97 protein-coding genes and 3 pseudogenes (2 of these 100 cut by a window edge) are annotated in these 114,741 nt (G+C 71.4%); 63 read left to right on the top strand and 37 right to left on the bottom strand.

From position 1 onward, the window contains the following. The 3 genes in view from rimO to ABH926_RS01285 are tightly spaced (each overlapping or abutting the next) and all read left to right on the top strand, a layout consistent with a single transcriptional unit that may run on beyond the window. Positions 1 to 971 carry the 3' portion of a 30S ribosomal protein S12 methylthiotransferase RimO gene (gene rimO, locus ABH926_RS01295; RefSeq protein WP_370363357.1) on the top strand. It extends 637 nt beyond the left edge of the window, so 971 of the gene's 1,608 nt are visible here — the last part of the coding sequence; its start codon lies beyond the left edge, outside the window; its stop codon occupies positions 969 to 971. Then, positions 968 to 1,576: a CDP-diacylglycerol--glycerol-3-phosphate 3-phosphatidyltransferase gene (gene pgsA, locus ABH926_RS01290; RefSeq protein WP_370363356.1), complete on the top strand. Its 609-nt coding sequence runs from the start codon at positions 968 to 970 to the stop codon at positions 1,574 to 1,576. Before rimO ends, pgsA begins: the two co-directional genes overlap by 4 nt. Then, positions 1,569 to 2,048: a CinA family protein gene (locus ABH926_RS01285; RefSeq protein ID WP_370363355.1), complete on the top strand. Its 480-nt coding sequence runs from the start codon at positions 1,569 to 1,571 to the stop codon at positions 2,046 to 2,048. Before pgsA ends, ABH926_RS01285 begins: the two co-directional genes overlap by 8 nt. Here the strand turns inward: ABH926_RS01285 and ABH926_RS01280 are convergent. Beyond that, positions 2,035 to 2,823 carry a phosphatase PAP2 family protein gene (locus ABH926_RS01280; protein WP_370363354.1) on the bottom strand — a complete coding sequence of 263 codons (789 nt, stop codon included), beginning with the start codon at positions 2,821 to 2,823 and terminating at the stop codon, positions 2,035 to 2,037. The genes ABH926_RS01285 and ABH926_RS01280 overlap by 14 nt on opposite strands. A gap of 42 nt (positions 2,824 to 2,865) precedes the next feature. On the opposite strand from ABH926_RS01280, the gene ABH926_RS01275 reads away from it, so the two are divergent. Next, complete coding sequence (locus tag ABH926_RS01275; protein ID WP_370363353.1) at positions 2,866 to 3,603, top strand: SDR family oxidoreductase; 738 nt, start codon at positions 2,866 to 2,868, stop codon at positions 3,601 to 3,603. 10 nt (positions 3,604 to 3,613) lie between these two features. Here ABH926_RS01275 and ABH926_RS01270 read toward each other — a convergent pair whose 3' ends face one another. Next, a complete protein-coding gene (locus ABH926_RS01270; RefSeq protein ID WP_370363352.1) occupies positions 3,614 to 4,282 on the bottom strand; it encodes a response regulator in 669 nt (222 codons plus the stop codon). Further along, positions 4,279 to 5,484 (bottom strand): sensor histidine kinase, encoded by a 1,206-nt coding sequence (locus ABH926_RS01265; protein WP_370363351.1) that lies wholly within the window; start codon positions 5,482 to 5,484, stop codon positions 4,279 to 4,281. The genes ABH926_RS01270 and ABH926_RS01265 overlap by 4 nt, the downstream gene beginning before the upstream one ends. A 128-nt stretch (positions 5,485 to 5,612) precedes the next feature. Here ABH926_RS01265 and ABH926_RS01260 point away from each other — a divergent pair, with 128 nt between their 5' ends. Together ABH926_RS01260 and ABH926_RS01255 are read left to right on the top strand one after the other, a co-directional pair. Next, positions 5,613 to 6,521, top strand: coding sequence for an ABC transporter ATP-binding protein (locus ABH926_RS01260; protein WP_370363350.1), 909 nt, complete (start codon positions 5,613 to 5,615; stop codon positions 6,519 to 6,521). Further along, a complete protein-coding gene (locus ABH926_RS01255) occupies positions 6,518 to 7,267 on the top strand; it encodes a hypothetical protein (RefSeq protein WP_370363349.1) in 750 nt (249 codons plus the stop codon). The genes ABH926_RS01260 and ABH926_RS01255 overlap by 4 nt, the downstream gene beginning before the upstream one ends. 17 nt (positions 7,268 to 7,284) lie before the next feature. Here ABH926_RS01255 and ABH926_RS01250 read toward each other — a convergent pair whose 3' ends face one another. The 4 genes from ABH926_RS01250 to gabT form a co-directional block, all read right to left on the bottom strand. Further along, complete coding sequence (locus ABH926_RS01250; protein ID WP_370363348.1) at positions 7,285 to 8,805, bottom strand: MFS transporter; 1,521 nt, start codon at positions 8,803 to 8,805, stop codon at positions 7,285 to 7,287. A gap of 109 nt (positions 8,806 to 8,914) precedes the next feature. Further along, a complete protein-coding gene (locus tag ABH926_RS01245; RefSeq protein ID WP_370363347.1) occupies positions 8,915 to 10,060 on the bottom strand; it encodes a class F sortase in 1,146 nt (381 codons plus the stop codon). Further along, positions 10,057 to 10,551 carry a hypothetical protein gene (locus ABH926_RS01240; RefSeq protein ID WP_370363346.1) on the bottom strand — a complete coding sequence of 165 codons (495 nt, stop codon included), beginning with the start codon at positions 10,549 to 10,551 and terminating at the stop codon, positions 10,057 to 10,059. The genes ABH926_RS01245 and ABH926_RS01240 overlap by 4 nt, the downstream gene beginning before the upstream one ends. 184 nt (positions 10,552 to 10,735) lie before the next feature. Further along, positions 10,736 to 12,067: a 4-aminobutyrate--2-oxoglutarate transaminase gene (gene gabT / locus ABH926_RS01235; RefSeq protein WP_370363345.1), complete on the bottom strand. Its 1,332-nt coding sequence runs from the start codon at positions 12,065 to 12,067 to the stop codon at positions 10,736 to 10,738. A 204-nt stretch (positions 12,068 to 12,271) separates the two neighbouring features. Here gabT and ABH926_RS01230 point away from each other — a divergent pair, with 204 nt between their 5' ends. Continuing rightward, positions 12,272 to 14,266: a DUF2510 domain-containing protein gene (locus tag ABH926_RS01230; RefSeq protein ID WP_370363344.1), complete on the top strand. Its 1,995-nt coding sequence runs from the start codon at positions 12,272 to 12,274 to the stop codon at positions 14,264 to 14,266. Between the two features lie 70 nt (positions 14,267 to 14,336). Here ABH926_RS01230 and ABH926_RS01225 read toward each other — a convergent pair whose 3' ends face one another. Together ABH926_RS01225 and ABH926_RS01220 are read right to left on the bottom strand one after the other, a co-directional pair. Beyond that, positions 14,337 to 15,077: a G1 family glutamic endopeptidase gene (locus ABH926_RS01225; RefSeq protein ID WP_370363343.1), complete on the bottom strand. Its 741-nt coding sequence runs from the start codon at positions 15,075 to 15,077 to the stop codon at positions 14,337 to 14,339. A gap of 136 nt (positions 15,078 to 15,213) precedes the next feature. Continuing rightward, positions 15,214 to 15,981 carry a TetR/AcrR family transcriptional regulator gene (locus tag ABH926_RS01220; protein WP_370363342.1) on the bottom strand — a complete coding sequence of 256 codons (768 nt, stop codon included), beginning with the start codon at positions 15,979 to 15,981 and terminating at the stop codon, positions 15,214 to 15,216. Between the two features lie 273 nt (positions 15,982 to 16,254). On the opposite strand from ABH926_RS01220, the gene ABH926_RS01215 reads away from it, so the two are divergent. Further along, positions 16,255 to 17,766: a DHA2 family efflux MFS transporter permease subunit gene (locus ABH926_RS01215; protein ID WP_370363341.1), complete on the top strand. Its 1,512-nt coding sequence runs from the start codon at positions 16,255 to 16,257 to the stop codon at positions 17,764 to 17,766. Positions 17,767 to 17,785: 19 nt separating this feature from the next. On the opposite strand, the gene ABH926_RS01210 is transcribed toward ABH926_RS01215, so the two are convergent. Both ABH926_RS01210 and ABH926_RS01205 read right to left on the bottom strand, forming a co-directional pair. Continuing rightward, positions 17,786 to 18,895: a phosphotransferase enzyme family protein gene (locus ABH926_RS01210; protein WP_370363340.1), complete on the bottom strand. Its 1,110-nt coding sequence runs from the start codon at positions 18,893 to 18,895 to the stop codon at positions 17,786 to 17,788. Then, the gene (locus ABH926_RS01205) at positions 18,892 to 20,238 is read right to left on the bottom strand and encodes a cytosine permease (protein ID WP_370363338.1); all 1,347 of its coding nucleotides are present in this window, start codon (positions 20,236 to 20,238) and stop codon (positions 18,892 to 18,894) included. Before ABH926_RS01205 ends, ABH926_RS01210 begins: the two co-directional genes overlap by 4 nt. A 90-nt stretch (positions 20,239 to 20,328) precedes the next feature. On the opposite strand from ABH926_RS01205, the gene ABH926_RS01200 reads away from it, so the two are divergent. The 3 genes from ABH926_RS01200 to ABH926_RS01190 all read left to right on the top strand — a co-directional run bounded on the left by ABH926_RS01200 (position 20,329) and on the right by ABH926_RS01190 (position 24,052). Next, the gene (locus tag ABH926_RS01200; RefSeq protein WP_370363337.1) at positions 20,329 to 21,780 is read left to right on the top strand and encodes a PucR family transcriptional regulator; all 1,452 of its coding nucleotides are present in this window, start codon (positions 20,329 to 20,331) and stop codon (positions 21,778 to 21,780) included. A 44-nt stretch (positions 21,781 to 21,824) separates the two neighbouring features. Then, positions 21,825 to 22,532 carry a VOC family protein gene (locus tag ABH926_RS01195; protein WP_370363336.1) on the top strand — a complete coding sequence of 236 codons (708 nt, stop codon included), beginning with the start codon at positions 21,825 to 21,827 and terminating at the stop codon, positions 22,530 to 22,532. 74 nt (positions 22,533 to 22,606) lie between these two features. Further along, a complete protein-coding gene (locus ABH926_RS01190; protein WP_370363335.1) occupies positions 22,607 to 24,052 on the top strand; it encodes an aldehyde dehydrogenase family protein in 1,446 nt (481 codons plus the stop codon). 138 nt (positions 24,053 to 24,190) lie between these two features. Here ABH926_RS01190 and ABH926_RS01185 read toward each other — a convergent pair whose 3' ends face one another. Next, positions 24,191 to 25,123, bottom strand: coding sequence for an NAD-dependent epimerase/dehydratase family protein (locus ABH926_RS01185; RefSeq protein WP_370363334.1), 933 nt, complete (start codon positions 25,121 to 25,123; stop codon positions 24,191 to 24,193). Between the two features lie 120 nt (positions 25,124 to 25,243). Continuing rightward, positions 25,244 to 26,194: an RNA polymerase sigma factor SigJ gene (gene sigJ, locus ABH926_RS01180; protein WP_370363333.1), complete on the bottom strand. Its 951-nt coding sequence runs from the start codon at positions 26,192 to 26,194 to the stop codon at positions 25,244 to 25,246. 63 nt (positions 26,195 to 26,257) lie between these two features. On the opposite strand from sigJ, the gene ABH926_RS01175 reads away from it, so the two are divergent. Both ABH926_RS01175 and ABH926_RS01170 read left to right on the top strand, forming a co-directional pair. Beyond that, entirely contained in the window at positions 26,258 to 27,022 is a 765-nt protein-coding gene (locus ABH926_RS01175; protein ID WP_370363332.1) for an SDR family oxidoreductase, read from the top strand. Between the two features lie 34 nt (positions 27,023 to 27,056). Beyond that, the gene (locus ABH926_RS01170) at positions 27,057 to 27,926 is read left to right on the top strand and encodes a PHP domain-containing protein (RefSeq protein WP_370363331.1); all 870 of its coding nucleotides are present in this window, start codon (positions 27,057 to 27,059) and stop codon (positions 27,924 to 27,926) included. Between the two features lie 90 nt (positions 27,927 to 28,016). Here ABH926_RS01170 and ABH926_RS01165 read toward each other — a convergent pair whose 3' ends face one another. The 3 genes from ABH926_RS01165 to ABH926_RS01155 form a co-directional block, all read right to left on the bottom strand. Further along, positions 28,017 to 28,913, bottom strand: coding sequence for an alpha/beta fold hydrolase (locus ABH926_RS01165; RefSeq protein WP_370363330.1), 897 nt, complete (start codon positions 28,911 to 28,913; stop codon positions 28,017 to 28,019). Between the two features lie 63 nt (positions 28,914 to 28,976). After that, positions 28,977 to 29,549, bottom strand: coding sequence for a dihydrofolate reductase family protein (locus ABH926_RS01160; RefSeq protein ID WP_370363329.1), 573 nt, complete (start codon positions 29,547 to 29,549; stop codon positions 28,977 to 28,979). A gap of 144 nt (positions 29,550 to 29,693) precedes the next feature. After that, on the bottom strand, positions 29,694 to 32,162 hold the full coding sequence (locus ABH926_RS01155; protein WP_370363328.1) for a DEAD/DEAH box helicase: 2,469 nt from the start codon (positions 32,160 to 32,162) through the stop codon (positions 29,694 to 29,696). A 263-nt stretch (positions 32,163 to 32,425) separates the two neighbouring features. Here ABH926_RS01155 and ABH926_RS01150 point away from each other — a divergent pair, with 263 nt between their 5' ends. Then, entirely contained in the window at positions 32,426 to 33,115 is a 690-nt protein-coding gene (locus ABH926_RS01150; RefSeq protein ID WP_370363327.1) for a ferritin-like fold-containing protein, read from the top strand. 48 nt (positions 33,116 to 33,163) lie between these two features. On the opposite strand, the gene ABH926_RS01145 is transcribed toward ABH926_RS01150, so the two are convergent. From ABH926_RS01145 to ABH926_RS01135, 3 genes are all read right to left on the bottom strand, one after another. Continuing rightward, the gene (locus ABH926_RS01145) at positions 33,164 to 33,430 is read right to left on the bottom strand and encodes a hypothetical protein (protein ID WP_370363326.1); all 267 of its coding nucleotides are present in this window, start codon (positions 33,428 to 33,430) and stop codon (positions 33,164 to 33,166) included. Between the two features lie 37 nt (positions 33,431 to 33,467). Beyond that, entirely contained in the window at positions 33,468 to 33,692 is a 225-nt protein-coding gene (locus ABH926_RS01140) for a DUF3107 domain-containing protein (protein ID WP_370363325.1), read from the bottom strand. Positions 33,693 to 33,780: 88 nt separating this feature from the next. Then, the gene (locus ABH926_RS01135; RefSeq protein WP_370363324.1) at positions 33,781 to 34,431 is read right to left on the bottom strand and encodes a TetR/AcrR family transcriptional regulator; all 651 of its coding nucleotides are present in this window, start codon (positions 34,429 to 34,431) and stop codon (positions 33,781 to 33,783) included. A gap of 215 nt (positions 34,432 to 34,646) precedes the next feature. On the opposite strand from ABH926_RS01135, the gene moeZ reads away from it, so the two are divergent. Together moeZ and ABH926_RS01125 are read left to right on the top strand one after the other, a co-directional pair. Next, positions 34,647 to 35,828, top strand: coding sequence for an adenylyltransferase/sulfurtransferase MoeZ (moeZ, locus tag ABH926_RS01130; protein ID WP_370363323.1), 1,182 nt, complete (start codon positions 34,647 to 34,649; stop codon positions 35,826 to 35,828). 92 nt (positions 35,829 to 35,920) lie between these two features. Then, the gene (locus ABH926_RS01125; RefSeq protein WP_370363322.1) at positions 35,921 to 36,490 is read left to right on the top strand and encodes a hypothetical protein; all 570 of its coding nucleotides are present in this window, start codon (positions 35,921 to 35,923) and stop codon (positions 36,488 to 36,490) included. Positions 36,491 to 36,631: 141 nt separating this feature from the next. On the opposite strand, the gene ABH926_RS01120 is transcribed toward ABH926_RS01125, so the two are convergent. Then, positions 36,632 to 39,040, bottom strand: coding sequence for a lysylphosphatidylglycerol synthase domain-containing protein (locus ABH926_RS01120; protein WP_370363320.1), 2,409 nt, complete (start codon positions 39,038 to 39,040; stop codon positions 36,632 to 36,634). Positions 39,041 to 39,344: 304 nt separating this feature from the next. Between ABH926_RS01120 and ABH926_RS01115 the strand changes: the two genes are divergently transcribed. Further along, positions 39,345 to 39,722, top strand: coding sequence for an MGMT family protein (locus ABH926_RS01115; RefSeq protein WP_370363319.1), 378 nt, complete (start codon positions 39,345 to 39,347; stop codon positions 39,720 to 39,722). Between the two features lie 48 nt (positions 39,723 to 39,770). Here ABH926_RS01115 and ABH926_RS01110 read toward each other — a convergent pair whose 3' ends face one another. Continuing rightward, positions 39,771 to 40,460, bottom strand: coding sequence for a response regulator (locus tag ABH926_RS01110; protein WP_370363318.1), 690 nt, complete (start codon positions 40,458 to 40,460; stop codon positions 39,771 to 39,773). Beyond that, complete coding sequence (locus ABH926_RS01105; RefSeq protein WP_370363317.1) at positions 40,457 to 41,323, bottom strand: sensor histidine kinase; 867 nt, start codon at positions 41,321 to 41,323, stop codon at positions 40,457 to 40,459. Before ABH926_RS01105 ends, ABH926_RS01110 begins: the two co-directional genes overlap by 4 nt. 84 nt (positions 41,324 to 41,407) lie before the next feature. Here ABH926_RS01105 and ABH926_RS01100 point away from each other — a divergent pair, with 84 nt between their 5' ends. From ABH926_RS01100 to ABH926_RS01055, 10 genes are all read left to right on the top strand, one after another. Then, entirely contained in the window at positions 41,408 to 42,136 is a 729-nt protein-coding gene (locus ABH926_RS01100) for an ABC transporter ATP-binding protein (protein ID WP_370363316.1), read from the top strand. Between the two features lie 5 nt (positions 42,137 to 42,141). After that, positions 42,142 to 44,463: an FtsX-like permease family protein gene (locus ABH926_RS01095; protein ID WP_370363807.1), complete on the top strand. Its 2,322-nt coding sequence runs from the start codon at positions 42,142 to 42,144 to the stop codon at positions 44,461 to 44,463. A 199-nt stretch (positions 44,464 to 44,662) separates the two neighbouring features. Continuing rightward, positions 44,663 to 47,962: an ATP-dependent helicase gene (locus ABH926_RS01090; RefSeq protein ID WP_370363315.1), complete on the top strand. Its 3,300-nt coding sequence runs from the start codon at positions 44,663 to 44,665 to the stop codon at positions 47,960 to 47,962. Continuing rightward, entirely contained in the window at positions 47,959 to 51,366 is a 3,408-nt protein-coding gene (locus ABH926_RS01085) for an ATP-dependent helicase (protein ID WP_370363314.1), read from the top strand. Before ABH926_RS01090 ends, ABH926_RS01085 begins: the two co-directional genes overlap by 4 nt. Before the next feature lie 158 nt (positions 51,367 to 51,524). Next, positions 51,525 to 52,862: an ABC transporter substrate-binding protein gene (locus ABH926_RS01080; protein WP_370363313.1), complete on the top strand. Its 1,338-nt coding sequence runs from the start codon at positions 51,525 to 51,527 to the stop codon at positions 52,860 to 52,862. Positions 52,863 to 52,941: 79 nt separating this feature from the next. Next, complete coding sequence (locus ABH926_RS01075) at positions 52,942 to 54,324, top strand: aldehyde dehydrogenase family protein (RefSeq protein WP_370363312.1); 1,383 nt, start codon at positions 52,942 to 52,944, stop codon at positions 54,322 to 54,324. Positions 54,325 to 54,370: 46 nt separating this feature from the next. Beyond that, positions 54,371 to 55,789, top strand: coding sequence for a dipeptidase (locus ABH926_RS01070; protein ID WP_370363311.1), 1,419 nt, complete (start codon positions 54,371 to 54,373; stop codon positions 55,787 to 55,789). Positions 55,790 to 55,821: 32 nt separating this feature from the next. Beyond that, on the top strand, positions 55,822 to 56,847 hold the full coding sequence (gene nudC, locus ABH926_RS01065; protein ID WP_370363310.1) for an NAD(+) diphosphatase: 1,026 nt from the start codon (positions 55,822 to 55,824) through the stop codon (positions 56,845 to 56,847). A 91-nt stretch (positions 56,848 to 56,938) separates the two neighbouring features. After that, positions 56,939 to 58,039 carry a serine protease gene (locus tag ABH926_RS01060; protein ID WP_370363308.1) on the top strand — a complete coding sequence of 367 codons (1,101 nt, stop codon included), beginning with the start codon at positions 56,939 to 56,941 and terminating at the stop codon, positions 58,037 to 58,039. Between the two features lie 537 nt (positions 58,040 to 58,576). Continuing rightward, a complete protein-coding gene (locus tag ABH926_RS01055) occupies positions 58,577 to 58,900 on the top strand; it encodes a hypothetical protein (protein WP_370363307.1) in 324 nt (107 codons plus the stop codon). 31 nt (positions 58,901 to 58,931) lie between these two features. Here the strand turns inward: ABH926_RS01055 and ABH926_RS01050 are convergent, their stop codons facing one another. Then, on the bottom strand, positions 58,932 to 59,189 hold the full coding sequence (locus tag ABH926_RS01050; protein WP_370363306.1) for a mycoredoxin: 258 nt from the start codon (positions 59,187 to 59,189) through the stop codon (positions 58,932 to 58,934). Between the two features lie 113 nt (positions 59,190 to 59,302). Here ABH926_RS01050 and ABH926_RS01045 point away from each other — a divergent pair, with 113 nt between their 5' ends. Continuing rightward, the gene (locus tag ABH926_RS01045; RefSeq protein ID WP_370363305.1) at positions 59,303 to 61,567 is read left to right on the top strand and encodes an ATP-dependent DNA helicase UvrD2; all 2,265 of its coding nucleotides are present in this window, start codon (positions 59,303 to 59,305) and stop codon (positions 61,565 to 61,567) included. On the opposite strand, the gene ABH926_RS01040 is transcribed toward ABH926_RS01045, so the two are convergent. Further along, a complete protein-coding gene (locus ABH926_RS01040; RefSeq protein WP_370363304.1) occupies positions 61,537 to 62,793 on the bottom strand; it encodes a hypothetical protein in 1,257 nt (418 codons plus the stop codon). The two genes, ABH926_RS01045 and ABH926_RS01040, sit on opposite strands and share 31 nt — an antisense overlap. Beyond that, positions 62,790 to 64,052: a hypothetical protein gene (locus ABH926_RS01035; protein WP_370363303.1), complete on the bottom strand. Its 1,263-nt coding sequence runs from the start codon at positions 64,050 to 64,052 to the stop codon at positions 62,790 to 62,792. Before ABH926_RS01035 ends, ABH926_RS01040 begins: the two co-directional genes overlap by 4 nt. A gap of 389 nt (positions 64,053 to 64,441) precedes the next feature. Here ABH926_RS01035 and ABH926_RS01030 point away from each other — a divergent pair, with 389 nt between their 5' ends. The 5 genes and pseudogenes from ABH926_RS01030 (at position 64,442) to ABH926_RS01010 (ending at position 67,142) form a co-directional block, all read left to right on the top strand. Then, positions 64,442 to 64,840, top strand: a complete 399-nt coding sequence (locus ABH926_RS01030; RefSeq protein WP_370363302.1) for a hypothetical protein — start codon at positions 64,442 to 64,444, stop codon at positions 64,838 to 64,840. Positions 64,841 to 65,023: 183 nt separating this feature from the next. Continuing rightward, positions 65,024 to 65,284: pseudogene (locus ABH926_RS01025) on the top strand (WhiB family transcriptional regulator); the annotation flags it as partial. A 77-nt stretch (positions 65,285 to 65,361) separates the two neighbouring features. Continuing rightward, positions 65,362 to 65,670 (top strand): hypothetical protein, encoded by a 309-nt coding sequence (locus tag ABH926_RS01020; protein WP_370363301.1) that lies wholly within the window; start codon positions 65,362 to 65,364, stop codon positions 65,668 to 65,670. 489 nt (positions 65,671 to 66,159) lie between these two features. Next, positions 66,160 to 66,609, top strand: a complete 450-nt coding sequence (locus ABH926_RS01015) for a hypothetical protein (protein WP_370363300.1) — start codon at positions 66,160 to 66,162, stop codon at positions 66,607 to 66,609. 56 nt (positions 66,610 to 66,665) lie between these two features. Beyond that, a complete protein-coding gene (locus ABH926_RS01010; RefSeq protein ID WP_370363299.1) occupies positions 66,666 to 67,142 on the top strand; it encodes a hypothetical protein in 477 nt (158 codons plus the stop codon). Between the two features lie 33 nt (positions 67,143 to 67,175). Here ABH926_RS01010 and ABH926_RS01005 read toward each other — a convergent pair. Together ABH926_RS01005 and ABH926_RS01000 are read right to left on the bottom strand one after the other, a co-directional pair. Beyond that, a pseudogene (locus ABH926_RS01005) lies at positions 67,176 to 68,035 on the bottom strand (phosphotransferase). Between the two features lie 59 nt (positions 68,036 to 68,094). After that, on the bottom strand, positions 68,095 to 69,249 hold the full coding sequence (locus tag ABH926_RS01000) for an Mrp/NBP35 family ATP-binding protein (RefSeq protein ID WP_370363298.1): 1,155 nt from the start codon (positions 69,247 to 69,249) through the stop codon (positions 68,095 to 68,097). Between the two features lie 271 nt (positions 69,250 to 69,520). Between ABH926_RS01000 and serA the strand changes: the two genes are divergently transcribed. Then, positions 69,521 to 71,113 carry a phosphoglycerate dehydrogenase gene (serA, locus tag ABH926_RS00995; protein ID WP_370363806.1) on the top strand — a complete coding sequence of 531 codons (1,593 nt, stop codon included), beginning with the start codon at positions 69,521 to 69,523 and terminating at the stop codon, positions 71,111 to 71,113. Positions 71,114 to 71,296: 183 nt separating this feature from the next. Beyond that, positions 71,297 to 71,509, top strand: coding sequence for a hypothetical protein (locus ABH926_RS00990; protein ID WP_370363297.1), 213 nt, complete (start codon positions 71,297 to 71,299; stop codon positions 71,507 to 71,509). 28 nt (positions 71,510 to 71,537) lie between these two features. On the opposite strand, the gene ABH926_RS00985 is transcribed toward ABH926_RS00990, so the two are convergent. Further along, positions 71,538 to 72,368 (bottom strand): class I SAM-dependent methyltransferase, encoded by an 831-nt coding sequence (locus tag ABH926_RS00985; RefSeq protein WP_370363296.1) that lies wholly within the window; start codon positions 72,366 to 72,368, stop codon positions 71,538 to 71,540. 429 nt (positions 72,369 to 72,797) lie between these two features. On the opposite strand from ABH926_RS00985, the gene ABH926_RS00980 reads away from it, so the two are divergent. The 13 genes and pseudogenes from ABH926_RS00980 (at position 72,798) to ABH926_RS00920 (ending at position 90,331) form a co-directional block, all read left to right on the top strand. After that, complete coding sequence (locus ABH926_RS00980; protein ID WP_370363295.1) at positions 72,798 to 73,874, top strand: 3-isopropylmalate dehydrogenase; 1,077 nt, start codon at positions 72,798 to 72,800, stop codon at positions 73,872 to 73,874. Positions 73,875 to 74,106: 232 nt separating this feature from the next. Further along, complete coding sequence (locus tag ABH926_RS00975) at positions 74,107 to 75,222, top strand: branched-chain amino acid aminotransferase (RefSeq protein WP_370363294.1); 1,116 nt, start codon at positions 74,107 to 74,109, stop codon at positions 75,220 to 75,222. Positions 75,223 to 75,296: 74 nt separating this feature from the next. Beyond that, positions 75,297 to 76,559 carry an MFS transporter gene (locus ABH926_RS00970; RefSeq protein WP_370363293.1) on the top strand — a complete coding sequence of 421 codons (1,263 nt, stop codon included), beginning with the start codon at positions 75,297 to 75,299 and terminating at the stop codon, positions 76,557 to 76,559. A gap of 197 nt (positions 76,560 to 76,756) precedes the next feature. Further along, on the top strand, positions 76,757 to 78,355 hold the full coding sequence (gene cimA / locus ABH926_RS00965) for a citramalate synthase (RefSeq protein WP_370363292.1): 1,599 nt from the start codon (positions 76,757 to 76,759) through the stop codon (positions 78,353 to 78,355). A gap of 162 nt (positions 78,356 to 78,517) precedes the next feature. Next, positions 78,518 to 80,290, top strand: a complete 1,773-nt coding sequence (locus ABH926_RS00960) for a diguanylate cyclase (RefSeq protein WP_370363291.1) — start codon at positions 78,518 to 78,520, stop codon at positions 80,288 to 80,290. A gap of 176 nt (positions 80,291 to 80,466) precedes the next feature. Next, complete coding sequence (locus tag ABH926_RS00955; RefSeq protein ID WP_370363290.1) at positions 80,467 to 82,227, top strand: acetolactate synthase large subunit; 1,761 nt, start codon at positions 80,467 to 80,469, stop codon at positions 82,225 to 82,227. A gap of 58 nt (positions 82,228 to 82,285) precedes the next feature. Beyond that, positions 82,286 to 82,795, top strand: a pseudogene (gene ilvN, locus ABH926_RS00950) (acetolactate synthase small subunit); the annotation flags it as partial. Positions 82,796 to 82,901: 106 nt separating this feature from the next. Further along, complete coding sequence (gene ilvC, locus ABH926_RS00945) at positions 82,902 to 83,897, top strand: ketol-acid reductoisomerase (protein WP_370363289.1); 996 nt, start codon at positions 82,902 to 82,904, stop codon at positions 83,895 to 83,897. A gap of 237 nt (positions 83,898 to 84,134) precedes the next feature. After that, positions 84,135 to 85,931 (top strand): ABC transporter family substrate-binding protein, encoded by a 1,797-nt coding sequence (locus ABH926_RS00940; protein WP_370363288.1) that lies wholly within the window; start codon positions 84,135 to 84,137, stop codon positions 85,929 to 85,931. Positions 85,932 to 86,026: 95 nt separating this feature from the next. Next, positions 86,027 to 86,995 (top strand): ABC transporter permease, encoded by a 969-nt coding sequence (locus ABH926_RS00935; RefSeq protein ID WP_370363287.1) that lies wholly within the window; start codon positions 86,027 to 86,029, stop codon positions 86,993 to 86,995. A gap of 131 nt (positions 86,996 to 87,126) precedes the next feature. Then, positions 87,127 to 88,056, top strand: coding sequence for an ABC transporter permease (locus ABH926_RS00930; RefSeq protein WP_370363805.1), 930 nt, complete (start codon positions 87,127 to 87,129; stop codon positions 88,054 to 88,056). Continuing rightward, entirely contained in the window at positions 88,053 to 89,243 is a 1,191-nt protein-coding gene (locus ABH926_RS00925) for an ABC transporter ATP-binding protein (RefSeq protein ID WP_370363286.1), read from the top strand. The genes ABH926_RS00930 and ABH926_RS00925 overlap by 4 nt, the downstream gene beginning before the upstream one ends. Beyond that, entirely contained in the window at positions 89,240 to 90,331 is a 1,092-nt protein-coding gene (locus ABH926_RS00920; RefSeq protein ID WP_370363285.1) for an ABC transporter ATP-binding protein, read from the top strand. Before ABH926_RS00925 ends, ABH926_RS00920 begins: the two co-directional genes overlap by 4 nt. A 48-nt stretch (positions 90,332 to 90,379) precedes the next feature. Here ABH926_RS00920 and ABH926_RS00915 read toward each other — a convergent pair whose 3' ends face one another. The 4 genes from ABH926_RS00915 to ABH926_RS00900 form a co-directional block, all read right to left on the bottom strand. Next, a complete protein-coding gene (locus tag ABH926_RS00915) occupies positions 90,380 to 90,766 on the bottom strand; it encodes a PPOX class F420-dependent oxidoreductase (protein WP_370363284.1) in 387 nt (128 codons plus the stop codon). Positions 90,767 to 90,806: 40 nt separating this feature from the next. After that, positions 90,807 to 91,820: an adenosine deaminase gene (locus ABH926_RS00910; protein WP_370363283.1), complete on the bottom strand. Its 1,014-nt coding sequence runs from the start codon at positions 91,818 to 91,820 to the stop codon at positions 90,807 to 90,809. Between the two features lie 69 nt (positions 91,821 to 91,889). Beyond that, a complete protein-coding gene (locus tag ABH926_RS00905) occupies positions 91,890 to 92,924 on the bottom strand; it encodes a DUF3533 domain-containing protein (protein WP_370363282.1) in 1,035 nt (344 codons plus the stop codon). Positions 92,925 to 93,013: 89 nt separating this feature from the next. Next, positions 93,014 to 93,601 (bottom strand): hypothetical protein, encoded by a 588-nt coding sequence (locus ABH926_RS00900; protein WP_370363281.1) that lies wholly within the window; start codon positions 93,599 to 93,601, stop codon positions 93,014 to 93,016. 268 nt (positions 93,602 to 93,869) lie between these two features. On the opposite strand from ABH926_RS00900, the gene ABH926_RS00895 reads away from it, so the two are divergent. From ABH926_RS00895 to ABH926_RS00835, 13 genes are all read left to right on the top strand, one after another. Then, positions 93,870 to 94,823, top strand: a complete 954-nt coding sequence (locus tag ABH926_RS00895) for a DMT family transporter (RefSeq protein ID WP_370363280.1) — start codon at positions 93,870 to 93,872, stop codon at positions 94,821 to 94,823. A gap of 127 nt (positions 94,824 to 94,950) precedes the next feature. Beyond that, a complete protein-coding gene (locus ABH926_RS00890; protein WP_370363279.1) occupies positions 94,951 to 95,916 on the top strand; it encodes a CoA ester lyase in 966 nt (321 codons plus the stop codon). A gap of 1 nt (position 95,917) precedes the next feature. Next, on the top strand, positions 95,918 to 97,111 hold the full coding sequence (locus tag ABH926_RS00885) for an acyl-CoA dehydrogenase family protein (protein ID WP_370363278.1): 1,194 nt from the start codon (positions 95,918 to 95,920) through the stop codon (positions 97,109 to 97,111). Between the two features lie 121 nt (positions 97,112 to 97,232). Continuing rightward, positions 97,233 to 98,099: an alpha/beta fold hydrolase gene (locus ABH926_RS00880; protein WP_370363277.1), complete on the top strand. Its 867-nt coding sequence runs from the start codon at positions 97,233 to 97,235 to the stop codon at positions 98,097 to 98,099. A gap of 116 nt (positions 98,100 to 98,215) precedes the next feature. Continuing rightward, positions 98,216 to 99,022 (top strand): hypothetical protein, encoded by an 807-nt coding sequence (locus tag ABH926_RS00875; protein ID WP_370363276.1) that lies wholly within the window; start codon positions 98,216 to 98,218, stop codon positions 99,020 to 99,022. A gap of 392 nt (positions 99,023 to 99,414) precedes the next feature. After that, positions 99,415 to 99,918 (top strand): MaoC family dehydratase, encoded by a 504-nt coding sequence (locus tag ABH926_RS00870; protein ID WP_370363804.1) that lies wholly within the window; start codon positions 99,415 to 99,417, stop codon positions 99,916 to 99,918. 127 nt (positions 99,919 to 100,045) lie between these two features. Beyond that, entirely contained in the window at positions 100,046 to 100,678 is a 633-nt protein-coding gene (locus ABH926_RS00865; protein WP_370363275.1) for a DUF6758 family protein, read from the top strand. 125 nt (positions 100,679 to 100,803) lie between these two features. Continuing rightward, the gene (gene dxr / locus ABH926_RS00860; protein ID WP_370363274.1) at positions 100,804 to 102,021 is read left to right on the top strand and encodes a 1-deoxy-D-xylulose-5-phosphate reductoisomerase; all 1,218 of its coding nucleotides are present in this window, start codon (positions 100,804 to 100,806) and stop codon (positions 102,019 to 102,021) included. A gap of 51 nt (positions 102,022 to 102,072) precedes the next feature. Then, positions 102,073 to 103,302 carry an RIP metalloprotease gene (locus ABH926_RS00855; protein WP_370363272.1) on the top strand — a complete coding sequence of 410 codons (1,230 nt, stop codon included), beginning with the start codon at positions 102,073 to 102,075 and terminating at the stop codon, positions 103,300 to 103,302. 96 nt (positions 103,303 to 103,398) lie between these two features. Then, on the top strand, positions 103,399 to 103,533 hold the full coding sequence (locus tag ABH926_RS00850; protein WP_370363271.1) for a hypothetical protein: 135 nt from the start codon (positions 103,399 to 103,401) through the stop codon (positions 103,531 to 103,533). 147 nt (positions 103,534 to 103,680) lie between these two features. Next, positions 103,681 to 104,850 carry a flavodoxin-dependent (E)-4-hydroxy-3-methylbut-2-enyl-diphosphate synthase gene (gene ispG, locus ABH926_RS00845; protein WP_370363270.1) on the top strand — a complete coding sequence of 390 codons (1,170 nt, stop codon included), beginning with the start codon at positions 103,681 to 103,683 and terminating at the stop codon, positions 104,848 to 104,850. Positions 104,851 to 105,011: 161 nt separating this feature from the next. After that, entirely contained in the window at positions 105,012 to 105,872 is an 861-nt protein-coding gene (locus tag ABH926_RS00840; RefSeq protein WP_370363269.1) for a GNAT family N-acetyltransferase, read from the top strand. Between the two features lie 78 nt (positions 105,873 to 105,950). Further along, on the top strand, positions 105,951 to 107,255 hold the full coding sequence (locus tag ABH926_RS00835; protein WP_370363268.1) for a DUF5919 domain-containing protein: 1,305 nt from the start codon (positions 105,951 to 105,953) through the stop codon (positions 107,253 to 107,255). Positions 107,256 to 107,278: 23 nt separating this feature from the next. Here ABH926_RS00835 and ABH926_RS00830 read toward each other — a convergent pair whose 3' ends face one another. Genes ABH926_RS00830 through ABH926_RS00820 form a run of 3 tightly spaced genes read right to left on the bottom strand, consistent with a single transcriptional unit; the run spans position 107,279 to position 110,425 of the window. Further along, positions 107,279 to 107,779 (bottom strand): methylated-DNA--[protein]-cysteine S-methyltransferase, encoded by a 501-nt coding sequence (locus tag ABH926_RS00830; protein WP_370363267.1) that lies wholly within the window; start codon positions 107,777 to 107,779, stop codon positions 107,279 to 107,281. Next, a complete protein-coding gene (locus tag ABH926_RS00825) occupies positions 107,776 to 109,380 on the bottom strand; it encodes a DNA-3-methyladenine glycosylase 2 family protein (protein WP_370363266.1) in 1,605 nt (534 codons plus the stop codon). The genes ABH926_RS00830 and ABH926_RS00825 overlap by 4 nt, the downstream gene beginning before the upstream one ends. A 55-nt stretch (positions 109,381 to 109,435) precedes the next feature. Then, positions 109,436 to 110,425, bottom strand: a complete 990-nt coding sequence (locus ABH926_RS00820; protein WP_370363265.1) for a hypothetical protein — start codon at positions 110,423 to 110,425, stop codon at positions 109,436 to 109,438. Between the two features lie 184 nt (positions 110,426 to 110,609). Here ABH926_RS00820 and ABH926_RS00815 point away from each other — a divergent pair, with 184 nt between their 5' ends. Beyond that, entirely contained in the window at positions 110,610 to 112,358 is a 1,749-nt protein-coding gene (locus ABH926_RS00815) for a proline--tRNA ligase (RefSeq protein WP_370363264.1), read from the top strand. A gap of 132 nt (positions 112,359 to 112,490) precedes the next feature. Continuing rightward, positions 112,491 to 114,092 carry a protein kinase gene (locus tag ABH926_RS00810; protein ID WP_370363263.1) on the top strand — a complete coding sequence of 534 codons (1,602 nt, stop codon included), beginning with the start codon at positions 112,491 to 112,493 and terminating at the stop codon, positions 114,090 to 114,092. 65 nt (positions 114,093 to 114,157) lie between these two features. Here ABH926_RS00810 and ABH926_RS00805 read toward each other — a convergent pair whose 3' ends face one another. Both ABH926_RS00805 and ABH926_RS00800 read right to left on the bottom strand, forming a co-directional pair. After that, positions 114,158 to 114,565 carry a ferritin-like domain-containing protein gene (locus ABH926_RS00805; RefSeq protein ID WP_370363262.1) on the bottom strand — a complete coding sequence of 136 codons (408 nt, stop codon included), beginning with the start codon at positions 114,563 to 114,565 and terminating at the stop codon, positions 114,158 to 114,160. After that, on the bottom strand, positions 114,562 to 114,741 hold the 3' end of the coding sequence (locus ABH926_RS00800) for a hypothetical protein (RefSeq protein WP_370363261.1). It continues 231 nt past the right edge of the window; 180 of the gene's 411 nt are visible here — the last part of the coding sequence; its start codon lies beyond the right edge, outside the window; its stop codon occupies positions 114,562 to 114,564. The genes ABH926_RS00805 and ABH926_RS00800 overlap by 4 nt, the downstream gene beginning before the upstream one ends.

Here is a 114,741-nt window from a genome sequence, read left to right as displayed (position 1 = left end):
CGACCCGCCGCGTGGTGCGCCGCCGCCTCGACGACGGCCCCTCGGCCCCGCTGAAGCTGGCCTCCGGCTGCGACCGCCGCTGCTCGTTCTGCGCCATCCCGGCCTTCCGCGGCTCCTACCTGTCCCGCCGCCCGCACGACATCCTCGACGAGGCCCGCTGGCTGGCCGGGCAGGGCGTGCGCGAGCTGGTCCTGGTCTCGGAGAACTCCACTTCCTACGGCAAGGACCTCGGCGACCTGAAGCTGCTGGAGACGCTGCTGCCGGAGCTGGCCGGGATCGACGGCGTGGACTGGCTGCGGGTCAGCTACTTGCAGCCGGCCGAGATGCGCCCGACGCTGATCGACGTGATGGCTTCCACCGAGGGCGTCGTGCCCTACTTCGACCTCTCCTTCCAGCACTCTTCCCCCGGCCTGCTGCGCCGGATGCGCCGCTTCGGCGGCACCGAGGCGTTTCTGGAGCTGCTGGAGACCATCCGCACCCGGGTGCCGCACGCCGGGGTCCGGTCCAATTTCATCGTCGGCTTCCCGGGCGAGACCGCCGCGGACTTCGAGGAGCTGGAGACGTTCCTGTCGCAGGCGCGGCTGGACGCGATCGGCGTGTTCGGGTACTCCGACGAGGACGGCACCGAGGCCGCCGGCTACGACGGCAAGCTCGACGAGGACGAGATCGCCGAGCGCGTGGCGCACCTGACCGGCCTGGCCGAGGAGCTGACCGCGCAGCGCGCCGAGGACCGGGTCGGCGAGCGTATCGACGTGCTCGTGGAATCCGTGGCGCACGACGGCGTGGCCGAGGGCCGCGCGGCCTTCCAGGGCCCGGAGGTCGACGGCTCGGTCATGCTGGTCCCGGCCCTGGAGCCGGGTGCCCCCGCGGTGGAGCTCGTGCCGGGCGCGATCGTGCCGGCGAAGGTGGTCGGGAGCGAGGGAGTGGATCTGCACGCCGTGGCGATCACTCCCCTAAGCTTGGTCGGGTGAAGCCCGCGCCCCCAGACCCGCTGACGCAGGAGGCGTCCCCGGCGGGTCTGTGGAACATGGCCAACATCCTGACGATGGTGCGGCTGCTGCTGGTCCCGGTCTTCGGGTTCCTGCTGGCGTACGACCACGGCCAGTCGGCGGCCTGGCGGGGCATGGCCTGCGCGGTGTTCGTGGTCGCGAACATCACCGACACCCTGGACGGCAAGGTCGCCCGGGCCCGCAACCTGGTCACCGACTTCGGCAAGATCGCCGACCCCATCGCCGACAAGGCCCTGATGGGCACCGCGCTGGTGATCCTCAGCGCGCTCGGCGAGCTGAGCTGGTGGGTCACGATCGTGATACTGGCCCGCGAGCTGGGTGTCACGCTGCTGCGGTTCTGGGTGCTGAAGTACGGCGTGATCGCGGCCAGCCAGGGCGGCAAGCTCAAGACCTTCCTGCAGGGCTTCGCGATCCTCTTCTACCTGATCCCGACCACGGCGCAGTGGTGGCACTGGGTGAGCGTGGTGACGATGGCCGCCGCGCTGGTGCTGACGGTGGTGACCGGGGTGGACTACGTCGTGCGGGCGGTGCGGCTGCGGATGGCCGGGGAGAAGCGCGGTGGCTGACGGGACCGGAGACCTCGCCCGCCGCCTGGTCCTGGACGGTACGGCCGAGGGCTTCACCGTCGCGGTCGCGGAGTCGCTGACCGGCGGGCTGCTGGCCGCGGCGATCACCTCTGTTCCGGGCGCTTCGGCAGTGTTCCGCGGCTCTGTGACCGCCTACGCCACCGAGATCAAGGCCTCGGTGCTCGGCGTGGACGCCGCCCTGCTGGCCCGCGAGGGCGCGGTGGACGCCGAGGTGGCACGGCAGATGGCGGCGGGCGTCCGGCGTCTGCTCGGTGCGGATGTCGGCCTGGCCACGACCGGTGTCGCCGGGCCCACCGAGCAGGACGGCAAGCCGGTGGGGCTCGTCTACATCGGGTACGCGGGCCCCGGCTCGGAGCCGATCGCCGAGGAGCTGCGGCTGACCGGTGACCGTGAGGCCATCCGCGCGCAGGCGGTCCGGCAGGCCCTGGCCCTGGCGTTCAAGAACGGCTGAGTCGGAACCCGAGCACCCGCGCCACGCCGAAGAGCGCGGCGCCGCACAACGCGTACGAGCCGAGCACGTCCGACACCCAGTGGTAGTCCATCCACACCAGCGAGAAGCCCACGGCCAGCGCCCACAGCGTCATCGCGGCGGCGATCGCGATCCGGGCCCGGTGCCCGGTGAACACGAAGGCCAGGATCAGCGCCGCGGTGCCGTATCCGAGCATCGTGTTGCCGGTGTGGCCGGACGGGAAGTAGCCGAGGCCGCCAGACAGCGCCTGGCCGGCCATACTGGGGCCGGGCCGGTCGCCGACGGCCTTCAGGAGCAGCACGACCAGCAGGGCCGCGTAGCCGGCCGCCATCGCGAGGATCGGGCGCCAGCTGCGCCGTACCGCCGCCGCGCCGAGGCCGACCAGCGCCATCGCGGCCATCGGCACCTGGACCGGGAACGGCACGCCGTGGACGGTGACGCCGCCGCCGAGGTCGGCGATGGTCTTGAAGACGGGCCAGCGGTGGTGCCCGTCGGTCGCGTGCGCCACGTTCTGGACGTGGTCCCGGGCCCACACGTCGAACGAGGTCAGGAACGTCGGCCGGGCCAGGACGAGTACCCAGAGCACGAGGAAGACGCCCAGCAGGATCAGCGGGATCCGGATCTCGGGCTGCCGCAGCGCGCGCCGCCACTCCGGGACCTGCTTCCCCGCGTCCGGTCCGGCAGCCGGGACTTCTTCCCGGACGGTGCCGGGCTCGCCGGTACCTGAGGCGGAAGCGGCGATCTGCGCATCTGTCATCAAGAACAACTCTCGCATACGCCGACCGGCTAGCGTGCCGGTATGGAACGCGTCACCATCATCACCGGAGGCGGCCGCGGCATCGGCCGGGCCACCGCCCTGCGCCTGGCCCGCGACGGCCACGACATCGCCTTCAGCTATCTCAGCGACGACGCCTCGGCCGAGGCGACCGCCGCGGAGGTCCGCGAGCTCGGCCGCCGGTGCGTGCCGGTCCGGATGGACACCACCGACGAGGCGGACGTGGAGCGGCTCTTCGACACCGCGATCGGCGAGCTCGGCGGGCTGACCGGGTTGGTGAACAACGCCGGCGTGACCGGTCCGCTGACCCGGCTCGTGGACGCCGACGCGGCGGACATCCGCCGGGTCGTGGACGTGAACGTGGTCGGCTATCTGCTGTGCTGCCGGCGCGCGGCCAAGGAGATGGCGCAGCGCGGGGGCGGCGCGATCGTGAACGTCTCCTCCGGGGCGGCGACCCTCGGTTCCCCGAATGACTATGTGCACTACGCCGGAGCCAAGGCCGCGGTCGACTCGATCACCGTGGGGCTGTCGCGGGAGCTGGGGCCGGACGGGATCCGGGTGAACTCGGTGCAGGCCGGTCTTGTCCGGACCCGCATCCACGCCGACATGGGAGACCCGGACCGTGCCGAAAAGCGCGGCGCGCTGGTGGCTCTCGGGCGGCCCGGCGAGCCGGAGGAGATCGCGGCGGCCATCGCGTGGCTGCTCAGCGATGACGCGAGTTATGCCACCGGCGCGGTGCTGAGGGTGGCCGGCGGGCTTTAGGCGCTCAGCGCTATCCCGCGCGCACCACGCCGGCTTCATAGGCGCGGATCACCAGCTGGGCCCGGTCGCGGGCGCCGAGTTTGGCCAGCAGCGCCGACATGTGGGTCTTGACGGTCGACATCGAGACGAAGAGCTCGGCACCGATCTCGGTGTTCGACAGGCCGCGCGCGACGAGGGTCAGGACCTCGCGTTCGCGGGCGGTCAGGTGGTCCAGGGCGCCGGTATTCGGTGGTGGTGCCGCGTGGGTTCTAGCCTTGCGTCCTTTGACGAACTCGGTGATCAGCCGACGGGTCGCGGCCGGGGTCAGCAGGGCCTCGCCGCCGCGGATCACCTCGACCGCCTTGACCAGGTCGGCCGGCGGCGAGTCCTTGAGCAGGAAGCCGCTGGCGCCGGCGAGCAGGCCCTCGTAGACGTACTCGTCGAGGTCGAAGGTGGTCAGGATCAGGACCCTGACCGCCGGATCGGCCGCGGTGATCCGGCGGGTGGCCTCGATGCCGTCCAGGACCGGCATCCGCACGTCCATCAGCACCAGGTCGGGGCGCAGGGCGGCGGCCAGTTCCACGGCCTGCGCGCCGTTCGCGGCCTCGCCGACCACCACGCAGCCGTCGTAGCCGTTGACCAGGGCCCGCAGCGAGGCGCGCAGCAGCGCCTGGTCGTCGGCGATCAGGATGCGGCTCACGCGGGGAACCTCGCCGTGACCGCGAATCCGCCGCCGTCCGCGGGCCCGGCCGAGAACGTGCCGCCGAACAGCGCGGCGCGCTCGGCCATGCCGCGCAGGCCGTGCCCGGGCGGGCCCACGGGAGCGGGCGGCAGGCCGTCGGGCGGCGGGGGATCGGCGATCGTCACGGCCACCTCGTGCGGCTCGAATCGCAGCAGCACCGAGCCGGAACCGGTCCGGGCGTGTCGCAGGATGTTGGTCAGCGACTCCTGCACGATCCGGTACACCGCCAGGCCCACGGCGGCGGGGACGGTTCGGCGCTCGCCCTCCTCCCGCAGGGTGATGCGCAGACCCGCCTGTGCCGCCTGGGCGATGAGGGCGCCGATGTCGGGCAGGTCCGGTACCGGTTCGCGGTCTGGTGCCGGTTCGGGACCCGATGCCGGGGGCTCGTCGGTGCTCGGGGCCGGCGCGCCGCGCAGGACGCCGAGCAGCCGGCGCATGTCGCCCATCGCCGTCCGGCCGGTCTCCTCGATCGCGGTCAGTGTCGTGCGCATCTGCTCGGCCTCGTGCTCGCGGAACACGGCGACCCCGGCCTGCACGGTGATCAGGCTGAGTGCGTGCGCCACCACGTCGTGTAGTTCCCGCGCGATGCGCAGTCTCTCCTCGGCCATTCTGGAGGCGACCTCGGCCTCGATCCTGCGGGCGCGCACCGCGGCCATGGCCGAGCGGTACTGCCGTTGCTGGCGCACGCCATAGCCGGTCAGGGACGGCGCGACGCCGATCGCGACCCCGCTGAGCGCGACGACCGACGGCGGGTAGTGCAGGCCGGTCAAGATCACCAGTGCCACCGCCAGGACCCCGGCGGAGGCCAGCACGGTGACGCGGCCCGGGCGGGTCGTGGCGACGGTGTAGAGCGCGAACATCATCGCGAACGGCCCGTAGCCGTCGTAGGGCGGCGCGGACGTGGCCAGCGCGACGGTCGCGGCGGTGAGCAGCAGGCAGACGGTCATCGGGTAGCGGCGGCGGGCCAGGAAGACCAGCGTCACCGCGAGGACCAGCACCGACAACCACGGGTTCTGATGCGCCGGGCCGCGCGTCCGGCCCGACCCCACCGGCAGCAGGAACATCAGCGCCACCACGGCGTCCAGCGCGATCCAGTGCCAGGGGCGCATCCGGCGTATTCGTGGGGCGAGCGGGACGGGGCGTGCCGCGACGTCGGCCATCTGCCGACGGTAAGCCCGCGAGCGTACGGTGATCAACGCGGTCGGGCGGAAACCATACCCGGGTAGGAGGCCGGGAGATCGGCCCCTGCTCCGATGTGTGGGCCCGCGGCGGCTACGACCCTTGATACATGATCGAGATCGAAGGTCTGAGCAAGCGCTACGGCGACCGATACGCGGTGCGCGACCTGACGTTCAGCGTGCGTCCGGGGCGGGTGACCGGGTTCCTGGGGCCGAACGGGGCCGGCAAGTCCACCACCATGCGCGCGGTCCTCGGGCTGGACCTGCCGACGTCCGGCCGGATCCGGGTCGACGGCCGGCCCTACGCCGCGCTGGAGCGGCCGTTGACCCATGTCGGCATGCTGCTCGACGCTGGGGGAGTGCATCCCGGCCGCAGCGCGCGGCAGCATCTGCGCGCCGTGGCCGCCGCCGGAAGGCTTCCGGAGCGGCGGGTGGACGAGGTGCTGGCCCGGGTCGGGCTGACCGACGTGGCCCGGGACCGGGTCGGCGGCTTCAGCCTCGGCATGCGGCAGCGGCTGGGGATCGCGACCGCCCTGCTCGGCGATCCCGGGATCCTGATGTTCGACGAGCCGGTCAACGGTCTCGACCCGGAGGGCATCCGCTGGATCAGGGACCTGATGAAGGGGTTGGCGGCCGAGGGGCGCACGGTGTTCGTCTCCAGCCACCTGATGAGCGAGATGGAGAACACCGCCGACCACCTGGTGGTGATCGGGCGGGGCCGGCTGATCGCCGACATCCCGGCGCGTGAGCTGATCGATCGTTACAGCGGCGGGTCTTTGAGCGTGCGCACCGATGACCCCGGCCGGCTGATCACGGTGCTGGCGGCGGCCGGGGCCCAGGTCACGCCCGAAGGCGCGGACACGGTGCGGGTGGTCGGGCTGGCCGGCGACGCCGTGGCACGACTCGCGCACGGGGCCGGTGTGCTGGTGCTGGAGGCGGCGCGGCAGGCGACGTCGTTGGAGGACGCCTATCTGCGGCTGACCGATGCCGCGGTCGAGTACCGGGGAGCGAGGGCGTGATCAGATCGGAGTGGATCAAGCTGTGGAGCGTGCGGTCGACGTGGTTCGCGCTGTACGTCGCGGCGGCCGGGACGATCGGGCTCGCGGCCACGTGCGCGCTGGTCGCCAAGACCGGCGACGTCGAGCCGACGGACGCGTTGCAGGGCGCGGTGTTCGGGCAGTCGGCGTTCGGGGTGCTCGGGGTGCTGGCGGTGTCGTCGGAGTTCACCACCGGGCTGATCCGCACCACGTTCGCGACGGTGCCGCGGCGGCGGGTGGTGATCGCGGCGAAGGCCGGGCTGCTGTTCGCGGTGCTGGTGGTCGCGGGGGAGGTGCTCGCGTTCGCGGCGTTCCTCACCGCGCGGATCCTGTTCGCGCAGCGCGGCGTGCATTTCTCGCCGGCCGATCACGACATGGTGATCTCGGTGCTCGGGTGCGGGTTCTACATGGCGTTCATCGGGATGTTCGGGTTCTGCGTAGGGGTGCTCCTGCGGCGTACGACGGCTGCGGTGTCGACGTTCTTCGGGATCGTCTTCGTGGCGATGGGAGTGATCCCGGCCCTGCTGCCGAACGCGGTGCGCGCGGACGCTGTGCGGTTGACGTTCACCAAGGTCGGCGAGGCGATGGCCACTCCGGCACGGACCACGCCGCGGACGTCGGCGGACTACGTGCTCGGCGCCGGGGCGGCGTGGGGCGCGTGCCTGCTGTACCTGGCGGTCTCGGTCGTGGTGCCGCTGCTGGTGGTCACCCGCCGCGACACCAATTAAGGGCTGGGCTGGGCTTTTTATATGGGCACGGCGTTGCTCTGCGCTTCTGGATCGCCCTTCGGCGCGCCCCATCGGTAGAGCAGGAAGCAGACCACCGTTCCGACGAAGAAGAACGCGGCGGACCAGCGGTAGGCGGTGGCGTAGCTGTGCAGGTTGGCCTGCGCCGTGACCAGCGAGGAGGGGATCTTGCCCTTGGCGTAGTTCGTCGCGGCGCTGGCGGCCAGCGTGGACAGCAGGGCGACGCCGATGGAGCCGCCCACCTGCTGGCAGGTGTTGACCATCGCGGAGGCGACGCCGGCGTCGTCGGCGCGCACGCCGTAGGTGGCCATGGCCATCGCCGGGGCGAAGATCAGGCCCAGGCCGAAGCCGAGCACCAGCAGCGGCGGCAGGACGTGCGCGGGGTAGGTGCTGTTCAGGTCCAGCCGGGTCAGCCACAGCATGCCGATCCCGCCGAGCAGCATGCCCAGCGGCACCACGGGGCGCGGGCCCACCCTCGGCAGCAGGCTGATCGTCGCGATCTGCGCGGAGATCATCAGCATGGCGACCATCGGCAGGAAGGCCAGGCCGGTCCTGACCGGGGAGTAGGTGAGGATCTGCTGCATGTAGTAGGTCAGGAACAGGAAGACGCCGAAGATCCCGGCGCCGGTGACGAACATGCCGAGGTAGGACGCGCCGCGGTTGCGCTCGCCCGGCACCCGCAGCGGCAGCAGCGGGTGCTCGGCCCGTCTCTGCCACCAGACGAAGACGACGAGCAGTATGCAGCCGATGATCAGGCTGACCCAGGACTGCGGCGAGCTCCAGCCCTTCGCCTCGGCCCGCGAGAAGCCGAAGACCAGCAGGAACAACCCGGAACAGGCGTAGGCGGTGCCCGGCAGGTCCAGGGACGGGCGCTTCGCGGGCCGGTGGTTCGGCACGTAGGCCAGCGCGCCGAGCAGTGCGATGGCGGCGATGAGCAGGTTGATGAACAGCGTCCAGCGCCAGTTCAGGTACTCGGTGAGCAGCCCGCCGAGCAGCAGCCCGATGGCGCCGCCGGCGCCGGCGACCGCCCCGTACACCGCGAACGCCCGGTTCCGATCCGCCGGACGGGTGAAGGTGGTGGTCAGCGCGCTCAGCGCGGCCGGCGCGAGCAGCGCGCCGAACATCCCCTGCAGCGCCCGTCCGCCGATCAGCACCCCGACGTTCGGCGCGATCCCGGCCAGGGCCGAGGCCAGCCCGAACCCGACCAGCCCGCCGATCAGCGCCGTCCGCCGCCCGAACAGGTCGGCGAAGCGGCCGCCGACGAGCAGCAGCGAGCCGAAGGCGAGCGCGTAGGCGGTGACGATCCACTGGCGCGAGGCGTTGCTGAAGCCCAGGTCCTGCTGTGCGGACGGCAGGGCGATGGTCACGACGGTCACGTCCAGCACCACCATCAGCTGGGCCAGGCTCACCACGCCCAGGATCATCCACTCGTGGGCCACGCGCGGGCCGTACCGGGCGTCCTCCGCGGCCTGCTGTGCGGCGGTGGATTTTGTAGTGCCGCTGTCCGCCGGAGATGTCATGTCGGTCCCTTCCTGGGCGACAAGATCAATGAGTCCGACGCTATGACGGAGTGGCGCCCGCCGCATGTCGGGGCGGTGGCGGTGCCTGTTCAGCGGGACTCGGCGGGACTCAGCGGGAGCCGACGAGGTGCGCGTAGACGATGACGTTGTCGGCGTACCCGGTCCGCCGGTCGTAGCGGCCGCCGCAGGTGATGAGGCGCAGGGCGGCGTAGCGGGTGGGGCCGTAGACCTCGCGGGTGGGGAAGCCGGCCTTCGGGACCAGCGCGACCGAGTCGACGCGGAAGACCGCGACCCGCTTGTCGGCCCGCGTCACGTCGACGTCGTCGCCGGGGCGCACCGCGCCGAGCTCGTAGAAGGCGGCGCGGTGCCCGGGCGCGAACCGCGAATCGACATGCCCGGTGATGACGGCGGGCCCGGCCTGCCCCGGCGCGGGGCCCCGGTCGTACCAGGCGGCCGTCAGCGGCTCCTTGGCCGGCGGCACCCCGACCGCGCCGTCCGGGGTCAGACCGAGCGCGAGCACATCGGCGTGGATGCCGACCCGCGCGATGGTGATACGCGTCGGCCGCGCGTAGCCCAGCGGCGCGGCCCGATGCCCCACCGCGCCGACGGTCCGCCCCGCCCACGCCGGCGGCACCGGCGGTGGCACGGGATCGGCGAGGGTCAGGGCCCGGACGAGGAATCCGGAGCCGACCACCAGGGCCGCCACGGAGGCGTACGCGAGCACCCGGCCGGGATGCCGCACGTCGGCGGGTGCGCCGGCCGGCTTTGGCGGAGCGGGGGTGCAGACGCGGCCGTGGCCCTGGACGCCGACCTCGATGTGGGACTCGGGTGTGGCGGCGGGGAGTTCGGGGGCGGTGGGCTCGCCGATCAGGTGGAAGATCGGGCTGGGGGTGCATGGCGGGGGAGAGGTGGTGGAGTCGGTTGCCGGCGGCAGGCCCGGCGAAGCCGTGCTGGCGATGTGTGCGGTGCCGGCGAGGTCGGGCAGGCCCTCGCGAGGTTGGCTGGTGTTGGTCGCGGGCAGCGGGCTCGGCAGAGCTTGGCGCGCAGGACTGTCCTCGTGCGGCTGCCCGGCTTCGGTCGCCGGCGGGACTCCCGGCAAGGCTTTCCGCGCCGGCTTGCCCTCGCGAGGCTGCGCGGCGTCGACCGTCGGCGGCACCGCATCCCTGACCGCTGTCGTGCCCCGGCCCGCCCGCTCCGCGACCGCGCCGCCGGCCGGGATACCGACCGGGATGCCGACCACCGTCGGCTCGCTCATCCGCGGGCGGCGGCGCGGCGGCGGCGGATGAAGGAGGCGGTGGCGAAGGCCAGGCCGCCGGCCAGGAAGGCGCTGCCGACCGCCGCGTCGCCGATGCCGAGGTGGTCCTCGGCGGAGCCGTCGCCGGCGGCTGCCGCGCCGGCGGGGGTGCCGGTCGTGCTGACGTGGACCGTGGCGGTCAGGGTACTGCCGCAGTGGAGGGTGATCGTGTAGGTGCCGGCGGCCAGGCCTTCGCGGAGCGTGCCGCCTCCGCCGGTCATGTTGGCCAGCGGCGCCAGGGCGATCGGGGCGGCCAGGGCCTGGCTGGTCGCGGTGCCGCTGGGGGCCGTGCACTCGTTGGCGTCGTAGACCCAGACCCGGGTGCCGGGCGATGCCGGGTTCGGCTGGACCGTCGGGTCTCCGGCTGTCGCCGCCGATACCGGGGCTGTGCCCGCCGTCGCTATAGCCGCCGTCACCAGCACTGCGCCCGCGGTCGCTATCAGCACCCTCACCAGCCGGCCTCCCTCTCCGTCGCCCTGCTTCAACGGCACATTGCGACGTTAACTCCGGGCATGGGGCTATGCGCGCCGATTAGTCCCGTTGGGGGTCGGGCGCGGCGACAGAAAAGGCCGCGGCCGGTACGGGGATCCGTACCGGCCGCGGCGAAGGCGTGCGCGTGCGCCTGCGATCCAGGACTCAGACCGCGGCGAAGGCCTCCTCGATCACCGTCAGGCCCTCGTCCAGCAGCGCCTCGCTCATCACCAGCGAGGGCAGGAAGCGCAGGACGTTGCCGAACGTGCCGCAGGTCAGGATCACGACGCCCTCGCCGTGGCACTTCTTCGCCACCGCGGCGGCCAGGGCCGCGTCCGGCTCCTTGGTGCCCGGCTTGACCAGCTCGACGGCGATCATCGCGCCGCGGCCGCGGACCTCGCCGATGCGCGGGTCGGCGGCGGCCAGCTTGGTCAGACGGTCCTTCATCAGCGCCTCGATCTTGCGCGCCTTGCCCGCCAGGTCCTGCTCCTTCATGGTCTCGATGGCGCCGAGCGCGCCCTCGCAGGCCACCGGGTTGCCGCCGTAGGTGCCGCCCAGGCCGCCGGGGCCGGCGGCGTCCATGATCTCGGCGCGGCCGGTGACCGCGGCCAGCGGCAGGCCGCCGGCGATGCCCTTGGCGGTGGTGATCAGGTCCGGGACCACGCCCTCGTGGTCGACCGCGAACCAGTCGCCGGTGCGGCAGAAGCCGGACTGGATCTCGTCGGCGATGAAGACGATGCCCTTCTCCTTGCACCAGGCGGCCAGGCCCGGCAGGAAGCCCTCCGGCGGGACGATGAAGCCGCCCTCGCCCTGGATCGGCTCGATCAGGACGGCGGCCACGTTGTGCGCGCCGACCTGCTTCTCGATCAGCGTCTTGGTCTGCTCCAAGGACTCGGCCGCGGCGTTGTCCGGGCCGGTGGGCCAGCGGAAGGGGTAGGCCATCGGGACGCGGTAGACCTCGGGGGCGAACGGGCCGAAGCCGTCCTTGTACGGGGCGACCTTGGCGGTCAGCGCCATCGTGAGGTTGGTGCGGCCGTGGTAGCCGTGGTCGAAGACCACCACGGCCTGCCGCTTGGTGTACGCCCTGGCGATCTTGACCGCGTTCTCCACGGCCTCGGCGCCGGAGTTGAACAGCGCCGAGCGCTTCTCGTGGTCACCCGGGGTGAGCTCGTCCAGGGCCTCGCAGACCGCGACGTAGGACTCGTAGGGGGTGACCATGAAGCAGGTGTGGGTGAACTTCGCCAGCTGCTCGGAGGCCCTGCGCACGACGTTGGTGTCGGCGTGCCCGACCGAGGTCACCGCGATCCCGGAGCCGAAGTCGAGCAGCTGGTTGCCGTCGGCGTCCAGCAGCACCGCGCCGTCGGCGTCGGTGACGAACACCGGCAGCGTCGTGGAGACGCCGCGCGCGACGACCTTGTTGCGCCGCTCGAACAGCGCGAGGGACTTCGGGCCGGGGATCTCGGTGACGAGACGCCGTTCCTGCTTGAGCTCGGTCATGATCCCAGTGCCTCCTGGTTGGGCGGGTGGTCGCGCGTTCCCTCGCAGCCTAAGCGCGCCGTGACGGACCGGCACAGGACGTCGTGGCGGGTCCAGGGGCAGGGTTGAGCCGAATTGGCGAGTCGGCGGCCGGCCGCGGCGGGGTCGGGGAACAGTCGGGCGCCGTTCCCTTTCGCCGCGTCGTAGTTCTGATACACAGAACGTGTGACGACTGATGGCCAGGGCCCCGGCCCGCTGCCGCCCGGCTGGTACGCCGACCCCTCCGGGGCGCCGCAGGTGCGCTACTGGACCGGGAGGGCATGGACCGAGCGCACCCGCCCCGACGTGCAGTCCTGGGTGCACGGCCCGCGGCTGGTGGACGTGCCGGGGGTGTTCGCCTACGGGCGCGACCCGGAGGCGGCCGCCGCGATCCGGGTCAGCCGCGAGGCGCGGCAACGGGCCCTGCGATACCTGCTCTACGCGCCGCTGGCCGGGGTGGTGCTGGCGGTGCCCGCGTCGATCATCCTCACCACGATCGGCCTGAACGGCGCGCTGCTCTGGGTGGTGTACCTCGCCGCGGTCCTGGGCGCCTGCGGCTGGGCCGGGGGCTGGGTGCCGGTGGGCCGGGTGCTGTGGGAGCAGCACGGCGACCGGGTGCGGGCGCTGGCGGGCGCGGCCAAGAAGCGCAAGGCCCCGCCGCCGCCCAAGCCGGACATGTGGCTGGACCTGCGCCAGGCCGGGCACGTCGCGGCGGCCAGCCGGCTGGACTCGGCCGCCGACCACGGCGAGCTCACCGACGTCGACTACGTCCGGGTGGTCCGGGTGATCCGGCAGGCCCGCGGCGACCAGGACCGGCTGGCCGCGGTGGCCGCCGAGATCGAGGACGCCGGCCCGCACGCCTGGCTGCACCCCTCCGGCCAGCGCGACCTGCCGGCCCGGCTGGGCGAGCACGACCTGATGACCGGGCAGGTGCGCCTGGGCGTGGCCTCGGCCTCGGCGAAGAACCCGGCGACCCACGCCGGCCAGACCTTCGCCCTGGACGCCGAGGTCCTGCGCACCTCGCTGCTGGTGATAGGGCCCACCGGCAGCGGCAAGACCCGCAGCTTCGCCCGGCCCATCGTGGAGCTGCTGGGCCTGCAGACGCTGACCAACATGGCCTCGGTCGTGGTCATCGACCCGCACGGCGACTACGCGCTGCCCGGCTTCTTCGACGTGGACATCGACCCGCTGGACCCGGACTCGCAGTGGGGCTTCGACCTCTTCGGCGGCGCGCGCAATCCGGCCGAGGCCGCCGACCGGCTGGCCGGCGCGCTGCTGCCGCCGGGGGTGGAGCCGGAGGCCGACGCGGCCGCGCACAACGGCCTGGACGCCGCGCTGAGCTGGTTCCGCGAGCGCGAGGGCCGCTACCCGACGCTCAAGGAGCTGATCGCCGAGCTCGCCGAGAGCGGCCCGCGGCTGCTGGTCGAGCGGCTGCGGCTGCTGGACCGGCCGGCGCTGGTCGAGCTGTTCGACGGCCGGGGCGACCGGAAGTTCTCGATGCGGCAGATCGACAGGCCGGTGCGGGTCCGCATCGCGCTGCCGGAGGGCGCCTACCCGCAGGCCGCGCGGATCCTGGCGCGCCTTGCGGTCTCCCAGTTCGTGCAGACCGTGTCCGCTCCGGACGTGGACCGCTCGATCTTCAAGGGCCTGGTCGTCGACGACGCCGGCCGCTTCGTCGACGAGTACGTGGTCCAGGGCCTGCAGCGGGCCCGGGCGGCCAACGCCGGGCTGATCCTGCTGGCCCAGTCCATGCGCGAGTTCCCGGAGGACCTGCGCGCCACGGTCTTCGCCAACACCGGCTGCAAGGCCGTGTTCGCGGGCATCGACCCGCAGGACGCGTCCTACATCGCCGATTTCTGGGGAAAGCAGTGGGTCGCCGAGACCACGGTGACCACCGGCCAGGAGAACACCACCCGCTCCGGCACCATCACCGGTCCGCCGGAGCGCTCCCGCAGCGTGAAGTCGATGGGCCGCAACGCCAAGCGGCCCGGCCAGCTGCTCGCGCTGACCGGGGGCTCGTCGGTGGCGCAGCAGCGCTCGGTGTCCACCAAGCCGGTGGAGCGCTACGTCTGGTCGCCCTCGGAGATCATCAACGAGATCCCGACCGGGCACGCGCTGGTGTCGCTGTCCACGGCCGAGGGGTTCCGGACGCCGCCGGTCCTGGTCGACCTGCGGGGGTAGCGGCGGCGGCCGGGCTGCTCAGCCAGGCCGCCCAGCCGGAACGTTCAGCCGGGCCGTTCAGCCGGGCCGTTCAGCCGGAGCGCCAGGTCACCGTGAAGTCCCCGGACGCCGAGATCGGGCCGGGCGCGGCCTTGGTGGTCCCGCCGTTCGCCATGGTGATCGGGTCCGGACGGAACGCCCCGAGCGGGGTGCCGTCCGCACTCGCGCCGGTGAACGCCGCGGTCCCGAAGTCGGACAGCGGCAGCACGCCGGCGGCGTCGGACGGCGCCTCGGCGATGACCTCGGCCGAGGCCAGGGCCGGGTTGTCCAGGTGGGCCTGGACGGTGCGGGTCCAGCCCCTGGTCCGGTCGGCCAGGACCAGGGTGAAGCTCCCCGCTCCGCCGGAGGTGACCGAGGCGTGCATGGCGTCGCCGGGCGAGACCGGGCCCGTGAGGCCCACCGGGCCGCTGGGGTACATCTCGTACCACGCGGAGTAGACCGGGCGGCCGCCGGAGCAGTCGGACTCGGTGCCGACCTGCTCGACCGAGTTGCTGCCGTCGCCGTCCAGGCCGATCCAGAACGAGGCGTACGAGGTCTGCGACCGGCAGGTGACGGCCGGCTCGGTCCAGCCGGCGCTGACGGAGGTGAAGCCCCCGCCGGTGGCGGCGTACCCGGACCAGTTCCCGGACGTGCTGTTGCGGATACCGTGGACGACCGTCAGAGCGGTGCCGTCCACGACGGCCGCGGGCGCTGCCGGGGTGGCGAGCAGGGCAGCCGATATCGCGCCGGACAGCGCTACGGCGGCCGCGGTCCGGCGGCGGGGAGAAGACATCCTGTGTCTCCAATCTCTGTGAGCTGAGATGGAGACTAGGTAACTGTTTTGCAGATGTCTGCCATAAAGGCGGCGAAAGACCGATTCGCCAGGGTTCGCCCCACTTCGCCGCCTCCGCGCCGGAGGTGTACTTGTCCTACTCCGCAGCCTCCCCGGCGGATCCCCGCCGCGAGTGCGAAGCCAGGCCGCGCAACATCAGATCGAGCCCGAACTCGAACCGGCCGTCCGGGCCGCCGGTCTCGAACATCGGCTCGGCCAGCGCCACCAGGTTCGGGAAGGCCGTGACCGGCAGGGCCTTGATATAGTCCTTCATCTCGTCGGCCCACGCCTCGACGTCCTCCTGCGTGCTCTCGCCGTGGACGGAGAACCGGACGTCGTCCTCGAAAACGCTCGCGACCACGTAGAGCGAGACCACGTCGCCGGCCCACGCGGCCACCTTGTCCGGCAGGTCGCCGGCCCGCAGCAGGCCCATGAAGCCCTCGACGAGACGGATCCCGCTCGGCCCCATCGGCACCCGGCCGAGCATGGCGCGGGCCAGGCCGGGGTGGGCCTGCAGGATCCGCCGGGTCTGGCGCATCGTCTCCCGGAGCTGCTCCACCCAGGTCTCGGGGTCCGGCTCGGGGATCTCGGCCTCCGAGAAGACCCGGTCGATGCACAGCTTCAGCAACTCGTCCTTGTTGGCGACGTGCGCGTACAGGGACGCCGCGCCGGTGCCCAGCTCCGCGGCGACGTGGCGCATGGACAGCGCGTCGTAGCCCTCGGACTCCAGGATCCGCAGCGCCGTGTCGACGATCGCCTCCTGGCTCAGCGGCGTGCGCGCGGGGGCCTTGGCCTTGCGCGGCGTGCGCTCCCAGGGCGGCGTGGGGGCGCCGGGGGTCTCGTTCGGTGCTGCTGGCTTGGCCATCGGGTCTGGCTCCCTTCCTCTTCCGAACACTGTACGCCTGACGAACGGTGTTCGTAAATACGAACAGCGTTTGCCTCGAACGCCGTTCGCGTGTAGAACGATGTTCGTACGCTTCCGAACGCCGTTCGAGGGCGACTCGGGAACGCGAACCCGGAGTTCGCGATATAGCTTGACATCCAGAACACGAGATATATCGTGAACATGCACATCGACGAACGCTGTTCGCTCGTCTCGAACGCCGTTTGACCACATCTCGCCCGGAGGGGGCCCATCATGACCAGCACCATCGACACCACGAACCAGACCGCCGACCGCCCCGACAACCCGCCACCGGACTCGGAAGCAGCCCAGAGCCCGGCCAAGACCAAGCTCGGCAAGGCCGTGATCCTGGCGCTGTTCGCGATCATCGGCGCCGACATCATGGACCTGCTCGACACCACGATCATGAACATCGCCAGCCCGGTCCTGCGCACCGACCTGGGCGCCTCGACCTCGGCGCTGCAGTGGATCGTGGCCGGCTACACCCTGGCCTTCGCGGTCATGCTGACCACCGGCGGCCGGCTCGGCGACGTCTTCGGCCGCAAGCGGATGTTCATGGTCGGCATCACCGGCTTCCTGGCCGGCTCGATCCTGTGCTCGCTGGCGCAGACCTCGGGCGAGCTGATCGGCGCGCGCATCCTGCAGGGCGCCTTCGCCGCGGTGATGATCCCGCAGGGCCTGGGCATGCTGCGGGCGATGGTGCCGGCGGAGAAGATGAACTCCGTCTTCGGCATCTTCGGCCCGATGATGGGCCTGGCCGCGACCTTCGGCCCGATCCTGGGCGGCTGGCTGGTCGGCGCCGACCTGTTCGGGCTGAGCTGGCGGGCCATCTTCCTGGTCAACATCCCGGTCGGGATCATCGCGCTGACCTTCGGCGCCAAAGTGCTGCCGCACGACGACCACGCCGCCGGCCCGGACAAGCCCAAGCTGGACATCGTCGGCATGCTGCTGGCCACCGGCGGCGTCATGCTGCTGGTCTACCCGCTGGTCCAGGGCCGCGAGTCCGGCTGGCCGACGTGGATGTTCGCCATGATGGCCGCCTCGGTCCCGACCTTCGGCGTCTTCGCCCTGCACCAGCGGCGGCGCAACGCCGCCGGCCGCGACCCGTTCGTGGTGCCGACCGTCTTCCGCAAGCGCTCCTTCATCAGCGGCATCGCGGTCCTGTTCTCCTTCGCGGCGGCGATGAGCGGCGTGTTCTTCGTCTACACCCTGTTCATGCAGATCGGGCTGCACTTCAGCGCGCTGCACGCCGGTCTGACGATGCTGCCCTGGTCGATCGGCACGATCATCTCCATGGGCGTCTCGCAGGGCCTGATGCCGAAGATCGGCCCGCGCCGCACGCTGCAGTCCGGCATGCTGGTGATGTCCCTGGGCACGGTGATCTCCGCACTGCTGGTCCACACCTACGGCGCGACCACCACCAGCCTCACGCTGATCGCCCCGCTGCTGGTCTCCGGCATGGGCATGGGCCTGATCTTCGGCCCGATCTTCGGCACGGTCCTGGGCGACCTGGACGACGCCGAGGTCGGCTCGGCCTCGGGCCTGCTGAACGCGATGCAGCAGCTGGCCGGCGCATTCGGGATCGCCGCCCTTGGCACGGTGTTCTTCGACAAGGCCGGCGCGACGCTGACCAGCGTCCCGACCGCCGCGGTCCTGGTGTTCGCGATCAGCGCCGCCATCCTGGTGGTCGCCTGGGCCGTCGCCTTCTCGATGTCGAAGCACACCCAGGAGGCCGAGGGGCACTAGAAGACGCTGTGGGCCGGTCTCAGACCGGCTTGTCCCCTCCCAGAAGTCCGAGGAAGGCTTGTCCTTCCTCGGACTTCGCCCATTGTGCGTGGCCGAGGAACCAGTCGCGGTAGGCGATCTCGGCGTTCTTCTCGCTGCTGCCCGGGACGACCGACAGGAAGTAGTCGATCTCCGAGAGCTCGTACTCGGCGTGGCAGAGCGGGAAGAGCAGCGGCAGCGCCTGCCGCTCGGCCGGGGTGATCCGGCGGCGCAGCTGGTAGAAGCGCAGGAACCAGGTCACCGGCCACTTCTCGGACCAGCCCGGTGCGCCCTCGCGGATCGCGAGCCAGTCCACGGCGAACCGCTCCAGCGCCACCGCGATGTCGTGGACCGCGTAGGTGCGGTCGGCGAGTCCGAAGTCGAAGATCGAGGTCGGGACGTCGTGGGTCCACAGCAGGTTCGTGCCGTGCCAGTCGCCGTGGGTCCACATGGGTTCCAGGTCGTCCAGCACCGGCAGCAGCCGCTCGTGGTACGGCAGCATCAGGCGCTCGACGTCCGCGCGCCAGTCGCGGGCCGCGAGGAAGTCGCCGAGGGCGGGCCGCTCGGCGGCGACGCGCTCGATCGCGGCGATCGGGTCCGGTGCGGAGAACAGCGAGAAGCCGGCTTTGAGGGGGCGCCAGGGTCGGGCCGGGGCGTCGTAGAGCTTGGCGATGCTGTGCAGTTTGGCCAGAGCGTGACCGGCGAGACCGACGTGGTCCGGGGCGAGGTAGGGCTGCCAGGAGAACTGGCCCTGATACCGGTCCTTGCCGTCGCCGATCTCCTGCGCCTCGTAGGTGAAGCCGTCGCCGGTGCCGGCCGTCCATGCCTTCGGAACCGGGGCCCCGTGCTGGCGCAGGCGGTCCATGAAACCGTGCTCCTCGGCCAGGGCCTCGGGGGTGCGCAGGGCCATGGGCAGCCGCTTCACGATCAGCCGGCGGCCCTCGGCGGTCCGCACGCGCGCCGTCGTCGACAGCGGACGCGGACTGCGCCACTCGACCTCGGCGACCTCCTCGCCGAGCACCGCCTCGACCTCCTGCGAGGTCAGGCTCGGCCAGTCCCGCCGCACGACCGACTCCGCCCCCATGCCGAAGACGAGGTCGTCGTCGCTCACGCCGGGCGCCGCCGGTCGAGCGCCACGATCGCGCCGGTGGCCAGCGCCGCCGCGGCGAAGGAGTACAGGGAGGCCGAGGCCCACCAGCCCGGGTGCACGTGGACCCAGTCCTGGACGTGCATCCAGCCGTGCGCCCACCAGTCCACCGAGCCCGGGTTCAGCACCTGGTAGACCACGAAGCCGAGGGCCCACGGCAGCAGCATCGCCGGCCGCGCCGGGGAGTGCTCGGACAGGTCCCAGCGGCCCTGGCGGCCCCGGCCCAGGAAGTAGTCGACGCCGAGCACCGCGGCCAGCGGCACGAAGACCGAGCCGATCAGCCCCAGGAAGTTCGCGAAGCCGCCGAGGTCGTGGACGAACAGCGCGATCACCGTCACCAGCACGCCGACCCCGCCGGCCAGGATCCGCCGGTCCACCCGGGGCAGCAGGTTCTGGATCGACATCGCCGTGGAGTACACGTTCGCGAAGGACTGGTCCGACTCGCGCAGCACCAGGACCAGGAAGAAGAGCCAGCCGGCGGTCACGCCGAGCATGGTGTGGAAGACGTCGGCGTTCGGGGCCTGCAACAGCGCCACGATGCCGATCGCGTAGCACCAGAACTGCGTGATGCTGTAGCCCAGCACGGCCGCGCCGCCGGCCTGGCGGGAGCTGCGGGCGTGCCGCATGTAGTCGGCGGCCATCGGCAGGAAGGACACCGACAGTGCCAGCGCGGCGTCCACGGCCGGGAAGAATCCGCTCCAGGAGGTGCCGGTCTGGTGCGGGATCGGGTTCCGCAGCAGCTGGACCGTGAAGTAGAGCATGGCCACCGCGACCGCGCCGGTCACGTACTTGCGCAGAACGCGCAGCACCGACAACGGCCAGATCGCCATCGACGTGCACAGCGCCCCGGCGGCGAGCACCACCAGCGGGCGCGGGATCACGTGGGTGTGGGGCATGGCGTACACGCCCTCGGCGATAACCGTGATCTCGTACACGCCCCAGCCGATGAGCTGGAAGATGTTCGCCAGGCTCGGCAGCCAGGACAGCTTGGTGCCGAACAGCCCGCGCAGCACCGCCATCGACGGCGCGCCGGTGCGGGTGCCGACGACTCCGGCCAGCGCGGTCATCACCATGCCGGCGACCGTGCCCAGCGCGAGGGCCAGCAGCGAGGCCGGGACGGGAAGCGGCGAGTAGCCGGTGGGGATCAGGACCACCGCGGCCGAGGAGAACCCGATCAGGCTGACGCCCAGGTTCGCCCAGAACGCGGCCTGGTCGCTGAAGGACAGAGTGCGCGGCGCCTCGGTGGTGAGGAGCAGCGGCGCCTCTGCGGCGGGGACGGCGTCGGCCGGCGTGGTGGTGGTCGTCATGGCGTGCTTCATAGTACGGGGCGCGCGCACCGTTGTTCGATGGGCGATCAGCGGCGATGCCGGTCGGGACCGGCGACGTAGGCTGGGGCTGTGCCCCCGACGATCGCCTCCCTGCTCGCCGACCGACCTCTGGGCCTGCGTCTGCTCACCACCGAGGGGCCGGCCGGGGACACCTCGCGCGAGGTGCGCTGGGTGCACACCACGGAGCTGAACGACCCGGCGCCGTTCCTGGAGGGCGGCGAGCTGCTGCTGACCACCGGGCTGCGCCTGGCCGACCCGGGCTTCGACCTGGAGGCCTTCCTGTCGGGACTGGTGCGGGCCGGGGTCGCGGGCCTGGGGTTCGGCGTCGGGCTGAACAACGCGGCGGTGCCCGAGCGCTTCGCCGCCGCCGCCTCGGCGCACGGCCTGCCAGTGCTGGAGGTCCCGAAGGCGACGCCGTTCATCGCGATCGCGAAGTCGGTGTCCAAGGCGCTGGCGGCCGAGGAGTACCGCGCGATCACCGAGGGGTACCGGACCCAGCAGGACCTGGTGAAGTCGGCGCTGGCCCATGAACCGCAGCGCTCGCTGGTGCGCTCGCTCGTGCGGGGCCTCGGGCCCGGCGCGTGGGCGGTGCTGGCCGCGGCGGACGGCTCGGTCCTGCACAGCGCGGGACCGGTGCCCCATCTGGACCTGGCGCCGGAGCTGGCCCGGCTGCGCGGCCGGACGCTGCCCAGCAGCTCCTCGATCCTCACCGACTCAGGGCACGTCGAGGTGCACGCGCTCGGTGTCGCCAAGCGCGTCAGGGGCTTCCTGACGGTCGGGCTGCTGGAGCGCACCAGCGGGCCGGACACCACCGGCCGCCAGATCCTGGCTGTCGCACTCACCCTGCTCACCCTCGGCGTCGAGCAGCCGACCAAGGACGTGACGGTCGCCGAGCTGACGCTGCGCCGCGCGGTGGTGCGGCTGCTGCTGGCCGGCCACGTCGAGGCGGCGTACGAGGCCGCGGGCGAGCTCCGCGTCCCCCTGCCCCCGGAGCCGGTGCGGATCGCCCGCGACTCGGTGCGCGACGAGGCGGTGTCGGACCGCGAGTTCGTGCTCGAAGAGGACGGCGAGCGCGTGCTGGTCGCCCCGGCCGACTTCGAGGGCTTCGCCGGCGGCGTGTCGGACGCGATCGGCTACGCGGACTTCGGGCGTGCCTACCGGCAGGCCGGCGAGGCGCTGGCGACGGCACGCAAGACCGGCCGGCCGGCCGTGTACTACGCCGAGTCCGGCTCGGGAATCGCCGCGCTGTTCGCGGACCAGGGCGTCCGGGACTTCGCGGCCGCGGCGCTGCGGCCGCTGGTCGAGGCGGACCGCTCGGAGCTGGTGCCGACGCTGCGCGCCTGGCTGGCGCACAACGGCCAGTGGGACTCGGCGGCCGCGGAGCTGGGGGTGCACCGGCACACGGTGCGGGCCCGGATCGCCCGCGCCGGCGAGCTGCTGGGCAAGGATCTGACCGCCGCCGATTCGGCGGACGCGCGGATGGAGCTGTGGCTGGCGCTGAGGGTGCGCGAGGAGCAGTAGGAAACGCAGTCGCACAGCAGCGTGCGAAGTGGTTGGGTCGGGGGATGGCCGCTCAGCTTGTCGCTCTCTGCGTCGACGCACACGATCCGCTCGGGCTCGCCCGGTTCTGGGGCGGCGTCCTGGGCTGGGAACAGGCCGGTGATGGCGACGGCGTCGCGCTGATCCCGAACGACGACACGGGGTTCCGGCTGCGCTTCCTGCCTTCCGAGGTGGAGAAGGTCCGGCAGAACCAGATGCACTTCGACCTGACGAGCGCGTCCCCCGAGACGCAGCAGCGGACGGTCGCGCGGGCGCTGGAGCTCGGCGGGCGGCATCACGACGTCGGGCAGGGACCGGACGCCACGCACGTGGTGCTCGCCGATCCCGAGGGCAACGAGTTCTGCGTGATCGCGGCGGGGAACAAGTTCCTGGCGGAGTGCGGGTTCCTCGGAGCGCTGGCGAGCGACGGATCGCAGCAGGTCGGGTACTTCTGGAGCCGGGCACTGGACTGGCCGCTGGTGTGGGACCGGGACCAGCAGACCGCGATCCGGTCGCCGCACGGCGGCCCGAAGATCACCTGGGGTGGGCCGCCCTTCACCGCGAAGACCGGGCGGAACCGGCTGCGCTTCGACCTCGTCGCCGACGGCGATCAGCAGACGGAAGTCGACCGGCTCGTCTGGCTCGGAGCCGCCCGCACCGCCTCCGGCCCAGGTCCGCACGGCGAGGTGGAGATGACCGATCCCGACGGCAACGAGTTCACCCTGTGGCCCTGATGGAGCAGCCACCCCCGCCGACTGGCCACCGCGTACACCGGCGGGATCGCCCGGCCGCGCCTACCCTGAATCCCATGACTGAGCAGGCAACGCCGTTCTGGATCGCGGGTAAGCAGGTCGCGGGGACCGACAGCTACGAGGTGCGTTCGCCGTATGACGGCCGCCTGGTGGCGACGGTCTCGGTGCCGACCGAGGAGCAGGTGGAGGAGGCCGTGGCGGCGGCCGTCGCGTCCGCCAAGGAGACCGCCGACCAGCCCGCCTTCGTCCGCGCGGCCGCGCTGGACCACGTTTCCCGGCGCATCGCCGAGCGCGCCGAGGAGATCGCGGCACTCATCACCGCCGAGAACGGCAAGCCCCTGAAGTGGGCCAGGGCCGAGGTCGGCCGCGCCGTCTCGGTCTTCCGCTGGGCCGCCGAGGAGGCGCGCCGCTTCAACGGCGAGCTGCAGCGCCTGGACACCGACCCCAACGCCGCCGGGCGCACCGCCATCACGCGGCGTTTCCCGCGCGGGCCGGTGCTGGGGATCGCGCCGTTCAACTTCCCGCTGAACCTGGTGGCGCACAAGGTCGCGCCGGCGATCGCGGTCGGCGCGCCGATCGTGCTCAAGCCCGCGCCGGCCACGCCGCTGAGCGCGCTGCTGCTCGGCGAGCTGCTGGCCGAGACCGACCTGCCGGCCGGCTCGTGGTCGGTGCTGCCGGTGCCGAACGACCGGATGGCCGCCCTCACCGCCGACCCGCGGCTGCCGGTGGTCAGCTTCACCGGCTCCGGCCCGGTCGGCGCGATGATCGAGGCGCAGGTGCCGCACAAGCACGTCACGCTGGAGCTCGGCGGCAACGCCGCGGCCGTGGTGATGGCCGACTACTCCTCGGAGAAGGACCTGGACTGGGCCGCGCAGCGGATCGCCGCGTTCTCCAACTACCAGGCCGGGCAGTCCTGCATCTCGGTGCAGCGGGTGTTCGCCGACCGCGCGGTCTACGACAAGCTGGTCGAGAAGGTCGTCAAGGCGGTCGAGGCGCAGAAGACCGGCGACCCGGCCGACGGCGCCACCGACGTCGGCCCGATGATCAACACCGCCGCCGCCGAGCGCGTCGAGTCCTGGGTCGAGGAGGCCGTCGGCGCCGGCGCCACCCTGCTCACCGGCGGCGGCCGCGACGGCGCCAGCTACGAGCCCACGGTCATCGCCGGCGCCCCGAGCCACGCCAAGGTGGTGACCGAGGAGGTCTTCGGCCCGGTGCTGGTGGTGCGCGCCTTCGACGGCGCGGACGAGGCGGTCCGCCTGGTCAACGACTCGCAGTTCGGCCTGCAGGCGGGTGTCTTCACCAACGACCTGCACACCGCCTTCCGGATGCACCGCGATCTGGAGGTCGGCGGCGTGGTGATCGGCGACGCCCCCAGCTTCCGTGCGGACCAGATGCCGTACGGTGGGGTGAAGGGCTCCGGCGTGGGCCGCGAAGGCGTCAAGTACGCCATGGAGGACTACACATATGAGCGCGTGCTGGTGCTGACCGGGATCGACCTGTAGCGATCCCGGTAGGCAGACCGGCGCACGCTCGGCCCCCTGATCCGACTCCCTCACCGGATCAGGGGGCTACTTCATGCTCCGGCGTCCCCCTCCGACGCCGGACACGAGGTCTGTGCTCGAGCAAGACTGGGCGCCGGCCTACTTCCCGGCGGCCTTGGCGTCCGCCTTCACCCCCTCGTGGAACGACGGGTACTGCGGCTGCCACCCCAGCTGCTCCTTGGCCTTGGCGTTGCTGATCACCCAGCGGCCGGTGATGAAGCAGTTCAGATAGGGCATCGGCTTGGTCATCCAGGCCGGGACGGTGCGCGGGGTCTTCGTCTCGAAGGCTTTCGCCACCTCCAGTGCCACGTTCGCGAACTGCGTCGGGGTGTCGTCCACGACGTTGTACGCCTCGCCGCCCTTGCCGTGCTCCAGGGCGGCCACCGTGGCGCTCGCCGCGTCGGCGAGGTGGATGAAGGAGTTGGTGCCGGCCTTGACGACCGGGAGCTTGCCGGCCTGCAGGAAGTCCACGTAGGCGTAGGTCGCCTGGGCGCCGTAGAACAGGCCGTAGCGCAGGGCGATGCCGTCGATGCCGGGCTCTGAGAAGGCGATCTGCTCGTTGCGGAGCATCGCGTCGCCGTGCCGGGCGAACGTCTTGCGCGGGGAGGGGCCGAAGAAGGCGTCCTCGGTGATCGGGTCCGCGCCGAGGTCGCCGTAGCCGTAGCCGAAGATCATCGACTGGGTGAGGAAGCGGTGGGCCCCGGTCGCCTTGGCCGCCGCCATCAGGTTCTCGGTGCCGGCCGTGCGCAGGGTGTTGGTGAGGTCCATGTCCTTGTTGCGCATCGGCGGCTTCTTCAGGGCCGTCAGCTGGCTGATGACCGCGTCGAAGCGGTGGCCGCGGACCGCGGCGAGCAGCCCGTCGCGGTCCAGGACGTCGGCGACCACGGCGCCGGCGCCCATGCCCTCGATCACGCGGACGCCGTCGGGGGTGCGGGTGATGCCGACCACCTCGTGGCCCGCGGCGGCATCGATCAGGGCCGGGGTGAGGACGCGGCCGAAGACGCCGCTGGCACCGGCGAGCAGGATACGCATGGTGAGCTCCTTGGAATCGGCTCGGCGGCTCTCTCCGCCGTTCTCGATGGCAAGGACGGGCCCGGTCCCGGATCTGTGACACGGGCCCGTGTGACCTGCGTCACGCGGTGTAGCCCCAGGTCAGCCCGCTTCGCCCTCCAGGGCGCGCACCCCGCTCAGCTTCTCCGGGTTGGCCATCGCGAAGACCGTCCGGATCCTGCCGTCCTCGTCCAGGTCCAGCGCGTAGACGTAGAGCACCTTGTCGTCGGCGTAGGCGATGAGCGCCGGGTCGCCGTTGACCCCGATCGGTGCGATCTCCACGCGGATGTCCATGCCGTCTTCGACGAACTTCTCGTACTTCTTGACGATGCCCAGCAGGAACCTCGCGACATGGTCCAGTCCGACCACCGGCCGGGTCGCCGCACTGACCACGCCGCCGCCGTCGGCGATCACCGTCACCTCCGGCGACAGCATCGCCAGCAGCGGCGCGACGTCGCCGCCGACGCAGGCCGCCAGGAAGCGCTCGGCGATGCTCTGCCGCTTGACGTCGTCCAGCGGGTAGCGCGGGCGCTTCTCCTGGACGTGGTTGCGGGCCCGGACCAGCAGCTGGCGCACCGCGGCCTCGGTGCGGTCCAGCATCGCGGCGATCTCGGCGAAGCTGTAGTCGAAGGCCTCGCGCAGCACGAACACGGCGCGCTCCAGCGGCGACAGCGTCTCCATCACCAGCAGCATGGCCAGCGAGACGGTGTCGTCCAGGACCACGCGGTCGGCGGCGTCCGGGGCGGTGTCCGCGCCGTCCCGGGTCAGGACCGGCTCCGGGAGCCAGGGCCCGACATAGGACTCCTTGCGGGTCTGCGCCTTGCGCAGCTGGTCGATGGCCAGCCGGGTGGTCACTGTGACCAGGAAGGCCTTCGGGTCCTCGACAGAGGCGTAGTCGGCGGCGCTCCAGCGCAGCCACGCGTCCTGCACCACGTCCTCGGCGTCGCTCCAGCGGCCCAGCACGCGGTAGGCCACGGACGTCAGCAGCCCCCGGTGGTCGTTGAAGGCTTCGGCGGCTTTGGTGTCGTCCCCCGTGGGGAGGTCCTGGTCCACGACGGCCAGCCTATTACCAGCATGAGCATGGACGCTTGGCGCGCTGTGGCCTACCTTGCGCGCATGGCTGCTGTGGGAAAGATCGTGTTGGTGACCGGCGGTGGGAGCGGGATAGGCCGGGCGACCGCGGAGCTGTTCGCGGTGCGCGGCGCGGCGGCGGTCGTGGTGGTGGACCGGACCGACACCGGGGAGTATTCGGGGCCGGAGACGGTCGAGCTGATCCGCAAGGCCGGCGGCACGGCGCTGTTCGTGCGCGCCGACGTGGCGGTGGAGGCGGAGGTCGAGGCGGCGGTCGCCGCGACGCTGGCCGAGTACGGCCGGCTCGACGCGGCGGTGAACTGCGCCGGGGTCGCCGGGACCGGGGCGAAGATCGGGGACACCTCGTTGGAGGACTGGAACCGGGTGCTCGGCGTGAATCTGACCGGCGTGTTCCTGTCGTTGAAGCACGAGATCCGCGCGATGCTGCCGAACAAGGCCGGGACGATCGTGAGCATCGCCTCGGCCGCGGGGCTGGTGGCGGTGCCGTACCTGTCGCCGTACTGCTCGTCGAAGCACGGCGTGCTCGGGCTGACGAAGACCGCGGCGCGCGAGTACCGGAACTCCGGGCTGCGGATCAACGCGATCTGCCCCGGGGTCGTCGACACGCCGATGATCCGCACGTCCGCCGAGGAGCGGCCGGCCGTGAACATGCAGGCGCGCGAGAACACCGGCGGATTCGTCGGGCAGCCCGAGCAGATCGCCGCGGCGGCGGTGTGGCTGTGTTCGGACGAGGCGTCCTTCGTCAACGGGGAGTCGATGGTCGTGGACGGCGGCACGATCACGCGGTAGAGCGGGGCCGCGCCGGGCTCGATAGCGTGTGCCTATGCGCATCGATCTGCACGCTCACACCACCGCCTCCGACGGAACGTTCGAGCCGGCCGAGCTGGTCGCGATGGCCGAGGCGGCCGGCCTGAACGTGGTGGCGATCACCGACCACGACGGCACGGCCGGCTGGTCCGAGGCGCGCCGGGCGCTGCAATACGGGCGGGACGCCGGGGTCTGGTCGAACATCCAGACCGTGGTGCCCGGGGTGGAGATCTCCTGCAAGATCCACGGCATCGGCCTGCACATGCTCGGATACATGTTCGACCCCGAACACCCGGACCTGGCCGCCGCGCTGGCGGAGATCCGCGAGTCCCGGACCCACCGCGCCGAGGCGATGGTGGAGAAGGCGCGAGAGCTCGGCGCGCCGATCACCTGGGAGCGCGTGCAGGTGATCGCCGACGGCGGCGTGGTGGGCCGGCCCCACGTGGCCACGGCGCTCGTCGAGGCCGGTGTGGTGCCCTCGGTCGACGCGGCGTTCACGCCGGACTGGCTCGGCGAGGGCGGCCGCGCGCGGGTGGAGAAGCTGGACATGGACCCGATCCGCGCGATCACCCTGGTCAAGGCGGCCGGCGGCGTGACGGTGATGGCGCACTCGATGGCCTGGCGGCGCGGCCCGGTGGTGTCCGAGGCGGACATCGCGGCGTTCGCCGGGGCCGGGATGGACGGCATCGAGATGAACCACCCCGACCACGGGCCCAAGGAGCGCGACCAGGTGCGGGCGCTGGCCAAGGAGCTGGGGCTGCTGACCACCGGCTCGTCGGACTGGCACGGGTCGCGCAAGCCGAACATCCGGCTCGGCGACGAGACCACGGACCCGGCCGTCTACGAGGAGCTGGTGGCGCGGTCGAGCGGGACTCAGCCGTTCTAGCGCTGCGGTCGCCGCTCGGCGGTTCCGGCTTGGCGGTCGCGGCTCAGCGACTCGGGCCCAGCGGCTCCGGCTCGGCGGTCTGATCCGGCCTCAGTCGTGCTGCGCCCAGAAACCGGCGAGCAGCCGCGCGGTGACCGCGGGGTTCTCGGCGGCGGGGGAGTGCGCGGCGTCCTCGATCAGGACGAGCTCGGTCCCCAGGCGCGTGGCCGTCTCCTTCTGCAGTCCGACCGGCCAGGCGTCGTCGCCGACCCCGGCCGCGACCAGGATCGGCAGACCGGCGGCGGCGAGCTCCTCGGTCCGGTCGGCGGCCCCGAGGATCGCGGTGCCCATGCCGACGAGCATGCCGGTGTCGTTGCTCTCGAAGCGCCGCTGCAGGAACGCGCGGACGGCCGGATCCGGGTGCTGCGGCGCGCCCTCGGCCGCGGCCATCTTCTGCATCTCGGCCCAGATCTCGGCCGAGGTCATGAACCCGGCGGCGGCCACCAGGAGCTTCGCCTGCTCGGCGGAACGGCCCGGGATGGCGTCGGGGCCGGAGTCCAGGAGCGCGAGGCTGCGGACGCGGGCCGGGTGCGCCAGGGCGTATTCGCGGGCCACGAGGCCGCCGAAGGAGTGGCCCAGGATGTGTACGGGCTGGTCGGTGCTGCCGCCGTCGGTTCCGGCGCCGTCGCCGGTGAGGTCGTCGACCACCTCGGCCAGATCGTCGGCGAGCTGCACGAGCGTGTAAGCACCCGGATCGTCGGGCCCCGCCGACTCGTTCTGCCCTCGCTGGTCCAGGGCCACGACGTCGTACCCGGCCCGCGCCAGCGGCTCCAGCACCGCGACGAAGTCCTCCTTCGACCCGGTGTAGCCGGGAACCAGCACCGCGATCCCGCGCCGGGCCACCCCGGCGGGCGGCGTGGCGCGCAGTGCGGCGAGCGGCCCGCCCGCGGTCGGCAGCTGGACCGCGACGGTGTGGGGCGGCAGGTCGACGAAGGGCGGCGTGCTCATGGGGATGAGGGTAGTTGACCGGGATCGGGCGTTGCTGATCGCGTCCGGGATACCGCCGGGAAGTCAGGGCTTGAGGACGCGGTAGCGCAGGTGCGTCACCGTCCCCGCGAACGGCTCGCCGACGCGGACGAGCGCGGCGATCTGGCCGGCGAACAGCGGCGTGCCCGCGCCGAGCAGGACCGGGACGAGATGGATGCGTACCTCGTCGAGCAGGCCCGCGGCGACCAGGGACCCGGCGGTGTGCGCGCCGAGCACCATGACGTCCTTGGTGCCGGCGGCCTCCTTGGCCCGCCGGACCGCGCCCTGCACGCCGTCGAAGGCGAAGGCCCCGCCGTTGTCGCCGACCAGGTCGGCCCGCTGCTCGTGGGTCACCACGAAGGTCGGGGTGCCGGGCCACGGCGTGCCGCCCCAGAAGTGCAGCCCCAGGTCGAAGGTGCGCCGGCCGACGACGGCGGCCCCGACGGCCGCGTTCGAGGCCGCGATGACGTCGTGGTCCACCTTGCGCTCCGGCGCGTCGTCGAAGATCCAGGCATGGAGCTGCTCGCCGCCGACGCCCAGCGGTGCGTGCTCGCTGATGTCGGCTCCGGCGGTGAAGCCGTCCAGGGACATCGACACGTCCAGGACCACTGTGCTCATGGCGAACTCTCCCTCGCTGGCATGTACCGGTGTCCGGTGCTCTCATACGGAGGTCGGTGCCGCTGCCGACTTCTTGACATCCGACCGCGGAAACGCCGACGGCCCGAGCCTCCTGGGAGGTCTCGGGCCGTCGGCTTGAGCTGACTACGAGTTGTAGTTGCCGGTCACGGCGACGCCGGTGGCGGTCAGGCCCTCGGCGTCGGCGAGGGCGCGGCGGGTGCGCTTCGGCTTGGCCGAGTCGGACCCCGTGGCCTGCGCCGGCACCGTGGCCTCGGCCGCCTTCGAGCGGCCGCGGGTCCGGGGCTTGGCGGCCGGCTCGGCGGTCTCGGTGGCCTCGGCGGCCTCGACCTCGGCGGCGGCCGGCTCCGGCGCGGCGAAGCTCGCCTCGACGGTCTCCGGCTTCCGGCTGCGCGAGCGGGTGCGCTTCGGCTTCTCGGCCTCGTCGCTGCTCGCCGGGGCTGCCGCGGTGTCGGTCTCGGTGGCTTCGGCGGCGATGCTGCTCGTCTCGGCCGCGGTGGACCGGCTCCGGGTCCGGGTGCGCTTCGGCTTCTCGGCCTCGTCGCTGCTCGCCGGGGCTGCCGCGGTGTCGGTCTCGGTGGCTTCGGCGGCGATGCTGCTCGTCTCGGCCGCGGTGGACCGGCTCCGGGTCCGGGTGCGCTTCGGCTTCTCGGCCTCGTCGGTGTTCGACGATGCGGCCGTGGTGTCGGCCTCGGCTGCCTCGGCGGCGATGCTGACCGGCTCGTCCGCGTCGGACCGGCTCCGGTTTCGCGTCCGCGCCGGCTTCTCGGCCTCGTCGCCCGCGATGGTCTCCGCCTCGACGGCTTCCGTCACCGCGTTCTCGAGCTTCGCCCCGCCGCGGCTGCGCGTCCGGGTCCGGCTGCGCTTCGGCCGCTCGGCGCCGGACTCGTCCAGCACCTCGGCCGCCGTGTCGGAGACCGCCAGCGCCTGCTCGGCGCCCACCAGCTCGTCGCCGGACCGGCGGCCTCCGCGGGTGCGCACGCGCTCCCGCTTCGGGCGGGCGGGCCGCTGCTGCTCGGTGCGCGCCGTGGCGCGGGCGCGCACGCCGGCGCCACGGCCGGTCTCGCCGAGGTCCTCGACCTCCTCGGCGGCCAGGCCGGCGCGGGTCTGCTCGGACTTCAGCAGCCGGCCCCTGGCGTCGGCCGGGATGGCGAGCTCGGCGAAGAACCACTCCGAGGTGGAGTAGGTCTCGCGCGGCTCGTGGAAGTCCAGGCCGAGGGTCTTGTTGATGAGGTTCCAGCGGGGGACCTCGTCCCAGTCCACGAAGGTCACGGCGGTGCCCGACGCGCCCGCGCGGCCGGTGCGGCCGATGCGGTGCAGGTAGGTCTTGTCGTCCTCGGGGCACTGGAAGTTCACCACGTGGGTGACGCCCTCGACGTCGATGCCGCGGGCCGCCACGTCGGTGGCCACCAGGACGTCGACCTTGCCGTTGCGGAAGGCGCGCAGCGCCTGCTCGCGGGCGCCCTGGCCGAGGTCGCCGTGCACGGCCGCGGCGGCGAAGCCGCGGGAGTCCAGCTCCTCGGCGACCTTGGCGGCGGTGCGCTTGGTGCGGCAGAACACCATGGTCAGGCCGCGGCCCTCGGCCTGCAGCATGCGGGCCAGCATCTCGGTCTTGTCCAGCGCGTGCGCGCGGTAGATCCGCTGGGTGGTGTTGGCGACGGTGGTGCCGGTGTCGTGCGGGTCGGCCGCGCGGATGTGCGTCGGGCGGCTCATGTACTGCCGCGCCAGCGCGATGACCTGGCCCGGCATGGTCGCCGAGAACAGCAGGGTCTGGCGGTCGTCCGGGACCTGGGTGACGATGCGCTCGACGTCGGGCAGGAAGCCCAGGTCCAGCATCTCGTCGGCCTCGTCCAGGACCAGCATGCGCACCCCGGACAGGTCCAGGTGCCCCTGCTTGGCCAGGTCCAGCAGCCGGCCCGGGGTGCCGACGACCACGTCGACGCCCGCCGACAGCGCGGCGATCTGCGGCTCGTAGGCGCGTCCGCCGTACACGGACTGCACGCGGGCGGCCATGACCTTGCCGGCCGCCGCCAGGTCCTCGGTGACCTGCACGGCCAGCTCGCGGGTCGGCACGACCACCAGGCCGAGCGGACGGCCCGGGGTGCCGGCCGGCACCGGGCCGGAGGGCTTGCGGCCGCGGCCGCGGGGGCGGCGGCCGCCGCGTGCGTCGGCGGCGGGAGCGGCGGCGGCGGTGTCGACGGCGTCGGTGTCGACGTCGGTGACGGTCTCGTCGGCGGCCTCGGACGCGACGGCACCCTCGCCCAGCGTCCCGGCGGCGGCGTTCTCCGCGGCCGAGGCGGCGGCGGCGAGCTCGCGCACCATCCGCTGCAGGACCGGGATGCCGAACGCCAGCGTCTTGCCGGTGCCGGTCTTCGCCTGGCCGATCACGTCGGCGCCGGTGAGCGCGACGGGGATGGTCGCGGCCTGGATCGGGAACGGGGTCACGATCCCGCCGGCCGACAGGGCCTCGGCGATCCGCTCGTCGACGCCCAGGTCGCGGAAGGTCTTCTCGACGATCTCGGGGGTGGCCTCGGGGGCCTCGGGGGCCTCGGGGGTGGCGCCGGCGGTGCCGGTGCCGTCTTCGGTGTCGTTCATGACAGCGCTGATGATTTATGCCTCTTCTGTTGAGCGGCACTGCGCGAGGGGCCAGCACGGTGCTAGGTGTGCTGCTTGCGTACGTGCTCGCGTCGACCCCGGTGATGAAGTCTTCCGGAGGAGCGAGCGACCTCGCGGCTTTGTGGGGATCCGCTGTGGATCCGGTTTGCCGCAGTGGGTCGGAGCCGATCGGGCCACCGACCGGGCATCCTGCTAGTCACGGACAGTGTACCCGACGGAAAAGACCTGAATAAACTGCCCCTATGACTTCTTCGGCGACCGCCATGTCGTATGAGATCGCTGTCACTGACTTTCTGGGTTTGGTCGCTTACGGAGAGCTCACGGCGTTCGAGCGGCTCGCCGCCGACTCCTCGCTGGCCCCGACGCTCGACGGCAAAGCACAGGTCGCCGGCATGGCGGCGGCGGAGTTCGGCCACTTCCGGCGGGTCCGGGACCGGCTGACCGAGCTCGGCGCCGATCCCACCGAGGCGATGGAGCCGTTCGCCGGGCCGGTCGACGCCTTCCACGAGCACACCAAGCCCTCGGGCTGGCTGGAGTCGCTGGTCAAGGCCTACATCGGCGACACGCTGACCGCGGACTTCTATCGCGAGGCGGCGCGGTACCTGGACCCGGACTCGCGGGCCGTGGTCGAGGGCGTGCTGGAGGACCTGGGGCACAGCGCGTTCGTCGTGGAACACGTGCGCGCCGCGATCGAGCGGGATCCGAAGATCGCCGGGCGGCTGGCGCTGTGGGGCCGGCGCATCATGGGCGAGGCGCTGACCCAGGCGCAGCACATCGCGGCCCGGCGCGCGGCGCTCGCAGCGCTGCTCGCGGGGGTGCTGACGGCACCGGACTGCGAGAACACGGTGGACCTGGCCGAGGTCGGGAAGATGCTGACGCGGCTGACCGAGGCGCACGGGGCCCGGATGGCGACGCTGGGCCTGAGCGCGTAAAAAACGCCGCTCGGGGGAGCGGCGTGTCCCTGGGGCGGATGTCGTCGCTCAGGACCCTTCGCCCCGGGTCCGCTGCCAGCTGGTGATGGCCAGGACCAGCAGCGCGGCCAGCGCCGCGCCGAGCAGGGTGGCCACGACGGTGTGCCCGTTGCCGAGGATCGTGTGGATGATGGAGCCGCCGCCGACGGCCCCGACCACGCCGACGATCGCGGTCATCCACGTGGCCATCGGGGTGCCGTCCTTGACGACGGCGCGGCCCAGGGCGCCGATGCCCAGCCCCAGGGCCGCCAGCCACAGCAGTGTGAAAAAGGACATACGCCCCTTTTACCCCACCTGGATCACCCGAATCGGGTCAGATCGTCCCGAAGCCGACGCGGCGGCCGGTCGGCTCGCCGAGCTCGACGTAGGCGATCTTGCTCCCCGGCACCAGGACCTTGCGGTCCTTGTCGTCGGTGAGGGTCAGCACGCCGTCGTCCTTGAGCGCGGCGGCGACGGCCGCCTCGACCTCTTCGGAGGTCTGGTTGGACTCCAGGCTCAGCTCGCGGGCTGAGTGCTGGATGCCGATCTTGATTTCCACGAAGGCTTCCTTAGGTGCTCGGGTGCAACAGGTGCGCATGCCTGACGGCCGGCGAGGGTTTCGCCGACGCTCCAAGCCTGCCAGCTATCTAGACAGAATCCTTGCGCGGGAAGTTCCCGATGCCGCGCCATGCCAGTTGCGACACGATCCGCGCCGCGGCGTCGCGGGGGATCTGGCCGCCGCCGGAGGACAGCCAGTACCGGGCCGTGACGTGCGCGATCCCGGTCAGGCCGACGGCCAGCAGCATCGACTCCTCGTCGGACAGGCCGGTGTCGGTGGCGATGACGTCGCGGATCGCCTCGGCGCACTCCTGGGTGACGCGCTGGGTGCGCTCGCGGACCGCCGCCTCGTTGTTCAGGTCGGACTCGAAGACCAGGCGGAAGGCGCCGCTCTCGTGCTCGACGTAGTCGAAGTAGGCACCGATGGTGGCCGCGACCCGCAGCTTGTTGTCGCTGGTGGAGGCCAGGGCCCCGCGCACCTGCGCGACCAGCGCGTCGCAGTGCTTGTCCAGCAGCGCCAGGTAGAGCTCCAGCTTGCCCGGGAAGTGCTGGTAGAGCACCGGCTTGCTGACGCCGGCGCGCTCGGCGATGTCGTCCATCGCGGCGGCGTGGTAGCCCTGCGCGACGAACACCTCTTCGGCGGCGCCGAGCAGCTGGTTGCGGCGGGCGCTCCGAGGCAGCCTGGCGGACCGTTGCCGGGACGTGGCGCTGTCCGCGTAGGCGGCGTCGGTTGTGGTCATGGTCAGCAGTCTACGCGCGAGTAGGTTGTTTCCACCCGGAACGGCCGCCGAACCTGTCGGAACAGCTGTTGATCTTGATATGCGCCCGGTCGCGGCCGATGCTGGTACCGATCTCGGCAAATGGACGAGGGGTCCGGGAATCGGGCGGGGCGTGCGACGGTTGTCGTTGAATGCCGCGGATTACCGGCGCCTCGAAGACTTCTCTGGGAGCTGTTGTGAGCAACCTACCCCCGCTGGTCGAGCCGGCCGCGGACCTGAGCGTGGAAGAGGTGCGCCGCTACTCGCGCCACCTGATCATCCCCGACGTGGGCATGGACGGCCAGAAGCGCCTGAAGAACGCCAAGGTGCTGTGCGTCGGCGCCGGGGGCCTGGGCTCCCCGACGCTGCTGTACCTGGCCGCGGCCGGCGTGGGCACGCTGGGCATCGTCGAGTTCGACGTGGTCGACGAGTCCAACCTGCAGCGCCAGGTCATCCACGGCCAGAGCGACATCGGCCGCTCCAAGGCCGAGTCGGCGCGCGACTCCATCAAGGAGATCAACCCGCTGGTGCAGGTCAACCTGCACGAGGAGCGGCTGGACTCCACGAACGTGATGGAGCTGTTCGCGCAGTACGACCTGATCGTCGACGGCACGGACAACTTCGCGACCCGCTACCTGGTCAACGACGCCTGCGTGCTGCTGAACAAGCCCTACGTCTGGGGCTCGATCTACCGCTTCGACGGCCAGGCCTCGGTCTTCTGGTCGGAGTACGGGCCCTGCTACCGCTGCCTGTACCCCGAGCCCCCGCCGCCGGGCATGGTCCCGTCGTGCGCCGAGGGCGGCGTCCTGGGCGTGCTGTGCGCCTCCATCGGCTCCATCCAGGTCAACGAGGCCATCAAGCTGCTGGCCGGCATCGGCGAGCCGCTGGTCGGCCGGCTGATGATCTACGACGCCCTGGAGATGACCTACCGCCAGGTGAAGGTCCGCAAGGACCCCGACTGCGCGGTCTGCGGCGAGCACCCGACCGTCACCGAGCTGATCGACTACGAGGCCTTCTGCGGCGCCATCTCCGAGGAGGCGGCCGACGCGGCGAAGGACTCGACCATCACCGTCACGCAGCTCAAGGAGTGGCTGGACGGCGACGAGAAGATCCAGCTGATCGACGTCCGCGAGCCGAACGAGTACGAGATCGTCAACATCCCCGGCGCCACCCTGATCCCCAAGGGCGAGTTCCTGATGGGCACCGCCCTGGAGAAGCTCGACCCGACGAAGCGCATCGTGCTGCACTGCAAGAGCGGCGTGCGCTCCGCCGAGGCACTGGCCGTCGTACACGCGGCGGGGTACAAGGACGCGGTGCACGTCGGCGGCGGCGTGCTGGCCTGGGTGAACCAGATCGAGCCGGAGAAGCCGAGCTACTGATTTTCGCTGTTTCGCTATTTTGAGTGAAGTCGGCCGCTGCCTCATGCTTGGGGCAGCGGTCGACGTGTTTGTGGGTCAATACGCTGATCGGCGTGGTGCTGACCGCTTATGTGGATGAGAGCATGCGTCGCCGACGAGGCGAGGGCATTTGCTTCTATGTGCTTGCCGCGGTGCTGGTGGACGACCGCGATCTCGATGATGTCCGCGACGCGCTGAAGTCGCTGAGGAGGGGAAAAGCGAAGAGCATCCACTGGCGCTATGAGCGGCCGGATCGGCAGCCGGAACTGGCTGCGGCCATTGCCTCCCTGCCGATTCGACCGGTGGTCGCGGTGTGCCTGCATGAAATCGCTGTCGCCAGCGAGCGAGCGCGCCGGCTTTGCCTGGCGAGCCTGCTCGCGGCGCTCGACGATCACGCTGTGGCGAGAGTCATTCTCGATTCGCGGCGGGAGCAGGACAATAACGATCTCAAGGTCTTACAGGCTTGGCGGCGAGCCGGTCGGCCGGAGGCGGGTGTGCGGATGGACTTTCAGGATTCAGAAGCCGAGCCCGCGTTATGGGCGCCCGACTGTGTGGCTGGCGCGGTGGCCTGGTGGTTGAACGGCGACGGCGCGAGCTGGTGCCATCTGGAAGCGATCACACAGGTCGTCGATGTCGACCTCTGAAAAAGCGCGAAGCCGGGCACCCGATTCCATCGGTCGCTCCCGGCTTCACTTCCGCACCTTCCGTAGATGCGGCGTCCTACTGCCCACCAGTATGCCCGGATCCGTCCCCGTCGCTCAACCCGAATCCCACGATCGGGCGACCTACAACTCCCCGCGCCGCGTCATGTAGTTGTAAGCGATCCACCCGGGCAGCACCGGCAGCCAGAACGTCATCAGCCGGAACAGCAGCACCGCCGTCGTCGCCAGTCCGGTGTCCAGGCGCCCGAACGTGGTCAGCGTGCCGATCAGCGCGCCCTCGACGCCGCCGACGCCGCCGGGGGTGGGGACTATCGAGCCCGCGGCCTGTGCTGTCAGGAAGACGATGGCGACCACCGCGAAGTTGATCTTCGCGGCTCGGCCGTCGGTGGCGGCGGCCTGGATGGAGGCCCAGAGGGCGAAGATGTACAGCAGGGACAGGACCACGGTGCCGCCGAGGCCCGTCGCGAGCTTGAGGGGGTTCTGGGCCACGTCCATCAGGCGGGGCAGGATGCCGGCGACCAGGGGGCGCAGGCGGTTCACCGCGAAGCGGCGGAGCTGGGGGATGGTCGCGATCAGCAGGACCAGCAGGGCCAGGGCCAGGATGATGGCGATCAGGGTGGCGCTGGAGGCGTGGGAGCCGCCGCCGCTGTTGTCGCCGGAGCTGCCGGCGATGACGCCGAAGATCAGGATCAGCAGCAGGTGCTGGATCAGGCCCGTGATCTGCTGGGCGCCGACCGCTGTCACGGCCGCGCGGGTCGGCAGGCCGGTGCGCTGCAGGTAGCGGGTGTTCACCGCGACGCCGCCGACCGCGGCCGGGGCTACCAGGGTCACGAAGGAGGCCGCCACCTGCGACAAGATTGTGCGGCCCCAGCTCAGCTTCTCGGGGACGAAGCCGTCCAGGGCCATCGCCGCCGCCACGTACGTGCCCGCCGAGGCCAGGGCCACCGCGGCGGTCCACCACCAGTTCACCGCGGTGAGGCCAGACCAGGAGTAGTTCGAGGCCAGCAGCAGGTACGCCGCGAGGGACAGGCCGACCGCGGAGAACAGTGCGCGGGGGCCGAACCGCTCCAGCTTCACCGGCTCGGGTTCCACCGAGGGGTGCAGGGCCTGGACCGCTTCCTGGATGTTGGTCAGCAGGCCCTTCGACTTCTTCAGCGCCGCGCGGGTGTTGCGGGTCAGGATCACCGGCTGGAGCATCGGCAGCGCCGCGGCGATGTCGTCCTCGCCCAGCCTCGTCACGCCGGCCGCGACGCTGCGCTCGTGGCCGAAGTACAGGCTGGTGACGGTCAGCATCTCGGCGGTGTCCAGGCGGCGGGACAGCGTGCCCGCCGCGACCTCGCCCAGGCGCAGGTCGGTCAGCCAGGGCCGGCCGTCGTCGTCGATCACGAACGCGTGGGAGGACAGCCGGCGGTGCGCCAACTGGTGCTCGTGGAGCTCGGCGAGCGTCGACCAGAGCTGGCTGAGCAGGTCGTCGGTGAGCTCGTCGGGCTCCAGCTGCTCCAGGGTGCGCCCCGGGACCAGCTCGTAGGCCAGCATGCCGGTGTCCGGTCCCAGGTCGCGCACGGCCAGCAGCCGGGGGGTGCGGATGTCGGCGGCGGTGACCGCGTACGACATCAGCGCCTCCTGCTCCAGCATCCGGCGCAGGCTCAGCAGGTTGCGGCGCTGCGCGGGGCCGCGCAGCCGGACTCGGCGGTAGAGCCGGTACACCAGGCCCGCGGCCTGCTGGTCCCGGTCCAGCACGATGGCGTCGACGTCGCCGTGCCCCTCGGTGGCCACCACGTAGCGCCGCACGTCCTCGGTGTCCGGCACCCGGCGGCACGACAGCGGGTCCAGCCGGGCGTCGGACAGCGCTTGATGGACCGCCTCGCCGGTGGGCCGGTCGTTGATCACGCCGCGGGCCCAGCGCCAGCCGAAGGCCACCAGCCGGCCCAGCAGCACGGTCTCGGCCAGGCTGATGATCGTCGCGTCGCCCTGGATCAGGGTCACCACGCCGTAGGCGATCAGCGCGATCCAGGTCGCGGTCTGGAAGTTGTGTCTGTTGGAGAACCCGATGATCGTCAGATACGCCACGACGGTCGTCAGGTAGATGTGGAACGCCGCCGTGTCGCCGGCGGCGTTGGTCGGCAGCGTGAGCGCGTCCCGGATGGTCTTCGGGGTGTGCGGCGAGGCGACGATGGCGTTCAGCCCGACCGCGGCCAGGTACGCCATCGCGGCGGCCAGCACCGAGTCCACCACGCGCCGTGAGTCGCGCCGGTAGAGCCGGTCGATGGCCAGCACGATGGGGACCACCGCGAGCAGCGCCGAGGTCACCGCAAGGACAAGGCCCAGCGGGAGTTTCTGTTCGGCGGACAGCTTGGAGATGTCCGACTCCGCGCCCCGGGTGGTGCCGCCGGCGACCATCCCTATGACGAAGAACAGGAGCATGAAGACGAAGCTGGCCATCGCGCGGAGCAGGTCCGCCGGCCGTCGTATGCGACGCGGCTCCGGCGGCTCGTCGATGACCGGCGCGGGTGGCCGAACGGTGGTCCGCACAGCCCGCGCGCCATTCGGGCCTGAGTTATCGTCGGTTCCGGGGATAAAGGGCGTACCGGTCTCCCCGGGCCCGGCGGAGGGCAGGCCGACGGCAGGCATGGCGGCCTCGACCGGACCTGGTCGGGCCGGCGAGGCGGTGCCGGGCTCCCCTGCCACTGTCCACCTGTCTTCTGCTCTTGTTGCCGTGTTGCACTGTGCCGGACACAAGGACGATAGTCCCTGGCGCCCCGCGAGTGCGGCGACTGCCGTTGATCGTCCCACGAGGGGGTTCCCGGCTGCGCGGCGGATTACCTCGACAGGAGTGATGGACGTGACCAAACCACCCGAACTGCCTCCGTACGTGGAGCGGGTGTTCGACGTGGTGGACCGGATCCCGCCGGGCCGGGTGATGGCCTACGGCGAGGTCGCCGAATGGCTCGGGGAGGGCGGTCCGCGCCAGGTCGGCACCGCGATGGCCAAGTACGGCGGCGGCTCCCCGTGGTGGCGGGTGGTGCGCAGCGACGGCGGTTTCCTGCCCGGGCACGAGCGCGAAGCGCTAACCAACTACCGCGAGGAGGGCACCCCGCTGAAGCCGGACGGCGCCCGCGTCGACATGGCCCGGGCCCGCTGGTGGCCCGGGGACGACGGCACCCCGGGCGGCGGAGCCATGGACGAAGTGCCGAGCGACTTCGTAGGGGAATAGGGGACTTCCCTTATTAAGAGGGAGAGAAGACGGCGAGTGCGGGCCGCCTCACACCTCGTCCCCGGGCGCGACCAGACCGGTCTCGTACGCGATCACCACCGCCTGCGCCCGGTCGCGGAGTGACAGTTTGGTGAAGATGTGCGCGACGTGGGTCTTCACCGTGGCCTCCGACAGCACCAGCCGGGCGGCGAGTTCGGTGTTGGACAGCCCGCGGCCCATCAGGGCCAGGATCTCCCGCTCGCGCGGGGTCAGCGCGGCCAGGTCGCGGTGCACCGCCGGGGCGCGGCCGCCGGCCGCGCCGTCCGCGGGATCGGCGGCCGGGGCCGCGAACTTCTCGACCAGCCGCCGCGTGATCGACGGCGCCAGCAGCGCGTCCCCGGTGTCCACCAGGCGCACGCTGGCCACCAGGTGCTCGGGCGTGACGTCCTTCAGCAGGAAGCCGGACGCGCCGGCGGCCAGCGCCTCGTAGACGTACTTGTCCAGGTCGAACGTGGTGAGCATGAGGATCCGGATCGCCGGGTCGGCGGCCAGGATCCGGCGCGCCGCCTCCAGACCGTCCAGGTTCGGCATGCGGATGTCCATCAGGACCACGTCGGGCTTCAGCTCGGCGGCGGCCGCCACAGCTTCCAGCCCGTCGCAGGCCTCGCCGGCGACTTCGATGCCGTTCGCGGTCAGGATCAGGCGGAAACCGGTGCGGACCAGGGCTTGGTCGTCGGCTATCAGGACTCGGGGGTTCATGGTGCGTCCAAAGGTATCTTCGCGCGGACTCGGAAGCCGCCCCCGAGGCGGCGGCGGGCGTCCAGGTCGCCGCCGTAGACGGCGACCCGCTCTTTCAGGCCCAGCAGCCCGCGGCCGGTGCCGATCTTCGCCTGGGGCGGCGCGTCGGGGGCGGCGGTGTCGGCGCCGATGGCCTCCATGGAGCCGCTGCCCGCGGTCAGCACCTCGATCCGCAGATAGCGGTCGTCGTAGCGCACTGTCAGCTCGGCGCTCTTGCCGCCGTATTTGAGCGCGTTGGTCAGCGCCTCCTGCACGACCCGGTAGCCGGTCGCGTCGATGCCGCCGGGCAGCGGGCGCGGCTCGCCGGAGATCCGGACGTCCACCGGGAGCCCGGCGAACGCGATCTTGTCCACGAGCGCTGAGAGCCGGGCCATCGTCGGCTGCGGGGTCAGGTCCGGGTCGTCGACGTCGCGGCCGTCCTGGGCCGGGGCCAGCACGCCGAGCAGGTGCCGCAGCTCGGTCATGGTCTCGCGGCCCGCGTTCTCCACCGCCAGCAGCGCGTCCTCGGCCACGGCCGACGCGCCCGAGCCCTCGGCGGGCTCGGCCCGGGCCGCCGGGGCGGCGGTCAGCACCTGCCGCGCGGCCCCGGCCTGGATCAGCATCATGCTCACGTTGTGGCTGACGATGTCGTGCAGCTCGCGGGCGATCCGCGACCGTTCCTCGTCCACGGCCTGCTGCGCGGCACTCTCCCGTTCCCGCTCCAGCAGCCAGCCGCGCTCCTCGATGGCCCGGGTGTGCCTCCCGCGTTCCCTGCGCAGCAGCACTGCGAGCCGTCCCGCGGCGGCACACGCCGCGAGCAGCGCCCCCACCAGCACCCACGTCATGTCTACATCCCCAGGATGAGAGGTCCCGACGATTACCACCACGGACCGATCCGCCGTGGTGCCGCCCAACCTTACGTTGATCACATGACCGCTACCGCCGCCGAGTCCGCCGGGCCCGCAGAGTCCACCGGACCGATCGTCCGCCTCGACAACGTCCGCAAGGACTTCGGGGACACCGCCGCCCTCGACGGCGTGACCCTGCACATCCGCCAGGGCGAGGCCGTCGCCGTGATGGGCCCGTCCGGCTGCGGCAAGTCCACGCTGCTGAACCTGGTGGCCGGTCTGGACCGGCCCAGCTCCGGGCAGGTCGTCGTGCACGGCGAGGACCTCGGCGCGCTGAACGAGACCGGCCTGGCGCTGTTCCGCCGCCGCCGGATCGGGATGATCTTCCAGTTCTTCAACCTCATCGACGACCTGCCGGCGCTGGACAACGTGGCGCTGGCCGCGCAGCTCACCGGCGTCCCGGCCGGCCAGGCCCGGCGCCGGGCCCTGGAGCTGCTCGGTGAGCTGGGCATCGCCGACCGCAAGAACACCTACCCGCAGCAGCTGTCCGGCGGCGAGCGCCAGCGCGTCGCGGTGGCCCGGGCCCTGATGAACCGGCCGGCGCTGCTGCTGGCCGACGAGCCGACCGGCGCGCTGGACAGCCGGTCCGGCGAGCAGGTGATGGACCTGCTGATCGACCTGAACCAGCTCGGGCAGACCCTGCTGATGGTCACCCACGACCCGCGCCTGGCCGCCCGCTGCGCCAGCCGCCTGGTCGAGGTCGCCGACGGCCGGATCGTCGCCGAGCGCGCCGTGGAGAGGACCGCGTGAGCGCCATGAAGAGCACCGGGATCACCAAGGGACCCGTCTGGCGCGCCTCGCGCGCCGCCGTGAAGCGCCGCAAGGTGCAGACCTTCGTCATCGGGCTGGTCGTCGCCCTGTCCGCGATGAGCGCGGTGCTGGGGCTGGGGCTGGTCCAGGCCTCGACCGGGCCGTTCGAGCAGGCCTTCGGGCAGCAGAACGGCGCGCATGCCGTCGCCTCCTTCGACGCGTCCAAGACCTCTGAGCAGCAGCTGGCCGCGACCGCGCGCGCCCGGGGAGTCACCGGCGCCGCCGGGCCCTTCCAAGCCGCGAGCGTCAGCATGCAGATGCCGGGGAACCAGGGCGACTCCGCCCACATGACCGTGGTCGGGCGGCCGCAGCCGGGCGCGGGCGACGTGGACCGCGTCAACCTGTGGCGGGGCCGCTGGCCCAGCGCGCCGGGCGAGATCGTGCTGAACATGCCGGTGGGCGAGCCCCTGCCCGGCCCGCCCGGACAGGCCCCCACCACCATCACCGGGCCCGGTCTGCCGGCCTTCACCATCGTCGGCTACGCGTACTCGGTCTCGCAGACCGCGGACGCGTGGGTGGCGCCGAGCGGGATCGCCGCGCTGCACCCGGACCACCTGGAGATGCTCTACCGGTTCGCGGACGCCGGGAGCGACGCCCAGGTCAAGGCGGACGTGGCGAGCGTGACCGCGACCCTGCCGGCCGACGCCCTCAGCGGCTTCCAGTCCTGGCGCACCACCCGCGCCGACATGCTGGCCAAGCTGGACAGCCTGCTGCCGATCCTGATCGCGTTCGGTGTGCTGGCGGTGTCCGTGGCGGTGCTGATCGTGCTCAACGTCGTCAGCGGCGCGGTGGTCTCCGGGTACAAGGACATCGGGGTCTACAAGACCATCGGCTTCACCCCGCGCCAGGTGGTGAGCGTGTACGTGGCCACCATGGCGGTGCCGGCGATCGCCGGCACGGTGATCGGGGTCCCGCTCGGGGCCGTGGCCGCGCAGCCGTTGCTGGCCGCGGCGTTCAGCTCGCTCGGCGGGCAGCCCCAGGTCGGTCTCCTGACCATCGCGGGCTGCCTGGTGGGGGTTCCGCTGCTGGTGGCGCTGACAGCCTACGTCCCGGCCCGGCGCGCGGCGGGGATGTCGGCGATCGCCGCGATCTCGGCGGGCTCGGCACCCAGGCGCGGTCGGGGTCTGAAGGTGCAGCGCAAGCTGGCCGGCTCCCGGCTGCCGCGCTCGGTGAGCATGGGGCTGGGGCTGCCGTTCGCCCGGCCCGCCCGCAGCGCCCTGACCTTCGCGGCGGTGTTGCTCGGGGTGACGACCGTGGTCTTCGCCAACGGCCTGGCCCGCACTCTGTCCGACGCCAGTGCGGCCTCGGACCGCGTCGGCGCCGTGGCCTTCGACGTCGGGCACGCCCCGGCGAAGCAGGTGAACCTGGACGCGGCGGCGATGGAGAAGGCGATGCGCGCGGTCCCCGGGGTGGACGCAGTGGCGGGACAGGCCGGCGACATGGTCGGCGTGGCCGGTATGACCTCCGCGGTCAACGCCCAGTTCTTCGGCGGCGACTCGGCGAAGATGGGCTGGACCATGGTCGAGGGCCACTGGCTGGACGGCCCGAACCAGATCGTGGCTCCGGCACGCTTCCTGAACCGGCACCACCTGGCCCTCGGCCAGACCCTGACCGTGGAGCTGAACGGCCGCACCGCACGCGCCGTGATCGTCGGCGAGGGCATCACCGGCGGGGACAGCATGTTCTACGCCGACTGGAGCACCTTGCAGCAGCTGTCGCCGGGCAGTCAGGCCGACGGATTCGAGGTGCACGCCGCGGCCGGGGCCGACCGGCAGGCCCTCGCCGCGAAGCTGCGGGCCCTTGACCCGAGCTGGGACGTCACCATCCGCGACTACGGGAACCCGAACACCTCGTTCTACGCCTTCGTGACCGTCATGACCGTGATCCTCAGCCTGGTCGCCGCCCTGGGGGTGTTCAACACCGTCCTGCTCAACACCCGCGAACGCCGCCGCGATCTGGGCATGCTGAAGTCGGTGGGCATGACCCCGCGCCAGGTGGTGGCGATGATCGTGACCTCGATGGGGCTGCTCGGGCTGCTCGGCGGGATCGTCGGGCTGCCGCTGGGCTACGGCCTGCACGCGCTGATCGTCCCGATGATGGAGCACGCGCAGGGCGTCGACCTCGCCCCGAGCATGATCCACGTCTACAGCCTGCCGCTGCTGGCCTGGATGTTCCTGGCCGGGGTCGGGATCGCGGTGCTCGGGGCGCTGGTGCCGGCGCGGTCCGCGGCGCGGTCGTCGATCGCTGAGGTGTTGCGCAGCGAATAGGACAGTGCGCGGTCGACAGTGCGCGGTCGGTGGCCAGGGCCTGTGGGGTGATCCCACGGGCCCTTCCGCCGTTCTGGCATGATCGGCGCGCGCGGGCGTGATCCATTGCCGAATCGGGCGTGACGGTCGGTGGTCTGTGTTGTCATAGAGGACCGTGGTGTATCGCTCGGGTATACCCGCCGGCAAAGGAATCGAAACCTTGTTCGACACGCAGGCCCCGGCCCAGGTCAGCGGACCCCCGCTGGACCCGGCGCAGCGCCGCGTCGTCGAACACCCCGGCGGGCCGCTGCTGGTGCTGGCCGGGCCGGGCACCGGGAAGACGCACACGCTGGTCGAGGCGGTCATCTCCAAGACTGATCCGGACCGCGCCGCGCTGCGCCCCGACCAGGTGCTGATCCTCACCTTCAGCCGCAAGGCCGCCTCCGAGCTGCGCGACCGCATCGGCCGCCGGCTGCCGATGTCCGGCGTCGCGCCGCTGGCGACCACGTTCCACTCCTTCTGTTACGCGCTGGTCCGGCGCTTCCAGGACCCCGAGCTGTTCACCGAGCCGATCCGGCTGCTCTCCGGTCCTGAACAGGACGTGTTCGTCCGCGACCTGGTCTCCGGAAGCATCGACGTCGGGATAGGCGGCGGTGCTCTCGGCGAGCGCATCCAGTGGCCGCAGGACCTGCGCGCGGCGCTGGCGACCCGCGGGTTCGCCGAGGAACTGCGGACCGTGCTGTCCCGCGCGCGGGAGCTGGGCCTGGACCCGACCGAGCTGGCGCAGGCCGCGCTGCGGGCCGACCGCGGCGACTGGTACGCCGCCTCGGCGTTCTTCGAGGAGTACCTCGACGTGCTCGACGTCCAGGGCGTCCTGGACTACGGCGAACTGGTGCACCGCGCCGTGCTGCTGGCCGGACAGGAGGACGTGCGCCGCGAACTGCGCCACGACTTCCGCGCGGTGTTCGTGGACGAATACCAGGACACCGACCCGGCGCAGGTGCGGCTGCTCCAGGCGCTGGCCGGGGACGGCGCGGACCTGGTCGTGTTCGGCGACCCGGACCAGTCGATCTACCAGTTCCGCGGCGCCGACGTGCGGGGCATCCTGGACTTCCCCGAGGCGTTCCGGAACATGGACGGCACCCCGGCCGACACCGCCGTGCTGCGTACCTCCCGCCGCTGCGGCCCCGCGCTGCTGAAGGCCTCGCGCAACCTGACCCGGCGCATGCCGATCCCGTTGCTGCCGACGGAGAAGGTGCGGGAGCACCGCGACCTCGCGGCGCAGGGGCCGGTCGTCGACGGCGCGCCGATCGAGGGCTCGCTGCAGGTCTTCACCTTCCCGACGCCCAACACCGAGCTCGACAACATCGTCGACATGGTGCGGCGCGCGCACCTGGAAGACGGCATCCCCTGGGACGAGATCGCCGTCCTGGTGCGCTCCGCGACCCGGTCGATCCCGGCGCTGCGGCGCGCGCTGATCACGGCCGGCGTGCCGGTCGACACCTCCGGCGACGAGCTGCCGCTGGCCGCCGAGCCCTCGGTCGCGGTACTGCTGCAGGCGCTGCGGGTGGCGGACAACGAGAACATGCTGACGCCGGACGTCGCGCGCTCGCTGCTGTCCGGACCGCTGGCCGGCATGGACGCGTTCGAACTGCGCAAGCTCGCCCGCGCGCTGCGCGCCGAGGAGCGCGTCGCGAATCAGAACGCGGTCGCGCCGGAGCCTCGGGAGGTCACGGAGCCCTCGGTCAACGGTGTCCGGCCGAGTGAGGTGCTGCTCCGCGAGGCCCTGGCCGAACCCGCGCGCCTGATCGCCATGGACGAGGACGTCGCGCGTCCCGCCTACCAGCTCGGCATGCTCCTGCTGCGCACCCGCCAGATCCTGCGCGGCGGCGGCTCGGTGGAACAGGCGCTGTGGGAGCTGTGGAGCGCCACGAGGTGGCCGGAGCGGCTGGAGCGCACCGCGCAGCGCGGTGGCAACGCCGGCCGTGCGGCGGACCGCGACCTGGATGCCGTGTGCGTCCTGTTCGACTACGCATCCCGCGCCGAGGACCGCGCGACCGGCCGCGGCGTCCGCAACTTCATCGCCGACCTGGAGGCCCAGGAGCTGGCCGGCGACTCGATGGCGGCGCAGTCCTCGCGCGGCGGCGCGGTGCGATTGATGAGCGCGCACAAGTCCAAGGGCCTGCAGTGGCGCTTCGTGATCGTCGCCGGCGTGCAGGACGGTCTGTGGCCGGACCTGCGGCTGCGCGGCTCGCTGCTCCAGGCGGACCTCATCGGCCGCAACGGTTTACGGTCGATGGAGGAGATCCCGACGGCGGCGACGCTTCTCGCGGAGGAGCGCCGTCTGTTCTATGTCGCCGCGACCCGAGCCCGCGAGCGGCTGGTGGTCAGCGCCGTCGACAGCTCCCTGATCGGCGACGACGCCGCCGCCGAGGCGCCCTCGCGGTTCGTCCACGAACTCGGCGTCGACGTGCAGCCGCTGCCCGGCCTGCGCAAGCGCGCGCTGGCCATCCCGGCCCTGGTCGCCGACCTGCGCCGGGTCCTGACCGACCCGAAGAGCTCCGACCAGCTGCGGCAGGCCGCCGCCGAGCGGCTGGCCCGGCTGGCCGACGCGCAGTCCGGGGACGGCCGGCCCCTGGTGCCCTCGGCGCATCCGGACAAGTGGTGGGGCCTGGTCGAGGAGACCGCCTCCGAGCAGCCGGTGCGCGACCCGGACAAGCCGCTGCTGCTGTCGGCCAGCCAGGTCGCGGCCATAGACGACTGCTCGCTGCGCTGGTTCCTGGACCACGAGGCCGCCGCGCACGAGCAGAAGACCGTCGCGCTCGGCTTCGGCAACGTGGTGCACGTGCTGGCCGACGAGGTGGCCAAGGGTGACACCCCGGCCCGGCTGGACGTGCTGATGGAGCGGCTGGACCGGGTCTGGGACCGGCTGTCCTTCGAGGCCCCGTGGCAGTCCCCGCAGCAGAAGGAGGAGGCGCGCGCGGCCCTGGAGCGGTTCCTGGCCTGGCACGTCACCGACCGCGGCCGGCTGCTGCACTCCTCGGAGCAGAACTTCGACGTGCGGCTCAGCGTCGGCGGCGAAGAAGGCGGGGGAGAGGGCTTCGACCTGCGCATCCGCGGGTCCTTCGACCGGGTGGAGACCGACGAGGCCGGGCTGGTCTACGTGGTCGACTTCAAGACCGGCAAGAACGTGCCGACCAAGAACGAGGCCCAGGAGCACCCGCAGCTCGCGGTCTACCAGCTGGTGGTGCGCGAGGGCGCGATACAGGGCGTCTCGAACGAGTCCGGCGGCGCCGAGCTGGTGTTCCTGCGCGAGGGCGACGCGGCCGGGCTGCCCAAGACCGCAGAGCAGGACCCCTCGCTGGAGCAGCCCGGCCAGACGCCGATCGAGAAGAAGCTCGCGAAGATGGCCGCGCGGGTCCTGGACGAGAACTTCGCCGCGTACGGCGAGAAACAGTGCGGCACCTGTGTCTTCCGCAAGTGCTGCCCGAAACAGCCCGAGGGAAAGCAACTCCTTTGATCCGGGACACCGAAGATCTGAAAGCACTGCTCGGGGTTCCTTACACGGAAGAACAGCTCGAAGCCATCACGGCGCCGCTGGAGCCGGCCGTCATCGTGGCCGGCGCGGGGTCGGGGAAGACCACGGTGATGGCCGCCCGCGTGGTGTGGCTGGTCGGCACCGGGCAGGTGGGGCCGCACCAGGTGCTCGGGCTGACCTTCACCAACAAGGCGGCCGCGGAGCTCTCCGAGCGCATCCGCAAGGCCCTGCGCAAACTGGAGGACGAAGAGCTCGACACTGTGCTTGACGGCTCCTTCGTCGCGGGCGACTCCTATATCGAGGAGTCGGTCGGCGAGCCCACGGTCTCGACCTACCACGCCTACGCCGACCGCCTGATCAAGGAGCACGGCCTGCGCCTGGGCCTGGAGCCCTCGGCGCGGCTGCTCGCCGACGCCACGCGCTACCAGCTGGCGGTCACCGCGGTGCGCGGCCCCAAGGAGCTGCGGTTCTTCAAGGGCAAGGTCGCCGACCTCGCCGACCGGGTGCTGGCCCTGGACGGCGAGCTGTCCGAGCACCTGGTCACCCCCGAGGCGCTGCGCGAGCACGAGGAAGCCTTCATCGGGCAGGCGGAGTCCTTCCGCGACCCCAGGAACGGCAAGGCCAAGCGCGGCTACACCGACTTCCTCAAGGCCGCCGAGATCGCCCGGCAGCGGGTCGAGCTCTCCGAGCTGGTCGAGCGCTACCGCGACCTGAAGGTGCGGCGCGACCTGATCGACTTCGGCGACCAGATGGTGCTCGGCGCGCGGCTGGCCGAGGAGCGGCCCGAGGTCGGGGCGATCGAGCGCGAGAAGTTCCGGGTGGTGCTGCTCGACGAGTACCAGGACACGTCGGTCGCGCAGCGCCGGATGCTGGTCGGTCTTTTCGGGGGCGGGCACCCGGTGACCGCGGTCGGAGACCCGTGCCAGTCCATCTACGGCTGGCGCGGCGCCTCGGTGGCGAACCTCGACGACTTCCCGGACCACTTCGCGAAGGCCGACGGCGCCCGCTCGCGCGGCTACGCGCTGAGCGAGAACCGGCGCAGCGGCGGCCATCTGCTGGAGTTCGCGAACGTGGTGTCGGACCCGCTGCGCCAGCGGCACACCGGGGTCCGGCAGCTGCGGCCGTCGGCGGAGAAGGCCGACCAGGGCTGGACCCGCGTCGGGCTGACCGAGACCGCCGAGGACGAGGTGAAGTGGGTCGCGCGGATGGTCGCCGACGCGCACTACCGGGGCGGGATCGCGCTGCGCGAGATCGCGGTGCTGGTGCGCAAGGGCAACCAGATCCCGCCGCTGTACGAGGAGATGCACGCACAGGGGCTGCCGGTCGAGGTCGTCGGGCTCTCAGGGCTCGTGCACCTGCCGGAGGTCGCCGACCTGATCGCGATGCTGGACGTGCTCGACGAGCCGATCGCCAACGCCTCGCTGGTGCGGCTGCTGACCGGGCCGCGCTGGCGGATCGGCGCGCGCGACCTGGCGTTGCTCGGGATGCGGGCCCGGGAACTGGTCCGCGACCCGGCCGACTACGCCGACCGGGCCGGCCGGGACCGGCTGGCCGAGGCGGTCGCGGGCTCGGATCCGACCGAGGTGGTCTCGCTGTCCGACGCGATGGCCGACCCGGGACCCGATCTGCCGTTCTCCGAGGAGGCCCGGGTCCGCTTCGCGCGGTTCGCCTCCGAGGTGCGGATCCTGCGGCGGCGGCTGTCCGAGCCGGTCCTGGACGTGCTGCACCGGGTGATCTCGGTGACCGGCCTGGACGTGGAGGTCGCGGCCTCGCCGAAGCTGGTGGCGCAGCGCTCGGCGGAGACGCTGGCGGCGTTCCTGGGCCGGGCCGCGGACTTCCAGGACCTGGAGGGCGACCAGTCAGTAACCGCTTTCCGGGCCTACCTGAAGGCCGCCGAGCGCCACGAGCGGGGCATCGACGCCTCGCTGCCCTCGCAGGGCGACTCGGTGAAGCTGCTGACCATGCACAAGTCCAAGGGCCTGGAGTGGGACGCGGTGTTCGTGCCGCACCTGGCCGGCGCCGCGCAGAAGCCGCGCGAGTCGTGGATCGGCTCCGGCGCGGTGCTGCCCTATCCGCTGCGCGGCGACGCCGAACACCTGCCGGTCCTGGACGACGCCGGCAACACCGCCGCGTTCAAGTCCTTCAAGGAGCAGGCCAAGGAGTACGAGTCCTGGGAGGACCTGCGGCTGGAGTACGTGACGGTCACCCGGCCGCGCTACTACCTGACGGCCTCGGGGCACTGGTGGGGCCCGACGCAGAAGCGGCGCCGCGGGCCGGACACCTGGCTGACCGGGTTGTTCGAGCACTGCCAGGACGGCCACGGCGAGATCGTCGCCTGGGCCGCCGAGCCGGATCCCGACGCGGTGAACCCCAGCCTCGGCGCGACCGAGGCGCACTGGCCGGTGCTGCCGGACGCCGAGGCGGCCGAGCGGCGGCGGATCGGGGCGGAGATGGTGGTCGCGGCGCTGCACCGGCGGCAGGCCGCGGCGTTCGGCGAGCCGATCGGCACCGAGCCGGATTCTGAGGAACCTCAAGCCGTTGAACAGGCCGGCAGTGATGCCGGCGAGGCGGCAGCCGCGCCGGGCGCCGCCTTCGAGCCGGTCCCGTTCTTCGACGAGGACGGTGAGCCGATCGCCGACCTGCTGCCGGCGCAGCGGGTCGCCGAGGAGCCGGAGGAGCCGGCCGAGCCCCATGTCCTGGACGCCGAGGCCGCCGCCACCGCCGAGGACCGCGCGGCCATCGCCTCCTGGGACCGCGACCTGGAGGCCCTGCTGGAGGAGCTCAAGCGCGGCGACTCCATCCAGCGCTACGCCCCGCTCCCGTCCTCGATGTCGGCCTCCCAGCTGCTGCGATACCGCAAAGACCCCTCGGGGTTCCGCCGTGAGCTGGCGCGCCCCATGCCCCAGGCGCCGAAGCCCTCCGCGCGCCTGGGAACCAAGTTCCATGCCTGGATCGAGTCGTTGTTCGGGCAGCAGGCCCTGTTCGAGTACGAGGACCTGCCCGGCGCGGCCGACGAGGAGATCACCGACGAGGTGGACCTCAAGGAGCTGCAGGAGGCGTTCCAGCGCACGCCGTGGGCCGAGTCGACGCCGGAGGCCGTCGAGCAGCCCTTCCAGGTGGTGCTGGCCGGCCGGGTGGTGCGCGGACGCATCGATGCCGTATATAAGACTGCTGACGGATGGGAAGTCGTCGACTGGAAGACCTCCCGGTCCCACGACGCGGATTCGACCCAGCTGGCGATCTATCGGCTGGCCTGGGCGGAGATGCTCGGGGTGCCGTTGTCCGCGGTCTCGGCGGCCTTCGTCTACGTGCGCGACGGGAAGACGGTCCGGCCGGCCGACTTGCCGGACCGCGAGGAGCTCGAGGAGCTGTTCGGGGACGGCTGAGAAGCCGTTTTCCATGCTCCCGGGCCGGGGCGCGCGTGAACGCCGGATGATCAGTGCTCGAACGGGGCGGCCCCGCGTTGTAAGCGCTTTCCGTAAACCCGTACCCTGCCTCCATGCCATCGCAGTCCAGGGGAAGACATAAGAGGCGGAACATAGCCGTGACGGCCGCGGCACTCGTCATCGCCGCGACCGTGCCCGCCTGCTCCAGCAGTACGACGTCGGGGGCGTCCGGGGGGTCCGGGGGCTCGAAGTCCTTCACGTACTGGTCCATGTGGAAGGAGAACGAGCCGCAGGCCGCGGTGATCAAGGAGGCGCTGGCCTCGTACAAGGCCGCCACCGGGGTCACCGTCACCGTCGAGTGGCACGGCCGCGCGGTGCTGGACGACGTCGCCGCCGCGCTCAAGGCCGGAAAGCCGGTGCCGGACCTGTCCGACGGCAGTATCAACACGATCCTCGGCGCCACGGCCGAGGGGGTGGCCCTCACCGGTCTGACCGACCTGTACCAGCAGCCGGTCCCCGGCGAGAACCAGAACCTGGCCGAGGTCGTGCCGGACAAGTACATGCCGCTGCTCACCGACGCGACCGGCAGCGTCGTGATGGTGCCCTACGAGGTCGCCTCCGAGGCCGTCTTCTTCGACAAGACCCGGTACCCGCAGCTGTCCACGAACCCGCCGCAGACCTGGGACCAGTTCATGGACCTGCTGCAGCAGGTCAAGGCCAAGGGGCAGGCGCCGCTGGCCCTGGACGCCAGCGGGGGCAACGCCGCCTACTGGGTGGAGTGGATGTTCGAGCGCGAACTCGGCCCCGGCCAGTTCAAGCGCACCGCCGAGCAGAACGACGCCTCCGCGGCCGCCGGCGACAGCCGCTGGGACGACACCCGGCTGCTGGACGGCGCGCAGAAGCTGGAGACGCTGGTGAAGGGCGGCTACTTCGCGCCCGGCTGGAACACCGAGGACACCGGGACCACCAGCACCCACGCCAAGGACCAGCAGAACACCTGGGCCGCCGGCAAGGCCGCGCTGATCCTGGGCGGCACGTGGGTGCCCAGCGAGACCAAGCGCACGACGAACGTGGACAGCTTCGTGTTCCCGACGATGCCGGACCAGGGCGGCCTGCCCTCGAACGACTCCGCGGGCGTGAACTTCTTCGGGTTCGCGCTGCCCAAGGCCGGCAAGAACGCGGACGCCGCGGAGAAGTTCGTCCTCTACTTCATGGCCAAGGCCCAGCTGTCGAAGATCTCCACGGAGGCCGGCAACATGACGCCGCGCACCGACATCCCCGCGCCCGGCGTGCTGGCCTCGGTGCAGACCGCGCTGACCAACCGCACGGTCTTCCCGGACCAGGACGCGCTGATGCGCGACGATTCCAAGTGGTACACGACGGTGTTCCAGCCGGATTCGGTCGCCTTCATGACCGGGAAGCTGACTCCGCAGCAGTTCATCGGCAAGCTCAAGACGGAGTCGGTCGCGTTCTGGGCGCAGGCGCCGGCGAAGTAGCCGGCGAGCGGCGACCAGATGGCGGTCACAATCCGGACGAGGGGTTGGGCCCCCGAGTAAACGGGGTTACCCTGATTCGGTGACATATCACACGACACTGGATCGGGCCGCCGAGGCGGCGGCGTCAGCGGCGGGCGTCTACGGCTCCTGGGGCGCCGAACGCCGCCGGGACCTGCTCCACGCGTGCGCCGACGCCCTGGAGGCGGCGCACGCCGAGCTCGTCGAGCTGGCCCGCGCCGAGACCGGGCTGACCGCGGCGCGGCTGGCCGGCGAGGTCGGCCGCACCACCGGCCAGCTGCGGCTGTACGGCGACCACGTCGCCGCCGGCCGTCACCTGTCCCGGCGCAGCTCGCCGGGCGCCGCGCTCGGCGGGGCGGACGTGTACACCGTCGACGTCCCGCTCGGGCCGGTCGCGGTGTTCGCCGCGTCCAACTTCCCGTTCGCCTTCGGCGTCCCCGGCGGCGACACCGCCTCGGCCCTGGCCGCCGGCTGCCCGGTGGTGGTGAAGGGCCACCCGGCGCAGCCGCGGCTGTCGCGCCGGATCGCGGAGATCCTGAGCGAGGCGGTCGCCGGCGCCGGAGCGCCGGAGGGCACCTTCGGCTTCCTGGACGCCGAGTCGACCGACGGCGACCCCAACAAGCTCTCGATCGAGCTGGTACAGCACCCCGCGATCAAGGCGGTGGGCTTCACCGGCTCCTTCGGCGGCGGCCGGGCCCTGATGGACGCCGCGGCCGCGCGTCCCGAGCCGATCCCGGTGTACGCCGAGATGGGGAGCGTGAACCCGGTGTTCGTGCTGCCCGGGGCGATCGCCGACGAGGCCGGCCGCAAGAAGTGGGCCGAGACGCTGGCCGGGGCGGTGACCGGGTCCGGCGGGCAGCTGTGCACCAAGCCGGGCGTAGTGTTCGTGCCCGAGACCGCCGACGGCCAGGCGCTCGGCGACCTGACCGGAGACCTCATCGCCGACAGCGCCCCGATCCCGATGCTCACCGACGGGATGGCCGCGGCCCACCGGCGCTGGCAGGAGCGGATCACCGGCGCGGGTGCGGACGCCGACCGTGCGGGAAAGCCGTTCGCGGCGCAGATCTCTGCGAAGGACTTCGCCGGCGACTACCGCGAGGAGCACTTCGGGCCGGCGACAGTGATCGTGCGCGCCGACCCGGCCGAGTACCCGGCGCTCGCCGACTCGCTGGAGGGCCAGCTGACCGCGACGATCATCGCCGACGACGGCAGCGCCGCCGACCGCGAGGCGGCCCGCACCCTGCTGCCCTCGCTGGTGGCCCGGGCCGGGCGCGTGGTCTGGAACGGCGTGCCGACCGGTGTCGCGGTCGTCGAGGCCATGCAGCACGGCGGCCCGTGGCCGGCCACCTCGGCGTCCTGGAGCACGTCGGTGGGCACTGAGGCGATCCGGCGGTTCATCCGGCCGGTGGCGCTGCAAGGGGTCCCCGCGGACCTGGTCGGCTGAGCGGTCCCACAAGATCGACCGTCCGGGGCAGGAGTAAGGTGCAGGCATGACTTCTGCCTCGGACAAAGCTGTCCGTCCGTATGTAGCCGAGCACGCCGACGAGTTCTTCGCCGAGCTCAACGAATGGCTGCGGATCCCGTCGATCTCCTCGGACCCGGCCAGCGCGCCGGAGGTCCGGCGGTCGGCCGAGTGGCTGGCGGCGAAGCTGCGGGAGATCGGGTTCCCGACGGTGGAGATCTGGGAGACCGCGGGCGGCGAGGGCCTGCCGACGGTGTTCGCCGAGTGGCCGTCCGGGGACGCCGGCGCGCCGACCGTGGCCGTCTACGGCCACCACGACGTGCAGCCGGTGACGCCGCTGGAGCTGTGGGACACGCCGCCGTTCGAGCCGACGGTCAAGGGCGACCGGCTGTACGCCCGCGGCGCCGCCGACGACAAGGGCCAGCTGGCGTTCCACCTGCTCGGCCTGCGGGCGCACCTGGCCGCCACCGGGCGGACCGCGCCGGCGGTGAACCTGAAGATCATCGCCGAGGGCGAGGAGGAGTCCGGCTCGCCGAACTTCCGTGCGCTGCTGGAGGACAAGCGGGACCGGGTGAAGGCCGACGTCGTCGTGGTCTCCGACACCGGCATGTGGGACCGGGAGACGCCGTCCACCTGCACCGGGATGCGCGGCATGATCACCGGCCAGATCGACCTGAACGGCCCGGCCAACGATGTGCACTCCGGCTCCTTCGGCGGTGCGATCCCGAACCCGCTGACCGAGCTGGTGCGGCTCATGGGCCGGGTCCACGATGAGGACAAGCGCGTCGTCATCCCCGGCTTCTACGACGGCGTCGTCGAGCTGACCGAGACCGACCGCGAGATGTTCGCCAAGCTGCCCTTCGACGAGCAGGCCTGGCTGGGCAACGCCAAGTCCTCCGCGACCGCCGGCGAGGCCGGCTTCACCACGCTGGAGCGGGTGTGGGCGCGGCCGACGTTCGAGCTGAACGGTTTCTGGGGCGGGCACACCGGCCCCGGCCACAAGACCATCGTCCCGGCCGAGGCGCACGCCAAGATCTCGATGCGCCTGGTGGCCGGCCAGGAGCCGCTGGACGTGGCGAAGAAGTTCGAGGACTGGTTCTACGCCAACATCCCGGCCGGGCTGACCGGCGCGCACCACTGGGAGTCCGACGGCGTGAAGCCCTGCATGACCCCGCTGGACCACCCGGCGGTGCAGGCGATCACCCGCTCCCTGGGCAAGGCGTTCGGCGAGCCGGACGAGCCGCGCGAGGTGCTGTTCACCCGCGAGGGCGGCTCCGGCCCCGAGGCCGACCTGCAGGAGGTCATCGAGGCGCCGGTGGTGTTCCTCGGGGTGTCGCTGCCCGCGGACGGCTGGCACTCGCCGAACGAGAGCATGACGCTCCCGTTGCTGCTCAAGGGTGCCGAGGCGGCCGCGTATCTGTGGTCTGACCTGGCCGAGCAGCGCTGAGAGCGGTCGGAACGATCCGGGGAGGCCCACCGATGACCGAGCAGGCGCGCTACTTCGAAGGCGAACTCGGCCGCATGCTGCTGGCGCGGTCGGTCGTCGACCGCGCCGCCGAGCGGCGCACCGACGACGACTGGCTGGCGGCGGCCTGGGCCGATCCGGGCACCCGGGTGTTCGCGGTCGACGACAGCCGGGCCGAGGCGGTGCTGGATCCGGACGCCGCGCTGGTGTTCCACCCCGGCGCGGTGTTCGACGCGCGCTACCCCGGCGCCCAGCGCTACTTCCTCGGCGTGGACGCCGACGATGTGGCGTACTTCGCGGTCAGTGTCGGCGCGCCCGGCCCGGACGGCGCGCCGACGGCCTCCACCGCCGGCTCCGCCTCCACCCCGGGCGCGGCGCTGACCTCGCCGCGGCCGCCGGCCGCCGAGCCGGCCCCGGCGCTGGGCGAGCTGCGGCACGTGCGCGAGGTCGCGGCGGCCCTGCCCGACCGCGACGGCGGCCTGCTGGCGCACGCGGTCGGCCTGGACAACTGGCACCGCACCCACGGCTTCTGCGGGGTGTGCGGGCACGCGACGCGGATGACCCACGCCGGCTCGGTCCGCAAGTGCGACCACTGCGGCACCGAGCACTACCCGCGCACCGACCCGGCCGTGATCATGGCCGTCACCGATCCGGACGACCGGCTGCTGCTGGCCCGCAACTCGGCCTGGCCGCCGAACCGGGCCTCGGTGCTGGCCGGCTTCGTCGAGCCCGGCGAGACGCTGGAGGCGGCGGTGGCGCGCGAGTGCGCGGAGGAGGCCGGCCTGCGGATCACCTCCGTGCGCTACCTCGGCAGCCAGCCGTGGCCCCTGCCCCGCTCGCTGATGCTCGGCTTCACCGCGACCGTGGACGACCCGGCCCTGCGCCTGGACGGCGCCGAGCTCGACTGGGCGAAGTGGTACTCGCGGGCCGAGCTGAAGGAGGCCGTCACCACCGGCGAACTCCTGATGCTGCCGTCGGAGATCTCGATCTCGCGCCGCCTGGTCGACCACTGGTACGGCGGCGACCCGGTGGGGAGCTGACCCCTTCCCTCATCGATCCGCCGGCGACTCAGGCTTCTTTTAGAGAACCATTGGTAGTGTCGTCGGCGTTGAAGGGAGGGGAGGCGACGCCATGCTGATACGCCCACGCCGGGGCCGGAAGATCAACAGCCGAGTGGTTTCCGCGCTCGTCGCGGTGACGGCCGTGGTGTCGCTGGCGGGTGCCTGCTCCAGCTCCGGCGTCATCGGACAGCAGTCCTCGGGCGGCGAGTTCGGCAAGGACTTCGTCGGCGCCGTGCTCAACCCGAACACCCCCTCGGCGACCGGCGGTGCCCATCAGGGCAAGGACGGCGGCCTGACGGGGCAGCAGTCGCTGCCCTCGTTCGACAACGCGCCCCTGCCCCAGCCGGTCGACGCGCGCAAGGTGCCGGGCCCGTACACCAACCGCACCGGCGCCGTCACCGGCAAGCTCTTCTTCTACCGCCAGGGCGACGCCACCTCCGGCAACTACTACGTGTGCTCCGGCACCGTGATCAAGAGCCAGAACGCCAGCCTGGTGTGGACCGCGGGGCACTGCGTCCACGACGGGAAGGGCGGGACCTGGCACATGGACATGGTGTTCGTCCCCGCCTTCGACAACCCCGACGGCGACCCGAACGTCGACCCGAGCGACCTGTCGGCGTACGCGCCGCTCGGGACCTTCCCGGCGGTCCACGTCTGGACGTCGCCGGAGTGGGTCAAGACCGGCGACGAGCACGGCGGCGACCTGGCGCACGACTACGGGGTGATCGAGGTCGGGCGCAACGCGCAGGGGCAGACGCTGGACTCCGCGGTGCAGTCGGTCGGGGCGAAGCCGGTGCCGATGTGGTTCAACGCCCCGACCGAGCAGGGCAAGACGCCGCAGATCTCGATCCGCGGGTACCCCGCCGCGCAGCCGTTCAACGGGATGTCGCAGTACGGCTGCACAGCCGATTCGGTGCAGCTGCTGAACGTCACGGAGCTCGGGCCCGACGCGAAGGAGTACCGGGCCGGGTGCGACCTCACCGGCGGAGCGTCGGGCGGCGGCTGGTTCGCGCGGGCACCCGGACAGTCCGCGGGCGACGTGTCGCTGGTCACCAACACGTCGGTGGGCAGCGCGCACAACGCGCACAGCGGGAACTGGCTCGCGGGGCCATATCTGGATGCGAGCGCCAAGCAGCTCTACACCATCGCGAACGGGTCGCCGGCGCCCTGACGGCGGAGCGGGTCGGCCGGCGGTCGCCAGCGGTCGGCTAGCGGCCCGCGGGCGAGGCCTTGTGGCCGGTCGATGCGACCGGCGCAGTCGATGGGGCAGCCGATGGGGCAGCCGATGGGGAGGTCGCCGGACACACCGGCCCCGAGGCATGCGTTTTCGCGGCATGCTGCCCGGTGGTCACCGCGATGCCCACGACGAGGAGGGCGAGGAAGACGCCTGTTGTCTTGGTCATGGCACCAGGTGTAGTCGCACAGTGATCGGTGCGTAACCCAGAGTGTTCCAATGCCACCCGAACGTGGCCGAGCTTTCCACCTGCGTTCCACCTCGCAGTCAACCCCAGGGTTGAGGCCCGCGCCCCGCGGCGGGCAGTACTTTCACTGTCGAGCCCGAGCACGGGAAGCCGTTCGACCTAGGGGGACCCCGATGATTTTCCTCATACGCCGCCTGATCCGCCTGCTGAAGGGGCGCCGGCGCTAGCGCGTCGCAGGGCACGAAAAAGCGGTGCCGCGCTGTTCGCGGCGCCGCTAGCCTGCGGCCATGAAGTTGATGTACTGCGCGCACTGCCACGACATCGTGAAGCTCTTCCCGGAGAAGCGTTTCTGCAAGTGCGGCAAGTCCTGGGGCCACTACCTCGAGGACAACTCCACAACCGTCCAGACCTTCCCGAGCTTGTCCCTGGGCATAGCCAACCAGGACTTCCACGCCGCGGTGCGGACGTGGCAAGAGGAGCCGAAGGCATGGTCGCCCTCGATCACCATGCGCGCCTGGATCAACCCGGCTTCGGAGCCGGACGTGAAATTTGTGAAGGGCGAGCCGCTCGCCGACGAGGAAGAGCCTCCGGCCGAGGAGCCGGAGGCTTGAGCGGACCCGGTCGTCGCGGGTGTGCCGGAGATCAGCCCGCGAGCGCGGCCTTGACCTGAGCCAGGCTCGGATTGGTCATGGCGACCTGCTCGCCGCCGCCGAGCGGCTTGACGACCACCGTCGGGACCGTCTGGTTCCCGCCGTTGACGCTCATGACATAGTCGGCGGCCTCGGGGACCTGCTCGATGTCGACCTCGGCGAATCCGATGCCCTCGCGCTCGAGCTGGCTCTTCAGCCGGCGGCAGTAGCCGCACCAGGTCGTCGAGTACATCGTGATCTGGTCGTTCATCTTCCACTTCCTCATCGGCTGTCGGGACCATCCGGTCAGTGCAACCGGGGCGGGGCTGTGATTCTTCCGCATGCCCGGCGAACGGTGTCGGTGGTTGATGCGAATATGGTCAGATGCCGCAGACTCATCCCGGCTCCGGCCCGGTTCCCGCCGCCGCGCTGCTGGACGCGCTCGACCCGGAGCAGCGGGCCGTGGCCGAGGCGCTGCACGGGCCGGTGTGCGTGCTCGCCGGGGCCGGGACCGGCAAGACGCGGGCCATCACCTACCGCATCGCGCACGGGGTGGCGACCGGCGAGTACATCCCGAGTCAGGTGCTGGCCGTCACCTTCACCCAGCGGGCGGCCGGGGAGATGCGGGGGCGGCTGCGGCAGCTCGGGGCCGGCGGGGTGCAGGCGCGGACCTTCCACGCCGCGGCGCTGCGGCAGCTCCAGTACTTCTGGCCCAAGGCTGTCGGCGGGCCGAACCCGCAGCTCATCGACTCCAAGATCCCGCTGGTCTCCGAGGCGGTGCGGCGGCTGCGGCTGAACGCCGAGCGCGCCGAGCTGCGCGACCTGGCCGGGGAGATCGAGTGGGCGAAGTCCACGCAGGTGGTCGCCGACGACTACGCGGCGGCCGCGGCCAAGGCGCAGCGCACGCCGCCGCGCGACGCCGCCGAGGTGGCCAAGGTCTACGCCGAGTACGAGAGCGCCAAGCGCGACCGCAACGCCATCGACTTCGAGGACGTGCTGCTGCTCACCATCGGCATCATGGAGGAGCGCCCGGACATCGCCGCGACGGTGCGCAACCAGTACCGCTTCTTCACCGTCGACGAGTACCAGGACGTCAACCCCCTGCAACAGCGCCTGCTGGACTGCTGGCTCGGCGAGCGGGCCGACGTGTGCGTGGTCGGCGACGCCAGCCAGACCATCTACTCCTTCACCGGCGCCGACCCGCGCTACCTGCTGGACTTCGCCGACCGCTTCGACGACCCGACCGTGGTCAAGCTGGTCCGCGACTACCGCTCCACGCCCCAGGTCGTGGCCCTGGCCAACGCGCTGCTGGACCGCGCCGAGGGCCGTGCGGCCAAGGCCCGGGTCCAGCTGATCGCGCAGCGCGCGGACGGCCCGCGCCCGAAGTTCGCCGAGCACCCGGACGCCGAGACCGAGGCCCGCGAGGTGGCCCGGGAGATCAGGAAGCTGATGGACGCCGGGGTCCGGCTCTCCGAGGTCGTGGTGCTCTACCGCATCAACGCGCAGTCCGAGGAGTACGAGCAGGCCCTGAGCGACGCCGGCGTGCCCTACATACTGCGCGGCGTCGAGCGCTTCTTCGAGCGCCCCGAGGTCCGCGAGGCGATCCAGGTCTGGCTGCGCGGCGCCGCCAAGGCCCGCTCCGACCACGCCTCCGACACCCTGCCCGGCCTCGGCGCCGACGGCCCGGACGAGGACGGCGAGGGGGGCAGCCTGGCCACGGAGGTCCGCGCGATCTTCGCCAGCCACGGCTGGACCCCGCTGGCGCCCAAGGGCGCCGGACGCCTGCGCGACCGCTGGGAGTCGCTGGCCGCGCTGGTCTCGCTGGCCGAGGAGTACGGCCGCACGCACCCGGACGCCGGCCTGGACCGGTTCAGCGCCGAGCTGCGCGAGCGCGCCGACGCCCAGCACGCCCCGACCGTCGAGGGCGTCACGCTGTCCACCTTCCACGCCGCCAAGGGCCTGGAGTGGGACGCGGTCTTCCTGGTCGGCATGACCGAGGGCATGATGCCGATCACCTACGCCGAGACCCCCGAGCAGATCGAGGAGGAGCGGCGACTGCTCTATGTCGGCGTGACCCGCGCCCGCGAGCGGCTGTTCCTTTCGTGGTCGCTGGCGCGCTCCCCGGGCGGCCGGGCCTCACGGTCCCCGTCGCGGTTCCTGGACGGCCTGCGCGGCGGCGTGGGCCGGGACACCCGCGAGGGCGCGGCGGGCGGCGTCATAAGGGGCGGCGGTTCGGCGCGGCGCCGGAGCCCCGGGTCGTCGGCGGACAGCGAGGAGCGCCCGCGCCGGGTAGTGGAACCGATCACCTGCCGGATCTGCCACCGGTCCCTGATCGACGCCGCCGAGCGCAAGATCGGCCGCTGCGAGACCTGTCCCAGCACGCTGGACCCCGAACTGTACGAGGAACTGCGCGAGTGGCGCGCCGGGCAGGCCAAGAAGCAGAAGCTGCCCGCGTACTGCGTCTTCACCGACGCCACGCTGACCGCCATCGGCGAGTCCCTGCCCGCCACGCCCGCCGCCCTGACGAAGATCGCCGGGGTCGGCAAGGCGAAAGCGGACCGTTACGGGGACGAGGTGCTGGGGCTCATCTCGGCGCATACGGCGGACTACAAGGGCGGTCACATGTCGGGGCAGACGGCGGAGAGCTGAACCAGCAGCGTCGACTGCAGGTCCGCGGTCCCGGGCGTGAGCCCGCCGAACTCCGGCTCGGCCGCCGAGGCCAGCGGGGTCGGGGTGATCCGGAACCGCGGGTCGACCGGCTGGAGCCCGACCGGCGTCGCCGCGTTCAGCGCCGCCGCGGCCTGCGAGGCGCCGCCGCGCACCGCCAGGTAGTCGCCGAACGCGGCGCAGTCGGTGATCCGGTCGGTGACGTTCACGTCCAGCCCCTCGGAGCCGATCTCCTCCGGCGCGGACAGATCGGTCCGCGCGCTGATCCCGGGGACGGTCGGCGGCTTCGGCAGCGGCACGGCCATCTGCGCGGCGGCGGAGTTCGCGTCGATGTGCAGCGAGTAGCTCACCACCGGGTTCTGCAGACTCGGCGAGCCGGTCAGCGCGGTGGCGCTGACCCGGGACGGCATGGTGGCCAGCACGTCGCCGCACAGCCGGTAGAAGCTGCTGGTCGTGTAGGACTGGAACTGGAAGACGTCGTTCGCGCCGAGGAACTCGGGATTCACGGCCGCCGCCCCGGCGCCGGACGCCGGCGGCGCCGGATGCCCCGGGTCGAAGGCCAGCGGCACGGCGGTCGGCGAGCCGGGCGCCTTTCCCGTGGCGGCGGGCGTGCGCACCGTCGCCGTCACCCCGGACGGGTACTGCGGCAGGTCGCCGGCGTCGCAGTTCACGTCGACCTTGCTGGTGAGGGCCTCGGCGTCGCCGGGTCCGAGGGTCATGTGCGGGGCCGGATCGAGCACGGCGACCCCGGGGACGGCGATCCGGATCCCGGTGACCTCCAGCGGCTGCGCACCGTCGTTGCGCAGGGTGACGGTGAAATCGGCCGGCAGCGGGTCGATGCCGGGGATCCGGCCGACCTGCGAACCGTCGCCGCTCCCGGATCCGTTGAGGTCGCCGAACGTCAGCGTGGCGCTGCCCCCGAGCACGTGCAGCAGCATCCGGTCCTGGGTGCGGGCCCGGGCGTGGCCGACGTCGCGGCTGTGCACCGCCACCCCGGTGGCCGCCGCGCCGGTCACCAGGGCGAGGGCCAGCAGGCCGGCCAGGGTCCGGCGGCGCCGCCGCTCCGGGTCGGCCTCGAAGCCGGCGCCCAGCGGGGTGCGGTCGCGGAGCCGGTGCAGCGCCGCCACCAGCCGGTGCGGCGGTGCGGCGGCGACCGGGCCGGCCTGCGGGTCGAGCAGTTCGTCCTCGGACTCGATCAGGTCGGTCATCCGCACGCCGCCTTCTCCTGGTTGACGACGTCGCCGGCCATCCGCAGCGAGCCGGTCAGGGCCTGGTCGATGAACACCGGCTGGGGCGGGCCGCCGCTGCCGTCGTCGACCTCCATCATGGTCTCCCCGAGCACCGGCGCGTCGGACAGGACGCTGGTGCAGTCGTGGATGTTCACGGTCAGCCGGCCCGGCTGGCTCTGGCCGGGGGCGAGCTTGGTGACCGCGGGGAGCCATTCGGTGCGCAGCTGCGGGTCGTCTATGTAGGTCGTGTCGCCGCGGGACGTCAGGGTCACGGTGCGGTCGGAGTTGTTCTTCACCGTGAAGCCGAGGACGAAGCTGTCGGTGGAGGAGGACAGCACCTTGTCGTAGCCGAAGACGACGTCGCTGGGGAACCGGGCCGCGCCGGCGTCGTCGCTGACGCGCTGCGCGATGCGGTCCGCCGCGTACTGCGTGCAGGGCCCGGCGTCGGCGGAGATGATCCCCGGGATCGTCGCGCCACCGGGGCTGCGGAACGCCTGCTGCCCGGTCGCCAGTTGGGCGGAGGTGTCCACGCGGGTGGCCAGGACCATGGAGTGCGGGTCGCCGTCGGAGTCGCGGACCTGGACGTGCACGGCCGGGAAGGCCAGCGACGTCCCGCCGCCGGTGCCCGGCGCGTCGGCGAACATCCCGGTCTGCTGGCTCAGTATCACCAGCGGGCAGGACAGCCGGACGGTGAGCGCCACCCTGGCCGTGCCGCCGGCGGGGATCCGCGCCGAGCCGCCGGCCGGCTTCCAGGCGCTGCTGGTCATCAGCGTCCCGGCGTCGACGTCCACGGAGGTCAGGGTGACGGCGTCCGGGCTGTTGTTGGCGATCTCGACGATGTACTGGCCGACCGCGGAGGTGTCGGCGGCCTGGTAGGACGAGGCCGCGGGGTCGCCGTCCACCACCGAGTCGACCGCGAGCGCGACCACGTCCGCGCGGTCGGCCGCCCCGGCGACGCTGTCGAACCAGGCGGTGCAGGCGCCGCCGACCGCGCAGGCCAGGACGATCGCCGCGGTGACCGCCGCGATCTCGCGGCGCGAGCCGCGCAGGCTCCGGCCGCCGGCCCGGACGGCGGCCAGGCGTTCCCGGAAGGTGCGGGACGGAGGCTTGGCCCGCTGGTCGTCCGGCTGCCGCGCGCCGTCCTGGTCGTCGATCCACTCGAAGACCTCTTCACCGTCCTCGACCGGGCCGAAGACGTCGTCGTCCGGTGGGTCGCCGGCGCCGTGGTTGGTGTCCATCCCGCCCCTGTATCCCTCGCCCTGTCCGCCGTGGTGCTCCCCGCCCACCACCATCCTGGCCCATCCTCCCGCGAAGTTTTCCAGAAAGTTCGCGTGAAAGGGGTGACAGGCCGGTGCGGTTCTGACAGCATGGTCGTCGTCGAGGTTGGGGGCAACTGTGTCGACCATGGTGGGGGCCATCGGAGCCGAATTCTCTGGCTCAAGGGCGAAACCGCAGGTCAAAAATAGTTTGCGGCCCATTACGGGGATCACTTAACCTTCCGATGCGGGCGAGAGATCGCCCGGAGCACCACTGTGTGCCGCAACTGAAGAATCCATCTGTAAGACGTGTGGTGCCGACTGCCAGCGGCTCCGTCCACACCAAGGCGAAGTGAAGGAGGCGAATTTCGATGAGGACCATGACCGGCATTGCTGCCGTCCACGTGCAGGCGACGAACCCTGCGCTGGTTTTGCGTGCGTCCGAGGACTTCGCCGTCGCTTGCCCCGTGGTGTTCGGGCAGGAGTGCTTCGGCTCGGCGGCCGCCGTCTGGCAGGTGGAGTCCGTCTCCGGTGCCGGCCTGGCCGGCGCGGCGGCGTCCCTGGGGCTCGTCGCCCTGGGTGAGGCCGCGGTCCTGCTGGAGCAGCACGGTTATGTCGGTCGGCTGGGACAAGAGCGTCCGCAGATCGATGGGCGACCGCAGAACGACGGCAGTGGCACCTCTGAGCGCGACTACGACAGCAGCAAGGGCGACAACGGCAGCAAGCCGATGACCCTGTGGGACTTCCGCACCTCCAGTCCACCTGGATGAAGAGCCATCTTCAGCCCGGCAAGGACTTGAGGCCGCGGAATCCCGATAAGGGATCCGCGGCCTTCGTGTTTCTCAAGGCACGACAGTACGGCCCGTGACGGTGACCCCGTGACGGGAGCGGTACCGCAAGACCCGGTCTGAAGAACTCACGCCGGGAGAAGACAACTGACGAGGTGACTCACAGTGCAGAACGTGTTCGACACGGTCGTCGAGCAGACCGACACCACCCTGCCCTGCCGGGCCTACGACCCCGAGGTGTTCTTCGCCGAGACCCCGGCCGACGTCGAGTTCGCCAAGGCGATCTGCGTCGAGTGCCCGGTGAAGTCGGCCTGCCTGGCCGGCGCCCTCGAGCGCCGGGAGCCGTGGGGCGTCTGGGGCGGTGAGCTCTTCGTCCAGGGAGCGATCGTGGCCCGCAAGCGGCCGCGTGGCCGTCCCCGCAAGGACGCCGCCCAGGTCGAGGCCCAGATCGCCGCCGAGGCCGCCGCCGCGGTCGAGGCCGCCAAGAAGGTTGCGATCCCGGCATGAGCACCCACGGTCTCCCGCGCCAGAGCATGCTGCAGGGCCCCGGCCACCGCGTCGGAGAAGAGCGGCAGGCACAGCAGGACATGAAGTTCGAGCAGTACCCGAGACAGATTTCAGCGACCGCCGAGACCGGCGATCCCACAAGGAGTTTCCAGATGCTATTCCAGTACGAAGAAGCCGCGCGCTACCGATCACAAGAGCTGCGCGACCAGGCCGAGCGCCAGCGCCTGCTGCGTGAGGCGAGCCGTCTGCGCAGGGAGAGCGGGCGGCGTGCGCGCCGGACGCTCGCCGGGTTGTTCCTGAGCTAGGAGCGTCCCGCCTGGGGCAGAGCCGTCGGTCGCGGGTTTTCCGTGGTCATGGCCGGCCGGCGATGAGCGATGAGGTCGAGGGCCGATCCTTTCGGGGATCGGCCCTCGAGTGTTTGTGGCGAGAACCGGGCCCTGGCCGTTTCAGCTGGTGAGGGCCGATTTCAATCACCCACAGTCAGGTGAAGACGGAAACCCCGGCTGTTCAGCTGTGGGCGTTCGAGTACACGTTGAGGCTCAATGCCGCCCCTTCGCGCATGGAGGAAGTTCTGCCGCAGGTTCGGGCCTATTGGCTCGCGCGAGGTCTTCACATCCGCAACTGGGAGCCCACATTCGGCGTGTCGGCCAGTCCGGACAAGGGCCGCTGGCTGCTCAGCGTCGGCGTACTCGATGAGATCTCGATGTATGCCAGGGTGACATCCGGTCCTGTTCTGACGTCATCGAACCCGCTACGAAGCGAAAAGGAACATGAGACTGCGTACGACTGCATGCATGAGCTGTGCCGCGATCGTCTTGATAATCGGCGGCTGCGGCGGCACTGGTGGTTCGTCGCCGAGCTCTGTCGAGGACAGGGCGGCCAAGTTGACGGCGGAATCGCTGGCGGTCCTCACTCCGGCGCCGAATCAGGCGGTCGAGCGAACCGAATGGTCGCCGTGTTCGGAGGACACACCGGGCGTCCACCGGTTCAGCTATGAACGGGTGATCCACCTGAGCGTCGACAAGGCTGCTTCGCAGCCGGTCTTCGATCAGGAGCTTGCCTACTGGGGCAAGCAGGGCTATGTCCTGGATCCGCAGGAGCCCAACAACCCGACGCGCTCCGCACGCCCTTACAAGAACGATGCCGACTGGAGTGTTGGTGTCGGCTTCGACAACGACGGTCAGATGTTCCTGAGCGTGGACGCCAACTGTGTCCACGTCTCGTCGGACCCGAAGACTTCGTAGGGCACGGTGCCGTAGCCGTCCGCGAGTTCGTGTTCGCCAGGGAATGAAAGGGAAGCATGAGACTCCGTACGGCTGTATCGGTGGGTATCGCCGCGGCCGCCCTGACCCTCCCGCTGCTCGGCGGGTGCAGCCGCGTCAGCGGCGACAGTCCGAAGTCGGTCGAGGACGACGCCGCCAAGATGGTGACGGACTCGCTGGGAGCACTGACTCCCGCCGTGACCCAGACGGTGCGGGACAGCAAGTGGAGCCCGTGTTCCGAGGAGACGCCGGGCGTCCATCGTTCCGAGTACCAGCGGGTCGTCGACTTCGACGTCGCCCAGGCGGACGCGCAGCGGGCCATCGGCCAGATCACGGCCGAGTGGGGGAAGAAGGGCTACACGACGAAGCCGCAGGCGCCGGGCGACCCGCGGGCCTCGGCGCTGGGCAAGGGCGACTGGACGCTGCTCGTCGGCGTCGAGACCGACGGCAGCCAGATGTTCCTGACCGTGGACTCCGGCTGCGTCAACGTCTCGTCGGATCCGAAGAGCTCGTAAAGCCGGCGCCGTGGCCGGTGAGCGCACCGCCTGTCAGGGGCGCTTCGCCGGCAGCGGCCGCAGCCCCGGCCAGCGTTCGAGCATCGCGGTGCGCATCCGGCCGGCGAGCCGTGCCGTCTCGCCGAGCGGTCCTCGGTCGAAGCCGCCGACGGTGCCGACCGTGCCGACCGCGTCGACCGCGTCGACCGCGCCGAGCCGGTGGGCCAGGCGCTCGCGCGCGCTGACCGTCCACCACGTCCAGTCCTCGACGGTCAGACGTGCGAGGTGGTCCTCGGTCTCGCGGAACGCGCGCTCGACCAATGCGTCGCCGCGGATCGTCCAGCTCATGCAGGCGTCGGCGAGTTCGTGGTCGTCGATGGTGCGGTCGGCCGCCGCCGCGTAGACCGTCTCGGCCTCGGCGAGCAGTTCCGGCGGCTGGGCGGTCGAGCACCAGCAGGTCGGGAAACCGATGCGGAGGTACGCCAGCTCGACGGTGCCGTCGCCGAGGGAGGCCTGCTCGAAGTCGATGAAGCGGACACCGTCCGCGGTGTGCAGATCGTTGGCCGGGCAGGGGTCGCCGTGCAGCAGGTCTGCGCGGGAGGAACGGGCCGACAGGCGGCTCAGCAGCGCTCCTCGACGTACTCGGTCACCAGCGTGCGCTGCGCAGGGTCGGCGCCCAGCAGCCGCGGCACCACCGCCGGCCGCACGGCTGACGCGGCTTCCAGCGCTGCGACCTCGCGCGCGAAACGGTCGTCCGCACCGTCGCCGGCGACCAGGTGCTTGATCACCGCCGGGGTGTCGCCGAAGGTGGCGCGCCAGACGTCCGAGCGCGGGCTGCTGGCGAGCATCCGCAGCCGCTTCGGGGTGCCGAGCCGGGCTTCCAGATCGTTGCCGAGCGGGGGTGCTGACCGCATGCCCTCTTCGTGGCATGCGGTCGGGCGGCCTCGTACTACTTACTGCTTGCCACTACCCGCTACTTGCGGACCGGCGAGACGCCCAGCGACATGCCGACCAGGCCGCGGCTGCGGGTGGCGATCTTGTCGGCGATGCCGATGAGCACCTGGGCCGCGGGGGAGTCGGGGTCGGAGGCGGTCAGCGGCTGGCCGTTGTCGCCGCCCTCGCGCAGCCGGACGTCGATCGGGACCTGGCCCAGGACCGGCACGTTGGTGCCGGTGGCGCGGGTCAGGGCCTCGGCGACGGTCTGGCCGCCGCCGCTGCCGAAGACGTCGACCTGCTCGCCGCAGTGCGGGCAGGGCATCCACGACATGTTCTCGATGACGCCGGTGATGCGCTGGCGGGTCTGCACGGCGATGGTGCCGGCCCGCTCGGCCACCTCGGCGGCGGCCTGCTGCGGGGTGGTGACCACCACGATCTCGGCGTTCGGGACCAGCTGGGCCACCGAGATGGCGATGTCGCCGGTGCCCGGGGGCAGGTCCAGGAGCAGGATGTCCAGGTCGCCCCAGTAAACGTCGGCCAGGAACTGCTGGATCGCGCGGTGCAGCATCGGCCCGCGCCACACCACCGGGGAGTTGCCCGGGGTGAACATGCCGATGGAGATGACCTTCACGCCCGAGGGCGCGGTGGGCGCCAGGATCATGTCGTCGATCGGGGTCGGCGGGTCGGTCACGCCGAGCATGCGGGGGATCGAGTGGCCGTAGATGTCGGCGTCCACGACGCCCACCTTCAGGCCCTTCGCGGCCAGCGCCGCGGCCAGGTTCACGGTCACCGAGGACTTGCCGACGCCGCCCTTGCCGGAGGCGATCGCGTACACCCGGGTCAGGCTGCCGGCCTGGGCGAACGGGATCTCGCGCTCGACCTGGCCGCCGCGCAGCTTGGTCTTGAGCGCCTCGCGCTGCTCGGAGCTCATCACGTCCAGCTCGACCTCGACCGCGGTGACGCCGTCGATCGTGCCGACCTCGCGCTTGATGTCGTTGGTCAGCCGGTCCTTCATCGGGCAGCTGGCGACGGTGAGGAAGATGGCGACCTTCACGGCGCCGTCGGCGGCGACGTGGACCTCTTTCACCATGTCCAGTTCGGTGATGGACCGGTGGATCTCCGGGTCCTGGACCTTGGACAGGGCGCTGTGGATCGCGTCCTCGGTGATCCCGTGCTCGACGGCAATACTCATGAACACGATGCTACGTCTTCCCAGCGCGGGCCCGGAGACCGCCTTGTATGCGCTGCGTCACGCTCCATCGCGGCCGGTGCGCTCCGGTGGCGCGCCCTCGGCGCTCCACCTTGTATAGATGAAATGCAGTCTCATTACGCGGCGACGAACGTGGGACGAGGCCCTCAAGGTCTACACTGAGCCGCGTACAGCCCACATCACAGCGTCGTGGAATCCGGGCGAATTCACTCCTGACCTGCGTGAAGGAAGAGCTGTCGTGACCAAGCCTGTGGTGTCCGCCAAACCCGTCGTCCTGATCGCCGAGGAGCTGTCCCCGGCCACCGTCGACGCCCTCGGTCCCGATTTCGAGATCCGGAACTGCAACGGCGCCGACCGCGCCGAGCTGCTGGCCGCGCTGCCCGAGGCCGACGCCCTGCTGGTCCGCTCCGCGACCCAGGTGAACGCCGAGGCGCTGGCCGTGGCCGGCAAGCTGAAGGTGGTCGCCCGGGCCGGCGTGGGCCTGGACAACGTCGACGTCGGCGCGGCCACCAAGGCCGGCGTGATGGTGGTCAACGCCCCCACCTCGAACATCACCTCCGCCGCGGAGCTGGCCATCGCGCTGCTGCTGGCCACCGCGCGGCACATCCCCCGGGCCAACTCCTCGCTGAAGTCCGGCAAGTGGGAGCGCAGCAAGTTCACCGGCGTGGAGCTGGACGACAAGGTCGTCGGCATCGTCGGCTTCGGCCGGATCGGGCAGCTGGTCGCGCAGCGGCTGGCGCCGTTCGGCGTGCGGCTGCTGGCCTACGACCCCTACGTGCAGCCGGCCCGCGCCGGGCAGCTCGGCGCGAAGGTCGTCAGCCTGGACGAGCTGCTGGCCGAGTCCGACTTCATCACCGTGCACCTGCCCAAGACCCCGGAGACCATCGGGCTCATCGGCGAGGAGGCGCTGACCAAGGTGAAGCCGGGCGTCCGGATCATCAACGCGGCGCGCGGCGGCATCGTGGACGAGGCCGCGCTGGCCATCGCCATCAAGGAGGGCCGGGTCGGCGGCGCGGGCGTGGACGTGTTCGTCACCGAGCCGTGCACCGAGTCCCCGCTGTTCGACCTGGACCAGGTGGTCGTGACCCCGCACCTGGGCGCCTCCACCGACGAGGCCCAGGAGAAGGCCGGCGTGGCCGTCGCCAAGTCGGTGCGCCTGGCGCTGGCCGGCGAGCTGGTCCCGGACGCGGTGAACGTGCAGGGCGGCACCATCGCCGAGGACGTGCGCCCCGGCCTGCCGCTGGCCGAGCGCCTGGGCCGGGTGTTCACCGCGCTGGCCGGAGCCGCGCCCACGCAGCTGGACGTGATCGTCCGCGGCGAGATCACCCAGCACGACGTGAAGGTGCTGGAGCTGGCCGCGCTCAAGGGCGTGTTCGCCGACGTGGTCGAGCACTCGGTGTCCTATGTGAACGCCCCGCTGCTGGCCACCGAGCGCGGCATGGAGGTCCGGCTGACCACCAGCTCGGACAGCCCGGACTACCGCAACATGACCACGGTCCGCGGCGTCCTGGCCGACGGCACGGTGGTCTCGGTCTCCGGCACCGTCAGCGGCCCCCGCCTGGTGGAGAAGATCGTCGAGGTCGACGGCTTCCAGCTGGACGTCACCATCGCCGAACACCTGCTCTTCCTGCGCTACACCGACCGCCCCGGCGTGGTCGGCCAGCTCGGCGGCGTCCTGGGCGCGGCCGGCATCAACATCGGCGGCATGCAGGTCGCCCGCGCCGCCAAGGGCGGCGAGGCGCTGGTCGCGCTGACGGTGGACTCCGTCGTGCCGGCCGGGCTGCTGGAGGAGATCAAGGCCGCCATCGGCGCGACGGCGGTGCATAGCATCTCGCTGGAGAACTGAGGTCCGCCGGCGGCGAGCCGGTGAGACAGAGCGCTGTGATGGGCGGTCCCGGGTTCCGGGGCCGCCCTTCGGCGTGTGACGGCGTGTGGGGCGGCGGCGGAAACGGGTCGCCGGGAGTGCGGCCGAGCGGGAGCCAGCGTGTCCCGCACCGATCATCACCTTCCGGTCCGTTACCGGGAGGGCATGACGCCACGCCTTGTCCTGCTGCCGTACTGGCGCGGACGGCGCCGCAGCGAGCTGGCCGTCCACGCTAACGGGCTCGAACGCCGCGCGCGGGCGGGACTCCATACCTACAGCGTGCTCGTCGCGAGCGTGTACCGAGGCGGCGGCGACATCGAGGATCTCCGCGAGCCCGACGCCCGCCCGAGGCACAGCGCGCACTGGGACCTTTGGTGACCGTGGCAGCTGCTCACCAAGCCACTACCTACCCCGGCCGCCGCCCCCAAGCTGTGATGTGCGTCAGCGACAGATCCACCACCGCGGGGTCCTGCAACAGCCGCCGCGCCTCCCGGTACACCGCCTCGTCCAGCTCCATCCGCGGCCACAGCTGGTCCCAGGTCCGCAGCCAGAACTCGTTCGCGGCGCTGCCGGCGCGCAGTGGCGGGGTGGCGGCGTCCACGCCGATGTCCGTGAGGCGCAGGTCGCGCAGGCGGCCGGGGTAGTCGCGGGCGAAGTGGAAGTCGGTGCCGATGGTGGTGTTCAGCATGCGGCGCATCGCGGCGAAGGTCTGGCGGAGCGGTGCGTGCGGGGAGGAGTGGGTGGTGAAGTCCACGTCGTCGCCGACCATCAGCCAGCCGCCGGGGCGGACCCAGGTGGCCAGGCGGGCCAGCAGGTCCGCGCGGCGGCGGGTGTGCATCAGCATGATGCGGCAGTGCACGAGGTCGTACTGGCCGGGCTCCGCCTCCAGGGCGTCGGCTTCGAGGGGTTCGAGGTTCGTGGGGTTCGCGTAGCTCTCCAGCATCCGGGTGCTGCGGTCCAGCGCCGTCACCGTGCCCTCGGGCGCCACCACGACGGCCAGCCAGCGGGCCAGGTGGCCGGGGCCGGCGCCGACGTCCAGGCACCTCCATCCGGGGGATACGCCGAGGGCTCTGAGGCAGCGGTGGGTGTGGTCGTCGTACATGGCCGCGAGGGCCGACAGGCGGGGGAGCTCGGTGGTGGTGCGCTCGGGGCGGAAGAGGCGGTCGCCGTAGCGTTCGCGGCGGTGTTCGGGCTGGTGCGCGCCGGTGGCGGGGGTGTGCGCGGGAGCCTGGCTCATAGCTCCTGATTCTTCGCCGCCGGGGCGGAAGCGGCATGTGGGAGGCGAACGGGGACGGAGTGGGGCGCTTCGCGGCGGTCTCACATCGTAAGAACATCCGCCCGCGACGCAGACAAGATTTAGTCGGATGTCCTAGTGTTTTCCTTGCGCCGCAGGCCACCCTTACCGCGGTAGTCGCATTTCCGCTGTACTCCGGCACCCCTTCGGAGTCGTCCTCCCCTTACGACGACAATCCCCGATCAAGACTTTGTCTGGAGTCCGCCATGACCCGCACCCGCCGTCCCCGGAACACCTCCGCCTCCTCCGCCGAGGCCGCCGCCGCCCGCGAGGCGCTGCAGCAGGCGCTGGACCGGCGCAGCCGCTGAGGCTCGCTGTCCACATAGCGAACGCTCGCAGCTTGCCCATCGAGACACGGTCTACCGTAGGACCATGACAGCACCCTCTTCCATCCGGCTGGCCGTGATCCCCGGCGACGGCATCGGCGTCGAGGTCACCGCCGAGGCCCTGAAGGTCCTGCAGGCCGCGCTGCCGCAGGACGTGAAGGTGGAGGGCACCGAGTACGACCTCGGGGCCCGCCGCTACCACGCCACCGGCGAGACGCTTCCGGACGAGGTGCTCGACGAGCTCAAGGGCTACGACGCGATCCTGCTCGGCGCCATCGGCGACCCGAGCGTGCCCTCCGGGGTGCTGGAGCGCGGGCTGCTGCTCAAGCTGCGCTTCGCCTTCGACCACCACGTCAACCTGCGCCCCTCGCGCCTGTTCCCGGGCGTACCCGGTCCGCTCAAGGAGCCCGGCGCGGTCGACTTCGTCGTGGTCCGGGAGGGCACCGAGGGCCCGTACACCGGCAACGGCGGGACCATCCGCAAGGGCACCGTGCACGAGGTGGCCACCGAAGTCAGCCTCAACACCGCCTACGGTGTCGAGCGCGTGGTCCGCGACGCCTTCGCCCGGGCCCAGGCCCGGCCGCGCAAGAAGCTGACGCTGGTCCACAAGACCAACGTGCTGGTCTTCGCCGGCTCCCTGTGGAGCCGGGTCTTCACCGAGGTCGCCGCGGAGTTCCCCGAGGTGGCCACCGACTACCTGCACGTCGACGCCGCGACCATCTTCCTGGCCACGCAGCCGGAGCGGTTCGACGTGATCGTCACCGACAACCTGTTCGGCGACATCATCACCGACCTCGCCGCCGCGGTGACCGGCGGCATCGGGCTGGCGGCGTCCGGGAACCTGGACGTCACCGGCACCTTCCCGTCGATGTTCGAGCCCGTACACGGGTCGGCGCCGGACATCGCCGGGCAGGGCAAGGCGGACCCGACCGCCGCGGTCCTGTCCGCCGCCCTGCTCCTGGACCACCTCGGACGGACCAAGGACTCCTCGGTCCTGACCGAGTCCGCGCGCAAGATCGAGGCGGCCGTCGAGGCCGACCTCGCCGAGCGCGCCGCGAACACCACGCCGCGGACGACCTCCGAGATCGGCGACGCGCTGGCGGCCAGGGCCGCCGGGTTGTAACCCGCCGCTGTAACCCATCCACATCCGGACAAGACCGGCCTGGCGGCAGATGCGAGCCAGGCCGGTTTGCGTCGTGTCCGCCGAAGGGCACGAGCCGAGGTATGCCTCGCCCCGCTCCTGGGGTAACGTCTCAGATAATGGGATTTTCCTGGGAGGGGCGCTGCGAGCTGCGCACCTCGGCTGCACACCGGGCCAGAGCTGGCCGTCGAGGCCGTCAAGGAGGACGCGCGAGATGTCATCTGCATTGTTTTCACCACAGGCCATTGAACTGAAGCCGAGCGCCACCCCCAAGTCCGTCGAGGAGCGCGAGGCGCTGAAGGCGGTCGGCGGGTTCGGCCAGATCTTCTCCGACCATATGGTCACGATCCGCTACACCGAGGGCAAAGGCTGGCACGACGCCGTCCTGGAGCCCTACGGCCCGGTGAGCCTGGACCCGGCGGCCTCGGTGCTGCACTACGGCCAGGAGATCTTCGAGGGCCTCAAGGCCTTCCGGACCGCCGACGGCCAGATCGTCTCCTTCCGCCCCGACGCCAACGCCGCGCGTTTCAACCGCAGCGCCGCCCGGATGGCGATGCCGGAGCTGCCCGAGGACCTGTTCCTGGCCGCGATCGACGCGCTGGTCAGCACCGACCGCGAGTGGGTGCCCGAGGGCGAGGGCCGCAGCCTGTACCTGCGGCCGTTCATGTTCGCCACGCAGGTCGGCCTCGGCGTGAACTCGCCGAGCAAGGAGTACCTGTTCATGCTCATCGCCGGCCCGGCCGGCTCGTACTTCGCCGGCGGCGTCAAGCCGGTGACGGTGTGGCTGTCCGAGGACTACGTGCGCGCCGTCAAGGGCGGCACCGGCGAGGCCAAGTGCGGCGGCAACTACGCGGCCAGCTTCCTGGCCCAGGCCCAGGCCGTGGAGCAGGGCTGCGACCAGGTGGTGTGGCTGGACGGCCTGGAGCACAAGTACGTCGAGGAGATGGGCAGCAACAACCTCTACTTCGTCTACGGCTCCGGCGCCGACGCCCGGCTGATGACCCCGGCGCTGACCGGCTCGCTGCTGCCCGGCATCACCCGCGACTCACTGCTCACGGTGGCCGCCGACCTCGGCATCCCGGCCGAGGAGGGAACGATCTCGGTCGAGCAGTGGCGCGACGGCGTGGCGTCGGGGGAGATCACCGAGGTGTTCGGCTGCGGCACCGCGGCCGTGGTGACCCCGCTGGGCCGGGTCAAGGGCAGGGACGGCGAGTTCGCCATCGGCGACGGCGAGCCGGGCCCGGTGACCCTGCGGATCCGCGAGGCGCTGCTGGACATCCAGACCGGCAAGGCCCCCGACCTGCACCACTGGCTGCGCAAGATCGCCTGAGGCGGAGCCCGGCCGTCCGGGCGCGGCGGTATTGAATAGTTGAATCTGGGCGGGGCGCGAGGCAAGGTCGGGGAGTGACAGACACTCTGACCGGCTCCGCGCCCCGCCGTTCGTTGTGGCGGCACCGGGATTTCCTGCTCCTGTGGGGCGGGCAGTCGGTCAGCGAGATCGGCAGCGCGATCACCGTGCTGGCGCTGCCGCTGGCCGCCGTGGTGCTGCTGGACGCGAGCACCTTCCAGGTCGGCCTGCTCACCGCGATGAGCACGCTGCCGTTCCTGCTCGTCGCGCTGCCGGCCGGCGCGATCGTGGACCGCGTCGCCAAGCACCGGCTGATGATGTGGTGCGACCTGGGCCGGCTGCTGCTGATGGCCTCGGTGCCGCTGGCCACGCTGCCCGGCCTGCACCTGACCTACCTCCACCTGCTCGTGGTCGCGCTGCTGGCCGGGGTGCTGACGGTGTTCTTCGACGTCGCCTACCAGAGCTACCTGCCGGTGCTGCTGGAACGGGGCGCCCTGGTCGACGGCAACGGCAAGCTCGGGATCACGCAGTCCTTCGCGCAGTTCGCCGGGCCCTCGCTCGGCGGCGTGCTGGTCGGCGCGCTCGGCGCGGCGCGGGCGCTGATCGCCGACGCCGGCAGCTACGGCCTGTCGGCGCTGTCGCTGCTCCTGATCCGGACGCCCGAGCCGCCGCCGCATCCGAGCCACCGGGAACGGCGGATCCGGGACGACGTCAGGGAGGGCCTGCACTTCGTCGTCGGGCACCCGATCCTGCGCAAGGTCGTCGCCTGCACCGGCACCAGCAACCTGTTCAGCTCCATGCTGCTGGCCGTGGAGATCCCCTTCATGGTCCGGACGCTGCACCTCAAGCCCGGCGGCGTCGGCCTGGTGTTCACCCTGGCCGCGGTCGGCGGGATGGTCGGCGGCCTGGTGGCCAGGCCGCTGGCCGATCGGTTCGGCAGCGCGCGGATCATCTGGCTGGCCCCGCTGGTGCTCGGGATCCCGGCGTTCCTGGCACCGTTGGCGACCCCGGGCTGGGGCGTGCTGTTCTACCCCGCGGGCCTGGCCTTCTTCGGGATGATGGCGGTGGTCTACAACGTCGCGCAGGTCTCCTACCGGCAGGCGATCACCCCGCACGAGCTGCTCGGACGGATGAACGCCAGCGTGCGGTTCATCGTCTGGGGCACCATGCCGCTCGGCGCGCTGCTCGGTGGTCTGGTCGGCACGTGGGCGGGGCTGCGGCCCACGCTGTGGATCGCGGTGGTCGGCAGCTACGCGGCCGTGGCCTGGGTGTTCTTCTCGCCGCTGCGCCACATGCGTGATGTGACCGATCCCGCATGACGAGACGCACTGTCCCAGGGGCTTTCCGGTGTGGCAGGGTTGTAGGCATGCAGCAGCAGCCGCAGATTATTATGGCGTGCGCGCCGGCACCGGAGCAGCGATAAGTCACTGCCCACCGCCAGCGCGCAGACCTCTCGTGGATTCCCACGAGGGGATTTTTTGTTTTTTGAAGCCTGCACAGCCGAGGAGTCCCGGGCATGTCCGCTAAAGACGACTACGAGTCTTTTCACGTGTACGACACCACCCTGCGCGACGGCAGCCAGCAGGAGGGCCTGTCCCTCGCCGTCGCCGACAAGCTCGCGATCGCCCGGCACCTGGACGCCCTGGGCGTCGGCTTCATCGAGGGGGGATGGCCCGGCGCCGTCCCGAAGGACACAGAGTTCTTCCGGCGGGCTCAAACAGAGCTCGACCTGAAGCACGCGCAGCTCGCCGCGTTCGGCAAAACCCGCCGGACCGGCGTCAAGGCCGCCGACGACCCGCTGGTGGCCGCGCTGCGGGAGTCCGGGGCGCCGATCGTCACGCTGGTGGCCAAAAGCCATGTCCGGCATGTCGAACTGGCGCTCCGGACCACCTTGGAGGAGAACCTGGCGATGATCCGGGACACCGTCGAGCACCTGCGGGCCGAGGGGCGCCGGGTGTTCCTGGACGCCGAGCACTTCTTCGACGGCTACCTGGCCGACCCCGCCTACGCCCTGGAGTGCCTGCGCACCGCCGCCGAGGCCGGGGCGGACGTGTCCGTGCTCTGCGACACCAACGGCGGCATGCTGCCGGCTCAGCTGGCCGACATCGTGCACGAGGTGCGCGAGGCCTCCGGCACCCGGATCGGCATCCACACCCACGACGACGCCGCCTGCGCGGTGGCCAACGCGCTGGCCGCGGTCGACGCCGGCGCCACCCACGTGCAGGGCACGGCCAACGGCTACGGCGAGCGCTCGGGCAACGCGAACCTGTTCAGCGTGGTCGCGAACCTGCAGCTCAAGCTGGGCCGCGAGGTGATCCCGCCGGCCGGGCTGGCCGAGATGACCCGGATCGCGCACGCGGTGGCCGAGGTCACCAACCTGGCGCCGAACCCGCAGGCCCCCTACGTCGGGGTCTCGGCCTTCGCGCACAAGGCCGGACTGCACGCCTCGGCGGTCCGCGTCGACCCGGACCTTTACCAGCACATCGACCCGCAGCTGGTCGGCAACGACATGCGGATGCTGGTCTCGGAGATGGCCGGCCGGGCCTCGATCGAGCTCAAGGGCCGCGAGCTGGGCTTCGACCTGTCCGCCGACCCCGACACGCTGAGCCGGGTGACCAACCGGGTCAAGGAGCTGGAGGCCTGCGGCTACTCCTTCGAGGCCGCCGACGCCAGCTTCGAGCTGCTGCTGCGCGGGGAGCTGTCCGGCAGGCCGGTGCGCTTCTTCGAGGTGCTGTCCTGGCGGACCTTCGCCGACCGGCTCGCCGACGGCGCCGTGGTCAACCAGGCGACGGTGAAGCTGCGGGTGAAGGACGAGGAGGTACTGGCCGCCGGCGAGGGCAACGGCCCGGTCAACGCCCTGGACAACGCGCTGCGCGCGGCGCTGGCCACCGCTTACCCGGCGCTGGCCGGCCTGGAGCTGATGGACTACAAGGTGCGGATCCTGACCGGCGACCACGGTACCGCCTCGCGTACCAGGGTCTTGATCACCACTTCAGACGGGGCGGCCGAATGGTCGACGGTCGGCGTGGACGAGAACGTCATCAGCGCCTCCTGGCAGGCACTCGTCGACGCGGTGACCTTCGGTCTGCTGGCCAAGGGTGAGACAGTGCTCTGAAGAGGTCCTGAAGAGTCCTCTGAAAGGCAGGCTATTGACCCGATCGGTGATGATTCCCGCCCTCGTCTCGGTTATCTCCCGCTAATATGACGGTGAGTAAGGGGTCAGTGCCCTAGAGTCAGCCTTCCGTCGGAAGTCAGCGAGGGTTGGTGACGCACTGCCATGGGACTGGACAGGCGAGGGCCGATTCCGGCCCTGTACACGCGGCGGCTGCCCGGGGCGCGCGTCCACGGCGTGCCGCCGGGCTATGCGGCCGCCGCCGTGCTGATCGCCGCGCACGCGTCCGTGGCCCTGGCCGGTCCCTCCGGGGCGATTCCGGCCCTGATGGGCGACGCGGGGCTGGCCGCCGCCGCGGGACTCGCGGCGGCGGCGTGCATCCATCGCACGGTCGTGATGGTCCGCTACTACCGCATGGCCTGCTTCCGCTGCTACTCCTGGCTGCTGGCCGGGCTGTCCTGCCTGGCCGCCGCGGTCGGCAACGCGGTGTGGGCCTGGTACGAGCTGGTCCTGGACGTCACACCGCCGAGCCCGTCGGCGGCGGACTGGTCCTTCCTGTTCTTCGGCCCGCTGGCCCTGGCCGCCTTCGTCACCGCGCACGGCGAGCAGGTCAGCCTGACGGTGCGGGTCCGGCTGCTGCTGGACACCACGCTGGTCGCCGGCTCGCTGTTCGTGGTGGCCTGGGTGCTGGCGCTGGCGCTGGCCATCGAGCGGGTCGACTCCCCGGTGCGCACCTTCCTGGTCCTCGGCTACCCGGCCTTCGACCTGGTGCTGGTCAGCCTGCTGCTGGCGCTGCGGGCCCGCACGGCGGGGGAGCGCGGCGGGATCGGCACCGGGGTGCGGGTCGGCTATCTGATGATCGTGGTCTGCGACTCCATCTTCACCATGCCCGCGGTCCGGGACGGCTACCGCTCCGGCGGCATCCTGGACACCGGCTGGTTCGCCGGCTATCTGGTGGTCGCGGTGGCGGCCTGGTACGGCGACGGCTGGCGGCCCGAGCGGGCCGGCAAGGCGGCCCGGGCCGGGCGCGGTTCGGCGTGCGGCGCCGGCTGTTCGATCGGGCTGCACGACTGCGACGCCGCCACCGGCCGCGAGGTCGCGCTCACGCTCGCCGCGCCGGACGTGCCGGCCCCCGGGACCCGGTTCATCGACTCGCCCTCCCGCTGGGCCTCGCTGCTGCGCACGGTGCGGGCGATACTGCCCTACCTGGCCGGGGCCTTCAGCCTGGGCGGGGTGCTGGCCGACGGGCTGGACACCGGGCGCCGGATGGACCCGGTGGTGCTGATCGCCGGGGCCGCGGTGCTGGTCGCGCTGGTGGCCCGGCAGGCCCTGACGCTGTTCGAGAACCAGCGCCTGACCGAGGACCTGCGCCGCGCGGCCGCCACCTTGCAGCACCACGCCTACCACGACACCCTCACCGGCCTGGCCAACCGGGCGCTGCTCACCGACCGGCTGGAGCACGCGCTGACCCAGCGGCAGGCCGAGTGGGAGCCGGTCGCGGTGATCTTCCTGGACCTGGACGGCTTCAAGGGCGTCAACGACTCCGTCGGCCACGAGACCGGGGACCGGGTGCTGGTCGAGGCGGCCGTCCGGATCTCCGGCTCGCTGCGGGTCGGGGACACCGTGGCCCGGTTCGGCGGGGACGAGTTCGTGATCGTCCTGGAGGTCGGCACCACGGTCGGCGGCGCGCTGGTGGTGGCCGAGCGGATCCGCGGCCGGCTGTGTGAGGAGTACCGCATCGAGGGGCTGGCGCACCATCTGGGCGCCTCGATCGGGGTCGCGTTCTCCGAGCCCGGCGGCACGGCGTCGAACCTGCTCAGGCGCGCGGACGCGGCGATGTACCGGGCCAAGACCGGGGGCCGCAACCGCGTGGTCGCCGAACCGCTCGCCGCCACCTGGGCGATTTCGCATGGCGAGACCGCGCCGATCAATGCTTGACACAGCCGAGGGCGCAGGAGGAGGGTTACGACCATGACGACACGACAGTCGATTCTCGTACTTGCCAGGCGCGTGGGCTGACCTTCAAAGCCAGCCACGCGCCTTCCCTCGTTGAGCCTTCCGGCTCCGAGGGTTTTTTGTTGGCCGAGTACGGAATCTCAAGAAGAGAGACAGTCATGACAGACCGCAGCGATCAGCAGGCGATCTCCGGCGCCGCCTCGTTGATCCGGTCGCTGGAGGAGAGCGGGGTCGACACCGTCTTCGGGATCCCCGGCGGCGCGATCCTCCCGGCCTACGACCCGCTGTTGGACTCCACGCGGCTGCGCCACATCCTCGTCCGCCACGAGCAGGGCGCGGGGCACGCGGCTACCGGTTACGCACAGGCCACCGGCAAGGTCGGGGTCTGCATGGCGACCTCCGGCCCCGGCGCGACCAACCTGGTCACGCCGATCGCCGACGCGCACATGGACTCGGTCCCGATGGTCGCGATCACCGGCCAGGTGGCGAGCACGCACATCGGCACCGACGCCTTCCAGGAGGCGGACATCGTCGGCATCACGCTGCCGATCACCAAGCACAGCTTCCTGGTCTCCCGGGCCGACGAGATCGCCCGCACCGTCGCCGAGGCCTTCCACATCGCCTCCACCGGCCGTCCGGGGCCCGTGCTGATCGACGTCACCAAGGACGCGCTGCAGGCGGCCACCGACTTCTCCTGGCCGGTCGAGATGGACCTGCCCGGCTACCGCCCGGTCTCCAAGCCGCACGCCAAGCAGGTGCGCGAGGCCGCCCGGATGCTCACCGAGGCCAAGCGGCCGGTGCTGTACATCGGCGGCGGCGTGCTCAAGGCCCGGGCCACCACCGAGCTGCGGGTGCTGGCCGAGCTGACCGAGGCCCCGGTGGTGACCACGCTGATGGCCCGCGGCGCCTTCCCGGACAGCCACCCGCTGCACCTGGGCATGCCCGGCATGCACGGCACGGTCGCGGCGGTCACCGCGCTGCAGAAGGCCGACCTGATCGTCGCCCTGGGCACCCGCTTCGACGACCGGGTGACCGGCAAGCTGTCCAGCTTCGCGCCGGGCGCCAAGATCGTGCACGCCGACATCGACCCGGCGGAGATCTCCAAGAACCGCACCGCGGACGTCCCGATCGTCGGCGACTGCCGCGAGGTGATCGCCGACCTGGTGGTCGCGGTCCAGTCCGAGCACGCGGCCGGCCGGCGCGGCGACTACGCCGGCTGGTGGGAGCAGCTCAACGGCTGGCGCCGGACCTACCCGCTGGGCTACGAGCTGCCCTCGGACGGCTCGCTGGCGCCGCAGCAGGTGATCGAGCGGCTGGGCCGGATCTCCGGGCCCGAGACGATCTTCGCCGCCGGCGTGGGCCAGCACCAGATGTGGGCCTCGCAGTTCATCTCCTACGAGAACCCGTACACCTGGCTGAACTCCGGCGGCGCCGGGACCATGGGCTACGCGGTCCCGGCCGCGATGGGCGCCAAGGTCGGCATGCCGGACTCCACGGTCTGGGCGATCGACGGCGACGGCTGCTTCCAGATGACCAACCAGGAGCTGGCCACCTGCGCGATCAACGAGATCCCGATCAAGGTGGCGGTGATAAACAACGGCAGCCTGGGCATGGTCCGGCAGTGGCAGACCCTGTTCTACGGCAAGCGCTACTCCAACACCGACCTGCACTCCCGGCGGATCCCGGACTTCGTGAAGCTGGCCGAGGCCTACGGCTGCGTGGGCCTGCGCTGCGAGTCGCCGGAGGACCTGGACCGGACGATCGAGAAGGCGATGGAGATCAACGACGCGCCGGTGGTCGTGGACTTCGTGGTGCACCGCGACGCGATGGTGTGGCCGATGGTCCCCGCCGGGGTCGGCAATGATGAAATCCTGGCCGCCCAGGACGTGCGGCCCGACTTCGGAGATGGCGAAGAATGAGATATCGAGAAGTTCTCGCCTTCAATCAGCACAGCGGTGACGGGGAGGAATAGAGACTATGTCACGACACACCCTGTCCGTCCTGGTCGAGAACAAGCCCGGCGTTCTGACCAGGGTCGCCGGCCTGTTCGCCCGCCGCGACTTCAACATCGAGTCGCTGGCGGTCGGGCCGACCGAGCACGAGGACGTCTCCCGCATCACGCTGGTGGTGACCGTCGAGGACCATCCGCTGGAGCAGGTCACCAAGCAGCTCAACAAGCTGATCAACGTGCTGAAGATCGTCGAGCTGGACCCGGCGGCCAGCGTGCAGCGCGAGCTCCTGCTGGTCAAGGTCCGCTGCGACCAGGAGAGCCGCGCCGAGGTGATGGCCACGGTGCAGCTGTTCCGCGCCAAGATCGTCGACGTCGCCCCGGACGCGGTGACCGTCGAGGCCACCGGCGACAGCGAGAAGATCGAGGCGCTGCTGCGCGTTCTGGAGCCCTTCGGGGTCAAGGAACTGGTCCAGTCCGGCATGGTGGCCATCGGCCGCGGCTCCCGCTCGATCGCGGACCGGCCGCTGCGCACGGTCACCCCCGAGGACGTCCGGGCGCACCACGAGGGCAACCACGCCCACGCCGCCAACGGCTCCCGGGACAACCACAACCGCACCCACAGAAAGCAAATGAGCGACCACCATGGCTGAGATGTACTACGACGACGACGCGGACCTGAGCATCATCCAGGGCCGCAGCGTCGCGGTCCTGGGTTACGGGTCCCAGGGCCACGCGCACGCGCTGTCCCTGCGGGACTCGGGCGTGGACGTGCGGGTGGGGCTGCACGAGGGATCCAAGTCCCGGCAGGCCGCCGAGGAGGCCGGCCTGCGGGTCGTCACCCCGTTCGAGGCCTGTGAAGAGGCCGACGTGATCATGATGCTGGTGCCGGACCCGGTGCAGCGCAAGGTCTACGCCGAGGCCGTCGAGCCGAACCTGGCCGAGGGCGACGCGCTGTTCTTCGGCCACGGCCTGAACATCCGCTACGGCCTGATCAAGCCGCCGGCCGGCGTGGACGTCTGCATGGTCGCCCCCAAGGGCCCCGGCCACCTGGTGCGCCGGCAGTTCACCGACGGCCGCGGCGTGCCGTGCCTGATCGCGGTCGAGCAGGACGCCACCGGCAACGCCACCGCGCTGGCGCTGTCCTACGCCAAGGGCATCGGCGGCACCCGCGCCGGGGTCATCAAGACCACCTTCACCGAGGAGACCGAGACCGACCTGTTCGGCGAGCAGGCGGTGCTCTGCGGCGGCGCCTCGGCGCTGGTCAAGGCGGGCTTCGAGACCCTGGTCGAGGCCGGCTACCAGCCGGAGGTGGCCTACTTCGAGTGCCTGCACGAGCTCAAGCTGATCGTCGACCTCATGTACGAGGGCGGCCTTGAGAAGATGCGCTGGTCGGTCTCGGAGACCGCCGAGTGGGGCGACTACGTCACCGGTCCGCGCATCGTCAACGACCAGACCAAGGCCACGATGAAGCAGGTGCTGGCCGAGATCCAGGACGGCACCTTCGCCGAGAACTGGATCGCCGAGTACGACGCCGGCCTGCCGAACTACAAGAAGTACGTCGAGGCCGAGGCCCAGCACCCGATCACCGAGACCGGCAAGAAGCTGCGCTCGATGATGTCCTGGATCCGCGAGGACTGATCCGCCGGACTGATCCGCGAAGGCTGTTCCCGTAAAGGGACGGCCGCTCATCGGCACCACAGGGCCGGTGCCCGCACACGTGTGCGGGCATCGGCCCTTCGTGTTCTGCTTCGCACTTGTTCACCACTCGTCACTCTTTTGGCATGCTCACACTGAATGCGCCGAATGTCGGGAATAGAGTGACGATCGCGCTCCCAGCAGCGCGTACGCATGGTGTGTCCCGACAGGAGGAGAAAGATGGGCGTCAGCAGGAGGACACTCGCGCTGCAGACCGGAGCGATCGCGGCGGCCGTGGCGTTGGCCGCCTCCGCGTGCGGCAGCACCAAGAGCAGCGGGAACGCCAGTTCCGGCAGCAGCGGCAACGTCCAGGGGTCCAGCACCGCCGGCCGGAACACCGTCAACTCCGCGACCGTGAAGCAGGGCGGCACGGTCACCTGGACCATCGAGAAGACGGTCGAGGCCTGGAACCCGCTGACCTCGAGCGGCAACACGTTCGACTACGCCCAGGTCACCAACGGGATCTACCCGGACGTGTACGTCCCGCAGCCGGACTACTCGCTCGTGCTCAACACCGACCTGATCTCCGGCGACCCGGTGGTCACCACCGCCACCGCCACCACCCCGCAGAAGATCGTCTACACGATCCAGCCGAACGCGAAGTGGTCCGACGGCAGCCCCGTCAACGCCAACGACTTCATCTACCTGTGGCAGGCGCAGAACGGCACCAACCCGAACGTCGACGCGGCCAGCACCACCGGCTACAGCGCGATCCAGTCGGTGGTGGGCAGCAACAACGGCAAGACGGTGACCGTCACCTTCAAGCAGGCCCAGCCCTTCTCGGACTGGAAGAGCCTGTTCACCTCGATCCTGCCCTCGCACATCGCCATGCAGCACGGTGACGTCGCCGCCTCCTTCACCTGGCTGGACGCCAACCCCCCGACCGTCTCGGCGGGCCCGATGATCATCGCGCCCGGCGGGGTCTCGGCCGACAAGAGCCTGATCAAGACCATCCGCAACCCGCAGTACTACGGCAAGGCCGCCAACCTGGACGAGGTGGACTTCCGTGCCATCACCGACTCCACGCAGGAGCCGACCGCGCTGGCCAACGGCGAGGTGGACGGCATCTACCCGCAGCCGCAGCTGGACCTGGTGAACCGGGTCAAGAGCATCAACGGTGTCGACTACCACATCAACCAGGGCCTGGTGTGGGAGCACATCGACCTGAACCTGCGCAACACCGCCTTGGGCGGTCCGCAGAACGTGGACCAGACGGTGCCGGCCAAGGTGGCGCTGCGCCAGGCTATGTTCACCGCCTTCGACCGGCTGGGCCTGCTCAACCGGACCGTCAAGCAGTTCGACAGCCAGGCGGCCGTGCTGAACAACCGCATGGTGGTGCCCGGCCAGCCCGGCTACCAGGACAACGTGTCGGCCATGTACCCCGAATCCGGGGACCTCGCCAAGGCCAAGCAGATCCTCACCGCGGCCGGCTACACCGGAGTGGGCTCCGCGCTCGCGCTCAACGGCAAGCCGGTGCCGGCGTTCAACATGCGCTACACCGTCGGCAACGCCATCCGCCAGGACACCTGCAACCTGTTCGCCCAGACGATGAAGCAGCTCGGCATCACTGTCAACGTCAACTCCACCGACAACCTGGGCAAGACGCTGACCCAGTCCGACGCCCAGCACACCTACGACATCATCGTCTTCGCCTGGGTGGACACGCCGTTCCCGAACTCGGCCAACCAGCCCATCTACACCACGGCCGTGCAGGGCAACCCGATGAGCAACTACGGGTACTACAGCAACGCGAACGTGGACAAGTGGCTGGCCGACGCCACCGTCAACCCCGACCAGACGGCCCGCGAGAGCGACCTGAACCAGTCGGACGCGCAGGTCACGAAGGACGCGTACACGCTCCCGCTGTACCAGAAGCCGACGATGATCGCGTACAAGAACAACCTGGGCAACGTGCGGGACAACCCGACCCAGATCGGCCCGACGTACAACATCCAGCAGTGGGGTCTGAAGTCCTAGCCGCCCGGCCGGCCGAGCCCGCGGCAGCGCGGGCCGGCCGGCGGCCGTGGAGAAGGCACCGGTCCCGTCCGCCCGAAACGTAAGAAGGCCCGAAGATGCTCGCCTTCACCATCCGCCGCATTCTGGTCTCGATCCCCATCCTGATCCTGTCCACGTTCCTGGTCTTCCTGCTGGTCGCCTGGGGTGCCGACCCCCTGTCCGACTTCAAGTCCAAGAACCCGCCGCCGTCCGCGGCCGAGGTCGCCGCGCGCGAGGCGGCGCTCGGACTGAACCACGGGCTGCTGGTCCAGTACTGGAACTGGCTCAAGGGCGTGGTGATCCACCAGGACTTCGGCCCCTCGGTGCAGGGGGCGGCCTTCAACATCAACGCCGAGCTCGGCCGCCGGACCTGGGTCACCTTCCGGCTGGTGATCTGCGCGATCATCATCGCACTGGTCCTGGCCGTGATCGTCGGCGTCGTCTCGGCGACCAGGCAGTACAGCGTCACCGACTATGTCGCGACCCTGATCGGCTTCTTCTTCCTGTCGCTGCCGGTGTTCTGGTTCGCGATCCTGCTCAAGATCTGGGCCACCGACATCAACAACGCCACCGGCACCAACATCAAGACGCTGGGGCCGCCCGGCGGGGAGTGGGGCGGGATCGGGAACTGGGCCGGCTACCTGGTGCTGCCGACCATCACCCTGGCACTGGTCTCGTACGCCACCTGGGCCCGGTTCCAGCGGGCCTCGATGCTCGACGTGCTCAACAGCGACTACATGCGGCTGGCCCGGGCCAAGGGCCTGTCGCCGCGCCGCGTGATGGTCCGCCACGGCCTGCGCACCGCGCTGATCCCGATGACCACGCAGGTGACGCTGGACGTCGCGGCGATCATGGGCGGCACGGTGATCACCGAGCAGATCTTCCAGTGGCAGGGGCTGGGCACCATGTTCCTCAACGGCATCCGGACCCAGGACACCAACGCGGTGCTGGCCTGGCTGCTGATCGCGGCGACGCTGGTGATCGTCTTCAACCTGGTCGCGGACATCCTCTACGCGGTCCTCGACCCCCGCATCCGGCTGGCTTAGGAGGGACAGGCGTGGCTGACAACATCCCACCGCGGGACGTCAACGACGAGCCGGGCGAGCCGGACCTGCCCGGGACCCCGGGCGGCCGCAACGCCGAGTTCCTCGGCGAGCAGGGCCAGCAGCCAGGGCTGATGATAGACGCCGTCACCACCGGCGGCGAGGACATAGTGGCTTCGCGCGATCCGGTCGACTCCGAGTTCGGGGTGCAGGCGCGCAGCCAGTGGCAGCTGGTGCTGCGCCGGTTCCGGCAGCACAAACTGGCGATGGCCTCGCTGGTGGTGCTGTTCCTGGTGTTCCTGTTCGCCTTCCTCGGACCGGTGATCTGGCACTACGGGCCGAACGACTTCACCAACGACTTCTCAGTGGCCCCCTCTCTCAAGCACCCGTTCGGCACCGACTCCAACGGCGCCGACCACATGGCGCAGGTGATGGCCGGCACCCAGCTGTCGATGAAGATCGCCTTCGTGGTGGCGGTGGGGGCCTCGGTCGTCGGCTCGATCTACGGCGCGGTCTCCGGCTACTACCGGGGTGTCACCGACAGCCTGATGATGCGCCTGGTCGACCTGTTCCTGACCATCCCAGCCCTGGCCGTCGGCGCCCTGCTGGGCAAGAAGTTCGGCAACAACTGGGTGCTGCTGGCTCTGGTCCTGGCCGGCCTGCTGTGGACCGGCTCGGCCCGTGTGGTGCGCGGCCAGGTGCTCTCCATCCGCGAGAAGGAGTTCGTCGAGGCCGCGCGGGCGCTGGGCGCCACCGACAAGCGGATCATCTTCCGGCACATCATCCCGAACGTGGCCGGTCCGATCATCGTGTTGTTCACCCTGCTGGTGGCCACCGCGGTGCTGACCGAGACGGCGCTGAGCTACCTGGGCTTCGGCGTCCAGTTCCCCGACATCTCGCTCGGCTCGCTGATCACCGCCGGCGAGACGGCGGCGACCGGCGGACGCGGCTGGCTGTTCTACTTCCCGGGCCTGTTCATCATCCTGATCGCGCTGACCGTGAACTTCATCGGCGACGGCCTGCGCGACGCCCTAGACCCGACCCAGACGAAGGTCCGCGCATGAGCTCTGAGATCCCGGCGCCAGACCCCGCCGTCCCCGGCCCCGCGCGCGAGACGGTCCTGGCCATCGAGGACCTGACCGTCACCTTCCCCAGCGACGCGGGGCCCGTGAAGGCGGTGCGCGGCGTCACCTACGACCTGCGCTCCGGCGAGGTGCTGGGCATCGTCGGTGAGTCCGGATCCGGCAAGTCGGTGTCCTCGATGGCGGTCATGGGCCTGCTGCCGAAGACGGCGAAGATCACCGGCTCGGTGCGCTTCCGGGGCCGGGAGCTGCTCGGGCTCACCGAGAAGGAGATGACCGACATCCGGGGCAAGAAGATCGCGATGATCTTCCAGGACCCGATGACCTCGCTGAACCCGGTCTACAAGATCGGCTGGCAGCTGGCCGAGGCGGTGCGGGCGCACAACGACGTCTCCCACGCGGTCGCGCGCAAGCGGGCCACGGACCTGCTGGAGATCGTCGGCATCCCCTCGCCGGACAAGCGGATCGACCAGTACCCGCACGAGTTCTCCGGCGGCATGCGCCAGCGCGTGGTGATCGCCATCGCGATGGCCAACGACCCGGACGTGATCATCGCCGACGAGCCGACCACCGCGCTGGACGTGACGGTGCAGGCCCAGGTTCTGGAGGCGCTGCGGGCGGCGCAGAAGGAGACCGGCGCCGCCATGGTGCTGATCACCCACGACCTCGGCGTGGTCGCCGGCCAGGCCGACCGGGTCCTGGTGATGTACGCCGGCAAGCCGGTCGAGACCGGCCCCATCGACGGCATCTACTACCACCCGCGCATGCCGTACACGGTGGGCCTGCTGGGCTCACTGCCGCGGCTGGACCAGCGCAGCCAGGAGAAGCTGACCCCGATCCCGGGTACCCCGCCCTCGGTGGTGAACCTGCCGCCGGGCTGCCCCTTCGCCCCGCGCTGCCCGCTGCGGACCGACATCTGTCTGGAGTCCGAGCCGGCCCTGCTGCCCGCCCTCGGGGCCGACCACGAGGCCGCGTGCCACCACTCGGACCTGCTGGCGCACGAGGGCGCGATGGACATCTTCAGCACCGACCCCAACGCCGTGCCGGGCGAGGGCCCGGACGCCGACCCCAACGCCGACCCCAACGCCGACCCCAACGCCGTGCCGGGCCAGGGCCCGGACGCCGGCCCGGACGCCGAGCCGGGCAACGAGAACGGAGCCGCGCAGTGAGCACGTCCGCCACGTCCCCCGCGGCCGCCGGACCCCCGGCGAGCACGGCCGCGCCGCTGCTGACAGTGAAGAACCTGGTCAAGGAGTTCCCGATCCGCTCCAGCGGCCTGGTGCGCAAGCAGGTCGGCGTGGTGCAGGCGGTCTCGGACATCTCCTTCGAGATCGCCGCCGGCGAGACCCTGGGCCTGGTCGGCGAGTCCGGCTGCGGCAAGTCCACGACCTCCCGCGCGGTCCTGCACCTGCAGCCGGCCACCAGCGGCCAGGTGGTGTTCGACGGCGTGGACCTGACCACCGTGGGCAAGAACGAGCTGCGCCGCCTGCGCCGCGACATGCAGCTGGTCTTCCAGGACCCGTTCGCCTCGCTGGACCCGCGCATCACGGTCAACGAGATCATCGCCGAACCGCTGCGCATCCACGGTCTGTACGGCGACAAGACCGCGGGCCGCGCGAAGGTCAACGAGCTGATGGCCACCGTCGGCCTCAAGCCCGAGCACGGCAACCGCTACCCGCACGAGTTCTCCGGCGGCCAGCGCCAGCGCATCGGCATCGCCCGGGCCCTGGCGCTGCGGCCCAAGCTGCTGGTCCTGGACGAGCCGGTGTCGGCGCTGGACGTCTCCATCCAGGCCGGCGTGATCAACCTGCTGGAGGAACTGCAGGACGAGCTGCACCTGGCCTACTTGTTCGTCGCCCACGACCTGTCGGTGGTCCGGCACATCGCCGACCGGGTGGCGGTGATGTATCTGGGCAAGATCGTCGAGCTCGGCCCCCGGGACCAGCTCTTCGACCATCCGCAGCACCCGTACACGCAGGCGCTGATCTCGGCGATCCCGATCCCCGACCCGCGCCGCGAGCGGACCCGGCAGCGCATCCTGCTGCAGGGCGACGTCCCGTCCCCGGCGAACCCGCCGTCCGGCTGCCGCTTCCGGACCCGGTGTCCGAAGTTCCTGACCCTGACCCCCGAGCAGCAGCGCAAGTGCATCGACGAGGAGCCGCTGCTGGTCGGCCGCGGCCCGGGCGGGATGGCGACCAGCGATGACGCCGTGCACAAGGCGGCCTGTCACTACGCGGAGTCTGTGCAGTTGCTCTGAGACGGCAGGAGCGGCCCGGTCTGGAAGAACCAGTCCGGGCCCGGGTGCCTACTGCACGATCTTCGTCGGCCGAACGCCGATCTTGACCCGGTACTGCGCGTCGTCCGGGACGACGGCGGTCCCGTCGTACCACTCCGACAGGATCTGGAACATCGTGGCCTCGGGGTCGTCCTCGATCTTCTCCACCACGCCGCGCACTTCCAGGTACCCGTACGCGTCGTCGGGGTCGATCATCGAGATCGCGACGCGCGGCTCGTGCGCGATGTTCTTGAACTTCTGCCGCCGGTTGGTGTGGGTGAACCAGATCAGCTCACCGTCCCACTTGAACCACATCGGGTTCACCTGCGGCGCCCCGTCGGGGCGGACCGTGGCCAGGTTGACCAGGACCGGCTTCTCCAGGAGGGCGAGGGCTTCGGCGGGGATCTCAATCGTCATGCGGTGTCCCAACTAGTCGTGCGGGTGTTGCCATTCCCGATCATCGCGCGCGGGCGGCGTACTCGTCGATCTCGGCGGTCAGCGCGCGCTTGCCGTCGGCGTCCAGGAACGAGGCCCGGACCGCGTTCTCGGCGAGTTCGGCCACGCCGCGCTCGTCCAGGCCCAGCAGCTTGGCGGCGACCTCGTACTCGTGGTTCAGCTCGGTCCCGAACATCGGCGGGTCGTCGCTGTTGACCGTGACCAGCAGGCCGGCGTCGACCATCTGCCGGATCGGGTGCCGGTCCAGGTCCTTCACCACGCCGGTGGCGATGTTGGAGGTCGGGCAGACCTCGATCGGGATCCGGTGCTCGCCCAGGTACTCGATCAGCTCGGGGTCCTGCACCAGCGAGGTGCCGTGCCCGATGCGCTCGGCCTTCAGGTGCCGCAGCGCGTCCCAGACCGTCTCCGGACCGGTGGACTCGCCGGCGTGCGGCACGCTGTGCAGGCCCAGCGCCAGCGCCCGCTCGAAGTACGGCGCGAACTGCGGCCGCGGCACCCCGATCTCCGGGCCGCCGAGTCCGAACCCGACCAGCGCCTCCGGCTGCCGGGCCTCGATCAGCGCCACCGTGGCCTCGGCGGCCTCGAGCCCGGACTCGCCGGGGATGTCGAAGACCCACTTGAGGGTCAGCCCGAAGTCGCGCTGCGCCAGGACCCGCGCGTCCTCGATCGCCTCCAGGTACGCCATCCCGTCGATCCCGCGGCGCATGTGCGAGCTCGGCGTGCAGGTCAGCTCCGCGTACCGGATGTTCTGCGCGGCCATGTCCCGCGCCACCCCGTAGGTCAGGTCCCTGATGTCCTCGGGGGTCCGGATCAGGTCCACCACGTTCAGGTACAGCTCGACGAAGTGCCGGAAGTCGGTGAAGGTGAAGTACTCGGCCAGCCGCTCCGGATCGGCCGGGACGTCGGTCGCGCCCTCGTAGCGGGCCGCGAGGTCGGCGACGACGCGCGGCGAGGCCGATCCGACGTGGTGGACATGGAGCTCGGCCTTGGGTAGGCCCTGGATGAAGTCGCGCATGGCCGCGATTCTGCCGTACGCCGGGGGCGCCGGCTCGATCCGCTGGTCAGACGGCCGCCGCCGCTGCCTTCAGTGCTCGCTCATGCGCAGGATCGGGTTGTCCCGGCCGGCTCCGACGACCGAGAGCACCAGGCCGATCGCGGCGTAGGCGACGAACACCCAGATCGCCGTCCCCAGTCCCTGGGAGTGGAAGTAGGCCACCCCGCGCACCGCGTTGGTGCCCTGGAAGTTCGGCAGCCACGGCCCGATCACCCGCCAGAACGTCGGCAGCATGTTCCGGGGCCAGGGCCCGGCGCCGGACGGGTTGCCGAGGATCACGAACAGGCCGATCACGATGCCGGTGCCGATCAGCCCGAGGAAGGTCTGCAGGCCGTTGGCGAAGACCGACACGCAGAAAACGACCAGCATGCCGATCAGCGCCTGGGTCCACCAGCCGCCGCCGAGGAAGTCCATGATCGTGTGCACGATCAGCGTCCCGCCGATGCCGCCGAGCACGCTGTAGACGGCCAGCATCCCGATGCGCTCCAGCGCCAGGCGGGGCGTCGCGCTCTTCATCCCGCCCATCAGGCCGACCAGGGTCGAGGCCAGGTAGCCGCCGACGGTCCAGGCGATGACCAGGTAGAACGGGACCAGGCCCTCCTCGTCGCCGCTGTGCGGCGGCAGGACGTCCCGCACCTGGAGCGTGTGCTGCTGCGCCTGGGCCGCCCGGCTGAAGGCGACGGTCAGCGCCTGCGGGGCTGCCGGGCCGATGGCCGTGGTCACCAGGAGCTGGTCGGTGGTGCCGACGGCCGCCGGGAGGTAGGCCCCGAGCACGCTGCGGTGCGTGATCGCGTTCGTCGCGGCCTCGGGGCTGGCCTGCGGCTTGAGGGTGAACAGCGGGCCGGACTCGTCAGCGGTCTTCTGCAACTGCTGGACCACCTGCGGCGGCGCCACCACGCCGACGGGCATGCGGTGCGGAGGCTGCGGGGCGTGCAGGGCGCCGATGTAGGAGACGACGAAGGCCAGCTGCATGAGCAGGGCCATGAAGACGAAGAAGCCGATCCGTCCCTTGCGCCCGCGCTCATCGAGGTCGGCGTTGGCGGCAGCGAGGGCGGCACGGTTCATGCCTGGTCCGGTACCCGGCGCCTCGCCCGGAATGCCAGGATTCTGCCGAACGGGTGATCGAGATCACCGCGGGGTGCGGCGGGGTCCGGCTACTTCTTCGTGCGGGTCTTCTTCTCCTGCTCGCGCGGCACGCCGCCGATCATCCTCGGCATGCGCCCGAGCGTGGTGGCCGGCGTCGGCAGCGGACGGGCCGCGCCCGACCCGCCGTCCGGCGCCACGGCGCCACCCAGCGGCGGCATCCGCAGGAGCGCCGACTCCGCGGCCCACCGCTGCTGGTACTGGTCGCCCTCGGCGAGGTTCAGACGCTCGGCGTGCAGCGCCTCGGCGGCCGCGCCCCACTCGGGGGTGCCCGGGACCACCAGCTCGACCTGGCTCAGGAAGCTGATCAGGCGGCCGCCCTGGTCCTTGCTCCGGATCGCGACCTCCACCACGCGGCCCGGCACCGCCCACAGCGGCAGCGGCTGCTCGGCCCCGCCGGCGACGATGGTCACCGCGCCCTCGTGCCAGACGTGCCAGACCGCCTGCGGCCCGCCGGGGCGCGCGGCGGCGGCCTTCGCGGACAAGCCCGCCGGGCTCAGCCACACCAGCCCGGACTTCTTGGCGGCCTCCTCGATCAGCGCGGCGTCGAAGTCGGGCTCGGGCACCCACGGGGTCTGGCTGGCGGTCTTCTCCGGCATGGCCGTAGCGTCTCATACCTTGCGCGGCGGGACGGCTGTTCGGCCGCGCTTCGGGGCCGGGTATCGCCGGGCACGAAGTCTCTCGGGCGCCGCATGGGCCGCCCGCCTGCCGCTGTCCGCGCCGCCGCCCGCGCTGCCGCCCGCCCTCCGTGCCCCGGATGCCCGCATTCTGGGCACCGCCCGGACCGCCTTGCGCCCGCGGATACGCTGTTATCGCCGATAGGAGCACCATCCGCGATAGGGGCTTACACGTGACCGGGACCCGCAGGTGACCGCCGACAGCGCCGCGACCGTACCGACGGCGGCGCCGCCGGTCCCGCTCCGTGTCTCGGCCGTGCACCGGCCGCCGAAGGCCGACGTGGCGGTGCTCGGGGTCGCCGTCACCGCGGTGGGCACCTCCGGGCCGCTGATCGCCGCCGCCGCGGCGCCGGCGATGGCCATCGCCTTCTGGCGCAACGCGATAGCCGCCGCGGTCTTCGCGCCCTACGTCCTGCTGCGCGCGAACCTGCGGGCCGAGCTGCGGGGCCTCGGGCGCCGGACCACCGTGCTCGCCCTGGTGTCGGGCCTCATCCTCGGGGCGCACTTCGCGACGTGGACCCCGTCGGCGAAGCTCTCGTCGGTGGCCTCGGCGACGGCGTTCGCCGCGACGCAGCCGATCTTCGCCGCGATCGTGGCGCGGATCCTGGGGCACCACGTGCCGCGGCGGGCGTTCGCCGGGATCGCGGTGGCGTTCGCCGGGGTGATCGTGTTGTCGGGGGTGGACTTCCACGCTTCGTTCCGGGCGTTCGAGGGCGATCTGCTGGCGTTGACCGCCGCCGCGTTCGCGGCCGTCTACATGACCATCGGCGGGGAGGTGCGGAAGACGGCTTCGCTGCCGACCTACGCCTTTCTTTGTTATGGCGCAGCGTCGGTCTTCCTGATCGGGGCGGTCGGCGCGACCGGGTCCGAGCTCGTCGGGTTCAGCGGCAACGCGTGGGTGAAGATCGGGGCGCTCACCCTTCTGGCGCAGTTCCTCGGGCACACTCTGTTCAACCGGGTCGTGAAGACCACCAGTGCCACCGTCATCTCGACGTCGATCCTGCTCGAGGTGCCCATGGCGGCGCTGATCGCCGCCTTGTTCCTGCACCAGATCCCCTCCTTGTGGGCGATTCCGGGGGCGGTGCTGATTCTGGGCGGGCTGCTGCTCGTGGTGACGGCGAACCGTGGGCAGGGCGGGCACTGACCGCTGGAGAACCGCTATAGAACGGCCCCGGGAAGTGGCGCGCGTCATGATGACGCCCTAGGTGACCCGCCAGTAACGTGACGGCTATATCAAGCGGTCCGTACCCACCCCGGGAGGGAACCCACCCATGTCCCAGTCCGCTCGCCCGCAGCGCCCGCGCCGTTCGTGTCTGGCCGTCCCCGGCTCCAACCCGCGCTTCCTGGAGAAGGCGCAGGGGCTGCCGGCCGACCAGGTGTTCCTGGACCTGGAGGACGCCTGCGCCCCGCTGGCCAAGCCGGAGGCCCGGCACACGATCGTGAAGTTCCTCAACGAGGGGGACTGGACCGGCAAGGCCCGGGTCGTGCGCGTCAACGACTGGACCACCGAGTGGACCTACCGCGACGTGGTCACCGTGGTCGAGGGCGCCGGCCAGAACCTGGACGCCATCATGCTGCCGAAGGTGCAGAACGCGGCCCAGGTGCAGGCGCTGGACCTGCTGCTGACGCAGATCGAGAAGACCATGGGCTTCGAGGTCGGCAAGATCGGGATCGAGGCGCAGATCGAGAACGCCGCCGGCCTGGTGAACGTCGACGAGATCGCCGCCGCCAGCCCGCGGCTGGAGACCATCATCTTCGGCCCGGCCGACTTCATGGCGAGCATCAACATGAAGTCGCTGGTCGTCGGGGCCCTGATCCCCGGCTACCCGGCCGACCCGTACCACTACATCCTCATGCGGATCCTGATGGCCGCGCGCATGCACAACCTGCAGGCGATCGACGGGCCGTTCCTGCAGATCCGCGACGTGGACGCCTTCCGCGAGGTCGCCGGCCGCTCGGCCGCGCTCGGCTTCGACGGCAAGTGGGTGCTGCACCCCGGCCAGGTCGACGCGGCCAACGAGATCTACTCGCCGTCGCAGGAGGACTACGACCACGCCGAGCTGATCCTGGACGCCTACGACTACTGCACGTCCGAGGCCGGCGGGAAGAAGGGCTCGGCGATGCTGGGCGACGAGATGATCGACGAGGCCTCCCGCAAGATGGCGCTGGTCATCGCGGGCAAGGGCCGCGTCGCCGGGATGAGCCGCACCACTTCATTCGAGATCCCGGAGGCCTGAGATGGGACGCCTTGCGCAGACCGACGGGCTGACCGACATCCAGGAGGAGATCCTGGCGACGGTCCGCACCTTCGTGGACAAGGAGATCATCCCGGTCGCCAACGACCTGGAGCACGCCGACGAGTACCCGACGCAGATCGTCGAGGGCATGAAGGAGATGGGCCTGTTCGGGCTCATGATCCCCGAGGAGTACGGCGGCCTCGGCGAGTCGCTGCTCACCTACGCGCTGGTGGTCGAGGAGATCGCGCGCGGCTGGATGTCGGTGTCCGGGATCCTGAACACCCACTTCATCGTGGCCTACATGATCAAGCAGCACGGCACCGACGAGCAGAAGCAGCACTTCCTGCCGCGGATGGCAGAGGGCGAGGTGCGTGCCGCGTTCTCGATGTCGGAGCCTGCGCTCGGCTCGGACGTCGCGGCGATCACCACCAAGGGCGTCCCCGACGGCGACGACTACGTCATCAACGGCCAGAAGATGTGGCTGACCAACGGCGGCTCCTCCACCCTGGTCGCCCTGCTGGCCCGCACCGACCTCGGCGAGGCGGCGGCGCACAAGAACCTCACCACCTTCCTGGTGGAGAAGCCGGCCGGTTTCGGCGAGGTGGCGCCCGGCCTGACCGTCCCGGGCAAGATCCAGAAGATGGGCTACAAGGGCGTCGACACCACCGAGCTGGTGCTGTCCGACTACCGCATCCCGGCGAACCGGATCCTCGGCGGCGCCCCGGGCAAGGGCTTCGCGCACATGATGGACGGCGTCGAGGTCGGCCGGGTCAACGTCGCCGCCCGCGCCTGCGGCATCGCGGTCCGGGCCTTCGAGCTCGGCGCCGCCTACGCCCAGCAGCGCACCACCTTCGGCAAGCCGATCGCCCAGCACCAGGCCATCCAGTTCAAGCTGGCCGAGATGGGCGTCAAGGTCGAGGCCGCGCACGCGATGATGGTCCGCGCGGCGAAGGTCAAGGACGCCGGCCGGCGCAACGACCTGGAGGCCGGGATGGCGAAGTACCTGGCCGCCGAGTACTGCAAGGAGGTCGTCGAGGACTCCTTCCGGATCCACGGCGGCTACGGGTACTCCAAGGAGTACGAGATCGAGCGGCTGTACCGCGAGGCGCCGATGCTGCTGATCGGCGAGGGCACCGCCGAGATCCAGAAGATGATCATCGGTCGGCGGCTGCTCGAGGACTACAAGGCGAAGTAGGACCGCGTCGATCTCGTCGATCTCGTCGACCCGGTCCCCATGGTGCCCGGCTTCCTCAGGAAGGCCGGGCGCTTCGGGTTTTGGGCTGGTTTGCGTGGGATCATGGCCGGATGGAGGCGCGGTGAGGTTCGTCGATGATCGCGGCACGCTGCTGCACGTCGTCCGGGACGGCCGGGGCGGACCGGTGGTGCTGTTCGTCCAGGGCCTGGCCGGCGCCTGGTTCGAGTGGGACCCGGTGGTGCCGATGCTGGCCGCCGACCACCGGCTGGTGCGCTTCGACCGCCCGGGCCTGGGCTGGTCGCAGCAGGAGTACGGGGACGACGGCCGGCCGGCGCCGCAGACCCTGGTCGGCGAGGCCGAGCGGCTGGGCCGGGTCCTGGACGCGGTCGGCGTCGGGCCCGAGGAGAAGGTCTTCGTGGTCGCGCACTCCTACGGGGCCTTCCACGCCGAGGCGTTCGCGCGCCTGCATCCCGAGCGGATCGCCGGGGTCGTCTTCGTCGACGCCAGCGCCGAGCCGGACGTCACCCCCGCGCCCGGCGGCGCGGGGCGCACCCTGGGCCGGGCCCTGGTGCGCGGGACCCGGCTGCTCGGGCTGAACCAGGTGCTGGGCCCGGCGGTGCGGCGGCTGGTCTACCAGAGCGCGAGCACGACGCACCGGGACCCGGACCGGGAACTGGGGCGCGCAGTCTACCGGTCCAGCCGGGTCGCGGCGGCGGTCGTGAACGAGTTGTCCTCGTACCGGCCGAGCGCGGTGGAGTTGCTTGAGCTGCGCTGCGAGCGCCCCTTTCCCGAGGTTCTGGTCCAGGTGCTGGTGGGGGCGGCGGGCGCGGCAGAGGACGGACACGCGCGGCGCTGGGTCGAACGCCAGCGCGATTTCGCGGGCTTGTTTCCCGGGGCCGAAGTCGTAGAGTTACCCGATGCCAAACACCTGATCGCCGCCGACCGGCCGGACGCCGTCGCCACCGCCGTGCGCTCGCTGGGTTTTTGAGTGGTCGCTCCCGCTGCGGGGCCGGGTTGCGGCAGGATGGTGCCTTGAGGCGGTTGAAGAGCGCGAACGTATAGGGCGGGAAGTAAACAGTGGCGACTTACTACGTCATAGCGAGGATGGACGGGACACGATTCGTGGGGCCGGACCACCACAAGGTCGACCTCTGCGACGCCCTCGAGCGGGGCGTGACCACGTTCATCCCCTCGGCGTGGCAGGACCACGACCCGCTGTCCCTCGACGACGACGAGGCCTCGCCGAAGTCCGAAGTCCCGGTCGGCCTGCTGGTCTACCCCGACCCGGCACAGGCGGGCCTGGGCATCGCCGACGACATGACGCTCTCCCTCGGCATCGACGGCGGCTTCCGCCTGTTCCAGCTCCAGGCCGTCCCGGCCCCGGAGCACTACACGCCCTCCAGCGCGATCGGCGCCAAGGCCATCGTCACCCGCGAGTTCCTGGTGGTGGCCGAGGTCCCGGGCTGGTGGGCCTACGGCCCGCACGGCCGCCACGTCAACGGCCTGATCACCGCGGTCTCCAACCTGGAGCGCGAGCAGGTGGACCAGATAGGGGTCAGCCTGGAGCGCCCCGACGTGATCTTCGAGGTGGACCGCCGCGAGGTCCTGGACGCCGCCGACCTGGAGCTGCTGCGCCACGACCGCGTCGGCGCCGCCCGAGTGGCCCGCGGCTACGCCCGCGCCGCCACCTACCGCGCCTGGGACCGCGACGCCGGCCTGTCCCGCGCCGCCTCCCTGATCGGCGACCTGGCGCACGCCACGGTGGTCGGCGACGTGCTGAGCGAGGAGCAGCTGACGCTGCTGCTGAAGAAGCTCACGCCGCACATCTCCGAGGTGATGCCGGCCGGGGAGATGGAGGCCTACGGGTCGGTGGCCGACGAGGACGCCGGCGACGGGGAGATCGAGGACTGAGTTCGGCGGCGGGCTCGGTGGTGGTGGCCGGGGCCGGCCGGGCCACCGAGCCACCGAGCCACCGAGTTGCCGAGCCGCCGAGCCGCCGAGGCCTGGTGGGTTGCTGGGCTGCCGAGCTGAGCTGCTGCTACGAGCCTGCCGGACTAAGCTGCCCGCCGAGCCGCTGAGCTGCCGCCGAGGCCGCTGCGTTGCTTGAGCGGCCATCGCCGCCGATGGGCTGTCGGTCACGCCGCCGGGCATCACATCAAGCCGGGGCACCTCGTCAAGAACGTGGCGGACCTCACCGCCCCGCGTACTACTGGCGAGTAGCCTGCTGCGCGAAGATGACGGGGGACAGCGGCAGCGCCGACCGGTGGACGACCGGCGGCGACCAGGCGGAAGGGATCCGGAGCATGCAGTTCGGCCGGTATTTCGAGGAGTTCGAGGTCGGCGCGGTGTACAAGCACTGGCCGGGCAAGACGGTCACCGAGTACGACGACCACCTGTTCTGCCTGATCACCATGAACCACCACCCGCTCCACATGGACGCCAACTACGCCGAGGAGACGACCGACTTCAAGCGCAACGTCGTCGTCGGCAACTACATCTACTCGCTGCTGCTGGGCATGTCCGTGGCGGACGTGTCGGGCAAGGCGATCGCGAACCTGGAAGTGGAGTCGCTGCGGCATATCGCGCCGACCTTCCACGGCGACACCATCTACGGCGAGACCGAGGTCCTGGACAAGACCGAGTCCAAGTCCAAGTCCGACCGCGGCATCGTGTACGTCCAGACCAAGGGCTACAAGCAGGACGGCACCGTGGTCTGCGTCTTCCGCCGCAAGGTGATGGTGCCCAAGCGCTCGTACGGCGAGGCCAGGGGCGGCGAGCAGCCCGGCCGCCCGACTCCGGCGGCGTAGCCGGAGCCGGGGACGGGTAGGTATGGGGCGCGCGCCCGAAACCGCGCCCCATCACCGGCCCGACCCGCCCGCCATCCGGGTGACGGGGCTTGACGGACCGGCGCCGACGAGAGGACCGTCAGTCTCTATGAAGGCCGAGCCCAGCTGCCCACGCTGTGGGAGCCGGGTGCGCGCCCCCGGCCTGCTGTCCACGACCTGGCAGTGCGACCTGCACGGCGCGATCCACCCGCTCCAGCCCGTGCAGCCCCCCACCGTGAAGGAACTGGCCGAGACGGCCGCCAACAGCCAGGTCCCGGTGTGGATGCCCTGGCCGCTGCCGACCGGCTGGGAGTTCACCGGGGTCGCCTATGCCGGCGACGAGGCCGGGGCCCGCGCGACCGCGGTGGCCTGTGCCGGTCCCAACCCGTTCGGCGGCATCGGGGAACTGGTGCTGATCGCCGAGGAGATGGGCGTCGGTCTCGGGGCCTGCTTCGCCGGCCTGGACGGCTTCGACCCCGGCCGCACCTTCGAGCAGACGGCCGCGCACGCCAAGCTCTACGCCGCGGGCCGCTCCACGTCCATGTGGTGCGTCCCGGACACCGGCGACCGCGCGGTGTTCCTCGGCGAGGCCGGCGGCCTGTGGCTGTGGGCCGTGCTGTGGCCGCACGACGCGGCCCACCTCATGTACGACGATCTGGTGATCACCGACCTGCGCGACGCCGGCAGCGAGATCGACTGGATCCCGGTCGGCGGGCTGTCCGCGCGGCTGATGGAGATGTAGCGGCTCTGACGGGTCCGGCGGGAGCCCGGGCTGTTCGCGGTTTCTCTTGGAAATGGGCACAACGGTGTGAACCTCGTGTGACCGTCGGCCCCGACCGGCCCGCCGCCCGCGCGGGGTAAGCCAGAATGACCGACGTGACCCACACCGTGCGCGACATCATCCTCCTCGGCTCGACCGGCTCCATCGGCACCCAGACCCTCGATCTGGTCGCCCGCAATCCCGACCGCTTCCGGGTCGTCGGCCTGGCGGCCGGCGGCGGGAACCCGGAGCTGCTCGCCGAGCAGGCACTGGCCACCGGCGCGCGCACGGTGGCGGTGGCCAAGGCCAGTGTCGCCCAGGATCTGAACCTCGCGTTCTACGCCGCGGCCCAGAAGCGCGGCTACTCCGCCGGCGAGTTCCAGATCCCTGAGATCCTCGCCGGCCCCGAGGCCGCGACCGAACTGGCCGCCCGCGAGTGCGACATCGTGCTGAACGCCATCGACGGCGCCGCCGGTCTGAAGGCCACCCTGGTCGCGCTGGAGTCCGGGCGGACGCTCGCGCTGGCCAACAAGGAGTCGCTGATCATCGGCGGCGACCTGGTGGCCCGGCGGGCCAAGCCCGGCCAGATCGTCCCGGTCGACTCCGAGCACTCGGCGCTGGCCCAGGCGCTGCGCGGCGGCCGGGCCGAGGAGGTCGACAAGCTCATCGTCACCGCCTCCGGCGGCCCGTTCCGCGGCCGTACCCGCGCCGAGATGGCGGACGCGACGCCCGAACAGGCGATGAAGCACCCGACGTGGAACATGGGCCCGCTGGTCACCTGCAACTCCGCGACCCTGGTGAACAAGGGCCTGGAGGTGATCGAGGCGCACCTGTTGTTCGACGTCCCCTTCGAGCGCATCGAGGTCGTGGTGCACCCGCAGTCCATCGTGCACTCGATGGTGCAGTTCGTGGACGGCTCCACCCTGGCCCAGGCCAGCCCGCCGGACATGCGGCTGCCGATCGCCCTGGCGCTGGGCTGGCCGGACCGGATCCCCGGCGCCGCCCCGGCCATAGACTGGACGAAGGCGTCCACCTGGGAGTTCTTCCCGCTTGACGACGAGGCCTTCCCCTCGGTCCGGCTGGCCAAGCAGGTCGGCGCAACCGGCGGGACGGCTCCGGCCGTCTTCAACGGTGCCAACGAGGAATGTGTGGCCGCATTCCTCGCCGGCCGCCTCCGCTTCCCGGCGATCGTCGATACCATCGAACGGGTGGTCGCCGAACACTCCGGTTCAGGGCGCTCTCAGGGTGGGGACCTTACTCTGGAGGCCGTTCTCGAGGCGGATTCCTGGGCGCGTGCGCGGGCACGCGAACTGACGGCCGGCTGAGGAGACGACACGCGTCGACCGGCACCTGTGCCGACAACGTTAGGTGGATAAGTGGGCCCGCTAGGCATCATCCTGTTCGCCCTCGCGCTCATCGCATCGATCATGCTGCACGAGGCCGGGCACATGGTGTGCGCGCGCAAGGCCGGCGGCAAGGTGACCGAGTTCTTCGTCGGTTTCGGGCCGCGGATCTGGTCGTTCCGCAAGGGCGAGACCGAGTACGGCGTCAAGGCGATCCCGGCCGGCGGCTACGTCAAGATCATCGGGATGACGGACCTGGAGCCGATCGACCCGGAGGACGAGCCGCGGGCCTTCTACCGCAAGCCGCTGGGCTGGCGGCTGCTGACGCTGTCGGCCGGCTCGCTCGTGCACTTCATCATCGCCCTGGTGCTGCTCCTGATCGTCCCGCTGACCTGGGGCGTGGCCACCCGGGACCTGTCCGGGACGGTCGGCACGGTCACCCAGTGCCTGAAGACGACGGCCGGCGACTGCGGCACCGGCGACGCCGCGAGCCCGGCCAAGGCCGCCGGCCTGATGAACGGCGACAAGATCGTCGCGGTGAACAACGTGCCGACCCACAGCTGGACCGACGTCACCGACCAGCTGCACAAGGGGGAGCCCTCGCTCGGCAGCGACAACAAGCCGACCAGCGCCCCGGTCCCGGTGAGCGTGACCTACGTGCGCGACGGCCAGCAGCACACCACCACGATCACCCCGGCCGTCGGCAACGTCTCGGCCGACCCCAAGCAGGTCCAGCTCGGCCTGATGATCGGCATCCAGGCGCCGCCGGTGGTCACCAAGCACCCCGGCCCGATCAGCGCGGCGGGCGACGGCTTCAGCACCTTCGGGTCCTACGCCAAGGGCTCGGTGACCGGCCTGGTCAACATCCCGGCCTCGATCCCCAAGCTGTTCCAGGCCACCACCAGCGACAAGCCGCGCTCGGCGGACGCCCCGGTGGGCGTGGTCGGCATGGCCAGCCTGACTGGCAGCGTGATCAAGGACGGCGGCTACGCGAGCTTCCTGCAGTACATCGCGAGCATCAACCTGTTCATCGGCATCTTCAACCTGCTGCCGCTGCTGCCCCTGGACGGCGGGCACATCGCGATCGCGCTGTACGAGGCCGGCCGCCGCAAGGTCGCCAAGCTGGTCGGCCGGCCCGACCCGGGCCGCGTGGACCTGAACAAGCTGATGCCGGCCGCGTTCACCTTCCTGGTGCTGTTCGTCGGCCTGTCGCTGCTGCTGATGGCCGCCGACATCACCAACCCGCTGCGCTTCCCGAGCTGAGCCGTACTTCCCGAGCTGACCTGCCCTTTCCGAGCCGCCCGGCGCCGTTTCGGCGCCGGGCGGCTTGCTGTCGGTCGGCTCGACCAGCCTCGCCGCATGGCTGTCACCGTTGCCGAGATCGCCGGGTACGCGGACCTGGACCTGGCCGCGGTCGAGACCGACTTCCGCGCCCTGGCGCAGCCCGGCGTGCCGGCCCCGGAGGTCGGGCTTCTCGCCGTCCTCGGGCATTGACGACAGGGCGTCCCCGCGATAGCTGTGACCTGCGCCACCATGGCGCCGGTGAAGGCCGAGTGAAAATCTCGCGGTGGGTACGGGGCTCTCGCCAACGTGCCGTAGCGTTGTGCGCGAGTAGAAAACCATTCACGGAACGGTGAGACCTTGACCGCCATCGCGCTGGGCATGCCCGCACTCCCGACCAAGCCGCTTGCCATCCGCCGCAAGTCCCGCCAGATCATGGTGGGCTCCGTCCCCGTCGGCGGGGACGCCCCGGTCTCCGTGCAGTCGATGACCACGACCCTCACCGCTGACGTGAACGCCACGCTGCAGCAGATCGCGCAGCTGACCGCCGCCGGGTGCCAGATCGTGCGGGTCGCGGTGCCGTCCCAGGACGACGCCGACGCGCTGCCGATGATCGCGAAGAAGTCGCAGATCCCGGTGATCGCCGACATCCACTTCCAGCCCAAGTACGTGTTCGCCGCGATCGACGCCGGCTGCGCCGCGGTGCGGGTGAACCCGGGCAACATCAAGGCCTTCGACGACAAGGTCGGCGAGATCGCCAAGGCGGCCAAGGCCGCCGGCGTCCCGATCCGGATCGGCGTGAACGCCGGCTCGCTGGACAAGCGGCTGTACGAGAAGTACGGCAAGGCCACCGCCGAGGCGCTGGTGGAGTCCGCGCTGTGGGAGTGCTCGCTGTTCGAGGAGCACGACTTCCGGGACATCAAGATCTCGGTCAAGCACAACGACCCGGTCGTGATGATCAACGCCTACCGGCAGCTGGCCGAGGCCTGCGACTACCCGCTGCACCTCGGCGTCACCGAGGCCGGGCCGGCGTTCCAGGGCACCATCAAGTCCGCGGTCGCCTTCGGCGCGCTGCTGGCCGAGGGCATCGGCGACACCATCCGGGTCTCGCTGTCCGCCCCTCCGGTCGAGGAGGTGAAGGTCGGGCAGCAGATCCTGGAGTCGCTGGGCTTGCGCCAGCGCGGCCTGGAGATCGTCTCCTGCCCCTCCTGCGGCCGGGCCCAGGTCGACGTCTACAAGCTCGCCGACCAGGTCAGCGCGGCCCTCGACGGGCTGAAGGTGCCGCTGCGGGTCGCGGTCATGGGCTGTGTGGTGAACGGCCCGGGCGAGGCGCGCGAGGCGGACCTCGGTGTGGCCTCGGGCAACGGCAAGGGCCAGATCTTCGTGCGCGGCGAGGTCATCAAGACCGTGCCGGAGGCGCAGATCGTGGAGACGCTGATCGAGGAGGCCTTCAAGATCGCCTCGGAGATGGGCCTGGAGATCGACGCCGAGACCGGTGAAATCGTGGAGTCTGTGAACGCCGCGCTTTAAGGCCCGGCTTCCAGTACCGTCCTATATGGGGCCCTGGGGAGCGTCTCCAGAGAGTTCTCCGAGCCCCTGTAGAGCGTTTTCCGGTCACGGCTGCGCACCGAATAGCCGCATGGTCGGTGCGCGGCCATTTCCGCGACGTACAGTGAACTGGTGATCGTGCGATGAGCGTGTTGTCGAGGGTCCGCGGGACCAGCACCAGGCTGTTGGGCGTGGCCGATCTGGCCGACGTCCGCGCCCTGCTGGCGCGCGATCCGGTCGCGAACGTCTTCGTGGCCTCCCGGGTCGAGGCCTCCGGGCTGGACGCCTGGCGCCTGGGCGGCGAGGTCTGGGGCCACGTGGTGAACGGCAAGCTCGACGCGCTGTGCTACTCCGGGGCGAACCTGGTCCCCGTCGAGGCCGGCTCGGAGGCCGTGCGCGCCTTCGCCGAGCGCGCCCGGCGCCAGGGCCGCCGCTGCTCCTCGATCGTCGGCCCGGCCGAGGCCGCGATGGCGCTGTGGGAACAGGTCCGGCCGACCTGGGGCCCGGCCCGCGAGGTGCGCTCCAGCCAGCCGCTCATGGAGATCCGCGGCTCCTCCCCGGCGGTCGAGCCGGACTTCCGGGTGAAGCCGGTGACGCCGAACCAGATAGACGCGCTGCTGCCGGCCTGCATAGCGATGTTCACCGAAGAGGTCGGGGTCTCGCCGGTGGGCGACGACAACGGCAACTCCTACCGCGCGCGCGTCTCCGAACTCGTTCACGCCGGCCGGGCCTTCGCCTGGATCGAGGACGGGCACGTGGTGTTCAAGGCGGAGATCGGCGCGGTGACCGAGCAGGCGTGCCAGATCCAGGGGGTGTGGACGCATCCGGCGCTGCGCGGCAAGGGCATCGCGGCGGCCGGGATGGCGGCGGTCGTGGAGTACGCGCTGCGCGATTTCGCGTCGATCGTGAGCTTGTACGTGAACGACTACAACGCTCCGGCCCGCGCCGTGTACCGCAAAGTCGGCTTCGAGGAGGTCGGCGCTTTCGCGTCGATTCTGTTCTGACATTGTTCTGACTTGTTCCACTCGCTACCGGTTTGGGAATGCTCTGATGGGCGATTCCCGACACCGAAGGGGGTGGTCATGCCCAAGGCGATCCGCCAAGAGTTCCCCAGTCCGGAGAACGGCTTCGCTCCGGCCCGACGCGACGAGGACCGGGAGGGGGAGCGTGACCGGGACCGGGAGCGCGATCCCGCCGACGCCCCGCAGGGACAGCCGGGCTGGGTGAGGCGGCTGCGGCAGCGGCGGATGAGCGCGCTGGTGGCCTGGTCGTCGTCGGTGCTGCTGGCGACCGTGGCGATCACGCTCACGATGGCGTGGGTGCATCCGGACAAGGGACAGTGGAAGGAATTCTTCCGCGGGGTCACCGGTGACGTGGCCGGCGCCCTGCTTGTGGCGTTCTTCTTGTCGCCGGTGTTCCTGGCGATCCGTGCTTTCGCGAACGAGAAGTTCGGCAGCATCGCGGAATACGCACCGATGACCGGCTACGAGCGCTTCCCCTATCTGAAGTTCATAGAGCGGCTGGAACGCTGCGACGACCTGGTGCGGATCATGGACACGTCCAGCAACGTCCTGGACGACACCACCGCGGAGGGCGACGAGGCGGACGAGCGGCTCCGCTGCGTCGCCGCTCTGCGGCACGTTCTGGCCGCGGACAACGAGGTGCGGGTGGAGATCCTGCTGCTGGATCCGACCTCTGACGCGGCACGGCAGCGCAGCACGGACCTGAGGGGCGAGGGCATCGTCTCCGCTGGGGTCTCGCGGAATCTGGCTCTGCTGAACCGGATCCGGAACGACCTGCCGGAAGGGGCGCGGGGCAAGCTGTTGGTGAAGCTCTATAACGCGACCCCCGCCTGTGCCTACTACAGGGTGGATGACAGGGCGGCCATAGCGTTCTATTCGCTAAGGACGGCGTCCGAACAGAGCGCACATGTGGACGTGGCCTTGAAGGAGAAGCTGGGCAAGATCGTGAACGACCACTTCCGGGACATCCGGGAGGACGCGGACACGGTCGAGATGGTCGACTACCTTTACGGGACGCTCACTGTGGGCCGACGCACAGAGCACGTTGCCTGGGTCGAATACGGCGGCGTGGTGTTCCTCGGCTTGGCCTCGCCCCGGGAGAACCCGGTCGCGTGGACGGTCGCGCCGAGGGTCGGCGGCGGGGAGCCTTTGCAGTTGGCCGCGTATAAGCACGAACCCGCGGAGTTCCGCGCCATGCGGTTGCTCCCGTGGGCGGAGTGCGGACCGATCGGACACAGCATCGAGGAGAAGTACGGGGTCGGGTTCCAGGTGTTGTTCGAGGTGGCACCGGTCGGTGAGATGCCACCCGGCTTCCTCCCGAAACAGGCCACGCAGATGAGCGACCGACCGGCCGCCGAGCTCTGAGCTCCGACTGTGGACTCCGAGGCTCAGACCCCCGCGTGCTGCTTCTCGTGCGCCAGCAGCGTGGCCTTGCACTCCAGGCCGTACAGGAAGTTCTTGCTGGAGCCGTCGCTACGCACGATGCGGTGGCAGGGCACGAATAGCGCGATCGCGTTGGACGCGCACGCCGACCCGGCCGCCCGGACCGCTGCGGGGTTCCCCGCCGTGGCTGCGAGCCGCGTGTAGCTGATGGTGTCGCCGGCCTTGACCGCGCGCATCGCGTCCCAGGCCGCGGTCCGGAACGGCCCGGTGGGCCGGTAGGCGACGGCCACGTCGTCGAGCGCGGCCAGGTTGCCGGCGAAGTAGGCCGCCACGCGCTCGGCCACGCGGTCGTGCGGGCCCTGCTCCGGCGTCGGTGCGCCCAGCATGCCGGCCAGGAACGCCGGGTCGGCGGTGAAACCGGCGGCGTGGACGGTGTCGTCGGGGCCGGCCAGGACGGTGAACGGGCCCGCCGGCGTCGGGATGGTGGTGTAGGTCAGGGTGCTCACTGTTCTGTTCCCTCGGTTCCTTCAGCTCGTTCGGTGACGGGGTCGCTCGCGCCGGCCCACAGGTGCAGGGCGGCGTAGGCCCGCCAGGGGCGCCAGTGTTCGGCGTGGGCCAGCAGGGCCTTCTCGGTGCCGGGCAGGCCGAGGCGTTCGGCCTGGCGGCGGACGATCAGGTCGCCGACCGGGAAGGCGTCGGGGTCGCCGAACACGCGCAACGCGACGTAGTCGGCGGTCCAGGGGCCGATGCCCGGGACGGCCAGCAGCTTGGCGCGCGCCTCGGCACGGTCCACGCCGCGGTCCAGGGTGAGGTCGCCGCTCGCCACCGCGGTGGCCAGGGCGCGCAGCGTCGAGGCAGTGCGCCGGGTGAGGCCGAGGCCTTCGTAGTCGCCGGCGGCCAGGGTCTCGGGGCGCGGGAAGGGGGTGAGGTCCGCCTTCTTGTCGGCCTTGTCGACAAAGTGACTTGCCGGGGCGGCCGACTCCGGGACCAGTGCGGCCTCGGCGGCCAGCTCGACCGCGCTGAACCGCTGGACCAGGCGCGCGGTCATGGTGCGAGCGGCGGCCACGCTGATCTGCTGGCCGAGCACCGCGCGCACGGCGATTTCGAAGCCGTCGACCGCGCCCGGGACGCGCAGCCCGGGCCGCGCGGCGACCAGCGGCGCCAGCGCCGGGTCCCCGGCCAGCACCGCGTCCACCTGTGCCGGGTCGGCGTCCAGGTCCAGCAGGTCCCGGCAGCGGCGGACCGCGACCGCGACGTCCCGCAGGTCGTCCACCACCAGCCGCGCGTGCACCACGCCCTGGTCGTCGCGCAGCTCCACCTGGCCGGTGCCGTACGGCAGGCGCAGCGCGCGGCGGTAGACCGCCCCGGCGCCCGAGCCCACCACCTCGTCGACGCCCGGCACCGCGCGGTTCCCGAACCAGCCGAGCAGCGCGCCGAAGTCGAACGGGGTCCGGTAGGTCAGCCGCAGGGTCAGCGCCCCGTCCCCGTCCACCGCGCTCCCGGCCAGATCGGCCGCCGCCGCGCCGCTGCCGAAGCGCACGCGGATCTCGCTCGGGGTGGCGCCGAACGCCTCCCGGACCGAGTCGTTGAACTGGCGGATCGAGCCGTAGCCGGCGGCGAACGCGACGTCCGAGACCGGCAGTGCCGTCGACTCCAGCAGCAGGCGGGCGGTCTGCGCGCGGCGGGAGCGGGCCAGGGTCAGCGGCCCGACGCCGAGTTCGGCGACCAGCACCCGGTGCAGGTGCCGTTCGCTGACCGCCAGCGTGCGGGCCAGCGCCGCCACCCCGTCCTGCTGGTCGGCGGCGCCGTCGGCGATCAGCCGCAGCGCCCGGCCGGCCAGGTCGGCGCGCACGTTCCAGTCCGGCGAGCCCGGCACCTTGTCCGGCCGGCAGCGGCGGCAGGTCCGGAACCCGGCGGCCTCGGCGGCCGCGGCCACCCGGAAGAACCGCACGTTCTCCGGCTTGGGCGTGCGGGCAGGGCAGATCGGCCGGCAGTAGATGCCGGTGGTGGTGACGCCGGTGAAGAAGCGGCCGTCGAACCGCGTGTCGCGGCTGGCTACGGCCCGATAGTAAGTGTCGAAGTCGTCCAGGAGAGCATGTTCCGGCATGCTTCGAGTCTCGCGCAGGGAAGGACGTACTACTAGCGGGATTCGGACCAGGCCGTCAGCGACGTGCGGAATCCGCGTGGAACGCCTGGTCGCGCCAGTACAGGAAAGTGGCCGCCGGGTCTCCTGTGTAGGACCACGGCACGCGCATCGCGTGCGAGCCGATGGCGTCGTACAGGGCCCGGGTCTCGTCGGTGTCGACCAGGCCCGAGTACACCATCGCGTGCAGCAGGTAGTTCCGGTCCAGGTCGGCCTGCGCGTGCGGCTCTATCGCCGAGCCCAGCCAGCTGTGCAGGACGCGGTCCACATCTGCGGTGACCAGATCACGCGACCAGTGCGCATGCGGCGCCTGGCGCTGTCGGGGGACTCCCAGGTTCGCGGTCCTGAAGACTTCTGCGTGCGCCACCAGGGGGAGTGCTGCCAGGGGAGATCCGGGCGGGGCTTCGCCGGCGAGCCAATAAGCGAAGTCGTACATCTCCTGGTGCGAGCCGCACCATGCGCCGAACAGATACATCAGCGCCTCATGCTGGCCGTCGCGGTTGAAGGAGTCCAGCGTCCGCATCTGCTGCCAGCGCTGCCAGAACTCGTCGTGCCCGCCGCGGCGTCCGCGGTCCGCGGCGCGCGCCAGTGTGAGCATGACCACCCACGGCGTCGGGTCCGTCGGGGCCATCTCGGCGGCGTGCGTGCACAGGTCCAGGGCCTCGGCCGCGGTCTCGGGCAGGCCGGGGCCGCCGGCCAGCGACGCCCGCAGCGCGCGGACCGTCTCCACCTGGGCCCGTAGTAGCGCGGCGTCCGGGTTCACCGGCTCCAGCACCTGCCAGCGCTCCACCCAGGAGGAGTTCGCCACCGCTTCGGCCAGCACGCGGACCCGGTGGCTGCGCCGGTCCCACTGCGGTCCGTCGACCGCACTGCGCGTCTCGGCCAGGACGTCCCGCGCCGGTCCCCAGTCCCCGGATGCCAGTGCGTCCCGCGCCTCGGCCAGCGCCACATCGCCGAGCGCCGGGTCCATATTCACCCGGAGGACGTCGTTCCGGGTCTTCGCAGCCATATCGGCACGGTAACCCGCCCGCCGCGAATACGGGAGGGTCTTTACGCGCTGTTGAAGGCGTGTGCGAAGGGCCAAACGGCAAGCGATCACGCTCGAGCCGGATATCCTCGCAGGACAGAAGTGTCCGCCGGCGCGGCTTTCGTTTGGCGCGACACCTTACCCGATCGAACACAAGGAGCACTCCGTGATCTGGCGTATGTCGTCGCTGTTCCTGCGAACCCTGCGCGAGGACCCGGCGGACGCCGAGGTCCCGAGCCACAAGCTCTTGGTCCGTGGTGGATACGTCCGCCGGGTCGCCCCCGGCATCTACTCCTGGCTGCCCCTGGGCAAGCAGGTGCTGGAGAACGTCACCCGCGTCGTGCGCGAGGAGATGGACCGGATGGGCGGGCAGGAGGTCCAGTTCCCGGCCCTGCTGCCCCGCGAGTACTACGAGACGACCGGCCGCTGGACCGAGTACGGCGACAACCTGTTCCGTCTCCAGGACCGCCGCGGCAACGACTACCTCCTCGGCCCCACGCACGAGGAGATGTTCACCGACATGGTGAAGAGCGAGGTGTCGTCCTACAAGGACCTGCCGGTCACGCTCTACCAGATCCAGACCAAGTACCGCGACGAGGCGCGTCCGCGCGCCGGCATCCTGCGCGGCCGGGAGTTCCTGATGAAGGACTCCTACTCCTTCGACCTGGACGACGAGGGCCTGAAGCACTCCTACGCGCAGCACCGGGACACCTACATCCGGATCTTCGAGCGCCTCGGCATCAAGTACAAGATCGTCTCGGCGGTGTCCGGCGCGATGGGCGGATCGGCCTCCGAGGAGTTCCTCGCGACCGCGCCCACCGGCGAGGACACGTATGTGGCGTGCCACAACTGCGGCTATGCGGCCAACGTCGAGGCCGTTGAGACCGCCGTCGCCGCGCCGCAGGACGCCTCCGCGCAGCCCGCGCTCCAGGTCCTGGACACCCCTGACACCCCGACCATCGAGTCGCTGGTCACCGTGGTGAACGGCCTGGGCATCGCCGTCGAGGCCAAGGACACGCTGAAGAACGTCGTGGTCAAGGTCCGCTACCCCGGCGTGAAGGACCCGAAGGTCCTGATCGTCGGCCTGCCCGGCGACCGCGAGGTGGACCTCAAGCGCCTGGAGGCCGCCGTGGCCCCCGGCGAGGTCGAGATGTTCGAGGCCGAGGACTTCGGCAAGCACCCCAAGCTGGTGCGCGGCTACATCGGCCCGGTCGGGCTGAAGGAGGCCGGGTACGAGTACCTGGTCGACCCGCGCGTGTCCGTCGGCAGCGCCTGGGTGACCGGTGCCAACGAGGCCGGCAAGCACGTCGCCTACGCGGTGGCCGGCCGTGACTTCGACATCGAGGGCACCGTCGAGGCTGCCGAGGTGCGCGCCGGCGACCTGTGCCCGCGCTGCGGCCACGAGCTGTCCATCGACCGGGGCATCGAGATCGGCCACATCTTCCAGCTCGGCCGCAAGTACGCCGACGCGGCCAAGCTCGACGTGCTCGGCAAGGACGGCAAGCCGGTCCGCGTCACCATGGGCAGCTACGGCGTCGGCGTCTCCCGGGCCGTCGCGGTCCTGGCCGAGCAGCTGCACGACGAGCTCGGGCTGGTCTGGCCCCGCGAGGTGGCCCCGGCCGACGTGCACATCGTGGCCGCCGGCAAGGACCAGGCGATCTACGAGACCGCGAACCGCTACGCCGAGGAGCTCGGCGCGCGCGGCGTCCGGGTCCTGTACGACGACCGCATGGGCAGCGTCTCGCCCGGCGTGAAGTTCAAGGACGCCGAGCTGATCGGCATCCCGACCATCGTCGTGGTCGGCAGGAACCTCGCCGACGGGGTCGTGGAGGTCCGCGACCGCCAGAGCGGCGAGAAGACCGAGGTCGCGGTGCCGGACCTGGTCGAGCACGTGCACGCGCTGGTGCGCGGCTGAGCCGCGGCCGCGTGTGAGGCACGCTGCCGCCGGGAGTCCTCCGGCGGCGGCGTGTGTCGTCCGCTGAGCGCACGATTGGATCACGGTCGACACGGCGCCGCTCGGTAGGAGTGACGCGCAATAATCACCTCCATGGATGCACCGACCCCCGGCACCGTCATAGCCGAGCGCTACCGCCTGACCCGCCCCCTGGGGTCGGGCAGCAGCGCGGTCGTCTGGGAGGCGCAGGACTCGAGCCTGGACCGGCTGGTCGCCGTCAAGCTGCTGCACGGCGGCGCGGCCGCGAACCCGGCGGGCCGTGAGCAGCTGCGGCGGGAGGCGCTGGCCCTGGCGCGGCTGTCGCATCCGCGGGTGACCACGGTCTTCGACTACATCGAGTGGCAGGACGGGGCCGGCGACTTCCAGCCGGTGCTGGTCACCGAGCTGCTGGCCGGGCTGAACCTGGAGGACCGGCTGGAGCAGGGCCCGCTGATCGAGAACGACGCCCGGCTGGCCTGCGCGCAGCTGGCGAGCGCGCTGGAGGCGGTGCACCAGGTCGGCATCATCCACCGCGACCTGAAGCCCGGCAACGTCATGCTGATGTCCGACGGGGTCAAGCTCCTGGACTTCGGCATCGCGCAGGCCTCCTCCGACACCGACGCGCGCACCGGCCTGGTGGTCGGCACGCCGGTGTGCATGGCGCCGGAGCAGCTGACCGGACGCGGGGCGCTGCCCGCCTCCGACGTGTACGCGCTCGGCTGCATCCTCTACTGGTGCGTCACCGGCCGCGCGCCGTTCGAGGGCGCGACGGTCGACGACGTGGTCAAGGCGCACCTGCACAAGCTCCCGCCGCCGCTGCCGACGGCCGGCCTGCCCCCGCAGATAGCCGGGATCTACCGGCAGTGCATGGCCAAGGACCCCATGGAGCGGCCGGCCGCGGCGACCGTGGCAGCTGTCCTGGAACTGCGCGGCGCCCCGGCCGAGATCCCCGGCATGGCGCGGCCGCCGGCGAACCGGACGATGGTGATGCAGCCGTACGAGGCCGCCCCGCCGCCGTCCTACCTGGCCGCCCAGGAGCAGCCCGCGTACATGGGGCCCCGCGTCCCCGCGCAGAGCGTCCCCCACGACGACGATGACGGCGGCTCCTACCCGGCCCAGCCGACGTTCCCCAGGCCGCCGCCCCCGCGCCGCTGGAACTGGATCTGGATGGTCCTCGGCGCTCTGGTCATCGCGTTCATCGCGGCGGCCGGCACCGCGGTCTTCATGAAGGGCTCGCAGGCGGAGAAGCGGAGCACGTCCGCCCCTCCGCCGGGGATCACCGCGAGCACCCCGAGCGGGTCCGCGACCGCGCCGTCCGGCTCGGGCACGTCGCCGTCGGGCGCGCCGACCACCTCCTCCAGCAACCCGGCCTCCACGAACGCGCCGACCATGGACCCGAAGGCGGACCCGGTCGGCTACCTGCAGGCGATGGCGGCCCAGATCGACGGCTACATCGCGCAGGGCGCGGTGACGATGGACCCCACCACGGGGCGCGATCTGCAGAGCTCGCTGGCCGACGCGGAGAAGGCGGCGCAGCAGGCGAAGGCGCACGGCATGAAGGGCCGCACCGTGCACGATCTGCAGAACAAGCTCGACAGTCTGGGCTCGAAGATCAACGACGACCAGGTGCAGGGGCTGCTCTCCGAAGCGGTGGACTCCACCCTGTCCGGTGAGCTGCAGGACTTCTCCGACGCGCTGAGCGGCGGACAGGACTGATTCCCTGAGGAGTTGCCGGCCCGGGACATCCCCCGGGCCTGTGTTCCCGGTCGAGTTCTCCCGGGTCAGGCCCGTTCGGGCAGTCCCGGGAACGCTACAGAGCTCCCACGCCAGCGCACTGCGCGGACGGCGGAGTCCGTCAGCCACTCCAGTCCGGTTCGCCGGGTGTCCCCGCTGGAGGACTGGACGACGTCCGCATAAGAGGCGCCGAGCCGCTCCTCCAACTGCGTGGCCAACCGTGTGGCATCCGCCGCGGTGTTCACCGGGAAGGGGATCGCATAAGCGGGCGCCGCAGCGACGGGCTTGTCGCCCTGTGCCTCGATCAGTCCGATGAGGATGTCCCGGCGCGCCCTATGGGTGTCGTAGGCGTTCTGCGCGGCGGCCCTTTGGGCGCCGACGAGGTGGACTGCCAGGACTCCGTATCCGTACACCGCGGCGTACTCGTTCCCCAGAGCGGTCTGAAGCGCGCTCATGCGGAGCCTCCCTGGAGCAGGGCCGCGTGGCCGGACTCGGCGGCGGCGATGGATGCCAGCAGCATGGCGGTCGTGCCGTCGGCGGCCAGGATGTCCGCCGTCCGTTTGCTCGCGGCGTTCTGCTCCGCTCCGGCCAGCGCCGCCACGGTGCTCTTCGCGTCCGTCGTGGCGGGCGG

The organism is Catenulispora sp. GP43 (genome assembly GCF_041260665.1).
Lineage (GTDB): Bacteria > Actinomycetota > Actinomycetes > Streptomycetales > Catenulisporaceae > Catenulispora.
Note: the sequence above shows the minus strand (reverse complement) of the source record. Positions and strands in the feature narration are given on the sequence as shown.

Coding starts and splice junctions, on each gene's coding strand:
- ABH926_RS01265 (WP_370363351.1), bottom strand. CDS start 5,484: ATGGCCGACGTCGCGGCACGCCCCGTCCCGCTCGCCCCACGAATACGC.
- ABH926_RS01225 (WP_370363343.1), bottom strand. CDS start 15,077: ATGTCTTCTCCCCGCCGCCGGACCGCGGCCGCCGTAGCGCTGTCCGGC.
- ABH926_RS01035 (WP_370363303.1), bottom strand. CDS start 64,052: ATGGACACCAACCACGGCGCCGGCGACCCACCGGACGACGACGTCTTC.
- ABH926_RS00940 (WP_370363288.1), top strand. CDS start 84,135: ATGGGCGTCAGCAGGAGGACACTCGCGCTGCAGACCGGAGCGATCGCG.
- ABH926_RS01220 (WP_370363342.1), bottom strand. CDS start 15,981: ATGGCCAAGCCAGCAGCACCGAACGAGACCCCCGGCGCCCCCACGCCG.
- ABH926_RS00810 (WP_370363263.1), top strand. CDS start 112,491: ATGGATGCACCGACCCCCGGCACCGTCATAGCCGAGCGCTACCGCCTG.
- ABH926_RS01010 (WP_370363299.1), top strand. CDS start 66,666: ATGAGACTCCGTACGGCTGTATCGGTGGGTATCGCCGCGGCCGCCCTG.
- ABH926_RS01145 (WP_370363326.1), bottom strand. CDS start 33,430: ATGTCCTTTTTCACACTGCTGTGGCTGGCGGCCCTGGGGCTGGGCATC.
- ABH926_RS01095 (WP_370363807.1), top strand. CDS start 42,142: ATGAAGAGCACCGGGATCACCAAGGGACCCGTCTGGCGCGCCTCGCGC.
- ABH926_RS01020 (WP_370363301.1), top strand. CDS start 65,362: ATGAGCACCCACGGTCTCCCGCGCCAGAGCATGCTGCAGGGCCCCGGC.
- ABH926_RS00905 (WP_370363282.1), bottom strand. CDS start 92,924: ATGAACCGTGCCGCCCTCGCTGCCGCCAACGCCGACCTCGATGAGCGC.
- dxr (WP_370363274.1), top strand. CDS start 100,804: ATGACCGACGTGACCCACACCGTGCGCGACATCATCCTCCTCGGCTCG.
- ABH926_RS01170 (WP_370363331.1), top strand. CDS start 27,057: ATGCGCATCGATCTGCACGCTCACACCACCGCCTCCGACGGAACGTTC.
- ABH926_RS00870 (WP_370363804.1), top strand. CDS start 99,415: ATGCAGTTCGGCCGGTATTTCGAGGAGTTCGAGGTCGGCGCGGTGTAC.
- ABH926_RS00935 (WP_370363287.1), top strand. CDS start 86,027: ATGCTCGCCTTCACCATCCGCCGCATTCTGGTCTCGATCCCCATCCTG.
- ABH926_RS01250 (WP_370363348.1), bottom strand. CDS start 8,805: ATGACATCTCCGGCGGACAGCGGCACTACAAAATCCACCGCCGCACAG.
- ABH926_RS01055 (WP_370363307.1), top strand. CDS start 58,577: ATGAAGTTGATGTACTGCGCGCACTGCCACGACATCGTGAAGCTCTTC.
- ABH926_RS00865 (WP_370363275.1), top strand. CDS start 100,046: ATGAAGGCCGAGCCCAGCTGCCCACGCTGTGGGAGCCGGGTGCGCGCC.
- ABH926_RS01135 (WP_370363324.1), bottom strand. CDS start 34,431: ATGACCACAACCGACGCCGCCTACGCGGACAGCGCCACGTCCCGGCAA.
- ABH926_RS01060 (WP_370363308.1), top strand. CDS start 56,939: ATGCTGATACGCCCACGCCGGGGCCGGAAGATCAACAGCCGAGTGGTT.
- ABH926_RS00850 (WP_370363271.1), top strand. CDS start 103,399: ATGGCTGTCACCGTTGCCGAGATCGCCGGGTACGCGGACCTGGACCTG.
- ABH926_RS00990 (WP_370363297.1), top strand. CDS start 71,297: ATGACGCCACGCCTTGTCCTGCTGCCGTACTGGCGCGGACGGCGCCGC.
- ABH926_RS00975 (WP_370363294.1), top strand. CDS start 74,107: ATGTCATCTGCATTGTTTTCACCACAGGCCATTGAACTGAAGCCGAGC.
- ABH926_RS01165 (WP_370363330.1), bottom strand. CDS start 28,913: ATGAGCACGCCGCCCTTCGTCGACCTGCCGCCCCACACCGTCGCGGTC.
- ABH926_RS01040 (WP_370363304.1), bottom strand. CDS start 62,793: ATGACCGACCTGATCGAGTCCGAGGACGAACTGCTCGACCCGCAGGCC.
- ABH926_RS01105 (WP_370363317.1), bottom strand. CDS start 41,323: ATGACGTGGGTGCTGGTGGGGGCGCTGCTCGCGGCGTGTGCCGCCGCG.
- ABH926_RS00960 (WP_370363291.1), top strand. CDS start 78,518: ATGGGACTGGACAGGCGAGGGCCGATTCCGGCCCTGTACACGCGGCGG.
- ABH926_RS00955 (WP_370363290.1), top strand. CDS start 80,467: ATGACAGACCGCAGCGATCAGCAGGCGATCTCCGGCGCCGCCTCGTTG.
- ABH926_RS01280 (WP_370363354.1), bottom strand. CDS start 2,823: ATGACAGATGCGCAGATCGCCGCTTCCGCCTCAGGTACCGGCGAGCCC.
- ABH926_RS00915 (WP_370363284.1), bottom strand. CDS start 90,766: ATGACGATTGAGATCCCCGCCGAAGCCCTCGCCCTCCTGGAGAAGCCG.
- ABH926_RS00875 (WP_370363276.1), top strand. CDS start 98,216: ATGGACGGGACACGATTCGTGGGGCCGGACCACCACAAGGTCGACCTC.
- ABH926_RS00805 (WP_370363262.1), bottom strand. CDS start 114,565: ATGAGCGCGCTTCAGACCGCTCTGGGGAACGAGTACGCCGCGGTGTAC.
- nudC (WP_370363310.1), top strand. CDS start 55,822: ATGACCGAGCAGGCGCGCTACTTCGAAGGCGAACTCGGCCGCATGCTG.
- ABH926_RS01050 (WP_370363306.1), bottom strand. CDS start 59,189: ATGAACGACCAGATCACGATGTACTCGACGACCTGGTGCGGCTACTGC.
- ABH926_RS01015 (WP_370363300.1), top strand. CDS start 66,160: ATGAGCTGTGCCGCGATCGTCTTGATAATCGGCGGCTGCGGCGGCACT.
- ABH926_RS01045 (WP_370363305.1), top strand. CDS start 59,303: ATGCCGCAGACTCATCCCGGCTCCGGCCCGGTTCCCGCCGCCGCGCTG.
- ABH926_RS00985 (WP_370363296.1), bottom strand. CDS start 72,368: ATGAGCCAGGCTCCCGCGCACACCCCCGCCACCGGCGCGCACCAGCCC.
- ABH926_RS00980 (WP_370363295.1), top strand. CDS start 72,798: ATGACAGCACCCTCTTCCATCCGGCTGGCCGTGATCCCCGGCGACGGC.
- cimA (WP_370363292.1), top strand. CDS start 76,757: ATGTCCGCTAAAGACGACTACGAGTCTTTTCACGTGTACGACACCACC.
- ABH926_RS01000 (WP_370363298.1), bottom strand. CDS start 69,249: ATGAGTATTGCCGTCGAGCACGGGATCACCGAGGACGCGATCCACAGC.
- ABH926_RS00930 (WP_370363805.1), top strand. CDS start 87,127: ATGATAGACGCCGTCACCACCGGCGGCGAGGACATAGTGGCTTCGCGC.
- ilvC (WP_370363289.1), top strand. CDS start 82,902: ATGGCTGAGATGTACTACGACGACGACGCGGACCTGAGCATCATCCAG.
- ABH926_RS00910 (WP_370363283.1), bottom strand. CDS start 91,820: ATGCGCGACTTCATCCAGGGCCTACCCAAGGCCGAGCTCCATGTCCAC.
- ABH926_RS00825 (WP_370363266.1), bottom strand. CDS start 109,380: ATGCCGGAACATGCTCTCCTGGACGACTTCGACACTTACTATCGGGCC.
- ABH926_RS00885 (WP_370363278.1), top strand. CDS start 95,918: ATGGGACGCCTTGCGCAGACCGACGGGCTGACCGACATCCAGGAGGAG.
- ABH926_RS01260 (WP_370363350.1), top strand. CDS start 5,613: ATGATCGAGATCGAAGGTCTGAGCAAGCGCTACGGCGACCGATACGCG.
- ABH926_RS00820 (WP_370363265.1), bottom strand. CDS start 110,425: ATGGCTGCGAAGACCCGGAACGACGTCCTCCGGGTGAATATGGACCCG.
- ABH926_RS01110 (WP_370363318.1), bottom strand. CDS start 40,460: ATGAACCCCCGAGTCCTGATAGCCGACGACCAAGCCCTGGTCCGCACC.
- ABH926_RS01030 (WP_370363302.1), top strand. CDS start 64,442: ATGAGGACCATGACCGGCATTGCTGCCGTCCACGTGCAGGCGACGAAC.
- ABH926_RS01070 (WP_370363311.1), top strand. CDS start 54,371: ATGACTTCTGCCTCGGACAAAGCTGTCCGTCCGTATGTAGCCGAGCAC.
- ABH926_RS01190 (WP_370363335.1), top strand. CDS start 22,607: ATGACTGAGCAGGCAACGCCGTTCTGGATCGCGGGTAAGCAGGTCGCG.
- ABH926_RS01245 (WP_370363347.1), bottom strand. CDS start 10,060: ATGAGCGAGCCGACGGTGGTCGGCATCCCGGTCGGTATCCCGGCCGGC.
- ABH926_RS00890 (WP_370363279.1), top strand. CDS start 94,951: ATGTCCCAGTCCGCTCGCCCGCAGCGCCCGCGCCGTTCGTGTCTGGCC.
- ABH926_RS00840 (WP_370363269.1), top strand. CDS start 105,012: ATGAGCGTGTTGTCGAGGGTCCGCGGGACCAGCACCAGGCTGTTGGGC.
- ABH926_RS01150 (WP_370363327.1), top strand. CDS start 32,426: ATGACTTCTTCGGCGACCGCCATGTCGTATGAGATCGCTGTCACTGAC.
- ABH926_RS00925 (WP_370363286.1), top strand. CDS start 88,053: ATGAGCTCTGAGATCCCGGCGCCAGACCCCGCCGTCCCCGGCCCCGCG.
- ABH926_RS01175 (WP_370363332.1), top strand. CDS start 26,258: ATGGCTGCTGTGGGAAAGATCGTGTTGGTGACCGGCGGTGGGAGCGGG.
- ABH926_RS01185 (WP_370363334.1), bottom strand. CDS start 25,123: ATGCGTATCCTGCTCGCCGGTGCCAGCGGCGTCTTCGGCCGCGTCCTC.
- ABH926_RS00835 (WP_370363268.1), top strand. CDS start 105,951: ATGCCCAAGGCGATCCGCCAAGAGTTCCCCAGTCCGGAGAACGGCTTC.
- ABH926_RS01160 (WP_370363329.1), bottom strand. CDS start 29,549: ATGAGCACAGTGGTCCTGGACGTGTCGATGTCCCTGGACGGCTTCACC.
- ABH926_RS01215 (WP_370363341.1), top strand. CDS start 16,255: ATGACCAGCACCATCGACACCACGAACCAGACCGCCGACCGCCCCGAC.
- ABH926_RS01100 (WP_370363316.1), top strand. CDS start 41,408: ATGACCGCTACCGCCGCCGAGTCCGCCGGGCCCGCAGAGTCCACCGGA.
- ABH926_RS01155 (WP_370363328.1), bottom strand. CDS start 32,162: ATGAACGACACCGAAGACGGCACCGGCACCGCCGGCGCCACCCCCGAG.
- ABH926_RS01195 (WP_370363336.1), top strand. CDS start 21,825: ATGGCCGCTCAGCTTGTCGCTCTCTGCGTCGACGCACACGATCCGCTC.
- gabT (WP_370363345.1), bottom strand. CDS start 12,067: ATGACCGAGCTCAAGCAGGAACGGCGTCTCGTCACCGAGATCCCCGGC.
- ABH926_RS01205 (WP_370363338.1), bottom strand. CDS start 20,238: ATGACGACCACCACCACGCCGGCCGACGCCGTCCCCGCCGCAGAGGCG.
- ABH926_RS01115 (WP_370363319.1), top strand. CDS start 39,345: ATGGACGTGACCAAACCACCCGAACTGCCTCCGTACGTGGAGCGGGTG.
- ABH926_RS01275 (WP_370363353.1), top strand. CDS start 2,866: ATGGAACGCGTCACCATCATCACCGGAGGCGGCCGCGGCATCGGCCGG.
- ABH926_RS00900 (WP_370363281.1), bottom strand. CDS start 93,601: ATGCCGGAGAAGACCGCCAGCCAGACCCCGTGGGTGCCCGAGCCCGAC.